The organism is Rickettsia helvetica, from assembly GCF_963970025.1.
Classification (GTDB): Bacteria; Pseudomonadota; Alphaproteobacteria; order Rickettsiales; family Rickettsiaceae; genus Rickettsia; species Rickettsia helvetica.
Genome location: NZ_OZ018776.1, coordinates 113,256 through 228,598, shown reverse-complemented (window position 1 = coordinate 228,598; position 115,343 = coordinate 113,256). Strand labels below are relative to the sequence as shown.

Sequence of the window (115,343 nt, the reverse complement as noted above, 5' to 3'; positions counted from 1 at the left end):
TTTAACAGTCATAAAAGTATCTTGTCCATTAAGAAGGGTACATATTATATGTAATGTGTTACCTAAAGAATTTATATTAGCAAATATGTTAGAGATAGAATTTAACTTTATAATTGCTTTATCTAAATCTTGTGTTTTTGATTTTAATAGAGAGATATCATAATCTTGACCATGTAAATTTATCGTGTCTTGATTAGGATTGCTTAATATTGCAAGTATATCTGTTAAATTTCCAATTCCTATAATTTCATCTAATATAGCTTGATCTTCAATTAGTATTTCAAGTGTTTTATCCCCCAATTTTAACTTTGAGTTTTCATACTTTAACTCTAAATTTTCGTTTTTTATATTTCTTCCCTTATACCAATCCCATCCATATTTAACTGTATACCCTAAGATAGCACCTACAACTAATGTACCTACTGCTACTGCAGCGATGTAAGCACCGCTATATCCACCGTCATTTGTATCATTGTTAGGATTTCCCGTGGTAGAGGGAGTGGTTGCCTCAGTATAAGCTTTACCAAGTTGATCTAAAATATGTTTACCTATTTCTGTAGGAGAGACATTATCCAAAGATATACCTAAACGATTTAGAGTATTTTCAAGAGTATTGATGAACGATTCATGAGGAATTAGAGTGTCTTTATAAGTGTTATAGTTTTGTAAAGTATTTATAGCCTCTTCTTTAGTGCATTCATTTAAACCTAAGAAATCAGCTCCGTTAGTTTCGGTAATATTGCCTTGTGAGAACATATAATCATGTGTTACTTTATAAAGCTGATCAAAAATATTGACCGTACCGTTTTGATTAGGTGTTACAGCTTGTTGTAAAAGTATACGTGGATTATTTTCTGCATCGGTAAAAATGTTATTTATTGGAGTATCTAAACCTTTTATGCATTCTGTGTGCAGTATTGAAAAATCATCAGGCGAGTCTTGGAAAGAGTATTCAATATTTTTCCAATTACAATGTGCATTGTTTACTAGGAAGCCTTTTTTAAAAGTTCCCTCAACAGTATTATATACCGATGAAAGTATAGTATTACCTAATTTATGAACGATATGGTTTACATTACCCGGTAAACTGCTTATCATTTCGTTTGAAAATATAGGCATAACACATTTAAAAACGTTTGAATTTAATACAGGTGCCATAATTATTACTCCTTATAATTTAAATTAATAAAACCATAAAACGTGGTTTCTAGAATATATTAATGTTTTTGTCAAGAGAAAGTTAAAATAAATTAATATATGAGAGAAAGGATTTGAGATAGGTTATTATGATTAGACCTTTATGTCATTCCCGCGAAAGCGGGAATCCAGGCAAGCATATAAAAAAACTTGTTTTTTATGCTTATTTCATCAAGCTTGTACTATTATTAAACTATTTATTCTGGATTCCCGCTTTCGCGGGAATGACGTAGAATGAGCTATACAACATTACTTTCCTATGCAGAAATTTTTAAAGATTTCGCCTAGTATTTCTTCTACGTTAATAACGCCCGTAATAGCACCGATACAGCGTGTTGTCATTCTAATATCTTCAGTTGCTAAGACTAAATCATTATCTAAACTAAAAGCCGTTAAATGCGAGAGAGCTTGTTTTAAATAATGACGATGACGCTGATTTGTTATGTAAGGCGTTTCGGTAAAACCTGCCATATTTTCAGCAATATTTTCGATATTTTTCAATATATAGTTTAAGGCTATATTATTCTTAATCGAAACTCTTAAGCATTTATATTTATCTTCAATTAAAAATACTTTGTTCGGTTCTATAAGATCGATTTTATTAATTATTACGATAGTATTTTCATCAATTAAATTAATAATATCTTCATTTATAGAGGAGTCTAATTTTTCGGCATCAAACATAATAATTTTAATATCCGCTGTTTTAGCCGAATTTATAGCTCTTTTTATACCTTCTTGCTCGATAATGTCGCTACTTTCTTCTCTTATACCTGCTGTATCTTGCAAAATAATAGGGTAGCCTCCAATGTCTAAATGACCCTCAATTATATCTCTAGTAGTTCCTGCGATATTTGAGACAATCGCTATATCTTTTTGCATTAAAAAATTTAGTAAGCTAGACTTACCAACATTTGGTGGACCGATAATTGCAAGCTTAAGGCCGCTATTTAGTAGCTCTCCTCGTCTATTATCGTTAAGATAATTAGATATTTCATTTACAAGGTTTTTATGAGTGTTATTAACGTCGTTAAGGACGCTATCCGGTATATCTTCATCAGGGAAATCTATATAAGCTTCAAGCAGAGAGATAATTTTTAAAAGCTGACTACGCCAGTTATTATATAATTCTTCAAGCCCACCGCTTGCTTGTCTAATTGCTTGCCTATGCTGCATAATGGTTTCAGCATTAATTAGATCGGCTATCCCCTCTGCTGCCGTTAAATCGAATTTGTTATTTAAAAAAGCTCTTTTGGTAAATTCTCCTGCTTCTGCCAAACGAATATCAGCTATATTTAACAATGCATTAATAAGCATTGTAGAAATAGCTTTACTGCCGTGTGTATGAATCTCGACTACGTCTTCGCCGGTAAAACTATTAGGTGATTTAAAATAAACAACCATAGCATTATCAATTAGCTCCTTAGTTTCAGGGACTGTAATTTGTTGATAATACATTAATCTCGATTTAAAGTCCTTTCTACCGGTAAGTAGCTGTAAAACTTCTAAGCTTTGAGGACCGGAAATCCTAAAAACCGCTACGCCTGCTTTACCGAATGCAGAGCTTTGTGCAAATATCGTTTCCACTTATTTTCTATGCCTCTTGCTTAAGTTATTTTATATAATATAATAACAAAAGAAATAATCATATTATTATTACTTGAGAAAATCATGACCCCAAAAACAACCTCTTTAAACTTTAGTCGTTTAAATTGTCAAATCCCGAATTATAAAACTAAAATTCTAGAACTTAGCAAGGAACGTGAGTCAAGTTCCATATATATAGATTTTGTTCAAAAGTTTTTAAATTATATTCCGATAGATTATGATTTTGAGAATAGAGAAAAATTATTCCAAAATTTTGCAGATGAAGCCTTTAAGTTTTTTAAACAAAGGGTAGAAAGAACAAGAAAAATAGTAATAACAAAGGCAGTGATCGAAAATGATCCGACAATAAATGTCTTGATATTACTTGATAATAAGCCGCATATTGTTGATTTTATCATATGTCTGCTTAAAAACATGAATTTGCAAACTAAGTTTTTACTCTATCCGGTAATAAACTGCGTCCGAAATAGTAAAGGAGAATTAGAAAAAATATTAGAAAATTCTGTGTCGGATGAAAAATCAGAATCGATACTACATTTAACCATTTTAGGAAATTTTGACGATAAAACTACTACATTTTTAACCGAGGCTATAAATGAAAGATTAGAAGAGTTAGAGCAAAGCTATAGCCATTTACCGCAATTACGCACAAAATTACAAGATTTATCTAACAATATAATTAATAATGATAAATTAAATTTTGAAGAGGCTAAAGAATTCTTAAATTGGTTACAAAACGATAATTTAGTTTTATTAGGGACTCTTGATTTTGAGGTAAAATCTTTAAAATTAAGTAATGAAATAGGAGCAGCAAAAATATGGCAAGAAGTAAAAGACGAGATTGATGATATTATAAAATGTTCTGCTAATCCTTTATATCAAAATCAATTAATAATACTCGGTAAAATAAATAGTGCGTCGCTTATCCATTCAGATAATTTAATCGACTATATCTTAGTAAAAAAATTTGATTCTTCGGGTGGATATATTTCAGGAAGTATAATTTTCGGCATATATAATTCAAATATGTATTACCATTCAATAAGTAATATTCCAATCCTACGACAAAAATTTAATTTTGTAATTGAGAAAGCCGGTTTTGCATTATCCGGTTATAATGCCGATAAGTTAAGAATTTTAATGGAGTCGTTACCGAGAGAAGCTTTAATACAAATTGATCAAGGCGATTTATATTGTATGTGTTTACATATGCTCTCAAGTATGATGAGTAAGAAGCTTAAATTGTTTATTCAATATGATTGGTCGAGTTCTTTTCTTAATATCATAATTTTTCTGCCACGAGAACGTTTAACGGCTGAAATACATAATATGATAGATTGTTATTTAGCGGAAAAATTCGGTAGTAAAATTTTATCCAACTATATCACCGAAGTAGCCGGTAATTTTTCTTATCTTTTTGTAACGCTTGAAGCACAAGGGGAACATAAAATAAATTTTGAAGCAGAAATAATACAGCAAGATTTAGATCGTATCTCTACACGTTGGAGTGAAGATTTTTATTTTAAGCTTTCTAAAAAATTCGGCGAATATCAAGCAGGTATTAATTTAAAGCTTTTTGATAATGTTTTTCCGGCAGACTATAGGCAAAAATTTTCTCCGGAAATAGCTTTAGTAGATATTGAATATCTAACGGAAGCAAGCAAGTCACAAAAATGTATGTTTAATCTAGTTTCTGTAAATGAAACGGAATTTTACTTAAAAATATATAGTCCAAAAGTAAAACTTGCCCTTTCTAACATATTGCCACCAATCGAAAATTTAGGTTTTAAAGCAATTGATGAACAAACTTTTGCAATTAAGGAGGCCCTCGAAATCAAAGAAAGCTGGATATATAATTTTATCTTAACTTCTATTGTACCTGTAAAGGATAATATTACCGAATTAAAAATAAATGTTGAAGAAGCTTTAGATAAAATGGCACTTGGGATGCTTGCTAATGATTCTTTAAGTAAATTAATAGTGCTTGCCGGTTTTAATTGGAAGCAAGTTAAATTAGTAAAAGCTTTAACAAGATATTTACATCAAACGGGATTTAGTTACGGCAAAGGTTATGTACAGTTAACGTTACTTAAACATCCCGAATATACAAAAATGTTGGTAAATCTATTTGATATAAAATTCAATCCTAAATACTCTGATAATAGACATCTTTCCAAATCAGCTTATAGAGAGGGATTTAAAGGAGAGACGGAACACAGCACCGCAGCGTATATAGACATACGTGAGGATGCGAGTACCGGTTCGACGTCTAAATTACTTCTAGAAGCGAAGTTTGGGCAGATGTCTAATAATTGTGACGTAATTAAAGACAAACTAAATAATTACTTAGTAACCGTTGAGATGAGTAGTGAAGATAAAGTACTACGTAATATGCTTGGTATAGTTAATGCCATTACTAGAACAAATTACTATCAACCACATAAACATATTTTTTCATTTAAGTTTGATTCTTCAAAAGTACCGGATTTGCCTAAACCTGTTCCGTTTGCCGAAGTATTTGTTTATTCTAGAAATTTTGAAGCTGTTCATTTAAGAGGCGGTCCCATATCACGCGGGGGGCTTAGATGGTCGGATAGAGCAGAAGATTATAGGCTTGAGGTACTTGGGCTTATGAAAGCACAAATGACGAAGAATTCCGTTATTGTCCCTGTCGGTTCTAAAGGCGGCTTTTATGTTCATTTTACTGAGGAAGGGCTTACTCGTGATGAATATATGGAAAAAGTGGTAGAATGCTATAAGAATTTCCTAAGAGGTTTATTAGACATAACAGATAATATCATTGACGGTAAAGTAGTACATCCGAAAGACGTTATTATTTATGATAAAGAAGATCCTTATTTAGTGGTTGCTGCCGATAAAGGTACAGCCTCATTTTCGGATTATGCTAATAGTGTGGCAAGAGAATATAATTACTGGCTTGATGATGCTTTTGCTTCCGGTGGTTCTGCAGGTTACGATCATAAAAAAATGGCTATTACTTCTAAAGGAGCTTGGATCTCCGTAACTAATCACTTTAAAACTTTAGGGTTAGATGTCCAAAAAGACCCTATTACCGTCGTAGGTATAGGAGATATGTCGGGAGACGTATTCGGTAACGGTATGCTAAGATCAGAGGCTATTAAGTTAGTCGCCGCCTTTAATCATAAACATATATTTATTGATCCTACTCCTGATCCTTTATCAAGTTTTAATGAGCGTTTGCGTTTATTTAATTTAAAGGGTTCTAATTGGTCCGATTATGATTCTAAGCTTATTTCTAAAGGAGGCAAAGTATTTGAACGCAGTAGTAAATTAATAAAATTATCACCGGAAATTAAAAAATTACTTGATATAAATGATAATGATATATCACCGGAAGAATTAATTAAAGCTATTTTAAAAGCAGATGTTGATTTATTGTGGAATGGCGGAATAGGCACTTATATCAAAGCTAAAATGGAAAATAATTTAGAAATCGGTGATAAAGCAAATGATAACCTTAGATGTAACGGTGAAGAAATTAGAGCAAAGGTTATAGCAGAAGGCGGTAATGTCGGTGTATCACAGAGAGGTAGAGTTGAATATGCTAAAAAAGGCGGACGCATAAATGCCGACTTTATTGATAATTCAGCAGGTGTTGATTGCTCCGATCATGAGGTAAATATCAAGATTGCTTTAAGTAGTGCGATAACCTCAGGAAAAATTACTTTAGAAGAACGTAATAAACTTCTAAACGATATGACAAAACAAGTTGAAGAGTTAGTATTGCTTGATAATTATAAGCAAACCGAAGCAATAACAATTATGCAACTATCTCCTACTTTAACCGTTAATATACTTAGTCAATTTATAGATATTTTAGAAGAAGAAAAAGTATTAGAGCGGGAAAATGAATTCTTGCCTAGTGCAGAAGAATTGAATAGAAGAGCTATTAGCGGTGAAGTATTAACTCGTCCTGAGCTTTGCTTACTACTATCATATAGTAAAAGGTCGGCTTATCACGAGTTACTTAATTCTACTTTTTCTCATGATAAATATTTTGATACATATCTTATAGATTATTTTCCTGAAATGATGCAAAAAAAATTTCGTAATGAAATTTTATCTCATCCTCTTAAACATGAGATTATTAAAACCGTTACTATAAATAAAATAATTAATCAGCTTGGAGGACCGCTTATTAGTATTGTAAAGCATGAGATTGGGGCTCCTCTTTGTGATATAATAAGGTCATATACCATTATTTGTGCAATTTTTGATCTTGATGATATATGGGAAACGATAAGTAAGCTACCTACTAATATTGATTACAATGTAAAAATCGACATGTTTACCGAAATAACGAAATTAATGCGTCGGGGTATTTCATGGTTTATTAAAAATTTAAAACATCCTATTAATATTAGTGAAACTATAGAAGAGTTTAGAGTTCCTGCACAAAACTTAAGAAAAACGGTAGATACTTTATTAGTTGGAGAAACTAAAATAAGATTTGAAGAAAAATTAAATTATTATACAACTAGCGGGGTAGAGGAATCATTTGCTGCTACTATCGCTACATTTGACAATTTAATTTCAATATTTGACATTATATATGTAACAAAACAGACTTCAGGAAATAATAAAGAGATAGCAAAAGCTTATTTTGCTATAAGTGATATGTTTAGTCTTGATTGGTTACGTAAAGCTTGTGATAGGCAATTGAACGATTCATTTTGGCGTCGCTTAGGTATTCAATCGCTAAAAGATGATTTATATGACAAACAACGTAGATTATTAATAAAAATAATTAATAAATCTAAAACAACTATTGATTTAGATTTATGGATTGATAATAATAATAACTTAGTTAGAAATTTTCTTGATTTTATTAAAGAAATTAAATCTCAAGAAACTATAGACTTAAATATAATTATTTTAGCAAATAAGAAATTTGAAATATTCTTACAAAAACTTGAGTAAATTATGTCGTCAATGCTTAAGCAAATTAGGTTAGATTCAGGTAAAACTTTAAATCAGGTATCTAGTGATTTAAAAATTAGAAAAAAATATTTAGTAGCTTTAGAAGAGGAGGATTTTAATGTTTTACCGGGAGAAGTATACGTAAGAGGTTACTTAAAATTATACTTGGATTATCTTAATGTAAAAGATCGAAATGCAGAGCAGATAGAAGCTACTAAACAGAACGAAACCGAAAAATTATTAAATAATAAAAGAGCTATGGCATTGATAAATTATAAACGTAAAAAACAATTAGTACTTATATCTATTATAATGTTATCGATTATTATTGTAAGTCATCCATTCATAATTAATGCTTAAATGAAAATGGATAATGAAATATTAGACTGCTTACAGAACGAAGCTAATAAAGAGGAATTTGAAGGAGACACGAAACGCAGCACTGCAGCGTACAAAGAAGTACGTGAGGATGCGAGTACCGGCTCGACGTACAAATTACCTTTAGAAGCAAGTTATGCAAGCAGTCTAAAAAAATTAATGGAAGAAGTTGAGCATAAACTCGATGATTTATTAAGTACGCTTTTAAATAATCAAAATGAAGTTAAAAAATTACAAAATGAAAATAAAGAATTAAAAGATAATTATATAAAAATGCTAGATCAAATTAACATTTATATTAATGAACTTGAAGAAATAAAAAAACAGCAAAAATAATTATGTCAATTGTTACGGTAACATTAAATAACAAGAGTTTTCAATTATATTGTAATAATGGAGATGAGGAAGAATTACTATCTTTAGCGAATAAATTAAATGATAAAGTAGCGGAAATTAAACTTGGTAGTCCTACAGCCTCTTTTGAGCTATTATTAGTTATGGCATCCCTTAATGCTCAAGCTGAAATAGCAAGCCTAACAGAAAAGCTTGATAAAAACGGCTTTCAAAAAAATCATCCAGACGAAGAAAAATTCGCAGAAACCTTAACTACTATAGCAGGTTACCTAGAAAACCTTGCACGTAAAATGGGAAAGTGATATATTAGCTCTTGGCTGCTTGGTTCGTGAGCTTAATATTAACCTAGGACTACCACTAACTTTTAGGACATCGTCCCTGTCTAATACTAATTCAGTTTAGATATATGAAGTCCACCTTTACATAAAGGTCTTTGAAGGATTTTAAGTAACGGCCAAAGCGGTCATGTATACTCGTTTAATTTGAAAAATTGGCGACAAAGTCTTTTGCTGATAATCCTCACGTACTAGTATGTACGCTGCAGTTATCAGCTTCAAGACGCCTTGCTCTTTTCCAAATTAAACTTCGTCTACCTACTTTCTCTTACTCACAGTATATCTTTAAAATGAAACAAACAAAATCGAGCAATAAAGTTCTCGGTGCTTTTTTAGGCACTATCATTGAGTATTACGACTATAGTTTATATGGTTTTTCAGCGGCAATAATTGCCGATAAATTCTTTTCAGCCGGTACTGATCCATTAATAAAACTTGTAAATGTTTTTGCCGTTTATGCAGCAGCATATTTATCAAAACCTATGGGTGCTTATATTTTTGGACGTATAGGGGATATATACGGTCGAAAAAAAGCCTTAAGTTTTACGATTATCGGTATTGTAATTCCTACCTTAATAATCGGTTTATTGCCTGATTATTCTTCGATAGGAGTTTGGAGTACAATAATTTTAGTTTTATGTCGTTTCATGCAAGGTATTTTTATTGGAGGGGAATATGACGGTGCAGCGATTTATGTTATTGAACATTTAGGAGCAAAATACCGATTTACTGCCTCGGCGATAACTAGATGTACAGGAGTAATGGGTTTATTATGTGGGATTGGTGCAACTAATTTCTTTAATTCTCATATTTTTCCGGAGTGGGGTTGGCGTATTCCGTTTTTACTAAGTTTACCGCTTGCATTAATAACCCTTTATTACCGTCAAAAATTTGATGAAACACCGGAATTTAAAGAAGCACATCATAGTCAAGATTCTATTGAAAAACTTAGCTTCATAATTAAAAAGCAATGGAAGGATATTTTACCTCTTATATTCTTAGCCGGAGGTTTTGGAGTAACATATCAAATTGCGATCATCTTTATGAAGCAATATTTACCAATCGTATTACCTTCAGTCGGTATTATTATGAGTTCCTTTTCAGTCTTAATAGTAATATGCTTTGCTGTTTGCATGCCGATTGCCGGCTTTATTGCTGATCGTTTAGGAGTTAATTCAGTATTAAAAACTGCATTTATATGTACTATTACAGCAAGTGTATTTTTTGTGATAGCAGTAAAATATCAAATGACTAATTTAGGGCTTGCAGCTAGTTTAATGTTAGCTGCATCAGTTGCTCCTTTTAATGCTCTTGCTCATAGTATAGTTATTAAGTCTTTTGTAGTTAAAGAACGCTATCGTGTTATAAGTTTAGGGCATAATATCGGCTCAATGTTAATGTCCGGTACTGCTAATTATATTTGTGCAAAGGTAATAAAATCATTTGATTTTAACCTATTTCCGATTTTATATCTTTGCATGTTTGCCGTACTTGCTTATTCTATGACCATATTATTTAACCGTAATAGGTAAAAAATAAATCTTGACGAAAATAATGAATGCAAGTACCTTTATTAGTTTTTATTACTTCAAGCTGTACAAAAGTAACTTCTGTGCGTCATGTTAGCGGATATAATAAAATATGATCGCTCACAAGGAAATATTAGTTTTACCGATGCAAACGGAAGTATATACGTTCGATATTGGTAATTGCAAAGAACGTAAATATGACTATGAAGATCATTTGGAAGAATTGTTGAAGCAAGAAATTTCTTTAGCAATGCAGAAGAATGGTTTAAGAGTTAAGCTATTGCACAAAAAAGATATTAGAACACAAAAGCTTGATGTGATTTAGTATCTCGTTTCCATAGCTCCTATAATAATGCTTATACTACTTAATATATATGCCTTTATTATGGCCTGAAGAAAAAGCTTTCTCAATTACTCAAAATATAGGTGAGCCTGCTGTAATTTTAGGAGAAAAAACAGGAGCTGATATATTTGTATTACTTAATTATATACAAATGATTAAAACTAACGGAGCTCGTACACGTGACTTTTTAATGAGTGCTTTTGGTTGTTCAGTAAGTAATGCAGATAATATATTTATGTCTATAGGAATAGTAGAAGCCAAAAGCGGTAATGGACTAATGCAACACCCGAATCACCTATAAAATAAATATCTCCTATCTTAGTTTTAATGATAAAAGTTCCCATAATGCTTTATTTTTATCAAATATTCCTCTAGCCGACCCAATGCTGTGCCGGTTCTAAATAAAATTCTACATCGCCTTTAAATTCATCTTCTCAGAAACTTTTTGAATTTAGCTGTATTTCTTGTTCTTGATATGACTCTCCCCCACCCTAAGGTAATAATTTCTGCATCGGTAATATGTTTTTTGATTATTATGTCATTCATTAGCGGTGTAATAATCTTAGGCTTATCTCGTACCCATAAATCTTTAATTGTTCTGATGTCTAAATGGTCATAGTGATTATGGTTTATTAATATAACATCTATTTTAGGTAAATCGATAAAATTAATACCAGGTTTTACCACTCTCTTTGGTCCTGCAAAAGTAAAAGGACTAACCCGCTCCGACCATACCGGATCAGTTAGGATATTTAAACCGTCTATTTGAATTAAAAAGGTTACATGCCCTACATAACTTACCCGTATATAGTCAATTCAGTTGGATTTGCATACAAGGAGCAAAGCCTATAACTAATAGGAGAGCGACGAGCGACAATGTAGGCAAGTCCAAATCAATTGACTATACTCTTTCCGCCTGAAAAATTAGCAGCGTCGTCTTTGTAAGTCCTCGGATGCTCACGTATTTCTGTACGCTCCACTCCTCGGCTTACAGACCGATTACTCTTTTCCAAGTTGATCTTCGTATACCAACTCTGTATTTCACAGAAGTATATATTTTCGTTGCTAGTTATTTTTTATGGTGGAATACCAGTGAAAGTAAACGGCAGTGCTGTTGGCCATTTTAGTCGTTTTGAAGTTATTTTCCATTTTAGAATATCAAGTAAGGTTTTATATTAGGATCAATATTGAAAAACATATTTTTATTTAGATAGACCTTCCTTTCGGTTTATTAGAGCTTTTAACTTGTTCAGCAAAAGATTTTGTCTCTTTAGTTGTCGGTTTATGCATAAATCCTCTAGTTTTTTCTCCTATCAACATGGCTTCTTGAAGTATGTCTTTTGGTAGTTTAGTTATAGATGCCGATATTTCCGGAGTTTGTTTTATTTCTACCATTGTCTTTTTTTCTTTATTTATATCTCTGCCTATTACTTCATCTAGTGGAACATTTTTATAATCGGCAAGAGCAACAATTGCTCCCATATCAGGCATTTTTGTACGACCATCTAGAAAATTTTTCCATGCTGTTTCATGGGTACCTGTTTTTTCACTTAACTTATATGGGGTTATATTGTCTGTTTCTAATATATTCAGTACAAATTTTTTAAAATTATTTCTAATTTCTTCTGGACCATCTTTATTTGTTTCTGATATATCGTTAATCCGATTAAATCTTTCTTTTGACCTTATATCTTCGCTCATTATTTTTTCCTGTAAAATTTACTCCTAAAAATTGAGAGTTAAAATAATTTTTTTAAATGATAAGAATTTATGATTTGTAAGACTTATTTATTAATATATAACTAATAAATAGTAAATAGAAGATAATTATAATGAAAATAATAAATCTAAGCTATTTTAATTAAGTATTGAGGTCTTATATATGAAATTTAAATTAATCTATTTTAACTTTTTTTGTCACAAATTATAAAATTTTTCTGAAATAGAAGCCATGTCTTTTCAAAATCTTATAATTTTAACATAAAATAACTTAAGAGATAAATTAAATTTCAGATACAGAATCTAAGATATTTTAAAAAGATTATATAAATTAAAAATTGTTTTTTCTGCATCTTGATCATTTATTAATAAGGTAATTTTAACTTCTGATAATTGTATCATGTTAACATTTATATTATCTTTCGTTAACTTTGATAATATCGTTTCAAGTAATTTACAATCATTTTTAATCCCATGACCAATAAGAGAGATTGTAGCAATTTCGGTATCAAAAGTAAAATCTTGTATCTGCTTATCATCTTTTAAATTAGTAAGTAAAGTTTGTAAATTATTTTTATCAGTTAAATTTGTAATAAAACTATATTCTGCATTATTTTTTATCTCTTGCATAAACTCAATATGATTATTGTTTTTCATAATCATATTTGCAACTTGCAAAAAACTTAAAGAAATGCTCTTTACAGATATTTTTAATAAATTTTTATTAGAAGTAATGCCGCTAATGATTCCATTCTCCATATTAGATCTCTTTTGAAATTCTACTTCTAGGGGTAATTTGTACGTCGATCCTACCCCCTTATCCTCACGTACTTTTTGTATGCTGTGGTGCTGCGTTTCGTGTCTCCTTCAAATATTTCTCCCTATAAGCGAATTTCAAAAGAGATCTTGTATCTCTTGAAGTAATTAACGTACCTTCTGTATTCGGTGAAAATGTTGAAAGAACACGCATATCTATTTTATACCGCATTACTAACTCTACGGCTCTAGGGTGTAATACTTTTGCTCCACTTGATGCTAGTTCTAACATTTCTAAGAAATCTATTTCTTTTATCTTCTTGGCATTTGGAATAATTCTTGGATCAGCAGTAAATATTCCCTCTATATCGGTATAAATATCACATCTATCGGCTTTCATAGCTGCAGCGATTAAGGCGGCAGTAATATCGGATCCTCCTTTGCCCAAAGTGGTTAACCTATTGGATTTGTTAATTCCTTGAAAACCGGCTATTATAGGGACGGTATTTAACTGTAAATATTTTTCTAGTAAATCTGTAGTAATTGATTCTACTAAAGCTTTACTATGATTATTATCGGTGAGAATCGGTAATTGCCAAGCTAGAAATGATCGTGCCTTTATGTCTTCTTCTTGAAGAGCTAATGCAAGTAATGAAGCAGTGACTATTTCACCACTAGAAAGTGCTACATCATATTCTGCAAATTGAGAAGTGTTATTAAGGCTTGATACTTCATTACACAATGTGACAAGTTGATTAGTAACACCTGCCATAGCCGAAACTACTACAATTACTTGGTTATTTTTAGCTATTTCGGCTTTTATGATAGGAACGATTTTTTTTATTCTATCAATATTCGCAACGGAAGTGCCACCGAACTTTTGAATTATTAAGGCCATAGATTATATAGGAAGCCGTATACTCGGTGAATTTCAAAAATTGGCGTCGTCGCGCCTAGCAAGTTCTGTGGTACTCGCGCATTAGTATACACTCTGTTCCTCGTCTTGCAGACTCCTTGCTCTTTTCGAAATTGACCTTCGTATACCTACTCTTCATTTACTTGAAGTATATCTGCATTGTTGTGTGGCTCGATTTTCCGTTGTCATCCTGCGATCAAGTCGCAGGATCCAGCTTAAAATACTAATAATATTAGTATTTTAAATTGTTTTTATGGATCCCGTGGCTTGACCACGGGGTGACACAGTGGATTGTACCAGTCCATGCGACAATGCCATAAAAAACATTTTTCGTTCCATGTAACACTAGTAGATCAAACCGCAATACTTAAGCACTTGCAATTTCTTTAACATTCACGACTTTATGATTTCGCTTAGTTAAAAATTCTACTCTACCTTCTATCAAAGCAAATATTGTATGATCTCTACCAAGCCCTACATTTGTTCCAGGATGAACTTTTGTGCCGCGTTGCCTAACTATAATATTACCGGGTATTACATATTGTCCATCGGCTTTTTTAACTCCCAGCCTTCGACCGGCCGAGTCTCTTCCGTTCCTAGAACTACCACCGGCTTTTTTGGTTGCCATTTTATAATTCCTTTTAAGTGATTATTATTGTTTGATAATATCTAATATTTTTAATTCTGTCAATTCTTGACGATGACCGGCTTTACGACGATAATTTTTTCTACGTTTTTTCTTGAAAACTATAATTTTATTATCCTTAAGCTGGTTAGTAATTTCAGCCGTAACGACAGCCCCTTTAACTATTGGAGTACCAATGAAAGAAGGCTTTGAGTATTCGCCAATCATTAAAATTTGATCAAACTGAATTTTAGAGCCAAGTTCTCCATCAATTTTTTCGACTTTAATAACACTATTTCTGTCTACTTTATATTGTTTTCCACCTGCTTTTATAACTGCGAACATGAAAACTATCTCTTTAAAAATTTATAAATATTTGTCGTATCATATTATTATATTAGAAATTAGTCAATGATCTTTTTTAATAGCAAATCTATTGTCGAATATCTATTAACACAAATATAATTGCGTATTGAGTTACCGCAGCAAATATTGCGGCTAGCAAATCATCAAGCATAATGCCGATACTGCCCTTAATATTTTTGTCAAACCAATTAATAGGCCAGGGCTTTACTATATCAAAAAATCGGAATAGACAAAAAGGTAATATGAAAAGTAATATAATATTTATTGTTAGCGGACTAAAATATTTAATTAAATGCGATTCATTAGCAAATAAAGCGGAAAAAAATACTAAAACGATAGTTAGCATTTGCCCTACTACTTCATCAATTACCATTTCTTTAGGGTCTTCTGAATTTGTATAATTTAAATATATTTTAGTAAAATAAGTGCCGAGTATTAAGAGTATCAAACATATGCTAAAGCTTATAATAAATATACTGACAAGTTGAGCTTCACCGAGAGTAAGACTTGAGAAAGGAATGATTATTTTGTTATTAACAATAAAATATATTAAGAAGTAAGTTAGAGGGAAAGCAGCAATCGACCCAAAAGTGCCTGGGCAGTATTTTATTTTTCCGATATAAAAAAAAGTAGCAAAAAATTCTGAAAATTGTTTTTTAGTAAACATTTCTTTAATTATTTTATCCTAGATTAGAGCTATAATATCTTATATAATAAAATTTTAACTTATACAGCAAAAATATCATGGGAATGAGCTTTAGCCATTTATTAATAGTTTTATTAATTATTTTTGTATTATTCGGTGCCGGCAAATTACCGCAAGTCATGTCCGATCTTGCTAAAGGTCTTAAAGCTTTTAAAGACGGTATGAAAGACGACGGTAGTGATAATGATAAAAACAAATAATTAACTCGATGTCATTCCTGCGTGGATCGGTTTTTCCGTCATTGCAAGCAGCCGTAGGCTGCGTGGCAATCTTGTCAAATATCCTGAGATTGCTTCGTCAATTACTACGTAATTTCCTCGCAATGACGACTCAGGCATCTACGCAGGCAACGCCCTAATTCCCTGAAACAGTAGAATATATACCATTCTCTTTCCTAATAATATCATATCGTCTCTGAGCTACTCCATCGATGAAATGAATATTACCGGATAAACCTATATAAGGTTGTCTACTGTTCATTCTATTTAAAAACCTTTCAGATGTAAACTCATTGCCTATATAGTTTGCAGTCATACGTCCTAAATCATAAGAAAGAAGATGCATGAAACCCATATGGTTAATACCTAAGTCTTTTGCCCTATCCGGAACATTGCTATTGAGTAAATTTAAAGGACTGGTAAAGCTAATATCGATATTTTCAGGGTAATCGATATCAATACGATTATCACCGATTAAAATAGCTTTTTTATCTAAATTATATTTACGAATACTATCAGCGAGTAGGTTTAAATTTTTTGGATCGTCTGATAGATAAATAACCGGTTTTGTCGTGTCGCTACGTTCATTTATAATATCGGTATTGTCTGAAATATTTCTTGCGGCTTTTGCTATAGATTCAGGATTATCCTCATAGAATTCAGTGCGTGATAATGATGCATTTTTCTGAATCAATATATTTTGCATTACTTGACTAATAGTTTGCGAATACTTCCCTTTAGGTAATAATGCCATAAAATCTTTATGGTCGTTACTTGCGTAATAATTAATGATGCGTATCAGTTGTTTTAAAGGTGCATGACCGAATACAAATAACTTATCTTCTGCAAGAGCCGGATTATTTGACATAGTTATTATAATAATATCATTAGCTTTTGCTTTTTCGGCTATTAGAGAAGTAAAGTTAGAATATAGAGGACCTAAAATAATCTTAGTTTTACGTGCTACTATTTTATCCATAGCAGCTAAAACGTTTTTTTCGTCTGAACCGTCGTAAGAAGTAACATGTATGTAAGATTTGATCCCGTCGTTAAGTCCCATTTTAATTAAATCTTTATATTGTTTCCCGACGATACTATCAGGACCCTGATTTGGCATTAAAATTGCAATCTCAATTTCTTTTTGTTCTTTTTGAGGAAAACTTATAGGTTCTTCTTTAGGAGTTTGACAGGACGTTAAATATATCAAGCAAAAAAATGATAGAACGATTCGTAGTTTATGTTTTATACTAGCCATAATGTTACTTAAAATTTAAAAATTATGATTTTAAAACCAGGGTTATATATTGTTTCAACACCGATCGGTAATTTTGAAGATATAACGCTTCGTGCTATATCGACTCTAAAAAACTCAGATATTATTTTATGTGAAGATACTAGAATATCACAAAAATTGCTAGCAAAACATGACATTCATACAAAATTACAAATTTATAATGATCATAGTGACGAGAAAGATAGAGAAAATATTATAAGTTTAATAAAATCGGGCAATATAGTAAGTTTAATTTCTGATGCAGGGACTCCTTTAATTTCCGATCCTGGCTATAAGTTAGTTAGAGATATACGCGATCTTAATTGTCATATAGACGTAGTACCAGGGGTATCTGCACCGGTTACTGCCCTAACTTTATCAGCTCTTCCTACTGATCGATTTTTATTTCACGGGTTTTTACCTAAAACGATAGAAAGTAAAAAAAAGATTTTTTCTGAACTAGTAAATCTTAAGGTTACTTTGATTTTCTTTGAAACAGCCCCTCGCTTGATAAACACCTTATCGGTAGCTAAAGAAATACTAGGAAATCGAGAAATATGCGTAGCTCGTGAGTTAACTAAACTGTATCAAGAAATAAAAACAGGGGATATAGATGAAATAATAAAGTTTTATCAAAATAATATTTTAAAAGGTGAGATAGTATTATTGATTTCAAGGAATATACAAGAAAGAGAAGAAAGATTAGAACTTGATTTAAAAGAATTTATAGAATTTTGTTTAAATAGAAATTTAAGTAGTAAAACCACTACCGAACTTGCTTATGAGAAATTTAAAAATGTTTATAGTAAGAAAGAGATATATAAATTGGTGAATGAGAGTAAGTAGAGTAACTTGCTTACGTTATTGTTGCGTGGACCGGTTTTCTATTGTCATCCCGCGAGCTTATAGCGGCATCCAGTTAAAAATACTAACATTGTTAATAGTTTTAGTTGTTTTTATGGATACCGTGGTCAAGCCACGGTATGACACCGAGTGCGTTTTTCGATCCATACAACAACGCCCCGTTTTCGCGGGAATGACATTATACGGCAAGTATATTAATGACAACAGCAACCTTTTTTAGGTTTATTTTTTTCTGCTGAATCCTCAAGTTTTTTACCTGCTGCCTGCACATCTTGACCAGCTCCTTGCATTGTATTACAAGCACTTGTTAAGAAAGCTACAGCTACTAATATAGAAGTTATAAGTGCTGAACGCATAAATTTTACCTTTATCAAATTGAGCTTAGATATTATGAATTAAGTAAAAAATTGTCAACTTGAAAATAATATACTCGATCAACTTCAAAAATTGGCGTTGTCGTTCTATAAGAGCTGTGGTGCTCACGTATTAATATACGCTCCGCTCCTCGCCTTATGAACTCCTAGCTCTTTTTGAAGTTGATCTTCGTATACCTGTTTCATTTACTGTGAGTATATATAATCTAATACTCACAATACTCTTTAATAGGACAAATATCGCAATCGGGTTTTCTAGCTTTGCATATATATCTGCCGTGTAATATTAGCCAGTGATGGGCATGCATTAGCCATTTCTCATCGATAATTTGCAGTAGCTCCGTTTCAACTATTTTAGGACTACTACCTTTAGCAAGCCCTATTCTTTTAGCTACTCTAAATACATGTGTATCAACTGCCATTGTGGGCATGCCGAATAAGCAATTTAGTACAACATTAGCGGTTTTTCTTCCGACGCCAGGCAGTTTAACTAATTCCTTAAAATCATTTGGTACTGAAGCTTGATAATTGCTTATCAATATTTTACATAATGCGATAATATTTTTTGCTTTGCTGTTAAATAGTCCTATAGATTTTATATATTTTTTAAGTTCTTCTTCACCGAGTCCTAGAATTTTTTCTGGTGTATCATAAGTTTCAAATAAAGATTTAGTCGCTAAATTTACTGATATATCGGTGGCTTGAGCAGATAATATTACCGCTACTAATAAGGTAAAATCATTCTTATATATTAATTCGGTTTTCGGATGTGGATTATTCTTGCTAAAAATCTCAAAAATTTTATTAACTATTTGTGCTTGCATATATTGTTATAGAAAGTGTATTTTAGAAGATAAATTATTGAGTCTTAAAATGCTAGAAAATAAAAATTTTGAATTTATAGAAAATGAAATAAAAAATAATAAAGTGGTATTGTTCATGAAAGGTACTAAAGAGTCGCCTGCATGCGGATTTTCAGGAACTGTAGTAGCTATCTTGAATAAATTAGGTGTAGAATTTCGTGATATCAATGTGCTTTTTGATGCTGAATTACGTGAAGATTTAAAAAAGTTTAGCGACTGGCCAACATTCCCGCAATTATACATTAATGGGGAATTAGTAGGCGGTTGTGATATTACTAAAGAGTTATACCAAAGCGGCGAACTTGAGAAGATGTTGAAGAATTGATGTCATTCTTAACGTCATTGCGAGGAAAGGCGAAGCCTTGACGTGGCAATCTCATGAAGCAGTACTAAATTCCTGAGATTGCCGCACTCGCTTTGCTCGTTCACAATGATGGAAAAACAGCAAATTTATGAAAAAACATGATTAAACATTTAGAATACCCCGAAGTAGAAAGTAAAGAGCAGCCGGCAAAGAAGCTAGTAGTATTACTGCACGGTGTCGGTTCGGATGGTCACGATTTAATAGGGTTAGTCCCTTACATTAAGAATGATTTACCCAATTGTCATTTTATTTCCCCGCATGGAATCCAGCCTTACGATATGGCACCGTACGGTAGGCAATGGTTTAGTTTACAAGATCGTAACCCGCATATTATGGCAAAGCTAATTGCGAATAATATTTCTAAACTTGAGGATATAATAAAACAAAAACAAGAAGAATTAAATCTAACTAACAAAGATACTATCATTATTGGCTTTTCTCAAGGTACAGTGATTGGTCTATATTTAACTCTGATTCAGCAAGAGCCATTTTTTTGTACTATAGGTTTTTCGGGTGCATTAATTCCACCTATGGAAGTTAATAATAAACTTACTCCTATATGCTTGATCCATGGGGAATTAGATGAGGTGTTCGGTGTTAGCGAGATGTATAATGCTTCAAATTATTTATCTAAGCTTCATATAGATCCTAGAGGACATAAATTAACGTCTCTTGCTCATTCAATAGACGGACGGGGGCTTGAGATTGCGATTAATTTTATAAATAACTGTCATTGCGAGCAGCCGTAGGCTGCGTGGCAATCTCAGGATTTTGGCATGAGATTGCTTCGTCAAAATTTTCAATTTTTCCTCGCAATGACGATTAGATATCCACACAACAAAACCAAACCATATGAGGATAAATGAATATTTTTAATAATAATTTACACGAAACGGATAAAGAAATTGATGAAATAATAAAGCATGAAAAGCTACGTCAAAGTAGCGTAATCGAGCTTATTGCTTCAGAAAATTTTGTAAGTCCTGCTGTGCTTGAAGCTCAGGGGTCGATTCTGACTAATAAATATGCGGAAGGGTATTCAGGCAAGCGATTCTATAACGGTTGTGAGGAAGTCGATAAAGCTGAAAACTTAGCTATAGAGCGAGCAAAAAAATTATTTAATTGCAAATACGCAAACGTGCAACCTCATTCAGGCTCACAAGCAAACCAAGCCGTGTATCTTGCTTTATTACAGCCTGGTGATACAATTCTTGGTATGTCTTTAGATAGCGGCGGACATCTAACGCACGGTGCAGCCCCTAATATGTCCGGTAAATGGTTTAACGCCGTTTCTTATAGCGTAAATAAAGAGACTTATTTAATCGATTATGATGAAATTGAGAGGCTAGTAGTTTTACATAAGCCAAAATTACTTATAGCCGGTTTTTCTGCCTATCCTCGTAATATTGATTTTGCAAAATTTAGAGAAATTGCGGATAAAGTTGGAGCGTATTTCATGGCAGATATTGCTCATATTGCAGGACTTGTTGCCACAGGTGAGCATCAAAGCCCTATTCCTTACGCTCATATTATTACCTCTACCACTCACAAAACGCTTAGAGGACCAAGGGGCGGTTTAATCTTATCTAACGATGAAGAGATGGGCAAAAAGATAAATTCTGCATTATTTCCAGGACTACAAGGTGGTCCGTTAATGCATGTAATCGCTGCAAAAGCCGTAGCTTTTTTAGAAAACCTGCAGCCTGAATATAAAAGTTATATTCAGCAGATAATAAGTAACGCTAAAGCTTTAGCAAGTAGCTTGCAAGAAAGAGGATATGATATATTAACAGGTGGTATTGATAATCATATTGTTTTAGTGGATTTGCGTAAAGACGGGATTACTGGAAAGCTTGCTGCTAATTCTTTAGATAGAGCAGGTATTACTTGCAATAAAAATGCTATTCCGTTTGATGAAACTTCGCCTTTTATCACTTCAGGTATTCGCCTTGGTACTCCCGCATGCACTACTAGAGGCTTTAAAGAAAAGGATTTTGTATTAGTCGGTCATATGGTAGCAGATATTTTAGACGGCTTAAAAAATAATGAAGATAATAGCGAGTTTGAGCAGAAAGTATTAAATGAAGTGACAAAATTAATTAAATTATTTCCGTTTTATGACTAATTTAAACAAACGACCTGATTGGATAAAAGTAAAAGCTCCTAATTCTGCAGAGTACTATAATACAAAAGATTTAATAAAGAATCTGAGATTAAATACTGTGTGCGAGGAAGCTGCTTGTCCTAATATCGGTGAATGCTGGTCAAAAAGACATGCAACCGTGATGATTTTAGGTTCAGTTTGTACTAGAGCTTGTAGGTTTTGTAATGTCAAAACGGGTAGACCGGATTTACTTGATCCGCATGAGCCGCAAAGGTTAGCGGAGGCGATACAAAAGCTAAATCTTAAGCATGTAGTAATTACTTCCGTCGATCGTGATGATCTTGAGGACGGCGGAGCTTCGCATTTTGCACAGTGTATTAGCGAAATCCGCAAATCATCACCAAATACTACTATCGAGATTCTAACACCCGATTTTTTAAGAAAAGAAGGAGCAGCTGAAATAATAGCAAATGCAAAACCTGACGTTTTTAACCATAATGTCGAAACAGTACCGTCTTTATACAAAACGATTAGACCTGGAGCTAGATATTATAACTCTTTAAGCTTACTTCATAATATCAAAAAATTATCTCCTGAAATTTTTACAAAATCCGGTATGATGGTAGGGTTTGGGGAGGAAATAAGTGAAGTAATACAAGTTATGGATGATTTAAGAGAAGCAAAGGTTGATTTTCTAACTATTGGGCAGTATCTACAACCTACCAGAGATCATGCTGAGGTCGCAAAATATGTTACTCCGGAAGAGTTTAAATATCTAGAGCGAGTAGCAAAAACAAAAGGATTCTTAATGGTTTCGGCAAGCCCGCTAACCCGTTCTTCATACCATGCCGATGAGGATTTTCAAAAATTAAAAGAGAATTACCGGCAGCGTCATTGCGAGGAGATGCATAGCATCGACGTGGCAATCTCTAAAGCAAGTAGTACAGGATTCCTGAGATTGCCACGCTCCTTTTAGTCGCTCGCAATGACGAAAAAACCAAACCATGCAACAAAGCTTAAAAAATAAGAAAATGATAAACATAGAAATTGTAAGAAATTATAATAAATGGCGTGAGCATAAGCAGATAAATAAGACTTTGATCAAAAAAATTGTTCAAAATGTTTTATTGCGATTTGATAATTTTAGTAAAATAAAACAATTTGAATTATCAATTTTACTAACAAATACTGCAGAAATATTGACCTTAAACAAACAATTTCGTAATATAGAAAAAGCTACTAACGTTCTTTCTTTTCCAAGCAACGAATTAAGTTGGCAGGATTTATATTCTAAACTTGAATTTTTAGGTGACTCTGATTATATGCATTTAGGTGATATAGCATTTTGTTATGAGGTAATATATAATGAATCGTGTGAGCAACAAAAAACTTTTGAGAATCATTTTATTCATCTTTTAATACATAGTATTTTACACTTAATCGGGTTTGATCATCAAAATGACACAGAAGCAAATATTATGGAAAATCTAGAAATTGAAATATTATCATGTTTCGGTATTTCTTCCCCTTATTAACTAAATAAAAAAATTTATGTTAAAATCTTCAAAAAAAGAAGATTCTAGTAAAAAAAATCAAAATAATAAGTTAATTTTTACTGTACGAAAATTATTCTCTCCGATAAAAAATTTTTTTAGAAAAACAAAAACGCCCGATAATTTTTTTGGTGTCATAAAACGCCTTAAAATTAATAGCCAAAAAATGACTTTAGACGAGCATAATATTTTAGCTAATTTATTGAAGCTAGAAGATAAAACTATTGAAGATATAATGGTACCGCGTTCCGATATTACGGCAATAAGATTAACTACGAATCTAGAAGAATTAAGTGAGTCTATTAAGTTAGAAGTCCCACATACACGAACTCTTATATATGACGGTACTTTGGACAATGTAGTAGGGTTCATTCATATCAAGGATTTATTTAAAGCATTGGCTACAAAGCAAAATGGTCGTTTAAAAAAGCTTATACGTAAGCATATAATTGCAGCTCCTTCTATGAAATTATTAGATTTGCTAGCAAAAATGCGTCGTGAGAGAACGCATATTGCAATAGTTGTTGATGAGTATGGCGGTACTGACGGTTTAGTTACTATTGAAGATCTTATAGAAGAAATAGTAGGACGAATTGATGATGAGCATGATCAGCAATTAGATAGCGATAATTTCAAGGTTATTGATAACTCAACAATTATTTCAAATGCACGTGTTGAAGTAGAAGTGCTTGAAGAAATAATAGGAGAAAAGCTAAAAAATGATGATGATGAGTTTGATACGATAGGTGGATTAGTATTGACTAGAGTTGGTAGTGTTCCGGCTATCGGTACTAGAATAGATATTTCAGAAAATATTGAAATTGAAGTTACGGATGCAACTCCTCGTTCTTTAAAACAAGTCAAAATTAGACTAAAAAACGGTTTGAATAGTGATAAAATTTGATCTTAAATGATATGAACTTACAGGTAGCCTCTTAGAAGTACTTATCCTCTAAATTCATTAAAAATATTTTATTATTATATTTCAGTATTATATTCTACTTCCCCGATTAGTCCTTCTTGAGTATCTGTTTCCATATAATAATTATAACAGGCTTCTCCTACTTTAATCGCAGCCAATGTTCCCCATTATGCCGGCAGCACATGCCATAGCAATTTTCAAAGGTGGATCAATTACTACTACATAAATTCCAACAGCACATGCTCCTACTACTGCAAGCTTACCACACCAAGGGTTTGTATTACCGTTTACTATACATTGATTATTTCTTTAAGCATAAATATAAGTTTATTAATTAATATTAAATCTTAGAAGCATAATATATAACTAAACATTAATCAATTGTCAATAATAATTACCATGAAACATGGTAAAATATGACATTATTTTCATTTGACTTAGCAGAGAAATTTGAGTTAAATATCGAAGCTCAATACATAAAAAATTATCGTTATGAATGAATTACATATTAAACTACTAAATTACAGTAGTACATACCCTGAAGAAATTGTTACAAAAACAAAAATGCTTGAATTTTTAAATGAATATGAAAACCCTTTTAGCCGAGATTTACAAATAGGATATTTCACTGCTTCGGCTTTTTTACTTAATAATGATAAAACTAAATTTTTATTGATGCACCATAAAAAGCTTGATAAGTGGCTTCAACCAGGCGGTCATTGTGATGGAGATAGTAATATATTAAATGTAGCAGTTAAAGAAGCTATGGAAGGAATCCGGAATTAATGAGATCAAAACTATAAATAAGGAGATTTTTGATATAGACACCCATTATATTCCGCAAACTCATAAGGAGCCTGCTCATTATCACTATGATGTACGATTTTTACTAAAAACAGTAAATAATGATAATTTTATAAAAAATAACGAATCGAATGAACTTAAATGGTTTAACTTTTCTGATTATTCAAAATTAGATATTGAGCTAGAATGTTCCGTTACTAGAATGATAGAAAAGTTTATAAAAGGTTCTATGTATCATATCGTGGCTTGACCACGATATCTAGTAAAATAACTTAAAGTACTAATAATTTTAGTATTATAGATTGGATCCCGCGATCAAGTCGCGGGATGACAATAGAAAATCGATCCACACAACAATGCCCGCTCGCAATGGCGGCTTGGGATCCACGCGGGCAATGTCGATATCATTATGCTATTTTTTGATATTCAAAATATATTTTTCTTACTGTATAAATCCATGCTAAGCATACGAAAGTAAATACTACCATTAGAATGGGTGAGATTGAGGTAAAAGTAGCGGTTGGAACTAAAGTAAAAATAATAGATTGCACAAGACCGCTAGAGGATTTGCCGACTTTTGCACTTATCACGTCAACCGCAGCTTTGCCTTTGGTTTTAAGCTCCTCATCAAGAGGGATATATAACATTTCTCTTGAAGTATCCCATATAGAATATTTAGTACCTTTAGCTAAAATATTTTGAATACCGCCGATTGAAACGGCAAGAGCAAGAGGTGACATTAAAATTGCTCCATCAAATAATGATAAAATTTGTTGATCAAATACGATAAGTGTAAAGAACAAAATGCCGGTCACCATTATTATAATCGGTGAAATTACCGCAGCAACAAACCAATTATGCATACGCATAACGTTATTACCGATGATGGTCATAACCATTATTGTGACACCGGTCCATAATATGTATAAGCTATTAAATTCAGCATAAGTATTAACTGTTGGGTATAACTCTTTTATTTTTGCTTTCCATACAGCTTCAACTAAGTTCATTGATAAGCCGAAAGCTGCTGAACAAATTAAAAGTAACCATAGATATTTTGATTTTGCAATATACTTCAAACTCTTAATTAATCCCATACGTTCTGTAGTTGATCTGCTGCTTTTTGCTTTAGCGTAAAATAACGGGTTAGTGAAAACGTGCTTGCTAATAAACCTAACTAACAAACAACAAATAATAGCAATAATCGCCACAATTGTCGTGGATACTTGAACTAAAGTGATTTTACTATCCGAAATACTCATAAACTTCTTAATAATAGTATTTTCCGATGATAGATTCATCATTAAAAAGCCGACTAATATTAAAGAAGAGTTGCCGAATAGCGAAAAGAGAGTATAAAATCTTTTTGCTTCTTCGGTACTAGTAAGTTCATTAGCAAACTGCCAAAATAATAATACGTAAAAAATATTAGGCCAAAGCTCGGCAAAACTATAATATACTATATAACCCCAATTACCTACTAATGAGATATACCACTTAAAATGAGGATAGCGTTCCATCCATCCAGCTAGATTATCAGGATGTACATGAAAAATATGAATATTAGGATAGATTACAAAGGCAAATAAAACAAAAAAACTGATGAAAAATGCACTTAAATAATAAAAGATCTTTTCAAAAGTAAGGTGATTAATCATTTTAGCATAAATAATCACGAATAAAGCAGCGGCAGGCGTAACACAATAAACTTTAGCAAAACCTGCTATTTCTGCACTAATCTCGGAGATTAAAATACTATCTTTTAAGATTCGTAAAACATTTTGATTAAATAAAATACAAAACATTAAGGCACTCATCGGAATAAACTTTCCGAGTTCATAATTATGCACAGGCCAAAATGCCGCTCTGAATTTGCTTTTAAACGATCGTGATGAGGTACTTAGCATTATAAATCCCTAAGGACAAAAAAAAAACTTAAGCACTTCAAGATTTTATGAAAAGATATTTCCCCTAAAACTTTAGAGCCTATATACTGTTATTACATTCTAAAGGTGCTGAACTTATACAATATTATTTAGCCTTTTGTCAAGAATTACTAATATAAGATTAGATACTCTCAATGCTAGATAGTAATAAACTACAGGAATATTTTGACCTTTATAATAATTATACAAAGACACCTAATTTAGGTAATAAATATTTAAAATCCGGTAAAATGGTAATGCAAACAAAGCATTATAGGGTGTTGTATTACTCGGCGTCATCCCGTGGACAAGCCACGGGATCCAGTAAAAATAAATTAAAAATGGATTCCCGCTTTCGCGGGAATGACAAAGGGGGAGCCGGGAATGACATAGAAAGAAGTTAGGATGACATCAAAACTTTCCTAATCATCCCCCCTATCTTCAACTCACCGGAAATATTTTTTTTAGCTTGTGACAAAAGTTTTATTGAAAATTTGAGAAGTTACGGTGAAGTTTATTTAATAGATTGGCTAGAGATTGAGGAACCTAAATATTTACTAGACGACTATGTGCATAAAATAATTGAAGTAATAGATAGTTTGAAAATTAAAGAAATTAATTTAATAGGACATTGTATTGGCGGTAACCTTGCGATAGCTACAAAGGTACTTATGCCTAAATTTATAAAAACTCTAACTAGTTACTTACCTGCCCGTGGGATTTTTCTCATTTTTTCTATATAAGAATGTTGCATCGATATTTAAAACTAGATAGTGGCATAGAAAATTTACCGATAATTCCTAAAATTCATATTCAAATTTTATTTTTTCTTTTATTCTCTGATTATTTCAATGCTAAATTAAAAAAAATTTTCTCTATAACTTCCGATAAGGAGTAAGAATTAGCATTTAGAATAGAGAATTGGCTTATGTCAGGTAATAATATATCTAAGGAGGTTTATAATCAAATCATACAAAATATATTAGATGAAAATATGTTTATAAATCTTAGATGGAAAATCGATAATTTTATTATTGATCCGAGTTTAATTCATTGTCCTGTATATATAGTAGCAGCAGAAGATGATCAAATAGTGCCTAAATCTTCCATTTTACCTTTGCAAAAATTATTAAAAAACTCTAAGCTTATAAATGTAACAGACGGACATATTAGTTATTTGATAAATGATAAATTATTTAAGGAGTATAAATTCTTGACACCGCTGAATAAATATTAATATCGTCATTGCGAGCAGGTATTGTTGCGTGGATCGATTCCCACTGTCACCCCCCCCGTGATCAAGTCACGGGGTCCAGCTTAAAATACTAATAATTATTAGTATTTTAAATTGTTTTTTTGGATACCGTGGTCAAGCCATGGTATGATACTGAACTTGTTTTTCGATCCATGCGAAAAAGCTTTTTGTGCTTGTTAAATTTTTATATTTTATTTAAGCAGTATATACCATGACAAAACCAGTTTATATAACTCATGCGAAAAGGACTGCTTTCGGCTCGTTTATGGGCAGCCTTAGTACAACACCTGCCTATGCTTGCTGCGCATTTAATAAAGGATATGTTGTAAAATAGTAAAATCGATCCTGCTTTAGTAAATGAAGTAATACTTGGACAAGTGATAACAGGCGGTAGTGGGCAGAATCCGGCAAGACAAACTCTGATTCATGCAGGAATACCGCAAGAAGTGCCGGGCCTATACGATTAATAAAGTATGCGGCTCAGGTCTTAAAAGCATAGCACTTGCAGCAAATTCAATTATGACCGGGGATAATGAAATAGTTATAGCAGGTGGGCAGGAGAATATGTCGCTCGGTATGCACGGTAGCTATATCAGAGCAGGAGCTAAATTCGGCGATATTAAAATGGTTGATCTAATGCAGTATGACGGGTTAATCGATGTATTTTCAGGAGTATTTATGGGTATTACTGCTGAAAATATCTCGAAACAGTTTAATATTAGCAGACAAGAGCAAGACGAATTTGCCTTAAGCTCTCATAAAAAAGCAGCTAAAGCACAGCTAGCAGGAGTTCTTAAAGATGAAATCTTACCTATCGAAGTAACGATTAAAAAAACTACTAGTTTGTTTGATCATGATGAAACAGTAAGGCCTGATACAAGCCTTGAAATTCTGAGTAAATTCGTCCTGCTTTTGATAAAAATGGTGTAGTTACGGCGGGTAATGCTTCCTCTATTAATGACGGTGTGGCATATGTCTTATGGTAGTTTCCGAAGAAGCTTTGAAAAAGCATAATTTAACGCCGCTAGCTCGTATTGTTTCTTATGCTTCAGCCAGTGTTGATCCAAGCATTATGGGTACTGCCCCTGTTCCTGCCTCCAAAAAAGCTTTAAGTAAAGCAGGTTGGAGCGTTAATGATTTGGAAGTTATCGAGGTTAATGAGGCGTTTGCTGCCCAAAGTATTTATGTAAACCGTGAAATGAAATGGGATATGGATAAGGTTAACGTTAACGGTGGAGCAATAGCAATCGGTCATCCGATCGGGGCAAGCGGCGGACGTGTTCTTATTACTTTAATACACAGCTTGCGAAGAGTTAAAGCTAAAAAAGGCTTAGTTACTTTATGTATCGGTGGCGGTATGGGTATGGCTATGTGCGTTGAAGCGGTTTAAATATACATTTGACTATATAGGCATTAATTGCTTTATTTGCTAAAGAAGAAGGTTGTATTTATCTGAATTAACTACAGTTCATTGTAATATATATCGGATCTAATATCTCTACAACCTAATAATGCATCATTACAATGTGTTATTGTATTTATAAACTCATGAAAGATAGAAAAATTAGAGAATGCCTCCGGTTCATAACTCTCCCAATAATTTTCTGCTGCTTCTATATTATTACAAACACGCTTTAGCTTTTGACCAAAATATTTAGGAATATTCCCTAAATTTTTTGCCCAACTCCATACCATACAATAGTTAGGATTAGAATCAGTAGGATCTATAAGAGGAGTTAGTTTAAAATGCTTCAATAAATTAGAAAAGTTATCTATGAGTTTATGAGATGCTAACGGCTTCATCGGGTACGTAATTCTCATCATCAAATTTATGAAATATTTTTAATCTTTTTAGGCATATAGGTATCTCTTTTGCAAGTTCCATATAACGAGAAGATGGACATTGTGTTATAAAAGGTAAAAGTTTGATTGCTTTTAAGCCATTCCTGGTCATTATTTATTATTTGTGCATCTTCGGATATGCATCGTTACCATCAATTAAACAAGAGAATATATAACTTAAGGCAGCTAGTTGTATGCTTGGTGACTAGTTTATAGGATTCCAAGAAGACCAAATGCTAGACACTGTATATTTAATAATTTCCTTATTATTGTGCATTTATTATATCCTATTTGGGTTAAGGAAATATATTAAATGAATTTATAAAAGATAATAAAGTTTTATTAAAAATCATTAATAATCTGGTAATAATTGTGTTCATTATACACATCTTTATATGCTATAAATAGTAACATTAAAAAGTTGTTTACTTCTGCTAGTTTCATACTTAGGATATTTCTATTTTAAGTGTAAACTTCTTTTTATGTACAATCAATCTGATGAACAAATTAAATCTATTTTAGATGTATGGAGAGCTATTGAACACTTAACTCCCTTCAAGAATGAAAATTTGCAACAATATTTTGAAGCTGTAGAAGAATATAAAGAAAAGAAATTATTAGATGAAAAATTCAGCCATAAATTAAAGGATGAAGAAGCACTTTTTTTATTGAGGGATAAACCATTTGAAGAATTTGATAAAAAAGACCTTGATATAGATCTAAATGAAAATGACATAGCGGTCTATTGGAATATTTATTTAGGATACTTGAAATGGTCAGAAGCCGAAAATTGATTTTTTAAAAAAATTAGTAACCTAACACAAATCAATACAGAAATTTTACAAGATCACGTAAATCAAGATACTGCAACCATTACTCCTATTGCTGCATTAACTATTAATGAAAATATGATTTATGAAAAAGACTCAATGGTTATTTCCACGGCTGCATATGCTTTAGGCGAAATTACCAAAGATGATTTTTGTGAAGATGATCTTACAACATTAATTAATTTCGATGACATAGATAATAGCTTAATACGTGAATCACTTAGTTACGGTAAAGTTATAAACGAAGGGTAAGTACAACTAGATTTAGAGATAATCAATTGTATTATTGATTTTTTAGTTGCATCATTAAAGATTAAGTCAAAATATTTAATTGATCGTTCTGAAATTTGTGTAAGAAGAGTTATTGCATCAAAAAAGAAAAAGCCGGAAGAGAACAAAGCAAAAGAGAGCGAAGAAAATGATAATGAAACAAAGGCAGATGAAGTAAATAATGTAGAAAATACTAGTTCTTCATTATCGGCACCGTCTTTAGAAATGTTTAATAGTTTTTTTCTTAAGCCTCTAAATTCGCTTAGAAAAAATGTAAAAAATATTACTAAAGATTCAGCAATTTCTAAATATTTAGGATTAGAAAGCAAACCAAATTCTATAGATATTTTAGAGGACTTAGAAGCTTTTAAACGCTTACTGCAACCAAAAGAAATGCAACTTAGCCGTTGGCCTTCTTCACCGAAAAATACTTTAGCTGCTTTGCAAGCAGCAGCAATTAACTCAATATTACCTTCATCAGAAAAGCTTTTTGCCGTTAACGGCCCGCCTGGTACCGGTAAAACCACTTTAATGTTTGATATAATCGCAAACCTTTATATGTTGAACGTGCTTTAAAAATATCACAATTAAACCATCCTCCGGATGGTTTTGATAAACAAAATCATGTACACGAACAACAAAATTCAAATAAAAAACCCTTTAAGCATAATATAAAGACTTTAAAAACGGAATTACAAAATTATAGTATTGTTATCACTTCTTTTACAATAATTCCGTTGAAAATATTTCTAAAGAGTTACCGCTTAAGACTAAAATAGATCCCGTTTACCAAAATGAATTAGATTTTTTCAGTCGACTTTTAACCAATAAAGATAGCTGGGGTATATTTTCAGCAGTGCTTGGAAATTCTAAAAATAGGAAAAAGTTTATTGAACGGTTTTGGGATATTAGAAATGAGAAGGATAATAATAAATCCAAAACTTTCACGATGCGTCAATATTTAAATAAGGATCATACTCCTGTAAACTATAAACCTGAATATTGTAAATCACCTTCAGACCTAAAAAATAAATGGGTTCAGGAATGTCAAGAATTTAAAGAATTACATAAAAAAATTACTGGTATCTATGATGCTATCGATATAGTGATTACTCAAAATCAGGCAAAAAAATATTTTGAATACACATAAGATTATAATTAATGATGAAGAATTTACAGATGTAATTTCTAAGTTAAACCGTATACTAAAAAATATTGATTTGGAATTAGAAAAAAGAAACTTTAAAGGATTTAACTCCGAATTATCTGAAAAAATTCATAAATTCTTTAATACAAAAAAATATCAATATTTCATAGAAAGAGAAAATAAGTTAAAAGCTTCAAGGGAAATAATGAAGTTGCAAGATATTTTACATATACTAGTAAAACCTACCGAGCTTTTGAAAGAATATGGCTTTGACGTTAAAAATTTTGAAGATGACCATTTTTGGCAAATTTGGGAGGAACAAAGTAATAGACTGCATAAAACCCCCCTTATTTTAACGAAAAGTTTGAGCAACTTAGATCAGAACTATTTATTAAAGCTACCAAAATACATGAAGTTTTTATAAATGCGAATGCTGATATTTTTTGGTGTAGTTTGAATTTATTTGCAACTATTTTAACTACATCGTCTATGGATATAGATCGTAAAATTTGGCAAACAGTTTGGCAAAACTTTTTTATGGTTGTACCGGTAGTATCAACTACTTTCCATTCTTTCGATAATATGTTTAAGTATTTCAATCATAATAATATTTCTTGGCTTATTATTGATGAAGCCGGACAAGCACAACCACAATATGCTGCCAGTGCTATATATAAATCAAAGAATGTTGTAGTAGTAGGCGACCCGATGCAAACTCAGCCTGTTTCTACACTTAAACAAAAATTAATTGAAAAACTATGTGAAAATTTAGCGTTTCATTTCCGGATTGGTCGCCTTCCAAAGTTTCCATGCAGCATTTAGCCGATCGTAACTCTTTGTATCAAACTAAATATAATAAAACTCTAGTTGGTTTTCCTTTACTAGTCCATAGAAGGTGTCAAAATCTGTAATTAGTGATATTTTGGGTAATTCACGATGGATAAATGTTGCAGATAATAATAGCAAAAAAGGTAAACATGAGTCTAAGGCAGAATTTGACGTATTATATCAATTACTTAAATCTATTTTAAATAAACCTAATTCAAAGGAGTTATTAGAGCAGATTTATGTAATCACTATGTATAAAAGTTTTAAACTTTATATTCACAAAAATATAAAATATTAAATTTAACTAAAGATCAAAAATTACCGAAATATATAAAAGATTTTTGTGATAGAAATATCGGTACTATTCACGCTTTTCAGGGGAAAGAAGCAGATACGGTTATTATGTTGCTTGGAGCTCAACGACCTAGAGATGTCGGGACTAGAACCATCATGACCGAAAAACCAAACATCTTAAACGTCGGTATTAGTAGAGCTAAAAATAACCTTTATATTATCGGGAATGCCGAGATGTGGCTAAAGCATAAACATATGAAAGAAATCTATAATATGCTTGGTGATAAAGATTATACTTAGATAGAACTGCAAGAATTGGCTAACTGTCCAGATCTGGCGGAGAGAGAGGGATTCGAACCCTCGATACGGCATGACCCATATAACGGTTTAGCAAACCGCCGCCTTCGGCCACTCGGCCATCTCTCCGGTTATGGCTTAACTTTATATCATCTAAATTATAAAATTTCTAGAATTATTTTAGAATTTTTATTACTGATTTAAATATTATTCATAATCATGGCTCGGTAGTTTTGAAGAAACTTCACCTATAGGAAGCATATCATTATAACACCAAAAAATAGGTAATCCTTTCCAAGGTTCTAAATAATCAATAAAATATTTTACAACTTCAGGCTTTGTCGTATTTTTACAAATATTGAAAAGTTGTGTGGTTATATGACAAATAGAATCCGTGTTATCTTTATATCTATCTGTCACATATTTTAAAATTTCAATTCGTTTTTCTAAATCGAGAGAGATAGAATTTAAGATTAATAATTTTACTATTTTAAGCTTTATTGCATTATTACAAATATTAAAAAGCCGAGTTATATGATAAGAATCAGTATTGCCTTTATATTTATCCATCACATAGGTTATGGTTTTAGTTTGCTTTTCTAAATCAAGAGAGATGAAGTCTGAAAGTAATGATTTTACAAAATCATCATTATCACTACAAATGCTAAATAGTATTTCTGAATGTTCTTCGCTAAGATTATCAAATAATTTCTGATATTTAACTAAAAATCTATTCCAAGTTATTGCTTCAATATTGACAAAACTCTTATAGTCTTTTGGTTGGCATTCGGGATTATATTTTTGTAACGGTACTAAAAAGTTGAGGTTATCTAAATTTTGATGAAAATTTTGTAGTTCTTCAAAATGTGCAGCCATAAAAATGATCGTATACTGAGTAATAGCAGAATCTACAAAATAAAATTGATAAATAAATTTGATGATATTTGATATATCTGCTACTAACTCTCGCTGTCTAGTTTTCTAATATCACCTATATATTTTAACTCTTCATCCGTGTGATCTACATATTTAATATTTAAATCTTCAAAGGTAATAACTTTACCTTTGGCTATTTTATCTATTATTGTATAGTTTGTAATTGTATGTTCTTCATAGTTAGCAATAATATAAATTTCCGGATTATATATATCTTTGAAATTATTTCGTAGCATATTTTTTACTGCTTTTACCGTATTTTGATTTAGATAATCAAGCTCTAATATATGAATGTTGGTAAGTAGTAAACTTGCATGATCTATTTTATTAAAAGGAGCAACATACCATGGATATTCCCCTTCTTTAATGCATCCTTTTTAATAAGAGCAATTTTTCTATAACATTCTTCTCTTAAAAATGTATTATTACCGTCTAATAAAGCTAAATTTTTCAGCTCTGTTATTCTGTCATTTAAATAGCTTCGCCAATCACTAGTTAATAATTCTAGCAATTGCTTAAAAAAACTAAAACTAATTTTCATATAATAATATTAAGTTAATTTAAAAACTTTATAAGTCAGAAGTTATTAAAGACAGTTATTTGCTAACGTTATCTAAAAAATTCTGTAGTTCTTCTAAATTACTTATATTACTTAATTTGAATGGATAATTAATTTTTCGGAACATATTTATTAGTACGCTTCCGGCACCTATTTCTACTATATGAGTTATATCTAAGGTATTAAATAGTTCTAAAGTTTCATGCCATCTAACTCGTCCGCATATCTGAAGAATTAAATTTTGTTTGATTTCTTTAGGATCTAGAGTAGGTTTTGCGGTATAATTTTGGATTACCGGTATCAGAGGCTTATTAATTACAGCTTTATCAAGAGCTACTCGCATTTTATCTTCTGCCGGCTTCATTAAGCTACAATGAAATGGAGCACTGACTTTCAGCTTTATCGCTTTATAACCTAAATCTTTAATTATACTAATAGCATGATCTATAGCTGTGGTCTTGCCGCTAATAACTATTTGTCCTTCGATGTTATCGTTGGCAATTTGGCATAAATTTATTTTGTTTATATCTTCTAATATTTCTTCAAGTTTTTGAAGTGGAATATTGATACAAGCTGCCATGCTTCCCTCACCTTCAGGACATGCTTCCTGCATAGATGTACTACGTATATGAAGTAGTTTTGCTGCTGTCTCAAGACTAATACTTTCGGTGCTACATAAAGCACTATATTCACCTAACGAATGACCGGCAGCATAATCGCAAAGACTATCCAAACTTTTACCGGTTTCAGCTTTGATAATATTTATTATTGCCATAGATACTGCCATTAATGCCGGTTGTGCGTTAGTGGTTAAGGTCAATTCTTCAGAAGGTCCATTAAAAATTATATCAGTGAGTTTTCGTTTTAGTACTTCATCAACGATTTGAAAAGTTTCTTTGGCGGGTTTAAAATTATCATAAAAATCTTTTCCCATGCCGATCAATTGCGACCCTTGACCGGGGAAGATAAAAGCTGTTTTCATATTTTGTATTATCGATTGAGTTTATTAATAGAGTTTATTAAAATTTTCTAAAATAGTCAAATTATTTTAAGCATTTTAAAACTGTGTTTCAATTGTTACGCTACATGTAATCAGGATTAAGAAGAACATAGATTATATATATTTACCGCCTGACCAAATAAAGAAGCAAGACGCCAAAAAACTTATTTATATAAAATCTCCTTATAAATTTACTAAGGAGGAAATTGAAACGCTGGATATTTATATACTATTTAGTACAGTTATTTAATACTGGTTCGGAGTGAGTTAAAAATAATTAACTTGCTCTTCTCGCTATTTCCATAGTACGAATACGATCTTTAATATGTGGCTAATCGTTACGTTCTGCAAGTTCTAAGTCATAATGTGATTGCAGATTAATCCACATTTGAGCCGAAGTTTGAAAATATTTACCAAGCCGTAAAGCCATATCAGCAGTAATTGATCTTTTGCCATGTACTATAGCATGGATACGGCTTGGCAGTACATCAATATCACGAGCTAATCTATTTTGACTTATATTTAAAGGCTTCATAAATTCTTCTTCTAATTTTATGTCCTTTCGAGAAGATTTAAATGAATTTTAGTTGATGCTCAAAAATATAATAAAGCCTAGTTGACTTTTTAAAGTAGTAAGCTAGAATTCTTGCAAGAATAGCGGTAACGTTATTCCGAGGTGTAGAAGTCCTTTATCACAGATGGTTAGCATTATCCATTTAAAAATGCTCCTCAACTTTGTCATGGTTGGGGTGATTTTAGCGATGTTCAGGGTTTAAAGTACAAACTTTAAACCTAAAAGCTATTATAACTGTTTTGTGACGGTTCTTCTAACGCCCCAACCACCCAAGGTTAAAATCTTCGGTGGTTAAAACTTGAGCAACTTAAGTTTAATCAATCGGGAGCAACCGCATGTTCAACAAAAATAATAAATTATTATCTAAAATATTACCAATTTCTAAGAAAAATAAAGATTTAGAAAAACTGAGATCCAAGTTTAAATAAAGGCTAGAAGAACAGGTAACGATAGATGAGATAAAAAGAATAGAGCAGCGTTCATTATATTTAGAAAGTATAAAATAATTCTAGGTTTTATGAAGGAAAATTAATAAGATTTTTGAAAGAATAGTTAATTCTATTTCAAAAAAATCTTATTAATTTTTGCTAAAAATTTATTTTTCTTCTCCTTTTTTAACAATTTTAGATAAATTGGTTATTTGTCAAGCTATTCTTATTCTATGACTTCTCCAAGCTTATCTACTTTATTTTCAAATTCAGTGCTATAATCTGCAGGGATATAATTTTTATTATCTTGAATATTCTTATCAATGCCATGAGATTGAAACAGTATTTTTATTACTTCCTTATTACCTTTTTCATAAGCATGATGCAGAGGGGTGTTACCGTTAATATCTTGCTTGTTTACGTCACATTTTCTATGTAAATATATTCTTACATCAGAAATATTACCTTCTGCAGCAGCTACATGTAAAGGCGGTAATTGCTTAAACCTTTCTATTTTAATTCTTGCTTTATTTTCAAAAAAAATTTCTAAAATCTTCAACATAAGACGCTATTTTAAATTATAAGTGCGTCTTAATAGCATATTATATTTAATTAAACAATTATTAATTGAAAGTTTTCTTGGTTATTTCATACCAACAATTTTCAGGAATAGCAGCTTTATTACTAAAACCGCATATAATTAGCTGGTCTTTAGCTCTCGTCATTGCAACATAGAGTAGTCTTATATATTCCTGCAAATCTTTTAGTTTTTCAGCGTCTTTCAGCTTTTGTAAAAATGTTGGTGTATCTACAATATTAGCAGAAAAAAACATTTCACCTTTATCATCCCAAATAAATTTATTGCTGCTTATCGGCAAAGTAGTAGAATCGCATAATATAACGATAGGAGTTTCAAGTCCTTTAGAGCCGTGTATAGTCATTACTCTTATTTTGTCTGAATGTTTCATATCACGTTTGATATAGATATCGTTATTCTCAAACCAGGCTATAAAGCCTTGTAGTGAATTATCTATATCATTCACATAGTTTTTGCTTAACGTTAATAGCTCATTTATCATATCATCGCTATCATCGCCGTTATAAGCGTAAAAAATCTCTCGTAAATTTAAATTATTCACCACTAAATCAAAGAAGTTCTCAACAGTTGATATTTTATAAATTTCAATCAAAGAATTTAATTTAGTATATATTTCTTCATAAGCAGATAGATTATCCCATAAACTATTATCGTTTTTATTTACAAGAAGTTCGTATAATTGTTGCTCATTCATGCCGATAATCGGCGATTTTAGTAAACCGGCAAGGTTTAAATCATCGTCAGGTAATAACACAAATTTAGCCACGGATATTAAATCCATTATAGTTAGATTTTCTTTAAGATTAATTCTATCACTTATCTCAACTTTAAGTTTAGCTCTGCTAAGTTCTTTTATCAGATTATTACTAAATTCATCTCTCTTTCTTACTAATATCATGAAATCTTTCTCGTATATTCTGCTTGCAGTGGACGGTAAAATTTCTTTGCTTTCTATTTGTTCTTTTATAAAATTTACGATTTTTTTTATGAGTAAATCGGCAGCAGATTTAGAATTTTCATAATCTTCAGGTAACGCCCAAAAAAGCTCTTCTTGTTTTTCACTTATTACTAAGGGCCAAACCGTTATGATGCCTTGATGTGTACGCAATGAGGATATTAAAGGATTATTCGAAAGGAATAAACTTGGATAATCAGATTTTATATTTTTCAAAACATTGTGAGTAAATTGTAAAATTTCTGCACATGATCTATAAGAATATTCAAGGGTGATATTTTTGAATTTCTTATTAGTACTTGTAAGGTTTGCTTTTAGTTGCTCATTTACTAAGCTGAAATTATGAAGATCGGCACCTTGAAAACTGAAAATGGATTGTTTATCGTCACCTACTATGAAAATTGTCATCCCGCGATCGAATCGCGGGATCCAATCTTTTTTTATTTTTTCCTGGATACTGTGGACGAGCCATGGTATGACATTTTGTTGTTTATCTGCCGCATTAAACTCTGTTATTAAAGTAGTAATAATATTCCACTGCGGGGGGCTTGTATCTTGTGCTTCATCAACCAAAATATGATTTATTTCACTCTCCAGCTTATGCAGCAACCATTTGTGCATAGTTTTATTATTTAGTAATTTCTCGGTGTAGTAAATTAAATCGTCGTAATCGAGTAAATTATTTTCTTCCTTATATGAATCATATTTTTTTAAAATAATATGAGCAAGTTTAGTAAGTAAATTCGTGTGATATTCTAGCTCTTCTATACGGCGCAGCTCATCTAATCGGTAAATTTCAGAGGTAATTTTTTCTAGTTCTAGCAATAATTTAGGATATTTTCTTGTTAATTCTTTCGATAAAAGGCTTTTACGTTTTTTTCCGTCTTTCGTAAAAAAAATTTCTTGAGCTTTTATCTCTAGATCATATTCTGCAAATAAATTTTCTATTTCGTCATAGATATTGTTTAACTGACCAAGTGCTAGTCTTTTATTAGATATTTCTTTTGAAATAGTTTTATGAGTAAATAACTTTTTGAATTTAATTTTCTGCTCGATTATTTCAGTAAAAATATCTTGCAGGGTTATTTCATGAAAGCGGTTCAACAAAACTTTAATTAGGTCATTATGCTCATCGCTTAAATAAAGTTCGTTTCTGATATTTAGGAAGATATCTTGTAGCTTGGTTTCTTCAAGAATTTTAAATTCCGGCGTTATGCCGGCTTCTAAAGGAAAAATTTTAAGAATTTTTTGACAAAAAGCATGGATTGTATAGATATTTAAAGGCTCATTGCTATTTAGTATTTTATTATATAAAGTTTTTGCGTTTTCTGTTTCTTGCGGCGATGGCTTATCGCCACTCATTAAGAAAAGTTCTTTTTCTAGTTTCTCGGCGTTGCAAAGAGAAAGATATTTAAGTCTGCTATTAATCCTTGCTTGCATCTCTACAGCAGCAGCATTAGTAAAAGTAAGGCATAAAATATTTGAAGGTTCTACTCCCGTTATTAATAGACGTAAAAACCGATCGGTTAGGATCTTAGTTTTACCGGTACCGGCAGATGCCGAAACCCAAACGGAATAATTGGGATCGGATGCTTGTTGTTGTAGATCACTCATTATTTCTTTTTTCTATATTGTATGGATCTGATGTCATTCCTGCGTAGCAATCTAGAAAATAATTAAAAAAATGCTAATCTTTAGCATTTTTTAACTGGATTGCTTCGTCAATTACTTGCGTAATTTCCTCGCAATGACGAAAAACTGATCTCTACGCAGGAATGACATTACGCCGATAAATCACATATATTACGATTAAGGCAATAGCAAGTCCAAACCAAGTTAAGGCATATTCTAAATGGTCGTTTCTAATAGCTGCTAAATGATTGATCGAAAGCGGCAGTACAATATCTAGATTACTAATATCTTTTCCTTCCTCAATAATATAAAAATTCTCTAGATTTAACCCTAAAGCGTCGGATGCTGCTTTTAAATCTAACGTTAGCCACACATTATTTTTTATATCATTAGCAGGTAAGTAGCTACGAGTTTTTTCAGATGGCATAGTAACGCCGATTATTTCATGTTTTTGATCATTGGTCGCCTGCGTGATAATATTTTTATTGCGATTACTAAACCAACCTCGTGCTACTAAAATAACTTTATCTTCTATGGTTTTAAAAGGAGTCACTAAATAATATCCGTCTTTTTCACTCGACATTAACCTTCTACCATATAAATATATGTCTTTATTAGGCAAAAATTGACCGGTAATTTTTACTTTGTGATAAGATAAACCGTCTTGAATTTCTGCTAAATTAATTGCAGGTGAGGTTAGATTAGCTTGCATTGAGGCTAAGAATAATTTCTTTTCTTTTAATCGACCAAGCTGCCAAAAGCCTAAGGAGATAAGTATTGTAAAAGTTATAAGTACAAAGAAATTTGTTAAATTAGTTTTGTTAGTCATGGTTAAGTTTAATGTCCTTTTATCATACCGCGGCTACAACCGCGGTATCTCTAGAAATATACCGTTACTGATTGTTTTATTAGATACCGCGATCAAGTCGCGGTATGACAAGGGTTACAACAACCCCAATTTTAAGCCGGTATTAAAATCTTGCTTAGGAATTCTTTATGTTTTTGCAGCTCTTCTTTTGTAGGTTTAATAACGATAGTCGTTTGCTCTGTTTTGTTATTTACTTGATTAGTGGTTAAATTATTTATTCCGGCAGATTTATCAATCATTTTAAAAGCGGATTGTCTACCGCCCATTAGCTCTACATATACTTCTGCAAGTAATGCCGCATCTTTCAAAGCCCCGTGAAACTGCCTACCTGAATTATCAACTTTAAATCTTTTACATAATGCATCAAGATTATATTTTGAGCCTGGAAACATACTTCTAGCCATCACTAAAGTATCAATAGTATTTGCTAGTTCCAAGAGTTTAATTTCGGTTCTTTTTAATAATGATAATTCGTGATTTAGAAATTTAATATCGAAAGGAGCATTATGAATAATAAGTTTGCTATCTGAAATAAACTCTAAAAAATCGTCGGCTATTGTATGAAATAGAGGTTTGTCTTTTAAAAATTCGCCGGATATGCCATGAATTCTATAAGCCTCAAACGGCATATCTCGCTCAGGATTAATATAAGAATGAAAATTCCTGCCTGTTAATACCTTATTTACCATCTCAATAGCACCGATCTCAACGATTCGATGACCTTGTCGTGGGTCAAGTCCCGTAGTTTCGGTATCTAAAATTATTTCTCTTAAACTCGACATTCCAAATCCTTTATTAGTCTTTAAAATCGTCATTGTGAGCGGATGTTATTGCATGGCTCACTTCCCCCTCTGTCATCCCGCGACTTGATCGCAGGATCCAGTTAAAAATACTAATAATATTAGTATTATCAAGTTATTTTTCTGGATACCGTGGTCAAGCCACGGTATGATATCGAATGCGTTTTTCGTTTCATGCAACAAGACCGTAATTTCCTCGCAATGACAAGAATTATCTTACTTCCAAATCCTTTATTAGCTTCGCTATTTGTTTTTCCAAGTCTAACATATCAACGCCGCTATTTATAGCAAAATCTGCTTTTGCTATTTTGCTCTCTTGTGATAGTTGAATTTCTTTGATTTTATTATAAATTTCTATATCAAACGAAGATCTCGTTATCGCTCTTTGCATTCTTATTTCTTCAGAGCAGTATATTGTTACGACAAAATCAAAATATTTATCAAATTTAGCTTCATAAAGCAGAGGTATTTCAGCAAAACCAAATTTGGAATTAACGTTTTCTTTTTTAAATAAAATGAGTTTATCTATTAGTAATGGGTAAATAAAATTTTGTAATTTCTCTCTAGATAGGTCGTTATTGTAAATTAAATTACTGATTTTTCCAATATTGAAATACTCAAGCTCAGGTAGTAATTTTAAGATTTGAGTTTGCAAAGCTATATCTTGATATAATTCTTTTATGCATCTATCGGCACAAAAAGTTTTATATCCTTTTTCTGCTAAATAATCTAAAATAAAAGTTTTGCCCGATGCATAGCTACCGGTAATACCTATTGCTAACATTTTGTTATAAAAATTTTATATTCATTAGCGAGTTTTATAGTTAATTCTTCTTCGACTATAATTACGTTATTTTTCTGAATAGCTACTCCTTTGTAATTATATTGAGCAAGATTCTTTATAGTATTAGGACCGATCGTCGGCATATCTAGCCTATTATCTTGACCTAATTTCGGTATTTTTACTAATACTCCTCCATAAGGATTTTTACGCAAATCTGCACATCTCGTTATTAAATTATCCGTTCCTTCGGCAGCCTCTATACCAAGTATGTAGGCACTTTCAACTATAACAGATTGTGCAATGTCGAATGAACTTAGATGATTTAATAATTTTATTCCAAGCTCGATATCATTTTTATCTGAACTTGTAGGGTTAGTATCGGTTATAATATTGGAGTCACCTTGTTGATTTTTATATATTTCATTACTTGAAATTACCTTGAAACCGTAACTTTCAAAAAAATCTGCTACTGTTTTTAGCAAACTATCATCTCCTCGAATTTTTTGTCCAACTATTGTGAAAAGCAATAAACCGCCTATTTTATCTACGGCTAAATTTTTAAAATTCGGTCTATTAATTCCGCCGATAAAAATAATATTTTTTACGTTATGCTCCTTAAAATATTTAATAGCTTCTCCGACCATGCCTATTTTAAAAAGCTTATATTCAAAATTTTTAATTTGATCTATATCGGCCTCGTCTTTAATTGCCGCTATATAACAACTGCCGCCTTGCTTTGTATAATTACCTGCTATTAAGTAAGGTAATGAACCTCTGCCGGCGATAATTCCAAGATTTGGTAGCATAAAATATTTTTCAAAAAGTAATATTTATTATAAGTATACAAATAATATAAGTCCATTTTTAATATAAATCTAGAATTCTTATTTGACCTTTACATTTTAATCAAATTAAGGCATAATATTTGGTGCTAATATAGCTATAGTAATAAACGTAATTTAGAATAGAGGTTACGGACTCGGGGGCAGTACCCGACGCCTCCACCAAAACTTTCTAAATAACTTGCTCCTAAAGGTAATTTGTACGTCGATCCGGTACTCGAATCCTCACGTACTAAGTGTATGCTGCGGTTCTGCGTTCCGTGTCTTCTTCAAATTCCTCTTTAATTAGCTGCGTCATTTAGATGTAATAATTCTTAAAGAGTAGACAATACGAAGTTCATCAAGTATTTTATGGGGGCGAAATAGGATCGACGTGCCTAATAAAAAAATTGCTTTTACTCGGGATGATTCCGCCGATGGTTTTTGCCATATGGGTCAAAACAAAGAAATGCAAACGATAATAATCGTTATGTAGGTGCTCCAGCTTTAGCTGCAGCTTAATCCTACGCGGCTTGGGGGTTTGCCGGGCAACAGAAAAACCCTCGCGTATACTCGTTTAATTTGAAAAATTGGTATTGCCTAAAAACGGTTGATATCGTCATTGCGAGCGACTGAAAGGAGTGCGACAATCCAGAAAATAATAAAAAAAATGCTAATTTTTAGCATTTTTTACTGGATTGCTTCGTCAAAACTTACAGTTTTTCCTCGCAATGACGTAAACTGTTCAAATTAAACTTCGTCTACCTATTTTTATTTTTAGAGTGTATATTTTATTTTTCTCATATGAATATTGAATATAAAAAATTTGTGAATGAATCTATACTAGAATTTGTGAAAAAAATTCTAACAAAAATTCAGCATGAAAATTTATATTGGGATCAGTTAATATACATATCGTACAGAACCGATAACCCTGCGGTAATTTTACCTTCAAAAGTTAAACAGGCATATCCAAAACAGATAACAATAGTACTGCAATATCAGTTTGAAAATTTAATAGTAAATGATACAGGCTTTTCTTTAACGGTAAGTTTTGACGGTGTTAAAGAAATAATTTACGTACCTTTTGATGCACTTATTAGCTTTGTTGATTCCAATAATAATTACAGTCTAACTTTTAATCAGTCGTTAAATATACAAGAAAATCACCAACATGAAGAGGAAATAAGTAATAATAAAAGTTATAAAACTTCATTATCTCCAAATCCAAATGTTATAATGTTAGATAAGTTTCGTAACTCTTCTAAACCTAAGCCTAGTTAATGCCCATATATGGATTCAAAAGTAGTTATATATACTGATGGTGCATGTGCAGGTAATCCTGGTCCCGGAGGATGGGGAGCTTTGCTTCAATTTAATGATACTAGCAAAGAAATATTTGGGTATGAGTTAGATACGACTAATAATCGTATGGAAATTATGGCAGCACTTGAAGCATTGAGGATTTTGAAAAAATCTTGTAACGTTGAGATTTATACCGATAGTAAATATTTGCAACAAGGAATTACCGCTTGGATTCATAATTGGGTAAAAAATAATTGGTGTAAAAGCAACAATGAACCCGTTAAAAATGCCGATTTATGGCAAAAATTATACGCAGAATTGAGTAAACATACTATTATTTGGAAATGGGTAAAAGGTCATGCAAATAATAGCGGTAATATTGCTGCCGATAAACTTGCAGCGCAAGGAAGAGAAACTGCTATAGAAATTTTAAAATGTCGTGGATAGATAAGTTTTTTATTACTTTTTTTCACAAAAAAGTAGGAGAAGATGAGTTTTTGAATCAATATTATGAAAGCCGTAATGTTGATTATTTAAGGCGTCCAAGGAGGTTTATTATTTATAAAAATGTAAATGAACCTACAAAAATTCCGCCAAGTTGGCACGCTTGGTTACATCATTTAGTAAATGAGATACCAAAAAATATTCAGCTTTTTCCGTGGCAAAAGAATAGATATCTTTCCAAACCAGCTTATAGAGAGGAATTTAAAGGAGAGACAGACATACGTGAGGATGCGAGTACTGGATCGACGTCTAAATTACCTCTAGAAGCGAAGTTTGGAATGTCTAATAATAAAATAGCTAAAAAGGCATCTAAAACATCAAATCTTAAATATAATAGATGGCAACCGTAATTAATTATAAAATATAAAAAAACAATGAAACAGAACATTATTGAGACAATTATTGGCTTTGTAGTATTAATTATTGCTTTGCTATTTTTGATTTTTGCCTACAAAACAGGTAGTTCTATAACTAGCTTAAAAGGTTATCAGGTAACTGCTAATTTTCAGAGTGCAGAGGGTATAGCAGTCGGAAGCGACGTAATGATCTCAGGTATAAAAATCGGTAGTGTAAAGAAAATTACTTTAGATCCAAATAGCTTTTATGCAAGTGTATATCTAAATATTAATGATGATGTTAAAATACCTAAAGATTCTAAAGCCCAAGTAGTCACCAGCGGATTACTTGGAGGTAAATATATTTCAATTGTACCGGGTAATGACGATGAAAATTTAGCGGCTAATGAAGAGATAAGATATACTCAATCAACAATTAATATTGAATCATTAATTAATAAAATTGTTTCTTCATTTGGTAGTAAGTAAAAACTCTCTAAAATTCAACCGAATCTATTCTGGATTCGGTTTTTTTTATTTTAAAATCTCATAAATTTATTTCAATAATGTTATTTAAGCTATTGTAAAGTGCTTATAAGAGGAGTATCCTATAATTGTAAGCAAATTACTTTGCTTAACAAAATATAAACTAATAAAGGAGTAAATTATGAAAGAATCAAATTCAAACTCTGCTAAAGAAGATGTCGAAGGTATCAAAAAGATATTGAAAGCTTAGTGTCAAGATTACGTAATTTAAAAGGTAAATCCGGAGATATTCTTGATGAGCAGTTAGGTAATTTATCATCCGTTATGGAATATTATAAAGATAAAGGAATGGATAAAGGTAAAGCTAATGTAGCGGATTTATGTGAGTCGACACGTGACCACCCTTTGTGGAGTCTCGCCTACGCTTTTGGTGCAGGCGTATTGCTCGCTATTCTTATGAAATAGGTAATTCAATGTTAAAATCTCTAATATATGAATTATTAAACAGTAGCATTAAGCAAGAAGAGAAATCTTATGGCAAACCATTTGTCTATTTTTTTAATATTCTAGGTTTAGTTTTAATAATTATTGCTAATTATTGTTATTGTTCGGATAGTACGGAATTTTATTTTCTTATGCAAAGCGGAATAATTTCTATTATATCTTCTATTAGATTATTTAAGATCAAAAAGTAGAGAGTTAGTAGAGAGCATAAGTACGCCGTTTACTGACTTAGTTTCAATAAGACCTTAATAAGATATTTACCTACGATAATTCGCTATATTCCAAGTACCGTACTGACATTTTTAGTATGTACTTATATTAAAAGAAAATTCTTAAAAAATGTTACATATCCACTTTTAGGTAAGTAGTAATTTATTTCTCGGTTTAGGTAACTCTAAACCGAGTTTTAAATAACTCTATCTTACTTAAAAATATAGTTTCAATATTAAGCTCTTGACACCGAATTTTGTAAGATTCGCTTATACGCTTCATTAAGCTCACTTTTAAATTTGTTATTTGAGTTTCTGATTTTGTTTTTGGGAAATCTCATTATCTTAACCAAGTATATGAAAGTGTTTAAGCTTTCTTCATCGTCTTTGGTCAATTATATAAGGTACTTTGACATATATAAGCATTTGATGTGTTTTGTCCGATATTTTATTTTTCTCTAAAAACGTATATAATTTATGAGTATTATTATGTTCATCTTGTATACTAAACGCTTTATTTACTGCAACTGATTTATCGGATTTTGACATAAAATCATCAATAAACTTTTCTTCAATTTCATAACACTCTAAATGTATAGCAACAACTAGAAACTTCTTAAATGTTTCCACAATGATCTTCTTCGCTTTTTCAGGTGATTTAGCTCCTAAGGTTTGCACGTTATGAATACGATCAAATAATTTTATAAGTGCGGTATCATATCTTTTTTGCTTAATTAATAGGTTTAGGCTTTCTTCGGCACTGATTTTTCCGTGAGGTTTAATTCTAGTTAAACCTTCTACATGTTTTGCTATTTCTTTGCCAAAAATTTCGATGATCATCTTTTCAGTACGCTCTGTATCCTCAATAGTATCGTGAAGTAGAGCAGCATTTATCATGTTAGAAGTATAAAGTTTAGGGGCTGCGTCTGCTACAAACTCCGCAAGCATAATCGCTACCTCAATTGGGTGAGAGTAGTAAGGATCCGATTGACGCAAATTTGCAAGCCGTGATATTTACGGGCGTAGTAGATACCTTTTTTGACTTCCTCTATATCAACAGGATTTTTTACTTTAGTGTTTAAATATTCGAGTTTATCAATTAGCTTTTTAGCGTAAACGCAAATTTCAAACTTTTCTTTCCAAGAGCTTATATCTTCCATAAAAGTTATTTTATTTATATTAATAATAGTTGATTATAATTAAAGCAAAAGTTAAAAAATTGCAATAACAAATAATTTTTTAACTTTAAATAGATTAATAACTTTTGGTTATATTGTATTTAAACAACTTCATTCTGTTTTATTATTTACTTTTGCTTCTTGTTCTTGCTGTAATTTATACTCTGCTGCTTTTTCTTCTATATAGTTAAAAAAGAAATAACAAAAAGTTAAAAAACTAGTAAGAATAATAGCAAATATTATTAATATTAACTTAAGCTTTTTCCTTGCATTTTGAGCTTTTAAACGCTTTGCCTCCTCTTCATCTACTAATTTAACTCAGAGGTTAAAATTTCTTCTTCTTTATTTTCCATATTTTAACTCTTAAAAATTAAATTATATTATGAATGACAGAGTTTAATTATCATTTAAGAGAAGTAATCTATAGAAGTAATTAAAATAAGTCAATGACTATAATTACTACAATCAATAATTATAGTTTTATAAATTTAATTCACCTATAAATATAATTATTTAGAGTTGAAAAGATCGTCATTGTTTCCGCGGGAATGACATACGATCCGTGCAACAAAGCCGCTTTTAGCTAGGAATGACATCAAAGCGTTAAGCTCCAATACAAAGCAATTCTTTTTAGGCAATACTGTCAAAACAATAATGTTCTTAATTGACTTTTTGGAAGTTATATAGAATCATAACCGAAATGGCAAAATGTTATTTTGGGGCTTAGAAACCTCTTGCTATTATGGTGATGCATCAGCCATTATATGGTGTAATCCTCAGCATTTATGGTTGGGGATGACGGATAGACATGTCCAGAGCTTATAAGGGTTACTTTGAGCTTAAAATCTATTGTGAACTGTTAGTAGCGGTTTTTCTAACTCCCCAACCACCATAAAATATTTTGTGGTGGTTAAAACTTAAAAATCTAAGTTTAACTAAACGGGGTAGAACCAATATGCTTGACACCAAAAAAATAATAATCTTTCTAACACCACTCTCAAATTCTGAAAATCGTAAGCGTCGTAGAGAACTCCTTAATTCATATTGTCGGCAAAATAATTTCACTATATTAAAAATCCTAGAATAAAGCTCATTTGATCATGGTATTTTAAGAGGGCTAGTTTGATCAAATCGTATACGAGCCTAAAGGAACCATTACTGCTTTTATTGAAGATAAATTATTAAACACTCCAAATAGTATAGTTCTCTTTTCAGTAATTGGGACTTTATATTTACTTGGACTGATTAAAACGGAAATATATAATAAATCTTATACTGAGTTAAAACTTTTTGGATCAATACTTGACGATTTTTTAAGTATTGCGACCTTTAATCTTAATTTTTATATTCCAGGATAAATTATGGGGCTGTTAACAAAACAGCTTTAAAATTATTTTGTTAACAGTCCCATAGTGTGTTAAGATATTGCTTTTAAAAATAAGTGATTATCAGTGTCAAAATTTTCTTTTAATATTCATCATCAGCATAAAAAAGCTAGAAGCGGTATTATTGCAACTGCACACGGTGAGATTCGTACTCCCGCCTTTATGCCGGTCGGAACTAGAGGAACGGTTAAGGCAATGCTACCTGAATCGGTAGCCGAAACGGGGGCGGATATACTGCTTGGTAATACGTATCACTTAATGCTTCAGCCGACTGCCGAGCGTATAGCACGTCCTGGCGGTCTGCATAAATTCATGAATTGGGATAAGCCGATATTAACCGATTCCGGCGGTTTTCAGGTAATGTCGTTATCGAAGTTACGCAAGATAACCGAAGAGGGAGTAAGCTTTAGCTCTCATATTAACGGCGATAAATATATGTTAACTCCTGAGCGTTCTACTGAAATACAATATCTGCTCGGTAGCACGATCACTATGGCTTTTGATGAATGTACGCCTTACCCTGCAACCTTTGAAGAAGCTAAAACTTCTATGCAGCTTACGACTAGATGGGCGAATAGATCAAGAAAAGCTTTTATTAAGCGGGAAGGCTATGCACAATTCGGCATTATGCAAGGTAGTGTTTATGAAGAATTACGTGAGCAATCGGCTATGGATCTAGTAGAACTCGATTTTGAGGGCTATGCTATAGGTGGGCTTGCAGTGGGTGAGGGGCAGGAGCTTATGTTTAAAGTACTTGATTATGCTCCTGATTTTCTGCCGCAAAATAAGCCACGCTATTTAATGGGAGTTGGTAAGCCTGCTGATATTATCAGTGCGGTTAGTAGAGGTATAGATATGTTTGACTGCGTAATCCCGACACGCTCAGGTCGTAACGGTCAGGCTTTTACCAAATACGGCACGGTAAATATCCGCAATAGCAAATATGCCGATGATAACGAGCCGCTTGAACATGATTGCCTATGTCCTGCTTGTAAAAACTATAGTAAAGCTTATATACATCACTTAGTTAGAATCGGTGAAATACTTGGAGCAATGTTAATGACGTGGCATAATCTAACATATTTTCAAAACCTCATGAGCCGTATTAGAGAATATATTAAACTAGGTAAAGATTTTGATTTTAGTTCTTAACACGCTCTTAGTTGACTAATTATAAAATATGTCTTATTATATGTACATGTACTTAAATATGTCATATTATGGAAGCAATATCTTACACTAAAGCAAGAAATAATTTTGCAGATATTATGGAAAGAGTTTGTGCAGATCACACTTCAGTGGTTGTAACTAGACAAAAACAAAAACCGGTGGTTATTATGTCTCTTGAAGACTATAATGCTATGGAGGAAACTTTATATTTATTAAAAAGCCCTAAAAATGCTGAAAGACTAAAACGAGCAATTAATGATTTTGAAGCAAATAAAAACTTTAAAACAATGTCTTTATAATGGAAATATCATTTCACATTGATGCATGGGCAGATTATTTGTACTTTCAAAAAAATGATATAAAAATTCTAGAAAAAATAAATGAGCTAATTAAAGATATTACACGTTCTCCCTTTACGGGAATCGGTAAGCCTGAAGGCTTAAAGTACAATTTATCAGGCTATTGGTCTCGCCGGATTAATCACGAACATAGGCTAATATATACTATTAAAGGTAAAACCGTTTATATATTACAATGTAAATATCATTATTAAATCCGAATTTTAAATAAAAGTATGAACTACTAATGCAAAATATTGATTTAATATCTGAAGAAGAAGCAAAAAAATTACTAGAAGAGTTAGCTGATAAAATAGAACGCTATAATCATGCTTATTATATAGAAGATAATACTTTAGTTTCAGATGCTGAATATGATCAGATATTTAATACCCATCTCAAGTTAGAACAAAAATTTCCTCATTTAATTTTAGAAAATAGTCCTAGCAAAAAAGTAGGGGCTAAAATAGCAAATAAATTTGCAAAAGTTACGCATCAAGCACCAATGCTATCTCTTAGTAATGTCTTTGATGAAGAAGACGTTAAAGATTTTGTAGATCGTATAAAAAACTTCTTACGTCTTGATGAGTTTGCTCCTATCTTTTGCGAGCCTAAAATAGACGGTTTGTCTTTTTCTGCTATTTATAAAAACGGGCTGCTTACAACGGGAGCTACAAGAGGTGATGGATATGTCGGTGAGGATATAACGGCAAATATTAAAACAATCAAAAATTTTCCTCATAAAATAGATAATGCTCCGGAGTTTTTAGAAGTACGAGGGGAAATTTATATTGAAAAACAAGATTTCTTAAACCTAAATAAAGAACAAGAAGAGCAGGGCAGAGATAAATTTGCTAACCCCCGTAATGCTGCTGCCGGATCACTTCGTCAGCTTGATTCTTCTATTACCGCTAAAAGACCGCTAAAATATTTTGTTTATTCAGGAGGGATAACTGAACAGAATCTCGCTTCTTCACAAGATCAATTACTTACAAAATTAAAAGAACTCGGCTTTAACATTAATGAAATATCTAAACTTGCGAGTTCTGAAGAAGAAATATTTATCTTTTATGAATATCTCAAAACAAATAGAGAAAATTTACCTTATGAAATTGATGGGGTAGTATATAAGCTAAATGATTTTGCACTACAAAATAGAATGGGCTTTATTACACGAAGTCCACGCTTTGCTACTGCTCATAAGTTTCCGGCTATAATAGGACAAACAAAGTTACTTTCTATTACTGTGCAGGTCAGTAGAACTGGCACGTTAACTCCTGTAGCCGAGCTTGAACCCATAGAAATAGGCGGGGTAACCGTTAGCAGAGCAACTTTGCATAATTTCCAAGAAATTATACGAAAAGATGTGCGTATTGGCGATTATATATTCTTGCAGCGGGCAGGTGACGTTATTCCTCAAATCACAGGAGTTGATATAGGAAAGCGTTCCAATGATACAACAGCATTTTATACTCCTTTATTTTGCCCGTCATGCAATTTTAAATTGCATTATGTTCCTGAAGATATTATTATACGCTGTGATAACGGTCTTAATTGTCCTGCTCAGAATTATGAGCGTATCCGTCATTTTGTCTCGAAAAATGCTATGGATATTGAAGGACTTGGACGTAAGCAAGTTGAGTTTTTAATAGATAAGGGATTAATTAACAATCCATTCGATATTTTCTTTTTAAAAGAAAAAAATGAAGCTAGTTTAACAAAACTTGAAAATATGGATGGGTGGGGTAAAAAATCAGTAGAAAATCTTTTTAAAAATATAGAAAAATCAAAGAACGTTAGCTTGCCAAGATTTATATATGCATTAGGTATAAGGCATATCGGTGAGCAAAACGCTAAATTGCTTGCTAGAGAGTTTGGCAGCTATAATAATTTTATAACTCAAATGGAATTGCTTAGCAAAAATGACCCTGATATCTATCAAACACTAAACGATTTAGAGGGGATCGGCGATAAGATTCTAGTAGATATTATTGATTTTTTTGATGTTAAAGAAAATATTGAGCTTATCAAAAAACTTGGTGAAATATTAAATATTGAAGATTATAAAGAGACTAGAGAACAAAGTAGTTTAATAGGCAAGATAGTAGTATTTACCGGTAGTTTACCGATGATATCTAGAGCGGAAGCTAAAGCAATGGCTGAAAAGCTTGGAGCTAAAGTTGCAGCTAGCGTATCATCTAACACGGATTTAGTAATAGCTGGTATTGATGCAGGTAGTAAACTTAAAAAAGCTAAAGAGCTGGGAATTAAAATTATTGATGAAGAAGAATGGCTTATGCTTATACAAAATGTTTAAAACAAGGCATTGCTAACTAAATAAAAAACCCGATGTCATTCCCGCTTCTGCGGGAATCCAGTAATAAAAAGGTATAAATATATTGAATTTTTAATATTAAAAGCTCAATTTATTTCGCTTTTTCCTGGATTCCCGCAGAAGCGGGAATGACATCGGGAGGCTAAACTACACCATAAAACAACTTTTTCTAGGCAATGCTAAACTTTTTGACAGAGATAGAACAGTTATTACAAAACATATTAATAAAATTCTGAATGAAAGAGAGCTAGACAATATAGTATGTGCAAATTTTGCACATGTTGCCGCTGACGGTAAAGCATATCTATAGGAATAAGAACTAATGAATAAAGAAATAAAAAGTCAGGTAGTAATTTATCAAGACGAAAATGGGGAAGTTAATGTTGAGGTTAAAATAATAGACGAAACTGTTTGGCTATCTTTAATCAAATAGCAGAACTATTTGCCCGAGATAAATCAGCAATTTCAAGGCATTTAAAGAAGGAGAATTAGAAGAAAACACAACTGTTGCATTTTTTGCAACAGTTCAAATAGAAGGAGAGCGGAGTGTCGAAAGACAAGTAGAATACTATAATTTAGATGCAATAATATCAGTAGGATATAGAGTAAATTCTAAGAGAGGGATCGCTTTTAGAAAGTGGGCTACTAACTTACTTAAAGAATATCTCATTAAAGGTTATAGTATTAATCAAGATAAAATTACTCAAAAGAAATTAAATAATCTACAACAAACAGTAGAACTATTAACTAATACTTTGATAAATCAAAATTTGGTAAATAGTACAGGACAAGAATTAATTAATCTTATAAGGAATTACTCTAAAACATGGGAGATATTAGTTAAATATGATGAAGACAAATTAAATCCACCGACAAAATTACAGTCAGAAACTAATGAATTATAAGCTATCAAGAATCTATAGAAGCAATTAAAAAGTTAAAACAAGCATTAGGCAAACAAGAGGATGTGGAAATAAGTAATTTATTTGGAGTTGAAAGAGACAATAGTTTTAAAGGAATTTTAGGTAATATTGATCAAATCAATTAAAGTAAAAATATAAAATCAGCCATGCGGATTTAGTAGTACAGTATGATTTAACAAACAAAAATAGCAAATGTATATATGCAAAAAACTTAGGTCTAATAATTAATAACCCTAAACAAAATAAGATTTTTTTACAAAAATTCCATAATAAAAACCCAGCAGAATTTAATAAAGCAGCCGAAGTAAAAATAGCTGATATAAAGGCAGTTGTAACAAAACTAAATTCAAAATATAAGTTTCTCTCTAAACCGGAAGCTAGCTATTTTGCAAAAAAACAAACTCATAGGAATAATATCTCGGAATTAACCAAGCTTGATAAAATAATTAGTACAATACCGCTTATGATGTCGGAATATGAACCGAAAATTACTAGCCATTACGGAACTAGGAAAAGTCCTCATAAAAAGAAAAGAAAAAAGAAATATTTCCATAGCGGTATTGATTTACAAGCTAAAAAAGCAGCACAGGTATATGCAGCAGCAAGCGGAATTGTTATAAAAGCCGCTAGAGCACCTGATTACGGGAATTTTGTTGAGATTAAACACGGACGCAAATTTGTTACGAAATATGCTCATTTAAAAGAAATACAAGTTAAAGAAGGAAACAAAATTAAGCGTGGTCAATTTATCGGTATATAAGGCAGAACCGGTAATGCAACGGGTGAACATTTGCATTTTGAAATTCTACTAGACAATAAAGCAATCGATCCGTTTGACTTTATTTTTAACTGCTGTAAATGTTAAACTATGATCAAACTTTTATATCCTAAATTTTGGCAGAGGCGAAATATTATAGCTTATTTGCTTTTGCCTATAAGCTTGATATATCAATTTTTAGGCTATTTACGAGCTAGTTTAGCCCGTCCTATTATGTTGCCTGCTAAAGTTATTTGTGTCGGTAATTGTAGCGTAGGAGGTACGGGTAAGACGCAGATAGTAATGTATCTAGCCAAATTACTAAAAGCTAGAAATGTAAGTTTTATAATAATTACTAAGGGTTATGGTAGCAAGCTTAAAAACTCAGCTATTGTAAATGCAAGACATACTGCTACAGAGGTAGGAGATGAGGGAGTAATACTTGCAAAGCATGGAACAGTTATTGCTACTAAAAATATCAAAGAGATTTTACCGTTAATTAGCAAGTTTAAACCTGATGTAATAATAGTTGATGATTTCCTACAAAATCCTCATTTTCATAAAGATTTTACTATAGTTTCAGTAGATAGCCAAAGGCTTTTCGGCAACGGCTTTCTAATTCCTGCCGGTCCTTTAAGACAATATCCAAATAAAGCCCTTGATGCAGCTGATTTAATTTTTTTAGTCAGTAGCACCAATGATAAAATACCAAATATTTTAACTCCTTATGTCAATAAGTTAATAAATGCTCAAATAGTTCCTTCAAATAATATAGATAAAACTAAAAATTATTTTGCTTTTAGCGGCATCGGTAATCCTGAGCATTTCTTTTCTACTTTAAAAAATTACGGATTAAATATAACCGGTTACAAAATTTTTCCTGATCATTATAATTATTTACAAGCAGATTTAGAAAATTTATATTCATTAGCTAAAGAGCATAATACTACCTTAATTACTACAAGAAAAGATCATGTTAAGTTTAATGATTTAAACAATAATATTGTCTGTCTAGATGTAGAACTATCTATAAACAACTCTGATTTATTAAATGAAAAAATTTTTAAAAAAGCTCAGATATTTAATTGAGTATTTTATCGTCGTTATATTCCTTAAAGTAGTAGGAATATTCGGTATAGATAAAGCGGCAGATATTTGTAGTTTTATAGCAAGAAAAGTCGGTATATTATTTGCCGTTAATAAAATTGCTAGACGCAATATTAAAGCAGTATTCGGCGATATGTGTGATGTTGAAAAAATCATAGATCAGACTTGGGATAATTTCGGTAGGTTTATCGGTGAATTTACATATGTCGACAAGATGGATGAAGCCGAGTTAGAGCGTAGAATCAAAATAATCGGTATAGAAAATATTAAAAAACTTGAAGGACAACCCTTTTTATTATTTAGCGGTCACTTTGCCAATTGGGATATTAGTCTTAAGATTCTTCATAAATCTTATCCGAAAGTTGCCGTAATTTATCGTAAAGCAAATAACCCGTATGTTAACAAGTTGGTTAATGAAAGCCGTGCCGGTGATAAATTAAGACTTATACCGAAAGGTCCTGAAGGTAGCAGAGCTTTAGTTAGGGCTATCAAGGAGAGCGAATCTATTGTTATGCTTGTTGATCAAAAAATGAATGATGGAATTGAAGTGCCTTTTTTAGGGCATCCTGCTATGACTGCAAACGCCATTGCTAAAATTGCTTTGCAGTATAAATATCCAATTATACCTTGTCAAATCATTAGAACTAAAGGCAGTTATTTTAAAGTAATAGTTCACCCGCAATTAAAGTTTGAACAAACCGGTGATAATAAAGCCGATTGCTATAATATTATGCTTAATATTAATCAAATGCTAGGAAAATGGGTTAAGCAAAATCCTTCTCAATGGTTTTGGTTTCACAATAGATGGAAGAAATGAAACGTCATTGCGAGCGACCGCAAGGAGCGTGGCAATCCAGTAAAAAATGCTAATTTTTAGCATTTTTTACTGGATTGCTTCGTCAAAATTTTTAATTTTTCCTCGCAATGACGAAAAAAACTGAACCACGTAACAATAATTAAGAAAACATATTCCTTAATTTTTCAAGTACTTCTTGAGCGTGATTTTTAGCATTTACCGATCGCCAAATATGCTTAACAACGCCTTCTTTATCAAGTAAAAATGTAGCTCTATCAATGCCCATATATTTTTTACCGAACATTGATTTTTCTATCCATACCCCTAATTGTTCACATAAATTTGAATTTGCATCAGAGGCTAAATCAAATCCTAAACTATATTTTTCTTTAAATTTATCATGAGAGTCAAGCTTATCTTTGGATACTCCGATAATTACCGTATTAAGTTTATCAAATTCCGGTTTTAGCTTGTTAAAATCTTGTGCTTCAATAGTACATCCAGGTGTATCATCTTTCGGATAAAAATATAATACTACGAATTTTCCTTTTAAATCCGATAGTTTAATTACTTTATCTTTACCTATGTGTAAAGATAAATCAGGAGCTTTTTTTCCTACTTCTAATGTCATAACATCCTCAAATTTATTTGATACAAATAACTATATATTAAATATGTATTTTTTAAAATTGTTTTTTAAAGTTATATATATTTATGATTCTGATATATAATACCTAAGTTTAATTTTTATTAACTATTTTCAAAAAGAGGTTTTATGAGAACTATAGGGGAAGCACTTGAAGAATTACATAATAATCTTAAAGGTTCTGCTAAAATTATTACTGCCAATTTTAATAAAAAATGTCATGAAGTGGCGGATAAATTATCTGTCAAAATTAATGATTTAGAGAAATATGCTAAGGATAGTAAAGATCATTCTTTAGAAACTATAAAAGAGCAATATAAAAATTTAACGCAAGGGTTGCAGGATTATCAGAAAATTAAAGATGATATAAGTAGAAGAATATAGACAAACTCTTGTGAAAAAACTTGATGATTTAAGTAAGAAAGTTGAACAGTATAATAATAAACACAAAAATTAATTAGGAGAATATAATGAAAAAATTTTTAATAACATTAGGTGCTACCGCTACTTTATTATTAACGCCTAGCATTTTTGCAGATTCGCCTACCAAGGACGAAACAAAAGCAAATGAAGTGTAAACTGAAGAAGTAGCTACAAGCAGTACAAAAACAATTACCGAAAACTTACAGGAATTAAAAGACAATTTAACAAACCTAGCCCAAATGGGAACTGATAAATTTAATCAGACCTTAAGCAATACTTATGATCAGATAGCACAAAGTATTACAGAGATAAAAGAAAACATGAAAGATCAGAAAGATAAAAAAAGTGAAGAACTGCAAAAGTCTATAGATGATATAAAAGTAAAGATGGAAGATTATAAAAAAGCGGGAAGCAAGAAGCAAGAAAAAATACATCAGCACCTTGTTGATAAATTAGAAGAGCTAAATAAAAATATTAATGAATATAATAACGATAAAGAAAAAGCAAATTCGTAATTTTATTTAGCTTGTCATCCCGCGACTTGATCGCGGGATCTCAGAATACAAACTGTAATCGTGGTCAAGCCACGGTATGATAATATACCATTAAAAAATCGGTATTATTTATGACTATTACCAAAGAAAAAATTGCAGCTATGTTAAGCTCCAAATTGGGTTTTTCAAATAATTTATGTGAAGAAACAGTTAATATGGTTTTTCTAACGTTTTAGAAATAGCAAAGAAACAAAAATTAACTTTAAAGAATTTCGGTAGCTTTGAGGTTAAACAAAAAAATCCACGTCCCGGAATAAATTTTCATACTAAATCACCGATAATTATAGAATCAAAAAAGAATTTATGTTTTGTCCCTTCTTCTAAATTAAAAGCTTTAATTAACGAATATGACAAGCAATAAATTAACAAAAAAATATTATTCTGCTAGTGAAGTGATTAAGCATTTAAATATTACTTTACATCAATTAAGATATCTAGAGACAAAAATCCCTGATTTATCTAATTATAAAATAAATAATAGAAAATATTATACTGCTAATGATATTGATCTACTTCAAAAATCTTTAAATAAAGATATTACATCTCTTCCTACCGCTAGAATCGATGTATTACTTACCAACTTCCATAATTTATCTCTTCAAATAAAAAAATTCTTGCCGATGCTTCGATGACTTGCGTATAGTACTTGTCATATCACGTTTTAAAGAAAAGAAAGGAGCATATTATGACAATAAGACAAATGGTAAAGCCGGTAATTATAGGTATATCAGGTCCTGAATTAACCGATGCCGAAAGAGAATTATTTGAAGAGCATAATCCTTTAGGTGTAATTTTATTCCGTCGTAATATTAGAAAGAATGATAACGGTGAGCAGGATAAAGAAGCCCTTATTAAGCTTATTGCAGATATAAAAGAAGTATTAGGGGAAAATACTATCATCTCTATAGATCAAGAGGGCGGTAGGGTAAAAAGGTTCATAGCACCGACTTTTTATGACGCTCCGGCTGCTCAAACTTTTGTTGATGTGCAAGAGTGCAAACAAAACTATAGCAATATAGGCAAAGAGCTGAGAGAAGTAGGAATTAATTTAGATTTTGCACCGGTAGCGGATTTGATCCATGAAGGAGCAGACAAGATAGTCGGAGATAGAAGTTTTGGCTCAGAGCCGGAAGTAGTCGTACCTTTATGTTTAGCTGCTATAGACGGATTACAAGAAGAGAAAGTCAGGGCTTGCATCAAGCATATTCCTGGTCATGGTAGAGCTACGGTGGATAGCCATAAAAAATTACCGATTGTCGATGCTAGTATAGAAGAGTTAGAAAAAACAGATTTTAAAGTATTTAAAGAGTTAGCGAAGCACGATAATATTAAGCTCGCTATGACGGCACATATAATTTACAAAGCTCTTGATCCAAACAACCCCGCGACTCTATCTAAAATAGTTATTGATTATATTAAAAGTAATATTGGTTTTAAAGGGCTTATTATTGCCGATGCAATAGATATGAAAGCTTTAAGCGGTAATATGAAAGATATTACTAAAGGAGTTTTAGATGCAGGCGTAGATATAGTACTTGAATGTACCGGAGAATTTAATAAAATGTCTGAAGTTTTAGGTAGTGTTTTGGAAGGTTCTATAGATAAATTTTCTGACTTATTTATTGCTTAATGCTATTATTCATTTAATGTCATACCGCGGACATAGTCTGTGATGCAAGATCCCGTGATCAAGTCACGGGATGACAACGGAACTGCACAACGGCAGGTATTTAGCTGTAAAATGGCTATTAAGGAACTTATTCAATTAATCTAAGTTAAAATTAATTAAACAATTATATTGAAAAAAGTTATTTTTACTATTAATCTGTTTTTTAATTTTTAGTTAAAGAATTTATTTTATAAATCACTTGAATAGTATTCAATGAACAGTTTTGTGGATTTAAGTTCTAAAAGCTATAGGTAATATTTACTAAGAATAGAGATATATAGAATTTTAGGTAGTAGGAGGGGATTTGATGTATGATATTACTAATCTGCTTAAAGAAGATTTAAATAAAGCAGATATAGCAAATGAGATATATCTGCGTCTTAAAGAACCTTATTCTGTTTTAAAAAAGATGCAAAGGAAAGAAGTGCCGATTGATGCATTGAAAGACTTAATTGCATGTAGGATTATAGTTAAATCTAAAGCTCTATGCTATAATGCTTTGGACGTAGTTAAGAGTTCTCCGCATTTAGATTGGTTATACACCAAAGATTATATCAATAGACCAAAAAGCAACGGCTATCAGTCTCTTCATAATATAATGCAGCTTTTACACTCTAAACGTAATTTTGAAATACAGATAAGAAGTGAAGATATGCATAAAGATGCCGAGCTTGGTAGAGCAGCTCATTTAAATTACAAAGCAGAACAAGACCGTCATTTGAAAAAAGTTTTTGACGTTACTAATGACATGATACTTTCTAAAGCATGTCAAATGGTGAAACAATTTGAAGGATTAGAAGAGCAAATTGTAGAATATGAAAAAGAAATTATGCGTATTTGGGATACTAAATACGACGAAATGCTAAAATGGGAAAATACTGCTGAAGTGCTAATATTTAACGAAGAGTAGTTTTCTCGTCATTGCGAGCAAGCATTGCCAATGTGGATACCCAACCCGTCATTGCAAGCGACTGCAAGGAGCGTGGCAATCCATAAAAATAATAAAAAATGCTAATTTACAGAATTTTTTACTGGATTGCTTCGTCAATTGCTATGCAATTTCCTCGCAATGACAACCCCGAGACCACGGAATGACATAATTGTGATAAAAATATAACATTTATTAAAACTTTATAAAAAAACTATGGCGATGCTTGTAATTATATACAATATATAGTATGCTCAGCCCATAGTTTAGAAACTATTGAAACAAAATATTAGGTTATTTTCTTGTTCGGTGCGGGTAATTTTTGCCTGTAGCCGGTTATATTGTATAATACTAGGTACTAAATTTTTAACTTAAATATAGGAAAAAAATATGGCTCAAAAACCAAATTTTCTAAAAAAATTAATTTCTGCAGGATTGGTAACTGCTTCCACAGCTACCATAGTAGCCGGCTTTGCAGGCTCAGCTATGGGTGCTGCTAATCGCGATATTAACGCAAACGTTAATCTAGATGTTGTTGGTATTCCTGGGATAGTAACAGGTGATTCTTTAACTTATGTTGTACAAGCAGGCGGTCCTTGCACTGCTACGGCTACCGGAGGAAATGATAACGGTGGTAATGCTACAGTACTTTTCGGTTCGATTAACATGTTACAAAACGGTGTTTTTGCAGTTAACGGTGCAGATATAGCTATTGGTTCTGTTTCCGGTACTGCAGGTCAATTATTAACAGTTAATATTGCAGGAAATACCTTAACTTTAAATGGTGCTCCTGGAGTTGCAGCTTTTCCTGTAAATACTTACACTAACCTCGGACCTGTTAATTTTGTAGATGCTGCTGCTGTATTCAAAGTTAGCCTTGCCGCTAACGGTGCAGACGGTACTAAAACAGCTATTTTCGGTAATACTGCTACTTTTAATGGTACTGCTGCAGGTAAAGGTATAATTAATATTGATAACGGAAATATAGCTATATTTAACGGTACAATCGGTAATAATAACGGTATACAGGGTCTTACCCTAACTGGAAATGCACAGGCTACTTTGAACGCAAATACTAAGTTTGATGGTACTGTTGGAGCCGGTAGTGTAAGTTTGGACAACGGTTCTATATTAAATGTTGCAGATGGAGTTAATATAACCGGTATTACTGCAGTGAATAATATATCTATTGACGGTAAAGCTGCTAATGACGGTACGGTAAATTTCTTAGGTGATTCCGCGGTTAGTACAGATATAGGTGCTAATAATGCTATAGCTGCGGTTAATGTTGCTGGAGAGTTAACGTTCCAAGGTGGAAACAATGGCGGTGGCGGTACTTTTACTGCTCAAGCTATTAATTTAACTAGTGCTGGTTCCTTAATTAAATTTACAACACAAGATCATGCTGTAACAGGTAATATACTTAATACTAGCGGGACTAATAACCAAGGCGGTTTCAGTGTTAATGGCGGTGATGTAACAGTTACCGGTAATATCGGTGCTGACGGTAATAGTTTAGCTACAATTAATTTTGAAACCGATGATAGTTTAATAGTACATAAAGCAGCTATAAATGCTACAAACGCTCTTTTTATTCAAAATGTCAATACTGCTACAGCTAATACCGGTATATTAAAATTACATGGTACAAATTACGCTATTAACGGTAATATCGGTGCTAATAACGCTTTAAAACTTGTTGATTTAGCAGATGACGATAATGGTGCTGCTACAAACTTCACTTTAAAGCAAGGTAGCTCAATTAAGGCTCAAAATATATCTTTAGCTGATATACAAGATAATACTCTCACCTTAGAAGAAGGTACAACCATAACCGGTGATATCATAAATACAAAGGGAAATGGTAATGGTACAATCGTTTTAACCGGTAATGCAACTATTAACGGCGGTATAGGTGTTGATATTGCTGCTGGTGGTAATCTTGGTAAAACTATCAAAAATATTAATTTAGGCGGTAAGGATTTATCTTACGGCGGAAACACTGTTAAGGTTCAAAGTGCTCCTAATAACGGTATTAATTTTGCAGCTAATGAGACGTTATCTTTAACTAATACTACAGATCCTATATTAATTGCTTCTGATATTATAACTACCGATAAGCAAGGTATAATTGACGGAAGTGCATTAACAAATGATCAAACTTTAACTATCGCAGGTAAAATCGGTATTGTTGATATTATAAATAATCCAGCTCAAAATGTGGCTCTTGGTCAATTAAAGATTGGTTCAAGTAAAACAGCTTTAAATAGCGGTAATGTTGCTATTAATGAGTTAGTTATTGGAAATAACGGTTCAGTACAATTCGCTCACAACACTTATTTAATAACAAAAACTACAAATGCTGCCGGTCAAGGTAAAATAACATTTAATCCTGTTGTAGCTAATAATACAACTCTTGCAGACGGTACAAATTTAGGTAGTGCTGCAAACCCACTTTCTGAAATTAATTTTGGATCTAAAGGAGCTAATGCTGATACTCTATTAAATGTTGGTAAAGGTGTAAATTTATATGCTACTAATATTACTACTACCGATGCTAACACAGGTTCTTTCGTCTTTAATGCCGGTGGAACAAATATAGTAAGCGGTACAGTCGGTGGGCAGCAAGGTAATAAGTTTAATACTGTAGAATTAGATAACGGTACTACGGCTTACTTCTTAGGTAACGCAATATTTAACGGTGAAACTACAATTGAAGCTAATTCTACCTTACAAATCGGTGGTAATTATACTACAGATTTTGTCACATCTGCCGATAATACCGGTATAGTAAAGTTCGTTAATGCTGATCTTATTACCGTAACAGTACAAAAACAAGCTGGGGTTGTTGATGCATTAAAGCAAATAACAGTGTCTGGTTCCGGTAATGTAGTGATTAATCAAACCGGTAATGCAGCTAATCCTGGTGTGGTGACTGATACAATTGCTTTTGCAGATGCAAGTTTAGGTACAAGTTTATTCTTACCTAGCGGTCTTCCATTTAACGACGCAGGCAACACAATTCCTTTAACAATTAAAAGTACAGTAGGTAATGGTCCGGAAGGTGACTTTAATGTTCCTAGAGTGATTGTTTCAGGTATTGATAGTGTAATCGCTGACGGTCAAGTAATCGGTGATCAAGATAATATCATAGGTCTAGGTCTTGGAAGTGATAACGGCATAATCGTTAATGCTACTACATTATATGCAGGTATCGGTACTGTAAACGATAATCAAGGTACTGTGACTCTTAGCGGCGGTGTTCCTAATACCCCTGGTACAATTTACAGTTTAGGTATTGGTAACGGTACACCAAAGTTAAAACAAGTAACGTTTACTACAAACTATAACAACTTAGGTAGTATTATTGCAACCAACGCAACAATTAATGACGGTTTAACTGTTACTACAGGCGGTATAGCCGGAAAAGATTTCGACGGTAAAATTACCCTTGGAAGTGCTAATGGTAACTCTAATGTAATTTTTGTTGACGGTACAAACTCTACTGCTACAAGTATGGTTGCTACAGCTAAAGCTAATAACGGTACTGTAACTTATTTAGGTAGTGCAGCTGTAGGTAATATCGGTAGCTCTAATGCTCTTGTAGCTTCTGTAAAATTTACGGGTCCTGCCGGTTCATTAGAAAAATTACAAGGAAATATATATTCTACAGCCACCAATTTTGGTAATGTTAACTTAAATGTTGCTGGGTCGAATATAATTTTAGGTGGCGACACAACTGCTATTAATGGTAATATTAATCTTGTAACAAATACCTTAACATTTGAAAGCGGTACTTCAACATGGGGAAGTAATACTTCTCTTAGCACAACGTTAACAGTATCAAACGGTAATATAGGTCATATCGTTATTGCGGAAGGTGCTCAAGTTAATGTAACAACTATAGGAACCACAACCATTAACGTACAAGATAATGCCAGTGCAAATTTCAGCGGTACAAAATACTATACCTTAATTGAAGGCGGTGCTCGTTTCAACGGTACTTTAAGAGATCCTAACTTTGCTGTAACCGGAAGTAATCGTTTCGTAAATTACGGTTTAATACGTGCTGCTAATCAAGATTATGTGGTAACCCGTACTAACGATGCAGCAAACGTAGTTACTAATGATATCGCAAATGGTCCGTTTGGAGGTGCACCTGGTGTAGGTCAGAACGTTACAACATTTGTAAATGCAACTAATACCGCAGCATATAATAATCTTCTTTTAGCTAAAAATAGTGCTGATTCTGCTAACTTTGTCGGAACTATTACTACCGATACAAGTGCAGCCGTAACTAATGCACAATTAGATATAGCTAAAGATATCCAAGCTCAACTTGGTAACAGATTAAGTGCGCTTAGATATTTAGGTACTCCTGAAACTGCTGAAATGACTGGGCCTGAAGCTGGAGCAGTACCGGCTGCGGTTGCTGCAGGTGATGAAGCTGTTGACAATGTAGCTTACGGTATATGGGCAAAACCTTTCTATACTGATGCACATCAAAGTAAGAAAGGCGGTTTAGCTGGTTATAAAGCTAAAACCACCGGTGTCGTAATCGGTTTAGATATGCTAGCTAACGATAACTTAATGATCGGTGCTGCTGTCGGTATCACTAAAACTGATATAAAACACCAAGATTATAAGAAAGGTGATAAAACCGACGTTAACGGTTTCTCATTCTCTCTATACGGTGCCCAGCAGCTTGTTAAGAACTTCTTTGCTCAAGGTAGTGCAATATTTAGCTTAAACCAAGTGAAGAACAAAAGTCAGCGTTACTTCTTCGATGCTAATGGTAATATGAGCAAGCAAATTGCTGCCGGTAATTACGATAACATGACATTCGGCGGTAACTTAATGGTCGGTTATGATTACAATGCAATGCAAGGTGTGTTAGTAACTCCAATGGCAGGACTTAGCTACTTAAAGTCTTCTGACGAAAACTATAAAGAAACCGGTACAACAGTTGCAAACAAGCAAGTTAACAGCAAGTTTAGCGATAGAACTGATTTAATAGTAGGTGCTAAAGTAGCTGGCGGTACTATGAACATAACTGATCTTGCGGTATATCCGGAAGCTCACGCTTTTGTGGTTCACAAAGTAAACGGTAGATTATCTAAAACTCAGTCTGTGTTAGACGGACAAGTTACTCCGTTCATCAGCCAGCCTGACAGAACTGCTAAAACATCTTATAATTTAGGTTTAAGTGCAAGCATAAGACCTGATGCTAAGATGGAATACGGAATCGGTTACGATGCTCAGATTGCAAGTAAATATACTGCACATCAAGGTACTCTAAAAGTCCGTGTAAACTTCTAATCGCTCCCGATTAGCAAGTTTATAAGTTCCTCAAGAAAAAAGCCCTCTTTGAAAAAAGAGGGCTTTTTTCTATTCTATATCCCAATTTTTGTTTATTTTCGTAGACATTCCGACGACGGCTTATATGTCATCCCCGCGAGGCATTGTTGTGTGGATACCGAGTCGTCATTGCGAGCAGTCTAAGATTGCGTGGCAATCTAGAAAAAATAATAAAAAAATTCTGTAAATTGTAATCTAAATATAGAGCAGCAATTGTTCAAATTATCTAAAGCTATTAATACCGGGGTAAAATCACCGGTGATTTCAGAAGATATGGCAGTGATGAGGAAAGATTTAATGGTTTATCTAGCAAATAAAGATAAATGGTTATTGGTGTTTGATAATTTAAAAATAGGTGAGAATAAGAAAATAGAGGATTTTATTAATTGGGAGTATAATGATAATATTATAGTTTGCTCCCAGGATGCTGAATTATTGTCTAACATAATCAAAGCAAACGCTTTCACTAAGCCGGAAGCTGCATTACTTGCAAAAAATATATTGGAAAATAAAAATCCGGAATTAATAAATGTTTTGACTCAAGAATTTGTAGGTTATCCGATTCTCGTAGTTCAAGGAGCACAAATATTAAATCAAATACAAGGTTTAAACTTAGAGGAATACAAGAAAAAGATAAAATCCTCTAAGGACAAAATTGAGATAAATATAAAACTTGTTAGCAATGAATTAAAGCCTAGTGCCAAGAGATTATTAGATGGGATAGCATTGCTTAATAATCAAGGTTTTTCAAAAGAATTATTAAATTCTATTACTGAAGATAAGAATAGTCTAGATGATGATATTTATCAGCTTTCTAAATTTGCTTTGATCTCTAATATTGAGCCTAATGAAGTTAATCCGATATTTGAAATGCATGATGTTATAGCTAAAAAAATATTACAAATAAATGGAGATAAAGGAAATAAAGAATATCTTGAACATAGTGTTACTAATCTTTTAAATTCTATACCTAAAAGTTTAGTAAAGGGGCGTATTTTTAGAAATGCTAAAACTATATCGGATAATATTGAGATAATTACAAAAAATGCAGAAAAATACGATATATCGATATATAAAATTTTAGAGTTAAAATTAAATTTATTAATACAATATGCTAATTCTTCCGATTTATATAACTCAAAAAAATTAGTAAATTGGTTTGATAAAAACGATCAAAAAGGTAAATTTAAATTATGGACAATGAATAATGAAGAAAAATTTGCTTATGCTGCATATTTAGGACGCATAGGGTGGTATTATAGAACTTGATCAGATCCTAAAAAAGCAATTGAATATGACACGAAAGCTAAGCAGGTGTTTGATGAAGTGAAAGGATATGATTCCATAAAATGTAATGTAGTTTTCGGCTTGGCTATATCCAATATTCAGCTAGGAAATCTAGAGGAGGCAGAAAAAAATATCCAAATGATGGAAGATATATTCAATCAAAATCTAGTAGATCAAACTGACATAGCAACTATATATTATGCAAAAGCTAAATTATTTAATATCCAAGGTAAAAATTATGAAGCATTAAGAAGAATTGACGATACTATAAATGTTTGTATCGAAAATGGGATGAAACCTCAAGATTTATTTCTTACCGGTTCATATCTCATTAAAGTAGATATATTAAATAATCTTAAGAAATATCAGGAAGTTCTTTCCTTATTAGAACAAGTATATGACATGAATAAACTAAGTAAAAAAGAAGAAAACCAAGTATTTGGACGCATTTTTACTCAAAAATCAAGAGCAAAACTAGGTTTAGGTGATGTTACCGAAGCTCTAGAATACGCCAAAAAAGCTAAAGCAATTTTCTTTAATGATCCAACTAGACCTAATAAAGAGGTTATTATATCACCGGATATAGATTTAGCAAAAACGTTTGTTGCTGAAGGGGATGCACTAGTGTTACTTAATCAAAATGAGGAGGCGGTAGATGCTTATGCTACTGCTGAAAATATATATTGGAATCACTATAAAGAAAATATGAAAAATTCCGTAATAATCAAATAGAAAAATTCGGAGCTGATCATCCAAATAGTATAAAAATTTTAAACCTTAAAGTGAGGACTCGAATTATTAATGTTGTTGTGTAGATACCCAAGTCGTCATTGCAAGCGACTGTAAGGAGCGTGACAATCCATAAAAAATAATAAAAAAATTCTGTAAATCAGAATTTTTTACTGGATTGCTTTGTCAATTACTATGTAATTTCCTCGCAATGACGGAAAAACCAATCCATGCAACAAAATATCACATTAGCTAGAATTTTTTCTGATTAGTGCAATAAAAAAGCCGGAAGCGGTAAGAATAATTCCAAGCCAAATAAAGCTCATCATTGGCTTATAATATATTTTAGCATGGATTATATCGCCGTCTATATTACTTAAAACTGCGTAAAGATCATATGATAAGTAAGAGTATATATCGCTTTCTTGCGATAAACTCTTTTCAACTATATAAAGCCTATTTTCCGGTTTTAATATAGTTATATTACGGCTATGATCCTCAAGCCAAAATTCAGCGATTTGTCTATAATAATTTTTACCTTGAGCAAACTTAACATTTTGCAATGTTACTTTAAATTCGTTAAATGTTTTACTTGTTCCTACTCTGCCGGTAAAATCCATTTCGCTTTGTAATAATGCATTCATAGTGATACTAAAGCTAATCAGTGCAAAACCGAAATGCCCAAGTATCATACTAGAGTTACTTGCTTTAAGTCTATTTCTAAAATAATTAGTTTTGACCAAAAGATAATGAACATTATGAAGCATAAGAAATATAGATGCGATTATAGTTAAAATCGATATAACACTAAATATTACTTTTAATGATATTAAATAAGTAATTATTAGAGATAATATTAGAATTATAATATGTTTTTTAATAGAGCTTCTGGTAGTAAATAATCCTATGGTACAAAGAATAGGGATAACGAATATAATAAAATTATTAACAAAAAATGTTTCACTAATAATAATAGGTTTATCGTCGAATAAAGAGTGAATTGGCGGATAAAGTGTGGCAGCTATTAGCACAATAAGGCTAAGTAGGAAAAATATATTGCCGAGGAGTATGCCGTTTCCACAATCCGTCATTGCGAAGCCACGAAAGTAGCTGTAGCAATCTCGGCTAATTTCCTGAGATTGCTTCGTCAATGCTAATGCATTTCCTCGCAATGACGTTGTAGTATATAGCCCAATACTACCAATTCCCATAATCAAAAATATTCCAAGCAAGTATATTCCTCTCTCAGGTGAGAATGCAAAAGAGTGAATTGAGGTAATAAAACCGGATCGTACTAAAAAAGTACTAAATATTACCAATAGGAAAGTAACGATAGATAAAATTATCATCCAACTTTGCATTAGCCCCCTTGCATAACTCGCTTCTAAAGGTAATTTATACGTCGATCCGGTACTCGCATCCTCACATACTTTTTTGTACGCTGCGGTGCTGCGTTCCGTGTCTCCTTCAAATTCCTCTTTATTAGCTTCATTCTGCAAGCAGTCTATACAGTTTGTTTTGATAGTAACCATTATAGAATGATGAAGCATAATTCCGGATAACCAAGGAAATAGCGAAATATTCTCTACCGGATCGAAAAACCAAAATCCACCCCAGCCGAGTTCTCTATATGCCCACCAAGAACCGAGACTAATTCCGATAGTAGTAAATAAGATGCCGATATTGGAAAATGTTTTGAGAAGTCCTATATCATTCCCGCGTAGGCGGGAATCCAGCTCTTCTTTTATAAAATTTTTACTGGATTCCCGCCTACGCGGGAATGACATAGAGAGACGTAATAACATAGAGGCACAAACAATAGTAAACGGTACTACATAGCTAACATAGCCTAAATAAAGCAGAGGAGGGTGGATGCTCAAGGCAATATCTTGTAGCATCGGGTTTAAGCCTAACCCTTCTTTAGGAACGAAAGAAAACACGTTAAAAGGATTGGAGGTAAAGTAAATAAAACTGCTAAAAAATAATTGTATGGCTGATAGAATAATAATAGATAAAAATTTAAGCCGGTTATCTTCAAGTAAAAATATATAACAGCAACTAACGATTTGTAATAAACAAAACCATAATAACATTGAGCCTTCGTGGCTCGACCAACTACCGGCTATTTTATATATTAAAGGTTTTAAAGTACTGGAATTTAAGAAAACATTTTGTAGTGAAAAGTCAGAGATAATAAAAGCATAGACTAGGGTAAAAAAGGCAAGTATAGCACATGAAGCAGCCATGTAGAAAGGGTAGCAGAGATTATTCGCATCCGTCATTGCGAGGAAAAACTGTAAGTTTTGACGAAGCAATCCAGTAAAGTTATTTTTCCTGGATTGCCATGCTCCTTTTAGTCGCTCGCAATGACGTTTTGATAAACTAACAACAACCAACATCCCACTTAAACACATCGTTGTTAGCAGTAAAAAATTACCGATTTCACTCACTGCTTATTGTTTCCTCGGTAGTAGGTAATACGGTAATTTTTATGCTATCAATCTTATTGGCAATTTTCTTTAAAATAATTACCTTTAAATTAAATATTTCAATTACTTCTCCTTGATTTGGAATTCTAGCAATTTTATGGATTATTAATCCTGCTATAGTGTTTGCATCCTCATCCGATAAATTCCAATCAAGTTCTCGGTTAATATCTCTAATAGTCGTAGTTCCTTTTATAATGAACTCGGTATTAGACTTCTTGATAATTTCATTATTAAGCCTATCATGTTCATCAGTAATGGGTCCTACGATTTCTTCTATAACATCTTCAAGAGTAATAATACCTAGTAGAGTACCATACTCATCTACAACACAAGCAAAATGATTATTGCGTTCTCTAAATGCATGTAACTGGTCTACTACAAGTGCATTCTCAGGGATAAACCAAGGTGGGGTTAGAAGTTTATTAATATCAACTTTTTTTGCATCATTATTATTTTCGTATAATGCTTTAAGCAAATCTTTTAGATTGAGAATCCCTATTATATTATCTCTATTATCTTGCCACAAAGGTATACGTGTATGAGTACCCGATAATAAAGTTTTAATTATTACTTCATGAGGTAGATCGATATTAAGGGCTATAATACTACTTCTGTGAGTCATAATTTCCGATACCGTCATATTACGTATATCTAATATCCCGCCGAGCATATTACGATCGGATTTATAAACTCCGCCTTCTTGATGGTAATGCTCAATCACGCCTCTTACTTCTTCCGTTCCTGATATTTGAGGATTTAAATTAATACGAAATATGAAGCAAAATATTTTTGTAATGTAATCAAGAGCAATATTAATAGGTTTGAAAAGCTTTAAAAATATTACGATAGTTGAAGCCATTTTTAATGCTAATTGTTCAGGTTTAGCAACGGCTATTGCTTTCGGTACTACTTCGGCAAAAACAATAATTATAAAAGCCATAACGCCGGAAGCAACAATGGGCCCATTATCTCCAAGAAAGCTAATAAAGAGAGTAGTAGCAATAGTGGTACAAACAGTATTGATTAAACTATTACCTATTAGTAAAGTTCCTATGACCTTTTCTTTTTTCTTAAGAACCTCTAAAACTGTTTTAGCACGCTTATTACCGGCGATTTTAAGCTTATGAATCTTCCCTGGGGAAGAAGCGGTAATAGCAGTTTCAGTAGCGGCGAACAAAGCAGATAAGGCGATCATTATTATAATAACGATCACAAGTATGGTAGTCATTCTTTGTTAAAATATAAATTAACTATAAATAATTATATTAGTAATTATAGATTTTGCCTAATGTTTTTTTAATATACTCGATGAACTTCAAAAATTGGCTATGTCGTTCTACAAGAGCTTCGGTTCTCACGTATTAAGTATACGCTGCGTTCCGAGGACTTTGAACTCCTTGCTCTTTTTGAAGTTGATCTTCGTATATTATCTCTTCTCACACGAGTATATTAGCGTCTTATCGATGGATCATTTTTTCTTTGACTAACCATATTCTGAAATTTATCACTTGATTATGTAAAGGATTTGCCTTTGCTTGACTCGCCGCTTCCCTAGCTTGCTGTTTATCGATAACGATCTGTGCATGCTTTTTCTCTTAACTCCGATCGCTTTCAGTAAGAATTGGCTGACCGTTAGCTTTTCTAATCATAGTTTCCACGGAATAAGGACCACAATCAAAATTATTATTTTGCTGCTTGATTTGTTTATCAATAACAAGCAGAGGTCTTTTATTTTCAAATGCTTTATTTATTGTATCAGGTAATATATTATTATTACTACCTATAGGATGCCCGAAAGAATCATTAAAAGTTATAACAGTTTGATTATCTTCTTTACTATGAGTCATAAATAAATTACACCAATGTCTGGTACCCATCTCTACCGGTATCACTGCACATTCTTTCCTATTTTCTTGTATATCTTTAGCAGCTCTATTTTTAAAACATCCGTGTTAATTTTTTGTTTAGATTCTATTTCTTTTAATAGTGTATTACTCTGTTTTTCACGTTCCTCATCCCCCCCGGTAGAGTAATTATTTTTTCTCTAGCCTCAAGGTCTTTTAAAACGTTGTTTCGTTCTACTTCCGGAGCATCTTTAAACATTGCTTTGGTCTGTTAAGACTCTCTCTTTCTCTTCACCTTTTATGGTAAGATCTCTAAACATTTCTTCCTTAACTACTGTATTTGCTAAAGTTATAGCCGGTTGTATTGAAACTTTTTTGTCATTTAACGCTGCTGTCAAGATATTTACAATATCATTCTCAGTATACCAATATTTAGGTTTTTTTATGTTATTGAGATCTTCTTGTGAAAGATCATATTTAAAATCATTAATATTAATATCATTACTTGGATTATCATGGTGCAAAGTAGTACTAGCAGCCCTCATCGCTTTATAGTCTTGCTCTGTCATACCAAATGGCTTATCTTGCTTTGTGCTTTTTGACTTGAGCTTGAACCTATAACCGGAGAGCTTTTAGAAGCATGCTGTTGCGGTGGATTTATAGAAGATGCAACAGTAGTTAGTGATTCTTCTGTTATTGTCGGCTTTGCTTCCGTGGTTGGGGTTACTAGAGTTTTAGGTTCTTCTTTTGTGTCAAGAAAACTAGTTACTATATCTTTAAAATAGTTAAAAACTCTTCTAAAAAAACTTTGCAGTTGTGGTTAGTTTTCTTTTGGAGGTTCATATGACGTTGCTTGTTCTTTTTGTATATCCTCAGGTCTATTCTTCATAACTTTCTTTGTATTAAAATTAAAGTCAATAGGATTGTACCTCAGCTTTACCTAAATCTTTTTGAAATTGCCTGGATATTTGTGATACATATTTTTTAAAATTTTCAGCAGTATTATTTGGATCTTTTAAGATTTCATGAATTTCGAGTTTCAATCCGTAAATTTGATCTTCAGAGTTAATACCGAATTTAGCAGTTATAAGATTTATTGCTTCATCCGTGGAGATAGGCCAAGTTTCTATAATTACTCTACCACCTTGATTTTTAGCTGTTTTTATTAGTTTGTCTAATTTTGCTTTGTCAGGTATCGTACCGAAGAGCAACTAGTCAATTTCACGATCATATACAAGATTATTAAAAACAGATGTTACTAAACTTATATCCGTAATTGTAGTGGTTTTATCTTTTGGTACTATACCATCGGCTATAGCTAAATTTTGATCTGCTTCATTTGTAAAAAAAACATGATCAACTTTTTCCATAATTTGCTTCCAGTAAGCTTCTAGTTCAGGATTTTGGGTTAATGAATTATATTGATCAAAAGTAATAGTAGTTTTTATATTTAAATTTTGTAAATTAATTAAATCTTGGACCCGAAAAATTGGTTTTACATTATTATTGTTAAGTTGAATGTTAAAAATCGGTGTTTTGTCCTCTTGGTGAGATTTTTCTAAGATCTCCGAAAAAATACGTTCTTTATCGGATATATGCGATTCTTTATTAACTTGTAGCGGGATAATAGGCAGTTTATTTTGAGCTTCCTGATTGTTTATGCTCTCTAATATCTGATCTTTATTGCCAAGTAAAAGAGTAAATATAATAGGCTCAGCCATTACTAACCTTTATTAAAGAATATTAAATATAATTATTAGAATTTTCGAGCTTTAAATCAAGCTATATTTAATAATCCGTGCTTTAGCTTATATAATTTATCCATTTTATGTGCTAACTCATGGTTATGTGTTACCATAATAACGGCGGTATTTTGTTCTCTTGCTACTTTTAAAAATAAATTAAATACTTCATTTGTAGTTTTGGGGTCTAAATTACCTGTCGGCTCATCTGCTAAAATAATTTTCGGCTTATTAATTAAGCTTCGAGCTATAGCGACCCGTTGTTGTTCTCCTCCCGATAATTCTCCGAGCATATTATAGAGTTTTGTCCCAAGCCCTAGATCATCTAATATCTTTGTTGCATCTTCTATTGCTTCTTTTTGATCAAGACTGCTAATAAGCCTTGGCATAATAACATTTTCAAGAGCGGTAAAATCTTTAAGTAAGTGATGTTGTTGATAGATAAAACCTAAATAATGAAGACGAATGAGATGATATTTCTGATACTTGCTATTTGGTATGATGACTTGACCGTTTGTAGGTTTATCAAGCAAGCCGGCAATATGTAGTAAAGTTGATTTGCCGCTACCTGAAGAACCTATTATAGCGATTAATTCACCTTCATTAACCGTTAAATTAAGATCATCGAGTACTCTAACAATAGTTTTGCCTTGGCTGTAATGTTTTGAGATATTTTTTAGAATGAGGACTGTATTATTCATATCTTAGGGCATCCACGGGATTTAATTTTGAGGCTCTATAAGAAGGATAAATTGTCGCAAGAAAACACAATATTATAGATAAAGAGGTAATTAAAATAATATCTTCAGCTCTTACTTTTGAAGGTAAACTATAAAGAAAATAAATAGCTGCCTCGAAAATTTTAGTACCGGTTATACGCTCCAAATAATTCTTGATAGTTTGAATATTATAAGAAAAGGTAACACCAAGGATTACACCTAGTGTTGTGCCAAGCAATCCTATAAACATTCCGTTATAGATAAAAATAAGCATTATTTGCTTAGTGCTTGCTCCCATAGTTCTAAGAATTGCAATATCTGAAGTTTTATCTTTAACAAGCATAAATAAGCTCGAAATAATATTAAATGCGGCAACCGTAATAATTAAAGATAGAATAGTAAACATAGCCGTACGTTCAACAGCAAGGGCACTTAAAAATTGTGAATTTAAGGTTTGCCAATTAAATACGTATAGGTTTGGACCTAATAATGATTGTATTTTATATGAATATGCGAGAGCTTTATCAGGATCTAGACTATTAATTTCGATTAAATTAATATCGTCGCCAAGAGATAAGAAATTTTGTGCTGCGGTAAGCGGCATTAATATCGTTGTCAAATCATAATCATACATACCGCTATTGAAAATTGCGATAACTTTAAATTCTTTTGATCTTGGCATACTGCCAAAGGCGGTAGAAACTGAATTCGGTGAAATTAATCTAATCTTATCCCCAACGGTTACGCCTAAATTGCTTGCTAATTGTTCTCCGAGTGCTATTACGTTTTTGCCATGAAAATTATCAAAACTACCGAAATTCACATTTTTAAAAATTTCATTTCTTAAACTTAGATCCTTTAATTTCATACCTTTAACAAGCACACCGCTATTATTACTTTTACCAATAGCTAAAGCTTGACCGTGAGCAATGAATGTTACATGCTTTACATAATCTTGTTTTAGGAGTTTGGCTTTAATCTCTTCATAGTTATCAATACTACCACCTTGCCGATTTATCACTATATCCCCATTTAACCCGATAATATTTTTAGTAAGCTCTATATGAAAACCGTTCATAACGGACATTACGACTATCAGTGCTGCAACGCCAATCATTACGCCTACTAAAGAAAAGGCAGAAATAATAGAAACAAACTTTTCGTTTTTCTTAGCTCTAAAATATCTGAAAGCTATCTTGAAGATAAAATTGTTATTGATCATTTTTTTATTTTTTCTTACATCCGTTTCTATATTATTCCCGCGTGGATCAGTTTTTTCGTCATTGCAAGGAAATTACAAAGTAATTGACGAAGCAATCTCAGGAGTTTGTTATTATTTTATGAGATTGCCACGCAGCCTATGGCTGCTCGCAATGACGATTTGGTATCCACCCAACAATGCTTTCACAGGAATGACATAAAGACATCTACACGTTACTAGAAATCTCAAAGACTTTATCGTACTTAAATAATTTAGGTAATGTTACTAACCCAAATAGCGTAACAATGGATATAGTAATGCCAAGAGGGGTAAAAGTACCGTTATATAAAAATCCTACTAATTGCAGCCCAAATGCTGTTAAAATCAATCTAGCCGCAGTGAAAATAGCCGTCATACGAGCTTTACCGTCCGGAATAGCTTCTAAAAGCAACGGCCATAATATGTTAATCGGATATATCACGCCAAGAGATAATAATAAAGTAACTATTGTTATGGTTAAAGGATTATTAATATTATATACAACTAATATGCTATTTCCTAGTAAGAATAGTATTATAAACATAACTCCAAAATAGAAGCAATTTCTAATACCGAATTTTTTAAAGCAATAACCGCTTGAAAAGCTCATAATTGAGAATAGAGCTGCCATTGCTCCTTGATAAAATCCGAAATATTCTAAAGTTACACCTAAATCTTGCATATATAAAATAGGAGCAATCCCGATAAATATCCAATATCCTTGTGCAAGAAATATCATTGTAAGTATATAATATATAGCTTTTGGCGATTTGAAGATAGGTATATATTCTTTTAAAGAAATACGTATTTTTTTATTAACTGCTCTTTTTGGAATAAATAATATACCAAGAATTAGACTGATCAAGCCTACTATAAGCAACAAAACAAAATTGCCACGCCAGCCCCAAAATAAATTGACGTAGCTACCTATAACCGGTGCTATTGCCATAGAAAGGGCAATAGTGCCGTTTAAAATGCCCATTAATCTTTGCTGTTCTTGTACCGAATAAATATCGGCAAGAACAACATATATTAGCACTGCAACCGATGATATCCCACATCCTTGCAAAAATCTTCCAAATAATATAGCTTCATAATTATTTGCAAATACACAAAATAAACTACCAAGATTAAAAATCAGTAAACCGAGTATAATAATCGGTCTGCGTCCGTACCTATCTCCTAAATTACCGACTATAAGCGAAGTAATACAATAAGCGGTTAGATTTACACCGAGTAGTAGTTCCGTCATAAAAGTTGAAAGGTTAAATGTATCTTGTATTTCAGGGAAACTTGGAACAAATAAATCTATTTCCGCTCCAGCGAGTATTTCCATGATGATTACGGTAATAAGTAATTTCATAAGTAATTGTTAGTTTTAGGTTGTTTTAGCAAAGTATTGTTGAATCCGAAAGCCTGCTCGATGTCATCCCTGCTAGGCATTATTGCATGGATACCAAGTCGTCATTGCAAGCGAACATTAGTGAGCGTGGCAATCTCAGGAATTCTTCTCAAGATTGTTTCGTCAATTTATTATTGTAAATTTCCTCGCAATGATGAAAAAACTGATCCACGCAACAACACCTTGGCAGGAATGACATAAATAAGGACGCGGGAATGACAGCAAAGCCACACAATAAATTAGCTTTCTATATTCTTATAGCTTACAATAATTAGTATATTGTTTTACTAAAGAAAGAATAAATGAATATTTATACCCGTCTAGCAATTTTTATTTATCAGGAGTATATACATGACACGATAACAGGAAGACTGAAAGGAAGTGAAAGCAGAAACCTCTAGTGATATATTAAGAATAATTATTCCTAACATATGACACTGTTAACAAAATAATTTTAAAGCTAACTAAATTCTTTTTTGCTGCAAAATTATAAGATTTTTTTGAAATAGGAACACTATTCCTGCAAAAATCTTATTAACTTTCGCTAAAAAATCTCTTTAATTATCAATTAAAGCTATTTTATTAACAGTGTCATATCAATTTAAAAATTAATTAAAATATTACTGATTAATTCCTAAAGCTTGTTTTTGAGCATCGGTAGTATTCTCCATTACCCACTTTTGAACATCAGGACTTAACATATTATACTGCTCTGCTGTTAAACTCGCAACCCAAGCTTGTTGATCGTCAGTACTCATAGCTTGTATTTGGGTTGTTGTAACTGAAGCTGGGTCAGGCATTTGCGTTGATGAAGCAAATACTGGGCTTGCGAAAGCTAGAATTAATAAAATCTTTAATAAATTTTTCATTTTGTAAACCTTTTTTGTTTTGTAATTACAATTATAACAAAGCCACGGCAGCTTTCAAGCTAAATTATATTAAACATTTAAATTTTTTTATACTAAGGAACTTTTATTGTAACAAATATATCAATTATCTACTCGATGAATTTCAAAAATTGGCTACGTCCGTCCTACAAGTACTCCGGTACTCACGTATCAAGTATACGCTCCGTTCCTCGTCTTGTGGACTCCTTGCTCTTTTTTGAAATTGATCTTCGTATATCTATATATTTTATATTGTTAACTGCTCTCTGCAAATATTGCGATAGATTTCTGAGTTTTTAGATAAATCATTATGTGATCCTTCAGCGACTACTCCTCCTTTATCTATTACTAAAATACAATCAGCTGATTCTATACTACTAATTCGATGGGCAATTGATATAATAATTTCCCCTTTCATTATTTTTTTTATAGCATTTAATAATTTCTGTTCGCTCATCGTATCTAAAGCACTCATTGCCTCATCAAGAAGCAAAATTTGCGGCATGCGTAGTAATGCTCTAGCAATAGCTATTCTTTGTTTCTGTCCTCCTGATAATCTAACCCCTCTTTCACCGATTTTAGCATTTATCCCGTCATGAAGTTTAGCAGCAAATTCTTCTATTCCCGTAATTTTTATTATCTCATTTATTTCGTCGTCGCTTGCTTCATTATTACCGAATACAATATTTGATCTTATAGTTCCGGAAAAAATGCTAGCCTCTTGAGGAACATAGGCAATTAATTTACGAATTTTGGCAGGATTTAAAAGAGTTATATCTTGATTGTTAATAAGGATAGTGCCGCTTTCTTGCCGGTAAAAACGCAGCAGTAACTGCATCAAAGTACTTTTTCCTGCACCTGATCTACCTATAATACCAACAAACTTATTGGCATTTATCTTCAAAGACATATTATTGATAATTCTTAAATTAGGTCTTGAATGATAGGTAAAATCGACATTTTTAAATTCTATCGAGATCGGATCGGAATTATTTAATTCTAAATAATTATTATGTGCTATAGGTGTCTTATCTATAATTGTAATTATTCTCTCAAGGGCTGTAACAGGTAAATGCATTTCGCTTAGCAGCTCAAAAATACCGCCGCAGCTAACTCCGGCAATGATTGCATAATAAATAAACGAGATAATTTGACCTGCGGATAAATTCCCTTTAACTATATCCAAAGCTCCGATCCACACAACTAAAGTAATTGCAAGAAATATAACGGCTATTGAAATCGCAAAGAATAAAGCACGAATTTTTAAACGGGTTTTGCAGTATATTAAATAGTTTTGTAATTTAGTATCAAAATCGGCAATTTTGTTTATTTGATGGTTAAAAGCATAAATAGCTCTAATATTATTGAAAGTTTCATCAATATCCGATGCTAAAAGTGACTTAGATTCCAAGGCTTTTTTAGATAAAGACTTAACATGCTTGCCGAATTTAATTAAAGGAATTAATAAGATAGGAATGGTAATAATTACTATGGAAGCGAGTTTAAAGCTTTCAAAAAACATTAATGTAATACTGCCGATTAGCATCACTGAATTGCGAATAAAAAAAGATAAGAAATTAATAATTAGGGTAGATATTTGATCTATATCATTTGTTAAACGTGAAATTATATCGCCGATTTTTAATTCTTCAAACTCTTCAATTTCATAATTAATTAAATTACTATAAGCTTCTTTTCTTATTTGATTAACTGCCTTTTCAGCAATATTATTGATAAAATATGAACGGAAAAAGCTGGCAATACTTAAGATGATAATTAATAAACAAGTATATAATATAGATTTATCAACCGATAAAATATGGTCTTTGCTCAAGCCTTTATCAACTAAATTTCTAAAAACACTACCGATTAGTAATAATGAAGCTGATACGCTAAGTAAAGAGATCATAACGATGATCAAGTCTTTTTTATAGAACCTTAAATATTTAGCCAGTCTATATAAAAGTTTGATATCCATAAGAAAAAAATGAGGAGTTTATTGTATGGAACCCTAAAATATGGGGCGAGTGACGGGATTCGAACCCGCGACCCTCAGAACCACAACCTGATGCTCTAACCAACTGAGCTACACCCGCCATAAATTAACAACGTAAATTTAGATTATCAGAAAGATTTAGTCAAGAATATTTATTGTATTAACATATATATTTGACTTATATATTATAACTATATATAGTTACAATATGAATCAGTATATAAAACTTATAAATAAAGCTAAACAAAATCCTAAAGGATTAAGTTTCTCTGAATTTCATACTTTAATGACCAAGTGCGGTTGGGTTAAAGATAGGCAAAAAGGTAGTCATCAGATTTGGTACTCACCAAAAGGAGATAGGTTGTCTATTCAAACTTTTGGAAGTATGGCAAAAGAATATCAAGTTCGACAATTTTTAAACTTTGAAAAAGGAAATGAAGATGAACACAAATGATGAATTTGACGGTTTTACTATAGAGCTTTTTAAAGATACGGATGGAGATTGGATAGCAAGATTTGAAGAGCTACCAAATGTATCGGCTTTTGGAAGATCACCGGGGGAAGCACTGCAAGAATTACAACAAGCTTGGACTTTAATGAAAGAAAGTTATATAAGTCATAATCAATCTATTCCCTTAGCACCGTCTAGGAAAGAGTATAGTGGGCAGTTTAATGTTAGAGTAGATAAACGTGTGCATCGAGCTTTAGCACTTGAAGCACTTAGAGCAAAAATTAGTTTAAATGCTTTAGTATCCCAAAAATTAACTTTATCGGTAAACAATGAAAAAATCAGTTAATTTGGTTAGCGGCGGGGCGGACTCTGCTACGGTTCTTGCAATAGCTAGGGAAATGGGTTATGAAATTCATGCTATGAGTTTTAATTACGGACAACGTAATAATGCAGAACTTCGGAAAGTTAAGGAGCTTATAAAAGAATATAACGTCAAGGAGCATAAGATTGTTGATATAGATTTACGAGTTTTCGGTGGTTCTGCTTTAACCGATGATAATATAGATGTTCCGCATTATCACGGTGTAAACGAACTACCTGAAGATGTGCCGGTTACTTACGTGCCTGCCCGTAATACGATGTTTCTAAGTTATGCACTCGGTTTTGCAGAAGTAATAGGAGCAAAAGACATTTTTATAGGTGTGCATACAAGCGATTCGGCAAATTATCCTGATTGTCGTCCTGAATATATTAAATCTTTTGAAGAAATGGCGAATTTAGCAACCAGTATGGGAATACAAGGTAAAAAAATTACTATTCATACGCCTTTAATTGATATGACTAAAGAGCAAATAATTAGAACCGGTCTTGAGCTTGGTGTAGATTACAAAAATACTATATCATGTTATGAACCTACTGAAGATGATTTATCTTGCGGTAATTGCCTTGCTTGTATGATAAGGCTTGATGCTTTTAAAAAGAATAATATACAAGACCCGATTAAATATGTTAATACTTAGATAGAACTTCAAAAATTGGCTATGTCATACTACAAGTACTGCGGTACTCACGTATTAAGTAACGGCTTCCGTTCCTCGTCTTGTGGATTCCTTGCTCTTTTTGAAGTTGCTCTCGTATTACTCATTATTTTAACTCTTCTTTAAAAATACTACTTTTCAAAGAAAAGAAGAATATGTATGATAAATAGAGAATATTTATATGTTCCTTTTCCCATACTTGATTTAAACGATATAGTTTTACGTGCGTTAGTCGAAGATGATGCACAAGATTATTTTAATTATATGAGTAAGTCGGAAATGGCTATTTATATAACTGATAGTAATAGACCTAAAGACTTAGAAGAAGCGAGAGAAGAAATACGTTATTGGTCTAGTTTATATAAAAATCATAGAAGCTTTTATTGGGGAATTGCCCTTAAAGACGATAATAAATTAATAGGTACTGCCGGTTTTAATATAATAAATCTAGAGCATCATAGAGCAGAAATAAGTTATGATCTAGATCCTAATTTTTGGGGTCAAGGTATAATGTTAAAATCTATAAAAAATATATTGAAATTTGCTGATTATATAGGCATTGTAAGAGTCCAAGCAACAGTTATTACAGATAATTTGCGTTCGATTAATCTTCTTGAGAGATGCGGTTTCGCTAAGGAGGGAATCCTTAAAAAATACGAAATAGTTGCAAATGAGCATAAAGATTATTATATGTACGCAAGAGTATTATGAATTATATTTGTCATCCCACGACTTGATCGCGGGATCTCAGGACGCAATCTATAACACAAGATCCCGCGATCAAGTCGCGGGATGACAACAAGTATAAACATAAATAAAGAAAATTAATGGTAGTAGAAGTTAATAAAAAAGAATTAGTTTGCTCGTTTTGCGGTAAAAAACAGCATGAAGTGAAAAAACTGATAGCAGGGCCTGCAGTATTTATTTGTGATGAATGTATAGATTTATGTGCGGATATTATGAAAGAAGAAAGTAAAATTGCCTTAAAGCAAATTACTTCTTCAATTCCAACCCCGCAAAAAATATGTGCAATTCTAAACGATTACGTAGTTGGGCAAGATCAAGCTAAAAAGATTTTAGCAGTAGCGGTTTATAACCATTATAAGAGACTTGAATATGTACAATCCGGCAATAATGACGTTGAACTTAATAAGTCGAATATTTTATTGATTGGTCCTACCGGTTCAGGAAAAACTTTACTTGCTCAAACGCTTGCTAAAATTTTAGACGTGCCTTTTACTATGGCGGATGCTACTTCTTTAACGGAAGCCGGTTATGTCGGTGAAGATGTTGAGAATATATTACTACGCTTATTGATAGCAGCTGAGTTTAATATAGCAAAAGCACAAAAAGGTATAATTTATATTGACGAGGTTGATAAAATTGCCCGTAAATCGGAGAATCCTTCTATTACACGGGATGTATCGGGTGAAGGAGTACAGCAGGCATTACTTAAAATTATGGAAGGAACAGTTGCTTCCGTGCCTCCTCAAGGCGGTAGGAAACACCCACAACAAGATTTCTTACAGTTAGATACTTCAAATATCTTATTTATTTGCGGTGGTGCTTTTATGGGGATTGATAGCATTATAACCTCAAGAACTAATCATAGTTCTATAGGCTTTGCAGCTAACGTAAATATAGATAAAGAGAAAAATAATAGTGAGATTCTTAAATCCCTGGAGATTGAAGATTTAACTAAATTCGGTTTAATTCCTGAATTTATCGGTAGGTTACCCATCATTACTACTTTAGATGAGCTAGACAAAGAAGCTTTAATTACAATTCTCACTAAGCCTAAGAATGCTATAGTAAAGCAATATCAGAAACAATTCGAGCTTGATGATGCTGAGCTTGTAATTGATGATTCAGCCCTAGAAGCTATTGCCGAACAAGCTCTAGCTAAAAAGACGGGAGCAAGGGGACTGCGTTCAATACTTGAGCATCTTTTGCTTGATAGTATGTATAAAGTTGCCGAGCTAAAAAAACAGCGTGTTACTATTGCAAAAGAGGTAGTTAACGGCTTAGTAGAACCGATAATGACCTCTCTCATTTCTACAAGATCAAACAAAAAACAACCGGTTATTGAAGATATACCGGCGTAAATATTATTTCTTCTCTATGTCATTCCTGCGAGGCTTTGTTGCATGGATCGGTTTTTTCGTCATTGCGAGGAAATTGCATAGCAATTGACTAAGCAATCTCAGGAGTTTGTTATTATTTCATGAGATTGCCACGCAGTCTACGACTGCTCGCAATGACGGGGTAGTATCCACGCAACAACGCCGGCTTGACCACGGGACAACACAACACTAATTTAGAATAAAATTTATCCTAAACTAGTGTTATAATGGTTTAAATACCATTAAGAAAAAAATGATAAATGCTGGCCAGCCTAGGTAGAACCATAATTTAAATAATTTATAATATTTTTCCGGTAGGGGGAGTTCACTGTTTTAATGCTTCAAGTGCCATATTTCGTAGTTGAATTTGAATCCATACCACTGGAAGCCAACAACTACCGGCAATTATGTATCCGATATAAGTTAAGGTAAGCCATAAATCAGAATAATTATAGCCAAGCATATTTACTAATATTATGCCGCTAACCGGTTGAATTATCACAGTTGGAGTAGTAAAAAGAAGATCAGTATAACTGTAGTGCGAGCTGCATAGGCCTTTGCCTTCAAATCACCAGTTTTATTTGCCCACCACATAAAAAAAGCAGTACCAATTCCAGTACCAAATAAAATGGTAGAACTAATAATATGAATAGTTTTTATAAAAAGATAATCCATTATTTATCTCGTTCTATAGCCATTAATACTAAAGTAAGTAATATTATTGGAATATTTTTAAATATCGGACCAAGCGGATCTAGCCACAATATTGGCTTAGGATATGTTAATAGTAGAGTATAAGCTAGTATTAATAAAATTTGTAAACTACATATCCTACTTATTTTATTTTTGATAATTAGTAGAATTCCAAGAATAATATCTGTAAAGCAGCTTCCATATAATATGTAAGGTGCTATTTGTTTATCAAATCCTAGTGGTATTATAATTTGCATACTAGCATTATAAGCAAAAATGCTTGAAATAATTCCTGTCATTATCCAAAATAGCCCTAAGACAATTTTTATTATAGGTTTTAAAAAATAAAGCCTAGCGTGCCATATGGATTGTACGGTTAAAGGTTCGATTGCAAAACCTTGTTGCAAGTTTCTAGGGATTATAGAAGTAAAATCGATAAAATCTTTTTTATCAGCAATATTAGGTTGAAGCAACATATTATACGCAGTAGAATTAATGGGTCCTATTTTTAGAAAATCCCCTAATTTAACTGCTATTTTAATGAATATTAGAGGAACTTTTATTAGTCTTCCAGGATTAACTCCAAGCCATCTTCTAAATCCAAGCAAGATATCCTTCATGGTAACTATGTCTAGTCCAACTATTTTTAATAATTTGTGGATTTTTCCTTCCCTTTCTATACAGTGAATAATTACTTTCGTTAAATCATCAATATGAATAGGTTGAAATTATTGTAAACCATCACCTATTAAAGGAATAAAATACGGTAATGTTGCAAGAGCCCTAAATAGCGAGGTACCACTGTAATAACCGCTTGCGTAAACAAGAGATGGCTGTAAAATTACCCAATCTATATTTTCTAATTTTTTTAAATATTCTTCAGTTGCTTTTTTAGTTAAAGCATAAGCAGTGTTTTTTTCATCATCTATTCCAAGAGCTGAAATATGAATAATTCTTTTTACGTTAGTAAGGGTGCAAGCCTTAAATAGAGCCTTTGGACCATTGACATGAACATTTTCAATATTATTAGCATGGCTAGACGTTAATACACCTGATACATTAATAACTATATCTATTTTATTTAGTCTATTTATCCAGCTTTGTGGTTTTAAGTCTATATTAAAATCACAGTGTATAACTTCTGCAGTAGGGAATTTTTTCCTGGTAGATTCAACATCTCTAACACAGCATATTACTTCATAATTATTCTTTAATAATTCAGCTGTAATATATGATCCAATAAAGCCGTTAGCTCCTGTTACTAGTATTCTCATTATAATATAAACGATTCAGGTACTGACATTTTTTATATCATTAATCAGGTCCTGTTGCAAATAGAAGATAAAAAAGGGTATGTTATGTCCACAACTATTGTTTTTTTGGTTAAAAACTTTTGTAACCCAGCACTCTTCTCTCTTATCATAAACTGGCGTTGACCGTGTGTGGTTTTAATGTTATCTCATAATAAAATAATTGAAGATTATCAATGATTACATAATAAAAGATTTAAATAAATATTAAGAGGTTTCTATATTTTTTATTTTAACTTTAATATTTATTTAATTAAAATTATGAGTAATAAACTAGAAGTAATAATAAAATATTATAATGATATATCAAATTTAGGCGTAAGGTTATGGAAAACTACTAAAGCACTTGCTAGTTTTAATTTAGGTGAGGTATTGAAAATATGATTCTGTGATAAAAATTTTAAAGATTTAACGACACTAGATCAAAGTTTTATTTATACTCAATATTTAGAAACAATGCTAAGTAAAGTAGCTACTATAGGAAAGTATCAAGATAAGAATATTGATCATTCTCAATGGAGCAATTGTTTTGAAGAGATAAATAATCAAGATCATTTTTTATGTATAAAGCTACAGGAGCTAATAGGAATAGAAAACAAGAATATTATTGATTCTATGCTAGATGATATAGGGGATATACATTCACTAGAGTTTAGTACCCTGGTTACTAAAGCCCAAGTATTTTTAAAAAATAATTTAGATCAATCTGAAAAATTGATTAAAGCAGCCAAAAAAATCGATGCTATAGCATACCCTCTGACGAGCGAGTATTTTTTATATCGCTATATAGCTAAAGCAATATTACTTACAAATACTTTAAGTGTATCTTCCTCTTATGAAATCGAGTTTAATATGGTAAAAAAAGCTCATTTAAATTTTGCAAATTATCTTAATTCATTAGAGCAAAGTCTTACTAGAATAGAAAAAGCTCTGATAAGTATAATGAAGATCACAAAATTGCTTCTTGGTTAACCAAAAAATCAGATTTAGTTAGTAATCATTCAGGTAAAATAGCAATTATTTATGCTTCTCTTATAGTGGGTGTAATTGCTTTATGTTCATATGTAATTGACGAACAGGATCCTTGGTATGAATTATGTGCTTTACCGACCACTAGCCTTGCGATGCTACAAATTTTATTATCTTTTCCCGGTATGGTCTTATCAAATAGACAAACTAAAGAGATTAATAATAATATGTTTCAAGTATTAGAAAATAACACTAGAAATCGAGTTCTTCCCAAAGACGCTTATAGAAAGGAATTTGAAGGAGACACGGAATCGCAGCACCGCAGCGTACATAAACGTACGTGAGGATGCGAGGATCGACGTACAAATTACCTCTAGAAGTAGAGTTTGGGAAGAACTCGAATGCTAAAGATATTAAATTTTTATTTGATCACACTCCAAGCTTTGCTAATGATGCCGTAAATACAACTGCGCTTTGTTTTAGATATGCTGCTAATTTAGGGTTGCAGCCTATTGATTTATTAAATAATGATATTATTAATCATATAATTGTATATACGGCTTTACTGCAGCTGCAGGAGTAGTAGAAGAACAAAGTAAAGTTACAAATTTTATGCAAAATAAATTAATTAAATTTTTGCATGATAAAATTGTACCGGCTTTAATTGAGAATAAGAAATTTACAGCTGAAGGAATTAAACCATATTGTCAGTTACTATATAAACATTCCACAAAAGATAAGAATACGCAAATAACACTTCAGGCAATATATAATAAACTTACCAATCAAGATATAGATTTTAACAATATTGAATCAGACATTAGTACCTATCATGGATGGAAGAGTACTGCTATGTGTTCGGCAATAGCCACACTGATTTTGGATTATATCTGTTTTTACTTTCATAATCCAGAATTAGAATTTTATGAAGATCCAATGTTTTATGCATCAACATCTATTAAATTAATGCGTCTTTATTAGTATCAACATATTGTGGCAATAAAGTTATAGAAAATATCACCGGCGACAAATATAACTAATGATGTGTTTTTTCAAAAGTTTTACTATAATGATGCGGCAAGACTGACTGTAGTGATAGTACCTTTAATAATTTTTGAGTCTATTAAAGATTTAAAATTCTTAAGTCTTGCAACTTTAATAGATGTTTTAACAACTGCTATATCGGATTTAAATGTTGGCAAGGCAATTAGTAGTGCAGGCAAGAATATTGCCGAGAAAACCGCTACTACCCTTACTTGGCTTAATAAGGTTGCCTCCAGGCACAAACGATGATACAGTTATTGATGTTGATCCTATAGAAGAAGTACCATGCTTAGGTTAAGGTTATAAAGTTTACGTTATTTAATGTGCTCTTCCTATTTCAAATATAAATTGAATCTTCAGAATTAAATGTTGCATGTATATTAAAAAAGGCGAAGTGACATAGGCGCTTGCACTTCGTTATGCATATAAAAGCTTGGTGCATTACATTATCAATCTCTAAAGTAAAGTTTTTGCTATATTCAAGAAGTTTTTGAGCAGCTTTTAAGTGTATCAAATAACCTGTAGTTGTATTAAAGTAACCATTATGACCTATCTTCTTTAAATACGGATTATTGTAAATATTATAAAATATTTTGTTTTTAGAATGTGACAAGGACAAATAAATTAAATCCCAGTCGGTAGGTAAATGCTTCAGCATTGTTAAAAATTTATTACGGAAATCGTCATTGAGTATAGCATCATCTTCTATTATTAGGGCATAAGGTATATTTTATTTAACCATTTTAAGCCAAATTTCTCTATGGCTACAATAACAACCTAGTTCTCCTGCCGTTAAAGTATGATTTAATATTTTGCTATCGGAACGATAATTTATATTTTCTGAAGGACAAAGTACAGTATAACCGTTATCAAGGGATAAAAGAGAGGGTTATTTTTTACATCTAAGCCGGTAAACCTTTTTCCCGCTGCATCTGTTATAGATAAATTATAACCGTCTACTGTATTAAATTTCATAGGGTAAATTATTATTATCAAATTGTTTACTAATATTGTTATATCTATCAGTGCTGTGATCTAGGTTTACGAGAAAAATTTATTTATAATTTTTCTTCTATTTGTGGCGGATTTTCTGCCTCCACTTCAATAATTTCAGATTTAGAGGAAACGATTTGATAACGCTCTAAGGTAGCCGGCATGGCTTTATTTCCTGAATCAATACCGAGTTTTTGAATATTCTTCACTCTTGACATAAAATTACGATTAAACGAGGCAGCAAATTTATCATAATTAGTAACCATATTTTGCAGGTTATTACCGATCTTTTGAGAATAATCAGTCATAGTACCGATAGAACTTAACAGCTTTCTCACTTCTTCAATAATTACCTTATAATTTTCCGAACGGCGATGATCAGTAATTTGAAATCTTGCAAATGATAGCATATTCATAAGTCCGCTAGGACCTACTGGAAAAATATTACAACTCCAAGCTTTTTGTAAAAATTCAGAATCAGCAGCAATAACTTTCTCAACGGCTTGTTCAGTCGGCAAAAACATCAAAGTAATAACATTGTTAAAGCTCTGATCCTTTTTGTTTAGATTAGTTAAAATATTTTCGGCATAGTCTTTATTAGCTAGAGATTTTAAATGGTAATTCATAGTTTTGCTAAGATTCCCGCTATTATCCTGCTCATCAACTAGAAACTTTGAAGCTTTGGAATCAATAACCATTAAATTACCGGAAGGAAGAAAAATAAGGGCATCGGGTCTTAGCTTTCCGCTATCTAGCGTAGTTAGACCGTATTGCATGATAAAATCTAAATTAGGACGTAAGCCCGAAGATTTTAGGATATTCTCAAGCGTAATTTCGGCAAGCAGCCCCGCCCCGATCGGAGAAAGCAGCGACTGTTTTATCAAATCAACCGTGCCTTTTGATTGTTCTATATCTTTATTTAATGCCCCTACCATAGTAATCAACCGCTCAAACTCACTATTAAATTTTCCTGAAGCAGTAGCAATATTTTTCTCAGCTAGCTCTCTTGCTGCCGTATTTTCTATTTTATGTATCTCTATTAATTGCTTGGACAAATCTTTTCCAAGATCAAATAAAGCAGCTTTCGCTGATGAAAACGACTCTTCTCTTATTTTTTCCGAATCCTTAATAGTCTGCTCTTGATATTCTACTTTACACTTCAATTGCTCAATTTTCTGTAAATATCCTATTTTTTCTTGGTTCAATAATTGATTATTATTGCTAATTTCTAGATTCTGCTCTGATAAGAATTGTAGCTGCATTTTTAAGGTTTTAGTTTTTACATAAAACCAAATTATTAAAGCTAATAAAATAAGTAGCGTAGCTGCGGTAACTGATAATAGATAAGGCATAAAATAAGTTTGAGTTTTTAAAATAGTCCTCTTGCATAACTTGCTTCTAAAGGTAATTTATACGTCAATCCGGTGCTCGAATCCTCACGTACTAAAATGTACGCTGCGGTTCTGCGTTCCGTGTTTCCTTCAAATTCCTCTTTATTAGCTGCGTTATGCAAGAGGACTAATGTTAAATAAATAATACTAAAGTACCTCATAATTTGCACTAATTATTTTAAATACATTAAAATATTAATAATTAATTGACATTTTGTTAATAATACTGTATTATAACAACTTCAAGAAAATTAACAAAATCTTAGTAAATTTTTTAATAAATAAAGGGGATAATATGCTATCTAAAAATTACAATTTTGTTTTTACTAAAGTTGCTAAAGAAAGAAAAGAAGAGTTAAAAGAAATTATAGATTGTATAGAAAATGTGATTGGAGATTTTACTCCTATACTCCAGCTTATTACGGATGCGGCAAGAGCAGGAATTAATACTATAGAATTTGCAGGTGATGTAGGTGATGAGCCGCAATATCTTAGTACTAAACAATTTGGTACTTGTTGTATATTGCCAGCAAAAAAAATTATTGATGCAGACATGAGTGATGTAACCAAAGTTTTTCATAGTATTTTATTTGAGTTAGGAAATGCTGTAAATACTGAAGTACAAAGTATGGAATATAGAAAATATGAAAATGCAGATGAATATGCCGATAATACGGAAAAAGCTGAATTTCTTACTACTCATAATACACGAAAACTAATTGTAGAATTTATGCAATCCAAGCCAGAAGCTATAAAGGAAATATTGAAACAAATAAACACTTCAGAAAATTATCAAGATATCTTAGAAGAAAGCAAAGAGGTAGCAAATTGGCGTTTTGAAGACTACCAAATTAAGGGTGGAAAAGAATATGAAGAACATAGAAATAGTTATTCCGAAGGTTGGTTTAGGTGGAAAAATTCTACCTCTGAAATTGAGTTTGAAGAACTCTTGTCTAAACTAAAAAAAGGTTACTATCCTGAAATATATGAAGGTAAGAAGTTAGAAACTCTAAGAATGCTTTTTAAGCAACCTTCTATGAAAGATTTATTAAAAACTGATATTCTTTTTAAAACAGCTATAGCTATGGATGATAATAAATTAAGCTATCCTTGATGAATTATTCAATGAAAATATAGCAGAAATAAGTATTAGTAATTTTGCAAATGGAGATAAGAAGTTATCTTCTATCCAAAGCCATAAACTTAATGAAATGATTTTTAAATATCCTTCAATTATGTTAGGTACTAACGCTTTCTCTCATGCTCTAAAAGCTAACGATAAGGAATTGATTAAGATAATACTTAATGATTCAACATTGAAGATTAGTGCTAATTCTTTAGGTCCTATTTGTAATATAGGAGACCCAGAGATTGTTGATATGTTCCTTGAGAGACTAGACAAGATAAGCATGAGGGATCATTTTGGATTTAGTTTTTATGAGCCATGGAAAAAATGGAACAAGGATATTCTCAATAAAGTACTTAGTCATCCTAAAAATGTAGAAAACGAATTTTATTTAAGAATGGTGCTTGACAATGGGGATTCAGAGACTATTGATAAAGTATTTATGCGTTCCTCTGTTAAGGAAGCAAAGGAAAGTCTTTTTAGTAAGGCTCTTGAACAAGGCTATTTAAAATATATTGAAAAGCTTACTCCATATATGCCTAAAAAAAGTGAGTATATGGAAATAGCAAATAGCACAGGTGAGCTTGAGGTTATTGAAATAATATCTAAGCATTTACAATCGCCGTTTGATGTTAGTATTGAGCCTCATCAGGAGAGTAGTAATATTTTATGTCCAGATATTAATGAGTATATAAATGCAATTCATCTAATAGGTGATCAGTCATAATAAAGTATAGCTGTTCAATTTCAATGCTACCAATAAGACTATTTCGATATTTGCTTATAATATTTTTATAAATTTATAGAGATATTATAATGGATAGGTTATATAAAAAGCAAGTTGAAGAATATCTAACAAATTACGGTAAGCTTGTATTTATAAGCGGAGCAAGACAAGTAGGAAAAACTACAATATCAAAACAAGTAATTAAGCCTAATCCTAATTCAATTTACCTAAATTGGGATTATCTAGAAGATAGAAATAAAATCTTAAATAAACACACAGAACTTTTTGAAAATCTACTTTCTACTATATCCGATAAGAAACCGTGCTTAATATTAGATGAAATTCATAAATATAAAGATTGGAAAAATCTTGTAAAAAGATTTTATGATAAATTCGGAGAAAATATTGAATTTATTATAACAGGTAGTGCCAAATTAAATATATACAAAAAAGGCGGCGATAGCCTAATGGGGCGTTATATAAATTTAACCGTGCATCCGTTATCGGTATCTGAAATAGCTAAAAATTTTGATAATAACATTGATTATATAAAAAGCCCAAAAAATATCACCATAGATGAATTTAAAGCTCTAATAAATTTTGGAGGATTTGCAGAAAGCTATTTAAAAGCAACTGCTCAATTTCATAGAATATGGAGTAATCAAAGATTCGAGCAATTATTTAGAGAAGATGTAAGAAATACTGAAGATATCAATAATATTTATGCATTAGAATTGCTTGCTAGCATTATAAACGAACAAGCCGGTTCATTAATAAGCTATACAAATCTTGCTAACAAAGTTAGGGTTTCAGACCAAACAATAAGAAGATGGCTCTCTTTGCTAGAAAAACATTATTATTGTTTTGCGATCAAACCTTGGTCTAAACATGTTGTAAAAAGCTTAATAAAAGAGCCTAAATATTACCTTGGGATTGGTCGCAAATAAAAGATATAGGAGCGAGGTTTGAAAATCTTATAGCTTCTCACCTTTTAAAAGCCGTATATTTTTGGAACGAAACAGGGCTTGGTGATTTTGGTTTATACTATCTTCGTGATAAACAAAAACGTGAAGTCGATTTAGTAATAACAAAAGATAACCAACCTTGGATTTTAGTGGAAGCACAAGTAAGTGACTCAGCCGTTTCTTCAAACTTAAAATATTTCCATGAATTACTTAAACCTGAGTTTAGTTTTCAAGTAATTCAAAATAAACAAGCTATTTCTACTTCTTGCTTTGATAAATCGGGTTTATGGATAGTACCGGCTATTACTTTCTTATCTCAACTTATTTAATACGAATTTTTGCAAAAAAGTAATCTGGTTAAACGTATAAAGAAATTGTCTTTGTTTACATATGTAAATCATATGACTATTTCGTTGCTTATATCGAAAGAGTCGTTACCAATTCGACATTTAATTATAAGCTGTATCCTCGCACATACCAGTAAATGTAGCTGAATTGATTATATTCACTTTATCTTCTAGCGGTCCGAGTGGCTGAGCCGGTTTTAACAATTCCGGCGTTAATATAAATTTGGTTTTTTTCTCGATATTCGATAAAAAAGGTAAATGTAAGCTATGAGGGCTGTATATTATTGCATATTTATCCCATTCTAGATATTGTCTATTCAAATGCTCTTTATATTCAGATGGGCCATATACTTCTATACTACCAAATTTATATTTTTTTAAAGGATATAGCTCATAATCATAAAAAAAATCATTTGGATATTTATTACGCATACTGTGATTAAAATGAACAAATTTATCATTTTCTTTATGAAATACGAAAATATCTAAGCATCTTCCTCCACAAATTACATAAATTTTATTATGTTTAACACAATATCCTAATTGTTCAAATTGCGGCAATATTTGCTGTAGGCGTATTTCGTCTTCATGCATAATACCGATATCTAAATCATCGTCAAAAGGAATTATGCCTTGATGTCTAACGGCTCCAAGCAGAGTGCCGCCTTCTATCCAATAATTAATATTATTCTTACCAAGTAGCTCATGAGTATCTTTCATTAGCTGATAAAGGCTAAGTGCTGTTTTCTCACTAATTCTATATCTCTTTACTTGTTCATCGCTTAAGAATACATATCGCCAATTATGTTCTAGTAGATAAGCATAACACAATATACCGACGAAAATAGTAAGAATTAAGCGTAAAATATTTTTAAAGGATAATATCGACTTTAATTTTATCACCTTGAACCTTAAATTACATTTTCCCTGCTGATATAATATTTTTTTAATCTGTTTAAAACAACCGGCTATTACTTCTTTATCTCAATTTGTTTAAAAGCTTATTCTATCCTCTAAAGGACTAAAAGGCTGAGCCGGTTTTAACAATTCCGGCGTTAATATAAATTTGGTTTTTTTCTCGATATTCGATAAAAAAGGTAAATGTAAGCTATGGGAATGCTCTATCACTGCATACTTATCCCATTCCGGATATTGCCTATTTAGATTTCCTATAGGATCAGCGGGACCGTACACCTCTATACTACCGAATTTATATTTTTTTAAAGGATATAATTCATTATCATAAAATAAACTCTTTGGATACTTATCTCGAACCGCTAAATTAGTATATATAAATTTGTTTTGTTCTTTATGAACAATGAAAATATCTAAACAAGCTTTTTTGCATATATTATAAGCTCTCTCGTAGGAAACAGTATAACCTAGTTGTTCAAATTGTGGTAATATTTGCTGCAGAAATATTTCGTCTTCATGCATAATACCAATATCTAAATCATCGTCAAAAGGAATTATGCCTTGATGTCTAACGGCTCCAAGCAGAGTGCCGCCTTCTATCCAATAATTAATATTATTCTTACCAAGTAGCTCATGAGTGTCTTTCATTAGCTGATAAAGGGCAATAGCTTTTTTCTCGCTAATCCTGTATTTTTTTACTTGTTCATCACTTAAGGTTACATATCGCCAGTCATGTTCTAATATATAAGCATAAAAAAATATACCGGCAAATATAAGTAATATTAAACCTGTAATATTTTTAAAGAATAACATTGACTTTAATTTTATCATCTTTCATCTCAAATTGTATTGCTTCTGCCGATGTGACGTTTTTTAAATCTTCTGCTAATTCTGCAGATAATACTATGCCGCTAACTTCAAGCAATTTTATTGGAGCTTTTATAGATAGATTCTTCTCAGCTTTGAATTTTCTGACGATATCTAGTATTTCAAGCAGCCCTTCTGCTCCTTTTGCATCGATTTCATAGTTTAAGTCACCGTAATTAATCCAGTTACCTTTAACGTGAATAGAATTTTCACTATATAATATTTGGTATAATTCTTCGGTAATATGCGGCATGAAAGGTGCAAATAGTTTTAGTAACGTTTGCATAACATGATATAAAGTTAATATGCTACTATATTGTCCTTGTGGATTTTTGTTTTTCTCGTCATAGCTTCTTGTTTTGCTTATTTCTAAATAATTATCACAAAATACCGCCCAAAAAAACTTTTCCGTCAGATGCATAGCATTTGCATATTCATAGTTTTGTAACTCATTTTTTGCCGTATTAACTAATTCCACTAGTTTATTAATCATCCACTGATCAAATTCGTTAGTGATTTTTTCTTTAATATCTAAAAGCTTTGTTTTTTTATCTTCACCTTTCAGTTTATCAAAATGTATAGAAACAAATTTAGCGGCATTCCATAGCTTGTTAACAAGCCTTTTGCCGTTTTTCATAACGTCTTCAGAATAGGCGGTATCAGCACCTAGCTTTGAATTTGCTGACCAATAACGTATTACGTCGGAACCGTATTGTTCTAGCAGTGTTTCAGGAACTAAAACATTGTCCTTAGATTTTGACATTTTACTTCGATCTTCAGCTAAACACCAACCGCTTACCATGATGTTTTTCCACGGTAGAGTATTTTGGTGTAAATGAGCTTTTAAGATAGTATAAAATGCCCAAGTTCTGATAATTTCGTGTGCTTGAGGTCTTAAATCCATCGGAAATAATTTATCGTATCTATCTTTATTAACAGCGAAATCATCAGAAATACCATGAGTAGAAAGTTGAGGTGAAACAGAACTTGTTGCCCAAGTATCCATAACGTCCAAATCAGGTTCTACTTCTTCCTTACTATAACCTATAGGTAAATCTTTTAACGGATCGACAGGTAGCTGCGAAATATCGGCATATAAAATCTTACCTTCCTCACCGACTCTTTTAGAGTACCAAACAGGAAATGGTACACCAAAATAACGTTGCCTACTTATGCACCAATCCCAGCTAATGGCATTAATCCAATTCTCTAAGCGAATTTTCATATTGTTAGGACGCCAGTTTAACTCGTTTGCTCTGTTAAGTAATACTTCTTTATGTGATATCGTTTTAACGAACCATTGCGGGACGGTTAAAATTTCAAGCGGTGAACCTGACCTCTCGGCACATTTAACGGTATGAGTTATTTCTTCTTGTTTAATAAGCAACTCTTGTTCTTTTAAAATATCTATTATTTTTGTTCGAGCTTCTTTAATTTTCAATCCGTCTATAGAAGTTGCATGTTGGAAGTCTATTGTACCTTTTTTAGTGATAATTGTTTTTAAAGGTAGATTATGTGTCTTCCACCAAGTAATATCCGTTTGATCGCCAAACGTACAGCACATTACCAGCCCCGTACCTTTATCTTGTTGTACTAAAGGATCAGCAAGCATTGGAACTTTCTCATTAAAAAGCGGGATTATAGCTGATTTACCTGCTAGATGCTTATAACGTCTATCGTCAGGGTGATAAAATACGGCTACGCAAGCCGGTAATAATTCAGGTCTTGTAGTTGCTATAGTAAGCGGTTCTCCTTGCTTGGTTTTAAACGTAATATAATTCATGAAAGAGGTTTTTTCCTTATCCTCAATATCGGCTTGGGCAAGAGCTGTACCATCTACTGGATCCCATAAAATCGGTTGATTAGCACGATAAACTTCCTCTTTTTGTACTAAATCAAGAAAAGACATTTGCGATATTTTTCGTGATAACGGACTGATAGTTTGGTACTCTAAACTCCAATCAACCGATAAAGCTATTTGGTTAAATAGACTTCTAAATTTTTCTTCTTCACTTGCTACTACCTCTTCGCAAATTTTTATAAACTCGTCTCTTCCCGTATTATAAGCTTTGATCTGTTTCTGCTTTTCAACAAGTCTCTCGGTCGGTAGCCCGTTATCGTCAAAACCCATAGGGTAAAAGATATTTTTACCGATCATACGCTGGAAGCGTACAATAAAATCTGTTTGTGTATAGCTGTAAACATGCCCGATATGTAGTTGTCCTGAAACAGTCGGAGGCGGTGTATCTACTATAAATGTTTCTTCTTTTGAAATATTTGGATCATACGCATAAATTTGCTGCTCTTGCCAAATTTGCTGCCATTTTTTTTCATTTTCGGTAAAATTATAATTTTTTGGAAATTCTTGCATAGATTTTGTAGTTGATTCAAGAATGTTATTATAAAGGTTATATGTGATTATGACAATATATGCTTTTCTTTGGGAGGATATGGATATCTAGGATTTGTGCAAGTGGTGCTTGCACGATTAATTACTTTTTACAATTGAGCGAACAAAAGTTTCTTGAAGACCTGTAATTTTGGCAATAACAGGAATTTTAAAGTCCTGAGTGAACATTTCTTTTGCTATAATTACTGCCTTATTATGTTCACCTTTAGCTTTGCCTATTGCGATGCCTTTTTCCATTCCTTTATCTATATATTTTCCAGCTACTGTTCTCATAATATTATCCTTATCTTTAGATGATAAATGCTTAGTAAATACTTGTACTAATTCCGGTTGTTTTTGTTCTGATAATTTTGCGTCAGTGTACCACAAGAATGACCTAAGGTAAATATAACCTTTTTCTTTATCCAATATTATAATATGTTTAAACTCTGTTAAAAATTTCTCCCATAATTTTATCATACCTCGCATATGGATATGCTTCATCATATATTCTAGCATACCTAATAGACCTCTTGCATAACTTGCTTCTAAAGGTAATTTGTGCGTCAATCCGGTATACTCGCATCCTCACGTACTAAAGTGTACGCTGCGGTGCTTGCGTTCCGCGTTCCCTTCAAATTACCTTTAGAAGCAAGTTATGCAAGAGGTCTAATGCTTTTTCTTGACGATTTCATCATTTGACATAGTGTGCAAATCTACTAACTGATAATCTTCCGTCATTAATTTCTTTGCCATCACACTATCAGTAAATAAACTCCACAGATTTCTTGGAGCATTATAAATTTCTTTACCGTTGTAAATAACTAAATTATAAACTAGCGGCAATTTATTTCTTTCTTATGTCTTTCACACAATAATAGCGTATATTTCCATAGCCGCAAAGCCATCCAATAATCAATTGTTGATTGGGCCTCTATTAATATATAAACAAATGCCACTTCTTTACTCTTGGTGCTAATTTTATATACTATATCACTATATTTCTTGTTTAAAGATTCTTCTATGTAGCTTTCTTGTTCTACCGTTATTTTTGATAAATCTACTAGCTTCTTAAAATCGCTAGGCAAATAATATTCTAAAAACTCCTCAGCTGCTACCAGATCGGTCATTAATTATTTTTACTAATGAATCATGTTTTAATTTTTTGACCATAAAATATTTAGTAGCTTTATCTCGTAGCATATTTTATAAATTATGTATAGTATCTATTAGAAAAAATTTCAACCTTAATTGAAATTAACTTTATTAACAGTCCTATAATTAAATCTTATTTAATAAAAATTCTATGAATACACATATTATTACCTCTGAATATTTAGAATTTGTAGAGCAATTAAAAATTCGAGTATCTGAAAGTCGTTGTAAAGCTGCAAGGTCAGTAAATAACGAGCTAATAAAGCTCTATATCATATAGGTAATGAAATTCTTAAACGACAAGAAAAATATGGCTGGGGTGCTAAAGTAATAGATAATTTAAGCCGTGATCTACATTTTGCATTTCCTGAAATGAAAGGATTTAGCAACAGAAATCTTAAATATATGAGACGTTTTGCTGAAGAGTATAGGGATTTAGAAATTGTGCAGCAGGTTGCTGCACAATTGCCATGGTTTCATATAGTTCTGTTACTAGATAAAGTAAAAGATAGAAAACACCAAATCTTTTATATGAAAAAAACTGTTGAACATGGTTGGTCACGTATTGTACTTAACTATGCAAATCGAACTTGAGTTACATAAAAGGCAAGGACAAGCAATAACAAACTTTCAAAGTAAACTAGCTTCTCCTCAATCTGATTTAGCTCATTATACACTTAAAGACCCTTATATTTTTGATTTTTTAAGTGTAGGGAATGAAGCACAGGAAAGGGAAGTAGAAAAAGGATTAACTGAACATATAGAAAAATTTTTAATTGAACTTAGAGCAGGTTTTGCTTTTGTTGGCAGACAATATCATTTAGAAGTGGGAGAGCAAGACTTCTATATTGATGTATTATTCTATCATTTAAAACTTCGTTGTTTTGTAGTAATTGAGCTTAAAGATAAGGATTTTAAACCGGAATATGCCGGTAAAATGAATTTTTATTTATCGGTTGTAGATGATCTTTAAAGCATCCAAACGATAATCCTTCTATAGGGTTAATTTTATGCAAATCAAAGAATAATGTACTTGCTGAATATGCATTACGTGATATGAGTAAACCTATTGGACTTGCAGAGTACAAAATAACTGAAAATTTACCTAAAGAGATAAAAAATGAACTCCCAACCATTGAGGAATTAGAAGCAGAACTCGCTAAAGAATTAATAAGAAAATAGAAATGCTAAACAAACTGTTACTTACTTTAAAATTAATGCGTGCAGATAAGCCGGTAGCTTATTTGCTGGTTTTTTTCCCTGCTTCATTTGGATTATTGCTTGCAAATCCTTCTAACACGGAATTAGCTCATTTATTACCGTTATTTATTTTAGGTAGCATAACGACAAGGAGTAGCGGATGTATTATTAACGATATATTTGATCGGAAATTTGATAAGCATGTCGTAAGAACTAAAGATCGACCTTTAGCAAGCGGTGCTTTACCTGTTTTTTATGCTATTTTTATACTCTTTATTCTTAGCGTTATCTCACTTTATATTTTGCTACTTTTAAGTAAAACAGCCATATATACGGGTTTTTTTACTGTAATAATGATTAGCCTATACCCGTTAATGAAACGTATTACTTATTTTCCGCAAATATTGATGGGATTTACTTTTAAGCTAGGGGCATTAATAGCGTATGCGGCAGTTCAGGATAAACTTGATATGGCAGCGATTATTATGTATTTAGCATGCTGCTTTTGGGCAACCGGCTATGATACGATTTACGGATATATGGATATAAAAGATGATAAGAAAATAGGAGTGAAATCTTTAAGCATATATTTAGAGAACAAGCATCCTAAGTTTTGGCTTTATATATGTTATATAGGTTTTATATTGTTATTTATTTTATCAATAAAGATAGCTAATCATAATATCGACTACCTACCTATTGTAACTGCTTTAATTCTGTTGGTATTGCAAGTAGCAACTCTTGATATTGAAAACCCTGTTGATTGTATGACAAGGTTCAGAGCAAATAATTATGTCGGGGTACTTTTAGGCTTAGCATTTTGTTAAGTTTTTACTCTCACAGCCCATAGTGTTACCATCGAGATTGCAGTTATATAAACCGCAATTGATAAAGAGTTACCTGTTACATGCCATAGTATTAGGCAGATTGACGGGGTAAGACGTCCGATTAATGAAGAGCCTATACTACTGCCGATACCTACTAACATATATTTATCGGCAGTTTTGAATAGATCATTTAACCAGCAATTTAAAGGTGCTAAGAAGCCGACACCAAGTATTATAATCCAAATACGCATAAAATTAACATACCATATAGACGAATTATTCAAGAACAGCCATAAAGGAATTATGCTTAAGCTCATTATAATAAGAGTACCCTTTAATATTTTAAGGTAATGGAATTTTTTTGTTAGATGGCCAATTATCGGAATCATCACCATATCAAAAATCAGAAACTCGGTATTAAATTTCATCATTGTTTCGAGTGATATATCAGTGATAAGCGGAATAAAGCTGTTCATAAATACAAAAGGTACAATGTAGGTCATATATGAGAAACCTACGGCAAAACTAATACGTAAGATACTTAGTTTACTGTTCCAAATTGTAACGAGATCATGTAAAAATGTCATTTTTTTAATTACTGGATTCCCGCGAAAGCGGGAATGACATAGAGGAGTGGAGGCATGGCATATAATATCCTCGCTCTTCCTTAAAAAATAACCTACAAGAGACGTAAAACCGCTGAATATAAAACATAACCGCCAATATTCATTATACTCTACATTTAAAATTATAGTGCTGATAAATGAAGCAAGAATAATACCGACCATAGTAGAAGTTTGATAAAGGTAAGAAACTTTAAATGCTTTTGTTTCGATTTTATTCTCTAGAATATATAATTTAGCAATAGCACATTCACCCTCGGAATATACTCCTTGCAATGTTCTAAGCACAACTAATAATAGCGGTGCAAGCCAACCTATTTGGGTATGAGAAGGTATTAGACCGATTAGGCTAGTTGTTAAAGCAACTCCAATCAAAGAGTGAGATAAAGCAAAAACCCCGCCGTATCTTTTAGCAATAACACCGAAAAAATAAGAACCGATTGGACGTGTAAATAAAGAGGTAGCAAGAACACTATAAGTAAGTATTAAGGCGACGACTTTATCATGATTTGGAAAGAATATGCTTACAAGTAGAGGGGCTAGAAACCCATAAAGTGCGGTATCAAAATGATCCATCGCATTACCAATTAGGATAGAAATATCCCTTTTGCTTAACGAATTATTCATATATTAATAATTTAAAATTTATAATGGATTATAAGTATGTAATCTTCCTTGTAAATATTTTTTTAAGAGATATGATTATAAAGTTATAGCTTAAAGTAATTGTAATTAATGAATAATTTGAAACAAGGAAAGTTTATTACATTTGAGGGAGGAGAGGGAATCGGCAAATCTACCCAATCTCAAATGCTCTATGAATATTTAAAATCTCAAAATACTCCCGTTATTTTAACTCGTGAAGTCGGCGGTACCTTAGTCGCCGAAAAAATGCGTGAAATTCTAGTACATGAAGAATTACTACCCATGTCCGAGTTTTTACAAGCTATGGCAGCACGTTATGATCATATGGCACGGAAAATTATACCGGCTCTGCAAGAGGGACATATTGTAATATGTGATAGGTTTATTGACTCAACGGCATGTTATCAAGGATTAGAGCTAGAAAACGGCATAGATTTAGTTTATAATCTGCACAAAACTTTAATGCCTCCTCTTATGCCGGATATTACGTTCTTTATTGACGTAGGGCTGAATACTGCTATTAAGAGAGTAAATTTACGAAATATGAGCAATAAATTTGACATAAGAGGTATAGATTTTTTTATAAAAATCTATGATTGCTTTAAAGAATTAAGTAATAGATTTCCTGAGAGAATAAAAACAATTAAAGCTTCAGATTTAAATCCGCTTGAAGTACATGAGTTAATAAAAAAGCATTTATGAAGAATACTTACTATATCACAACCCCTATATATTACGTTAACGATGTTCCTCATATCGGTCATGCTTATACTAGCGTTGCAAGTGACGTAATCGCCCGTTTCATGCGTCTTAGCGGTTTCGATGTAATGTTTTTAACAGGTACTGACGAACATGGGCAGAAAGTAGAAAAAGCAGCTATGAATAAAAATATTGACCCACAAAAATTTACCGATCAGACATCGGAAAGTTTTCGTCATCTGATGACTGCTATACATATTTCCAATGATGATTTTATCAGAACAACGGAGAACAGGCATAAAGAAGCTGTAGCTGTTTTTTGGCAGAAATTACTAGATAACGGCACTATTTATGAGGGTTTTTATGAAGGATGGTATGCAGTGCGAGATGAGACTTTTTTTGATGAGTCGGAACTTACGAGTGACGGTTTAGCACCGACGGGAGCACCTGTTGAATGGGTTAAAGAACCAAGCTATTTCTTTAATCTTTCAAAATGGCAAGATAAATTACTTGAGTTTTATGAAGCAAACCCTGATTTTATTAGACCTATATCAAGGCGTAACGAAGTAATTAGCTTTGTTAAATCAGGTCTAAAAGATTTATCGGTATCGCGTACTACTTTTAACTGGGGAATAAAAGTTCCAAATGATGAAAAACATGTGATTTATGTTTGGCTTGATGCACTGGCTAATTATATTTCGGCACTCGGTTATCATGATGAACAAAGTAATTACGGTAAGTTTTGGCCAGCTGATTTACATGTAGTAGGTAAAGATATCTTACGTTTTCATGCCGTTTATTGGCCTGCTTTCTTAATGGCTGCCGAAATTCCATTGCCGAAGACAATTATGGCTCATGGTTGGTGGACGAATGAGGGGCAGAAAATCTCTAAATCTCTTGGTAATACCATTGATCCGATTAAGTTAATTAATGAATTCGGCGTTGATCAAGTTAGGTATTTTCTGATGCGTGAAGTAACTTTTGGTGCGGACGGTAATTTTGCTCGTAGTAATTTAATTACTCGTATTAATAGCGAGCTATCAAACAAGATAGGTAATTTATTACAGCGTACTACATCTTTTATTTATAAAAATAATGACGGCAAAGTGCCACTACTTATGCAAGATATCATAGATAAAATATATGAGCTACCGATTTTAAAAACCGCAATTAAATTTACCGAGCAGAATATTTTGTTGATGGAAAAAATAGAGATTAATAAAATTCTTGAAAATATTATTAATTTGGCTGAAGAGGCAAATATCTATATTGATAGCGAAGCACCTTGGAATTTGAAAAAAACCGATCCTGATAAGATGTTAGAGGTGTTATACGCTTTACTAGAGGTTTTACGCTATATTGCTATAATGCTTCAACCTTTTGTGCCGAGTTCAGCAAACAAAATGCTAGATCAGTTAGGGGTAAATAAAGAAGAACGTCTATTTAAGCATTTAATACGTGATTATACTTTAACAGCGGGTAGCAATATTTTAGAACCTACCATAATATTTCCAAGAGCAGAAGATGCTTAGTATTCTGTCATCCCGCGACTTGACCACGGGATCCAGTAAAAATATTAAAACAACTAATACTAGTTGTTTTTTTGGATACTGTGGTCAAGTCACGGGATGACAGAGTAGGTTTTACCGATCCACGCAAGCAAGTCTTTCGCGGGAATGACATAGAATACGCTTAACTTAGGCACAAATACTAAAAATATGAATAATAATATTTTGATAGATTCACATTGTCATCTTAATTTACTTGGTAACTTGTCATCTCGCGACTCGATCGTGGGATCCAGTAAAAATATTAAAACAACTAATATTAGTTGTTTTCTGGATACCGTGGTCAAGCCATGGTATGACACAGTGCTTTTAGATTCTATCATTCAAAGAGCATTAGCAAATAATGTGCAGTATATGCAAACTATCTGCACTAAGCTTGAAGATTTCCCGATTGTTTTAGAAATAGCCGAAAAATATGAAAATGTTTTTGCGAGTGTTGGGGTGCATCCTTGTGAAGTGAATTCTTCTATTAGTCATTGCGAAGCACTGCAAGTGCTGTGGCAATCTCAGGAAACTTGGACAAGATTGCCACGTCAAGACTACGTTTTTCCTCGCAATGACGCTGAGGCAATTATTATGTTAACCCAGCATCCGAAAATTATCGGAATCGGTGAAACGGGGCTTGATTATTATCATCAGCCTTACGATAAAAAATTACAAAAAGATTCACTAGTAGCACATATACATGCAGCGTCTAGTACATGCCTGCCTGTTATTGTTCATACAAGAGAAGCAGACGAAGATACTATTGACATTTTAACCTCAGAAATGTGTAACAGCAAATTTCTAGGTTTAATACATTGCTTTACCTCTTCAAAAAATCTAGCGGCAAAAATGCTAGATATCGGCTTATATATTTCAATTTCCGGTATTATTACTTTCAAGAATGCAACCGATTTGCAGGAAATAGTTAAATATATACCGCTTGATAGGTTATTAATAGAAACCGACACTCCTTACTTAGCTCCTACTCCTATGCGAGGCAAACAAAACGAACCGGCATTTATTAGGTATGTCGCCGAAAAAGTTGCCGAACTCAAAAATATTACCTCCAAAGAAGTAGCAAATGTGACTACTCATAACTTTAACACGTTATTTTCTAAATTTGAAAAATATATAAATAATACTTTATAAAAACATCAAGTTTGATAATTTAAAGTTGAAATTTTTAAAATAATATGTATTATTTTATAGTATTTCAATTATTAGTATATTTGATATGGAATTTAATCGCAAAAATGCCATCATTGGTTTTTTAAAAGAACATGAAGATCAGAAATTTACTCCCTACAAAATAGCAGAATGGCTTGTCGAAAATTATCCTGAAGAAGCCAGATGTAAAGCGGCGACAAGTAGAAATAAGAGGATAATAGCAGCAAGAACTCAAGAAGAAAAAATTAAGGAAGTTATAAAGGGTTATGCAGGTGAAATTAGTAGAGGTAGGTTTAATGAGTGGAAATCAAAGCCTAATATTAGAATAGAGTCAGAACCTCAAGTAAGGTTGTACTATAATCAAAATCCTGATTATCAAATTATAATAATGAACAAGTAACAAACCTTAAAAATAAAGTAAGCAAAGCAAATGATATAACTGAAGAAGAAGCATATGAAAAACCTGAATTTAATATTCTTGAAACAATTATTGATGATAAAACCTATAACATTAATGAAAAAGTTATACTAAAAAAGCCTTTTTGTGAACTAAGGCATTTTCAGAAAATAGGTTTTAAAAAAGAACTACCTAAATTATTAATAGTAGCACCCATGGCGGGACATCACGCTACACTACTTCGATCAACCGTACAAGCATTATTACCGTATACCGATATTTATATTACAGATTGGACGGAAGCTAGTTATGTGTCGCTTGAAGCAGGGCATTTTGATATGGATGATTATATTGATTATGTAATGGAGTTTATCAATTTTATAGGATCAAATGTTCACACTATGGCAGTTTGCCAACCTACTGTTCCACTGCTTGCCACCATTAGCTTAATGTCGGAGAGTAATAGTCCAAATGTGCCGAGTTCGATGATTTTGATGGGCGGTCCTATAGATGCTAGAAAAAATCCCACGGCAGTTAATGAATTCGCTCAAAGTAAAAGTTTAGAATGGTTCTGCAAAATGGTTACAATGCAAGTGCCGTCAAACTATCCCGGACATGGAAGAAAAGTATATCCTGGATTCCTCCAACTTGCCGGCTTTATGAGTTTAAACTTATTCCGTCATATAGATTCACATTTAGAATTATGGCAAAGTTTATTAAATTCTGATTATAAAAAAGCCGATCATACTATTAAATTTTATGATGAGTATTTAGCAGATATGGATATGCCGGTAGAGTTTTACTTACAAACTATAGATGAAGTATTCCAACAATTTTCGTTAGCAAGAGGTAAATTAGTTTCTGAGAAGCGTCCGATTGATTTAAAACATATTACTAAATGTGCTTTACTTGGTATTGAAGGGGAATTAGATGATATTGCAGCGGTAGGGCAAACAAAAGCTGCTTTAAAACTTTGTTCAAATATACCTGAATCAATGAAAAGATACCATTTATAAAAAGGGATAGGGCATTACGGGGTATTTAGCGGAAGTAAATTTAAACAGTTTATAGTGCCTATTATCAAAGATTTTATCTATGATTTTGATAAAACTAATTTCAAGCAATCTAAACTTAAGGCAGTATAAAAATAGTCATTGCGAGCGGACCTTGTTGTGCGGATCAGTCTGTCATCCTAGCTAATTTGATCAGTGTTGTTGCATGGCTCGGAAAATGCCCTTAATGTCATTCCCGCCGTTGCTGGAATGATATAGCAGCCATGCAATAAGACCATAATTAAAGGAGAAGTGTGATAATCTAATATTCAACTCTTATTAGTGCTTTGAGTTTCTTGTTGTTGCTGTTGTTTGTATTCTTCCGCTTTTTCTTCTATGTAATTAAAAAAGAAATAAGTAAAAGTTAAAAAACCAGTCAAAATAATGCCAAATATTATTAGTATTGCTTTAAGTTGCTTCCGTGAATCTTCTGCTTTTAATCTTTTCTCTTCTTCATCTGTGTCTTCATCATTTTTGAACTCAGATATTATTATTTGTTCTTCTGTAGTATTTTCCATGTTGTAACTCAACTAAAATGAACCTCTTGATTACTAAGTTGTTCCTATAACTTACAGATTTTTGAAGTTTATAAGATTAGCTATATTTTAATGATGAGGTTTAAACCTCATAAAAATAGGATATATAAGCAATAATGCTATGTCAATAGCCTTGAATATTAGCGGTAAATTATGTAATAATATGTGTTCAACCAAGGTTATATATAATTATTATAATTTAGGTCTCCTAATATTGAAGTATTTAAAGGATCGGGGCAAGCAGCTGACAATATAGCATCATCAAAAGTGATATCAGATCGTCCTATATAATTTTGAATAAAATTATTAGCGGTAGACTCAAGAATTTCGTATTTTGTAGGAGATAAATTAAAAATTTTTATACAATTTTCATTTCCTAGATTCTTTCCAATCAATGTTAATAAATTTGCAGTATATTCATCTTTTTTAATGTATGAACCAATAACCTTTGAGTAACCAGTTTTGTATCTTTCAGCAAGAACGCGGCACGCTTCACCGTCTCTTTGTTGTATAATATCTGATTTAAAGCTTTCAATTATTTTGCTTACTCCTGCCATAGAAAGAGGTAGTGATAAAAAGATCTTTTTATTATCTTTCCAGTTCTTCTATAAGTGCTTTAAATCTTCTGCTTTCATGAGAGTTTTTGCCAGAATTAAAGTCCTATCTATATTATTCTTCTTAGAATTATTATCATATTGATTCATTTTAATTTTGCTCTATTTTCATTACTAATTCTTTGATTTCATTATAAGCCTCATCATCTATTGCTAAACTATTCTCATTTTTTACGGCAGTATTAAATGCTTTTTCTGCAATACAAAATAAATCAGGCTGAAGGTTCATTGCTAAGTTTAAGAAGAAGTTAATATCGTATACAAAAATTCCTGAATTCCAAAAATATTCATTACTTTGAAAATGTTTTTGTACTTGCTCTAATATAGGTTTTTTAATGAAATGATCAACTAGATAAACATTTTCTGCAATTGATAATCCTGTGTTTATATAGCCATACTCGGCACTTATAACATTTATAGGAATACCTATAGTGCAAATACCGAATTCATGAACATAATGTAAAGCTTTATTTATAGTATTAAGGTAATTTATATTATCTGCTATATGATGGTCTGAAGGTAGTAACACTATAAAATATCAAACCCTTATGCTTTAGCCGATAATACCGTAATAATGGCACAAACGGCAGTATTTTTTTGTAAAGGCTCAGTAATTAATTCTATTTCTACATCTATTTCTGCTGCTTGTTCTTTAGTGATTGATTCATATTTTTTGGAAGTAATAATAGTAGGTTGTCCTAAAAATTTATTTTGGTTTAATGTTTGCTGAAGTAAAGTTAGATTACTCAATATTTTTTTAAATTTTTTCGGTTTATCCTTAGATGACAAAGGCCATAGTCTTTTACCGTTGCCTCCTGCCATAATCAACGGCTTTATTCTCATATATTTTACAACTATTAATTGAATAAACAATAGAGAGCTTTATAAATAGTTTTAAAAATATGTCAAGTGAATTCACTATATTGACAAGTTTTACAATAAAAAGTACTTCTGCCTGAATGTTTTGTCTTGATAATAGTGCTAGAGCAGCTTAAACAACTTTGTCCCTCTCTACCGTACACCGTAAGTTGCTGGGTAAAATAGCCAGGTTTGTTATCGCCGTTTACAAAATCTTTAAGAGTAGTACCGCCGGCAGTTATAGCTTTAGTTAACACCTCTCTAATCGATTTAATTAAATTTTCTATTTCATCGTCCTTTAAATCGCTACCTAATTTATCCGGATGAATTCTAGCTAAATGAAGACTTTCAGAAGCATAAATATTACCGACTCCAACTATAACTCTATTATCCATAATCAAGTTTTTTATCGGTATTTTTCGAGTAATTAATTTGCTTTTTAAATATCCGAGTGTTAATAAATCAGAAAGGGGTTCTATTCCTAAATCATTAAAAAATTCTTTTTCTAAGAAATTAGTTTTAAAGCTATAAACCATTCCGAATCGTCTAGTATCATTGAAAATTAACTTTTCGCAGTTATTTAAATCAAAAATCACATGATCGTGTTTTTGAGTCTTATAATTAGCAGATTGCAGAGTAAATCTACCGCTCATGCCCAGATGGACTATTAAAGAATAATTATTATTAAAATCTATAATTAAATATTTTGCACGACGCCTAACATCCCGTATATTAGTATTTGAGATTTCTGTAGCTAAAAGCGGGGATAGCTTATAACGTAAATTATCTCTTTTTAACTCTACATTTTCTATAATAAGCCCGATTAGCTTATCTTTTAGGGAGTTTTTAAGAGTTTCTACTTCAGGAAGTTCCGGCATTTGATACTAATATTTATAATAAAAAACTATGAACCAAACAAATTTTGGCTTTAAAAAAGTAGATTACACTAAAAAACAAGGGTTAGTAAATAACGTTTTTTCTAATGTTGCTGATAAGTATGATTTAATGAATGACTTAATGAGTTTTGGATTACATCGCTTATGGAAAGATGAATTTATTAGGCAAATTCCAAATCTTAACTCTCATATATTAGACGTTGCTAGCGGTAGCGGTGATATTGCTTTAAAACTTGCTAAAAAAGTAAGAGATAGAGGCAATAATATTTCTCTAACTTTAAGTGACATAAATGAAGAGATGCTAAAGAATGCTAAGAAAAAAGCAATCGATCTTAATTTATTTCAGAACCTTAAATTTACTGTAGCCAGTGCCGAAGAATTACCGTTCTCGGATAATAGTTTCGATTATTATACTATAGCATTCGGCATTAGAAACGTACCTGACATTAATAAAGCTTTAAAAGAAGCTTATAGAATTCTAAAACCGATGGGTAAGTTTATATGCCTAGAGTTTTCAAAAGTAAAGGAAGGGTACTTAAAAGATTTCTATAAATTCTATTCATTTAATATTATACCGAGTATTGGTCAAATGATAGTGGGTAATAAAGAGGCATATGAATATTTGGTCGAAAGTATCGACTTGTTCCCCTCACAAGACGAGTTTAGAATAATGATTAAAGAAGCCGGTTTTGAGGAAGTCGGTTATGAAAATTTGAGCGGCGGAATAGTTGCTATTCACAGTGCATATAAAATATGATAAGTAATTTTTTTAATTTAATACGTATTTTTCGTATCATCAGTAAAAAACAAATCCTAATTGATTCAAGAAGCCCTAAATATTTCAGGTTTATCGGTTATATATTAGCTTTATTTTTTGCTCCGGTCTCGTTAATAAAAAAATCACGGGAAGATTACGGCAAACGTTTAATAGATTGTTTAAGCAATCTTGGACCTGTTTATATAAAATTCGGACAAACACTTTCGACAAGAGCCGATTTAGTAGGAGCAGAGATAGCAGATTATTTAAGGTTACTGCAAGATAAGCTACCTCCGTTTGAGAGTAGAGTGGCTAGAAAGTTGATAGCGTCATTGCGAAGAGACATTTATGTCGACGAAGCAATCTCAGCAAGCAAACAAAAGATTGCCACGCAGTCTACGACTGCTCGCAATGACGCCCTCCTTTTCTCATACTTCGACGACACCCCCATCGCTGCCGCTTCAATCTCGCAAGTACATAAAGCACGGCTAGTAACCGGTGAATATGTTGCGGTAAAAATTTTGCGTCCGGATATTCATAAAAAATATAATAGAGATATTAAGCTACTATATTTTCTTGCAAAAATTATCTCAAAATTTTCTAAAGCAAAAAGGCTCAAACCGATTAAAGTAGTCGATAAATTTCATGAAACTATGAAATTTGAGCTTGATTTACGTTTAGAGGCAGCAGCAGCTTCTGAGCTTACAGATAATATGCGAAATGATATTAACGTGATAATCCCTAAAATATATTGGGATTTAACATCAGAAAATATACTAACTACCGAGTGGTTAGACGGAACTTCTATATATGATACTTCGCTACTAAAGGAAATGGGGTTAGAGCCTGCAAAAATATCTAAGGATTTTGCCGTAATGTTTTTCAATCAAGCCTATAGAGATGGATTTTTTCATGCTGATTTACATGCAGGAAATATTTTGGTAAACAAGCAAGGTAAGATAATTTTACTCGATTTCGGTATTATGGGCAGACTTAAAGAAAAAGATCGTTTAGCTGTTGCCGAAAGTTTATTTGGCTTTTTAAAACGTGATTATAAATTAGTTGCTAAAGTACATTTAAGAGCTAGCTACATCCCATCAAATACCGATTTAGATTTATTCGCTCAAAGTTGTAGAGCAGTTACCGAGCCTATAGTAGGGACGCCCACAAAAAATATTTCCATAGGTAAGCTGCTTGCACATTTATTTAAAATCACGGAAGATTTCGGCATGGAAGTACAACCGGAGTTATTGCTATTGCAAAAGACTTTAATAATGGTGGAAGGGATAGGCAGACAGTTAGACGATAATGTTAATATGTGGCAGCTCGCCGAACCTTGGATTAAAAAATGGGCAGCGAAAAATCTAAGCCCTGAAGCGAAGTTGTTACGACTGGTAAAGCATTACTTGGAAGAATTATATGATAATTTAATATTGCAAGATAACCATGACTTTAAAAATTAACAAAAACTAAAAAGTAAAATTTTATAAACCTTTAAATAATTATAGTAAAATAATATTAAATTATATAAAGGTATTTAAAATGTCTAAAAGCCAAGAACAATAGCAATAGCAGGAATCCATTGATAATAATAAGGCAACAGCTTGATGAAGAATATAAAAACCTTTTGTGGGTTCAAGTTAGATATTTAGCTCTTGGGGCTGAAACAGGTAACAAAAAATATGATGAGTTAAATAAACGATATCTGGATCTTAATAAAGATAATTTAGGTATAATACAAAGTGTTATCCAAGCAGTCGGGAATGCTCCTAGTGCATTGCAATTTACATGGGAGGCTTCTCAAGTTTTACCTGATCTTGCACTGGAGCTTAATAACCTCAGAAAAGCGAGAAGTGCTACCACTAGTGTAGGTTCTATTGAAGCCGGTTGCAAGATGATAGCAGATGCAGAATCGCTTATAAAAAAATGTGCTTCTGTTTTACATTCCGAAACTATATCCAATAGCTCAAAAGAAACACTTTTACAATCTAAAGTTACCCCATATCTTCTCACGCCTATTTATAAATAAGAGGCTTAGCAAAATAACAAAAAACTTTCAAACTTCCGAAACAGAAAAAATAAATGTATTAGATAAAATAAGTCTTAAATGTATCAGAGAATTATCTACACTAGGAGTAGATTTAATATCTAAAGCACTAGAAAGCGATTTAAATCCAAAAGTACAAGAAATATATAAGAATATTAAACAAAAAAACGAGTCATCTCAAGGTGCTATATTAAAAAATATACATGACATTATTACTTCAGACAAAGTAAAACCCCTTCTTAATCACGTTTAGTACAATTTTTAAAAAATCCTGATAATCAAAAGGGATTAGTTCAGATTACAGAAAATATAATAAATAATAAAGCACAAAAAATCGCTAAACCTGAATTAATTGCAAATACAGTAGCACTACTTGCAAATTCTAGCGAAAAATTAATTGAAAGTACTCCTTCAGCTATAAAAGCTTATAGTCAGCTTAAAGAAAATCAGCGTTGGGCTAAAATTAACCTAAATATGGAAAGATTAGATACTGAAACTAAAAAAAAGTTATTAAAAGGAAAAAACCTCAAATAGTAGAGTTAGTTGAAAATGCTAAAAAAATTATTGATAATTTATCTCCTGTTTTAGAAAAAGAATTACCACAATATTTAGATGGTAATAAACAGGGTATATTAGATGTTTTAAAACATCCTAAAGTAACGGAAAGAATAGAAATCAAAAGGAAAGATCCGGAGTTTATACAATAAGGTACTAGATGCATCTACGCCTTTTTTAAAAGATGCTCTGCCGTCAATTACTAAACTTGCTAGCCATGCTCTTTCCGATAGCGATAAAGTTGCCGATATAATACAAAAATTTCAGTTAATTAAGTCACTTCCAAAGGAAGAGCAATCAAAAGAAGCAAAGGTAAAAGAGGTAAAGGAATTGATTAGTACTTTGATACAAATTAAAAACCATAATCCGGAAATAAGCAAAATAATTGAAAAAGATCTTCCTGAACTATTAACAAAACATGCAAGTAGTTTAGGACCTGTTGTAGATGAGTTTTTAAACAAAACACCCTAAGGGTCAAAAATTAAAATTAGACGGTGAAAAATTAGTAAAGATAGCCGGTAAACATGCACCTGAATTAATTAAAATTGCCGATAAATTTAGCAAACATGAATACGGTAAAATTATAGTGCCGGCGTTAAAATTATTATCAGATCCAAAAGTTCTAGGAGTAGTAGCAGAAACTATAGTTAATTTAGGAAAAAGTAAATTTAGTAAAGATAAAGAAGCGGTAGGACCGCATACAAGTAAGGTATTAGAAGAAAGACAAAGAGAGATAGGAAAATCCATTAGAGGAGCATAGAAAGATCTTGCTATTATTTGATTAAAATTATATTGTAGATTCAAAGTATCATTATGAAATTACAAGGATGAAGCACCATAACGCCGGGAATAACACATATAAAAAAACAAGAAAATAACTGTAAGGGGCATAGAGAATCTAGTTTACAAGTTATTTAAACCCGTTTTTTTCCAAATTCTTGGATTAAAATATCAGCCGGTATATGTAATTCTTTGTGTAACTTTCTAATCATAGGTAAAGTTAAAGTTCTTTTTTTATTAAGAATTTCTGATACTCTACTTCGAGATCCTATGCTTTTTTCTAAATCCTTACGAGAAAGCCCTAATTGCTCTAATCTAAAGTTTATAGCTTCAATAGGATCAGGAATATCTATTTTATAATGCTTATTTTCATAATCTTCTACTAATAAAGATAATATTTCTAGTTTCTCTGCTTCTGCTGAATTTATAGGTACATATAATAGCTTATCAATTTCTTTCAAAACATCATTATATTCTTCTGCTGTTTTTATTATATGTAATTCCACTTAAATCTCCTTAACATTAATTTTATCATATTCTGCATGAGTTCCCACAAACCTTATATATACAATTTGAAGGTCGTATCTTATATGTGTAATAAGCCTATATTTATT

Annotated in this window: 110 protein-coding genes, 2 tRNA genes, 2 other RNA genes and 29 pseudogenes (2 of these 143 cut by a window edge); 82 read left to right on the top strand and 61 right to left on the bottom strand. The window is 32.0% G+C overall.

Going from position 1 to position 115,343, the window contains the following annotated elements:
• Together AB1146_RS01495 and mnmE are read right to left on the bottom strand one after the other, a co-directional pair.
• Positions 1 to 1,158, bottom strand: the 5' portion of a protein-coding gene (locus tag AB1146_RS01495) for a DUF5460 family protein (RefSeq protein WP_010421274.1). It extends 219 nt beyond the left edge of the window; the window shows 1,158 of its 1,377 coding nt (coding positions 1-1,158); its start codon is at positions 1,156 to 1,158; its stop codon lies beyond the left edge, outside the window.
• Between the two features lie 288 nt (positions 1,159 to 1,446).
• Positions 1,447 to 2,784 carry a tRNA uridine-5-carboxymethylaminomethyl(34) synthesis GTPase MnmE gene (gene mnmE, locus AB1146_RS01490; RefSeq protein WP_010421278.1) on the bottom strand — a complete coding sequence of 446 codons (1,338 nt, stop codon included), beginning with the start codon at positions 2,782 to 2,784 and terminating at the stop codon, positions 1,447 to 1,449.
• Positions 2,785 to 2,868: 84 nt separating this feature from the next.
• Here mnmE and AB1146_RS01485 point away from each other — a divergent pair.
• From AB1146_RS01485 to AB1146_RS01440, 9 genes and pseudogenes are all read left to right on the top strand, one after another.
• Positions 2,869 to 4,965: pseudogene (locus AB1146_RS01485) on the top strand (glutamate dehydrogenase); the annotation flags it as partial.
• Between the two features lie 147 nt (positions 4,966 to 5,112).
• Positions 5,113 to 7,767 (top strand): annotated as a pseudogene (locus tag AB1146_RS01475) (NAD-glutamate dehydrogenase domain-containing protein); the annotation flags it as partial.
• Between the two features lie 3 nt (positions 7,768 to 7,770).
• Positions 7,771 to 8,127, top strand: coding sequence for a helix-turn-helix domain-containing protein (locus AB1146_RS01470; protein ID WP_010421283.1), 357 nt, complete (start codon positions 7,771 to 7,773; stop codon positions 8,125 to 8,127).
• A 6-nt stretch (positions 8,128 to 8,133) separates the two neighbouring features.
• Positions 8,134 to 8,481: a palindromic element RPE1 domain-containing protein gene (locus tag AB1146_RS01465; RefSeq protein WP_010421286.1), complete on the top strand. Its 348-nt coding sequence runs from the start codon at positions 8,134 to 8,136 to the stop codon at positions 8,479 to 8,481.
• 2 nt (positions 8,482 to 8,483) lie between these two features.
• Positions 8,484 to 8,801: a cell division protein ZapA gene (locus tag AB1146_RS01460; RefSeq protein ID WP_010421289.1), complete on the top strand. Its 318-nt coding sequence runs from the start codon at positions 8,484 to 8,486 to the stop codon at positions 8,799 to 8,801.
• A gap of 9 nt (positions 8,802 to 8,810) precedes the next feature.
• Positions 8,811 to 8,969, top strand: a non-coding RNA gene (ssrS, locus tag AB1146_RS01455) — 6S RNA.
• A 155-nt stretch (positions 8,970 to 9,124) separates the two neighbouring features.
• Complete coding sequence (locus AB1146_RS01450; RefSeq protein WP_010421291.1) at positions 9,125 to 10,366, top strand: MFS transporter; 1,242 nt, start codon at positions 9,125 to 9,127, stop codon at positions 10,364 to 10,366.
• A gap of 109 nt (positions 10,367 to 10,475) precedes the next feature.
• Positions 10,476 to 10,688 (top strand): hypothetical protein, encoded by a 213-nt coding sequence (locus AB1146_RS01445; protein WP_232203657.1) that lies wholly within the window; start codon positions 10,476 to 10,478, stop codon positions 10,686 to 10,688.
• 49 nt (positions 10,689 to 10,737) lie between these two features.
• Positions 10,738 to 11,007 carry a hypothetical protein gene (locus AB1146_RS01440; protein ID WP_232203658.1) on the top strand — a complete coding sequence of 90 codons (270 nt, stop codon included), beginning with the start codon at positions 10,738 to 10,740 and terminating at the stop codon, positions 11,005 to 11,007.
• Positions 11,008 to 11,132: 125 nt separating this feature from the next.
• On the opposite strand, the gene AB1146_RS01435 is transcribed toward AB1146_RS01440, so the two are convergent.
• Entirely contained in the window at positions 11,133 to 11,456 is a 324-nt protein-coding gene (locus AB1146_RS01435; RefSeq protein WP_232203696.1) for an MBL fold metallo-hydrolase, read from the bottom strand.
• A gap of 83 nt (positions 11,457 to 11,539) precedes the next feature.
• Here AB1146_RS01435 and AB1146_RS01430 point away from each other — a divergent pair.
• Positions 11,540 to 11,611, top strand: a pseudogene (locus AB1146_RS01430) (palindromic element RPE2 domain-containing protein); the annotation flags it as partial.
• A gap of 301 nt (positions 11,612 to 11,912) precedes the next feature.
• On the opposite strand, the gene AB1146_RS01420 reads toward AB1146_RS01430, so the two are convergent.
• The 5 genes and pseudogenes from AB1146_RS01420 to AB1146_RS01395 all read right to left on the bottom strand — a co-directional run bounded on the left by AB1146_RS01420 (position 11,913) and on the right by AB1146_RS01395 (position 15,755).
• The gene (locus AB1146_RS01420; protein ID WP_010421296.1) at positions 11,913 to 12,407 is read right to left on the bottom strand and encodes a helix-turn-helix domain-containing protein; all 495 of its coding nucleotides are present in this window, start codon (positions 12,405 to 12,407) and stop codon (positions 11,913 to 11,915) included.
• A gap of 321 nt (positions 12,408 to 12,728) precedes the next feature.
• Positions 12,729 to 14,079 (bottom strand): annotated as a pseudogene (locus AB1146_RS01415) (aspartate kinase).
• 385 nt (positions 14,080 to 14,464) lie between these two features.
• Positions 14,465 to 14,725 (bottom strand): 50S ribosomal protein L27, encoded by a 261-nt coding sequence (gene rpmA, locus AB1146_RS01405; protein ID WP_010421299.1) that lies wholly within the window; start codon positions 14,723 to 14,725, stop codon positions 14,465 to 14,467.
• Between the two features lie 24 nt (positions 14,726 to 14,749).
• Positions 14,750 to 15,067, bottom strand: a complete 318-nt coding sequence (gene rplU, locus AB1146_RS01400; protein ID WP_010421302.1) for a 50S ribosomal protein L21 — start codon at positions 15,065 to 15,067, stop codon at positions 14,750 to 14,752.
• Positions 15,068 to 15,155: 88 nt separating this feature from the next.
• On the bottom strand, positions 15,156 to 15,755 hold the full coding sequence (locus AB1146_RS01395; RefSeq protein ID WP_010421305.1) for a phosphatidylglycerophosphatase A: 600 nt from the start codon (positions 15,753 to 15,755) through the stop codon (positions 15,156 to 15,158).
• Between the two features lie 77 nt (positions 15,756 to 15,832).
• Here AB1146_RS01395 and AB1146_RS01390 point away from each other — a divergent pair, with 77 nt between their 5' ends.
• Positions 15,833 to 15,994, top strand: a complete 162-nt coding sequence (locus tag AB1146_RS01390; protein WP_004997483.1) for a Sec-independent protein translocase subunit TatA — start codon at positions 15,833 to 15,835, stop codon at positions 15,992 to 15,994.
• A gap of 154 nt (positions 15,995 to 16,148) precedes the next feature.
• Here AB1146_RS01390 and AB1146_RS01385 read toward each other — a convergent pair whose 3' ends face one another.
• Positions 16,149 to 17,267: a penicillin-binding protein activator gene (locus tag AB1146_RS01385; protein WP_010421350.1), complete on the bottom strand. Its 1,119-nt coding sequence runs from the start codon at positions 17,265 to 17,267 to the stop codon at positions 16,149 to 16,151.
• Positions 17,268 to 17,291: 24 nt separating this feature from the next.
• Between AB1146_RS01385 and rsmI the strand changes: the two genes are divergently transcribed.
• The gene (rsmI, locus tag AB1146_RS01380) at positions 17,292 to 18,131 is read left to right on the top strand and encodes a 16S rRNA (cytidine(1402)-2'-O)-methyltransferase (protein ID WP_010421353.1); all 840 of its coding nucleotides are present in this window, start codon (positions 17,292 to 17,294) and stop codon (positions 18,129 to 18,131) included.
• A gap of 212 nt (positions 18,132 to 18,343) precedes the next feature.
• On the opposite strand, the gene AB1146_RS01375 is transcribed toward rsmI, so the two are convergent.
• Together AB1146_RS01375 and nth are read right to left on the bottom strand one after the other, a co-directional pair.
• Positions 18,344 to 18,505 carry an entericidin A/B family lipoprotein gene (locus tag AB1146_RS01375; RefSeq protein WP_010421354.1) on the bottom strand — a complete coding sequence of 54 codons (162 nt, stop codon included), beginning with the start codon at positions 18,503 to 18,505 and terminating at the stop codon, positions 18,344 to 18,346.
• A 224-nt stretch (positions 18,506 to 18,729) separates the two neighbouring features.
• Positions 18,730 to 19,347, bottom strand: coding sequence for an endonuclease III (gene nth / locus AB1146_RS01370; RefSeq protein WP_010421357.1), 618 nt, complete (start codon positions 19,345 to 19,347; stop codon positions 18,730 to 18,732).
• A 49-nt stretch (positions 19,348 to 19,396) separates the two neighbouring features.
• On the opposite strand from nth, the gene grxD reads away from it, so the two are divergent.
• The 7 genes and pseudogenes from grxD (at position 19,397) to AB1146_RS01330 (ending at position 25,383) form a co-directional block, all read left to right on the top strand.
• Positions 19,397 to 19,711, top strand: a complete 315-nt coding sequence (gene grxD / locus AB1146_RS01365; protein ID WP_029374744.1) for a Grx4 family monothiol glutaredoxin — start codon at positions 19,397 to 19,399, stop codon at positions 19,709 to 19,711.
• Positions 19,712 to 19,848: 137 nt separating this feature from the next.
• A complete protein-coding gene (locus tag AB1146_RS01360; protein ID WP_010421361.1) occupies positions 19,849 to 20,499 on the top strand; it encodes a hydrolase in 651 nt (216 codons plus the stop codon).
• 113 nt (positions 20,500 to 20,612) lie between these two features.
• Positions 20,613 to 21,875, top strand: coding sequence for a serine hydroxymethyltransferase (glyA, locus tag AB1146_RS01350; RefSeq protein ID WP_010421364.1), 1,263 nt, complete (start codon positions 20,613 to 20,615; stop codon positions 21,873 to 21,875).
• On the top strand, positions 21,868 to 22,830 hold the full coding sequence (gene lipA, locus AB1146_RS01345; protein WP_010421366.1) for a lipoyl synthase: 963 nt from the start codon (positions 21,868 to 21,870) through the stop codon (positions 22,828 to 22,830). The genes glyA and lipA overlap by 8 nt, the downstream gene beginning before the upstream one ends.
• A 55-nt stretch (positions 22,831 to 22,885) precedes the next feature.
• Positions 22,886 to 23,389, top strand: coding sequence for an rRNA maturation RNase YbeY (gene ybeY / locus AB1146_RS01340; RefSeq protein ID WP_010421369.1), 504 nt, complete (start codon positions 22,886 to 22,888; stop codon positions 23,387 to 23,389).
• 16 nt (positions 23,390 to 23,405) lie between these two features.
• Positions 23,406 to 24,311, top strand: coding sequence for a hemolysin C (gene tlyC, locus AB1146_RS01335; RefSeq protein ID WP_010421372.1), 906 nt, complete (start codon positions 23,406 to 23,408; stop codon positions 24,309 to 24,311).
• Between the two features lie 693 nt (positions 24,312 to 25,004).
• A pseudogene (locus tag AB1146_RS01330) lies at positions 25,005 to 25,383 on the top strand (NUDIX hydrolase).
• A gap of 157 nt (positions 25,384 to 25,540) precedes the next feature.
• Here AB1146_RS01330 and tlc5 read toward each other — a convergent pair.
• Positions 25,541 to 27,040: a GTP/GDP exchange transporter Tlc5 gene (gene tlc5, locus AB1146_RS01325; RefSeq protein ID WP_010421381.1), complete on the bottom strand. Its 1,500-nt coding sequence runs from the start codon at positions 27,038 to 27,040 to the stop codon at positions 25,541 to 25,543.
• Positions 27,041 to 27,213: 173 nt separating this feature from the next.
• Between tlc5 and AB1146_RS01315 the strand changes: the two are divergent.
• Together AB1146_RS01315 and AB1146_RS01310 are read left to right on the top strand one after the other, a co-directional pair.
• Positions 27,214 to 28,295, top strand: a pseudogene (locus AB1146_RS01315) (alpha/beta fold hydrolase).
• Between the two features lie 229 nt (positions 28,296 to 28,524).
• Positions 28,525 to 29,703: pseudogene (locus tag AB1146_RS01310) on the top strand (acetyl-CoA C-acetyltransferase).
• A 71-nt stretch (positions 29,704 to 29,774) separates the two neighbouring features.
• Here AB1146_RS01310 and AB1146_RS01305 read toward each other — a convergent pair.
• Positions 29,775 to 30,116: a hypothetical protein gene (locus AB1146_RS01305; protein ID WP_010421390.1), complete on the bottom strand. Its 342-nt coding sequence runs from the start codon at positions 30,114 to 30,116 to the stop codon at positions 29,775 to 29,777.
• Positions 30,094 to 30,267, bottom strand: a complete 174-nt coding sequence (locus tag AB1146_RS01300) for a hypothetical protein (RefSeq protein WP_232203659.1) — start codon at positions 30,265 to 30,267, stop codon at positions 30,094 to 30,096. Before AB1146_RS01300 ends, AB1146_RS01305 begins: the two co-directional genes overlap by 23 nt.
• A 370-nt stretch (positions 30,268 to 30,637) precedes the next feature.
• On the opposite strand from AB1146_RS01300, the gene AB1146_RS01295 reads away from it, so the two are divergent.
• Both AB1146_RS01295 and AB1146_RS01290 read left to right on the top strand, forming a co-directional pair.
• Complete coding sequence (locus AB1146_RS01295; RefSeq protein ID WP_051125494.1) at positions 30,638 to 30,949, top strand: hypothetical protein; 312 nt, start codon at positions 30,638 to 30,640, stop codon at positions 30,947 to 30,949.
• 114 nt (positions 30,950 to 31,063) lie between these two features.
• Positions 31,064 to 31,237, top strand: a complete 174-nt coding sequence (locus AB1146_RS01290; protein WP_198005290.1) for a hypothetical protein — start codon at positions 31,064 to 31,066, stop codon at positions 31,235 to 31,237.
• Here AB1146_RS01290 and AB1146_RS01285 read toward each other — a convergent pair.
• Positions 31,210 to 31,782: a hypothetical protein gene (locus tag AB1146_RS01285; protein WP_029374745.1), complete on the bottom strand. Its 573-nt coding sequence runs from the start codon at positions 31,780 to 31,782 to the stop codon at positions 31,210 to 31,212. The two genes, AB1146_RS01290 and AB1146_RS01285, sit on opposite strands and share 28 nt — an antisense overlap.
• A gap of 329 nt (positions 31,783 to 32,111) precedes the next feature.
• On the opposite strand from AB1146_RS01285, the gene AB1146_RS01280 reads away from it, so the two are divergent.
• The 5 genes from AB1146_RS01280 (at position 32,112) to AB1146_RS01260 (ending at position 33,824) form a co-directional block, all read left to right on the top strand.
• On the top strand, positions 32,112 to 32,405 hold the full coding sequence (locus tag AB1146_RS01280; RefSeq protein WP_029374746.1) for a hypothetical protein: 294 nt from the start codon (positions 32,112 to 32,114) through the stop codon (positions 32,403 to 32,405).
• On the top strand, positions 32,392 to 32,826 hold the full coding sequence (locus AB1146_RS01275) for a hypothetical protein (protein WP_010421393.1): 435 nt from the start codon (positions 32,392 to 32,394) through the stop codon (positions 32,824 to 32,826). The genes AB1146_RS01280 and AB1146_RS01275 overlap by 14 nt, the downstream gene beginning before the upstream one ends.
• A gap of 29 nt (positions 32,827 to 32,855) precedes the next feature.
• Positions 32,856 to 33,224 (top strand): AAA domain-containing protein, encoded by a 369-nt coding sequence (locus tag AB1146_RS01270; protein WP_232203660.1) that lies wholly within the window; start codon positions 32,856 to 32,858, stop codon positions 33,222 to 33,224.
• Positions 33,225 to 33,297: 73 nt separating this feature from the next.
• Positions 33,298 to 33,528: a hypothetical protein gene (locus tag AB1146_RS01265; protein WP_040611274.1), complete on the top strand. Its 231-nt coding sequence runs from the start codon at positions 33,298 to 33,300 to the stop codon at positions 33,526 to 33,528.
• A complete protein-coding gene (locus tag AB1146_RS01260; RefSeq protein ID WP_051125496.1) occupies positions 33,522 to 33,824 on the top strand; it encodes an AAA domain-containing protein in 303 nt (100 codons plus the stop codon). Before AB1146_RS01265 ends, AB1146_RS01260 begins: the two co-directional genes overlap by 7 nt.
• Before the next feature lie 34 nt (positions 33,825 to 33,858).
• Here AB1146_RS01260 and AB1146_RS01255 read toward each other — a convergent pair.
• The 13 genes and pseudogenes from AB1146_RS01255 to AB1146_RS01200 form a co-directional block, all read right to left on the bottom strand.
• Positions 33,859 to 33,950: transfer RNA gene (locus AB1146_RS01255), tRNA-Ser, on the bottom strand.
• Between the two features lie 78 nt (positions 33,951 to 34,028).
• Complete coding sequence (locus tag AB1146_RS01250) at positions 34,029 to 34,697, bottom strand: hypothetical protein (protein WP_010421396.1); 669 nt, start codon at positions 34,695 to 34,697, stop codon at positions 34,029 to 34,031.
• 83 nt (positions 34,698 to 34,780) lie between these two features.
• Positions 34,781 to 34,993 carry a hypothetical protein gene (locus tag AB1146_RS01245; RefSeq protein ID WP_010421399.1) on the bottom strand — a complete coding sequence of 71 codons (213 nt, stop codon included), beginning with the start codon at positions 34,991 to 34,993 and terminating at the stop codon, positions 34,781 to 34,783.
• An 83-nt stretch (positions 34,994 to 35,076) separates the two neighbouring features.
• Positions 35,077 to 35,298 carry a hypothetical protein gene (locus tag AB1146_RS01240; protein WP_010421402.1) on the bottom strand — a complete coding sequence of 74 codons (222 nt, stop codon included), beginning with the start codon at positions 35,296 to 35,298 and terminating at the stop codon, positions 35,077 to 35,079.
• A 55-nt stretch (positions 35,299 to 35,353) separates the two neighbouring features.
• Entirely contained in the window at positions 35,354 to 36,298 is a 945-nt protein-coding gene (gene fabD, locus AB1146_RS01235; protein ID WP_010421404.1) for an ACP S-malonyltransferase, read from the bottom strand.
• A gap of 349 nt (positions 36,299 to 36,647) precedes the next feature.
• On the bottom strand, positions 36,648 to 36,872 hold the full coding sequence (locus AB1146_RS01230) for a HigA family addiction module antitoxin (protein ID WP_269473027.1): 225 nt from the start codon (positions 36,870 to 36,872) through the stop codon (positions 36,648 to 36,650).
• Positions 36,873 to 37,544: 672 nt separating this feature from the next.
• Positions 37,545 to 37,880: an ankyrin repeat domain-containing protein gene (locus AB1146_RS01225; protein WP_010421411.1), complete on the bottom strand. Its 336-nt coding sequence runs from the start codon at positions 37,878 to 37,880 to the stop codon at positions 37,545 to 37,547.
• A gap of 61 nt (positions 37,881 to 37,941) precedes the next feature.
• A pseudogene (locus tag AB1146_RS08490) lies at positions 37,942 to 39,273 on the bottom strand (3'-5' exonuclease); the annotation flags it as partial.
• Positions 39,250 to 40,485: pseudogene (locus AB1146_RS08485) on the bottom strand (UvrD-helicase domain-containing protein); the annotation flags it as partial. The pseudogenes AB1146_RS08490 and AB1146_RS08485, both read right to left, overlap by 24 nt.
• Positions 40,486 to 40,636: 151 nt before the next feature.
• The gene (locus AB1146_RS01215; protein ID WP_010421417.1) at positions 40,637 to 41,332 is read right to left on the bottom strand and encodes an SURF1 family protein; all 696 of its coding nucleotides are present in this window, start codon (positions 41,330 to 41,332) and stop codon (positions 40,637 to 40,639) included.
• A 131-nt stretch (positions 41,333 to 41,463) separates the two neighbouring features.
• Positions 41,464 to 42,153: a DNA polymerase III subunit epsilon gene (gene dnaQ, locus AB1146_RS01210; protein ID WP_010421420.1), complete on the bottom strand. Its 690-nt coding sequence runs from the start codon at positions 42,151 to 42,153 to the stop codon at positions 41,464 to 41,466.
• A gap of 229 nt (positions 42,154 to 42,382) precedes the next feature.
• The gene (gene coaE / locus AB1146_RS01205) at positions 42,383 to 42,955 is read right to left on the bottom strand and encodes a dephospho-CoA kinase (protein WP_355404098.1); all 573 of its coding nucleotides are present in this window, start codon (positions 42,953 to 42,955) and stop codon (positions 42,383 to 42,385) included.
• Complete coding sequence (locus AB1146_RS01200; protein ID WP_010421427.1) at positions 42,949 to 43,761, bottom strand: LpxI family protein; 813 nt, start codon at positions 43,759 to 43,761, stop codon at positions 42,949 to 42,951. Before AB1146_RS01200 ends, coaE begins: the two co-directional genes overlap by 7 nt.
• 84 nt (positions 43,762 to 43,845) lie before the next feature.
• Here AB1146_RS01200 and ssrA point away from each other — a divergent pair.
• The 7 genes and pseudogenes from ssrA to AB1146_RS01165 all read left to right on the top strand — a co-directional run bounded on the left by ssrA (position 43,846) and on the right by AB1146_RS01165 (position 47,278).
• Positions 43,846 to 44,343, top strand: a transfer-messenger RNA (tmRNA) gene (gene ssrA, locus AB1146_RS01195).
• A gap of 237 nt (positions 44,344 to 44,580) precedes the next feature.
• On the top strand, positions 44,581 to 45,060 hold the full coding sequence (locus AB1146_RS01190) for an SspB family protein (RefSeq protein WP_010421429.1): 480 nt from the start codon (positions 44,581 to 44,583) through the stop codon (positions 45,058 to 45,060).
• A gap of 9 nt (positions 45,061 to 45,069) precedes the next feature.
• A complete protein-coding gene (rnhA, locus tag AB1146_RS01185) occupies positions 45,070 to 45,528 on the top strand; it encodes a ribonuclease HI (protein WP_010421430.1) in 459 nt (152 codons plus the stop codon).
• Positions 45,516 to 45,935 carry an NADH-ubiquinone oxidoreductase subunit NDUFA12 family protein gene (locus AB1146_RS01180; protein ID WP_010421432.1) on the top strand — a complete coding sequence of 140 codons (420 nt, stop codon included), beginning with the start codon at positions 45,516 to 45,518 and terminating at the stop codon, positions 45,933 to 45,935. Before rnhA ends, AB1146_RS01180 begins: the two co-directional genes overlap by 13 nt.
• Before the next feature lie 24 nt (positions 45,936 to 45,959).
• The gene (gene mlaD, locus AB1146_RS01175; protein WP_010421433.1) at positions 45,960 to 46,409 is read left to right on the top strand and encodes an outer membrane lipid asymmetry maintenance protein MlaD; all 450 of its coding nucleotides are present in this window, start codon (positions 45,960 to 45,962) and stop codon (positions 46,407 to 46,409) included.
• 178 nt (positions 46,410 to 46,587) lie between these two features.
• A pseudogene (locus AB1146_RS01170) lies at positions 46,588 to 46,871 on the top strand (hypothetical protein).
• Between the two features lie 8 nt (positions 46,872 to 46,879).
• A pseudogene (locus AB1146_RS01165) lies at positions 46,880 to 47,278 on the top strand (hypothetical protein).
• 179 nt (positions 47,279 to 47,457) lie between these two features.
• On the opposite strand, the pseudogene AB1146_RS01160 reads toward AB1146_RS01165, so the two are convergent.
• The 3 pseudogenes from AB1146_RS01160 to AB1146_RS01150 form a co-directional block, all read right to left on the bottom strand.
• Positions 47,458 to 47,683: pseudogene (locus AB1146_RS01160) on the bottom strand (hypothetical protein); the annotation flags it as partial.
• A pseudogene (locus AB1146_RS01155) lies at positions 47,681 to 48,279 on the bottom strand (HD domain-containing protein); the annotation flags it as partial. The pseudogenes AB1146_RS01155 and AB1146_RS01160, both read right to left, overlap by 3 nt.
• A gap of 129 nt (positions 48,280 to 48,408) precedes the next feature.
• Positions 48,409 to 48,650: pseudogene (locus tag AB1146_RS01150) on the bottom strand (hypothetical protein).
• Positions 48,651 to 49,748: 1,098 nt separating this feature from the next.
• On the opposite strand from AB1146_RS01150, the gene tgt reads away from it, so the two are divergent.
• The 9 genes and pseudogenes from tgt to AB1146_RS01105 all read left to right on the top strand — a co-directional run bounded on the left by tgt (position 49,749) and on the right by AB1146_RS01105 (position 57,129).
• Positions 49,749 to 50,834 (top strand): tRNA guanosine(34) transglycosylase Tgt, encoded by a 1,086-nt coding sequence (gene tgt, locus AB1146_RS01145; RefSeq protein WP_010421444.1) that lies wholly within the window; start codon positions 49,749 to 49,751, stop codon positions 50,832 to 50,834.
• Between the two features lie 68 nt (positions 50,835 to 50,902).
• Entirely contained in the window at positions 50,903 to 51,151 is a 249-nt protein-coding gene (locus tag AB1146_RS01140) for a type II toxin-antitoxin system Phd/YefM family antitoxin (protein ID WP_010421447.1), read from the top strand.
• On the top strand, positions 51,151 to 51,405 hold the full coding sequence (locus AB1146_RS01135) for a Txe/YoeB family addiction module toxin (RefSeq protein ID WP_010421450.1): 255 nt from the start codon (positions 51,151 to 51,153) through the stop codon (positions 51,403 to 51,405). The genes AB1146_RS01140 and AB1146_RS01135 overlap by 1 nt, the downstream gene beginning before the upstream one ends.
• 32 nt (positions 51,406 to 51,437) lie before the next feature.
• Positions 51,438 to 53,507, top strand: a complete 2,070-nt coding sequence (gene ligA / locus AB1146_RS01130; protein WP_010421453.1) for an NAD-dependent DNA ligase LigA — start codon at positions 51,438 to 51,440, stop codon at positions 53,505 to 53,507.
• Between the two features lie 473 nt (positions 53,508 to 53,980).
• A pseudogene (gene rhuM / locus AB1146_RS01125) lies at positions 53,981 to 54,181 on the top strand (RhuM family protein); the annotation flags it as partial.
• Positions 54,182 to 54,280: 99 nt separating this feature from the next.
• Positions 54,281 to 54,430: a hypothetical protein gene (locus tag AB1146_RS01120; protein WP_232203662.1), complete on the top strand. Its 150-nt coding sequence runs from the start codon at positions 54,281 to 54,283 to the stop codon at positions 54,428 to 54,430.
• 148 nt (positions 54,431 to 54,578) lie between these two features.
• Positions 54,579 to 55,313: pseudogene (locus AB1146_RS01115) on the top strand (M23 family metallopeptidase); the annotation flags it as partial.
• A 3-nt stretch (positions 55,314 to 55,316) separates the two neighbouring features.
• The gene (lpxK, locus tag AB1146_RS01110; RefSeq protein WP_010421460.1) at positions 55,317 to 56,294 is read left to right on the top strand and encodes a tetraacyldisaccharide 4'-kinase; all 978 of its coding nucleotides are present in this window, start codon (positions 55,317 to 55,319) and stop codon (positions 56,292 to 56,294) included.
• A complete protein-coding gene (locus tag AB1146_RS01105; protein WP_010421463.1) occupies positions 56,257 to 57,129 on the top strand; it encodes a lipid A biosynthesis lauroyl acyltransferase in 873 nt (290 codons plus the stop codon). The genes lpxK and AB1146_RS01105 overlap by 38 nt, the downstream gene beginning before the upstream one ends.
• A 139-nt stretch (positions 57,130 to 57,268) precedes the next feature.
• Here the strand turns inward: AB1146_RS01105 and bcp are convergent, their stop codons facing one another.
• Positions 57,269 to 57,739 (bottom strand): thioredoxin-dependent thiol peroxidase, encoded by a 471-nt coding sequence (bcp, locus tag AB1146_RS01100; protein ID WP_010421466.1) that lies wholly within the window; start codon positions 57,737 to 57,739, stop codon positions 57,269 to 57,271.
• Positions 57,740 to 57,883: 144 nt separating this feature from the next.
• Here bcp and AB1146_RS01095 point away from each other — a divergent pair, with 144 nt between their 5' ends.
• The 10 genes and pseudogenes from AB1146_RS01095 to AB1146_RS08480 all read left to right on the top strand — a co-directional run.
• Positions 57,884 to 58,138 carry a hypothetical protein gene (locus tag AB1146_RS01095; protein WP_010421469.1) on the top strand — a complete coding sequence of 85 codons (255 nt, stop codon included), beginning with the start codon at positions 57,884 to 57,886 and terminating at the stop codon, positions 58,136 to 58,138.
• 86 nt (positions 58,139 to 58,224) lie between these two features.
• Positions 58,225 to 58,692, top strand: a pseudogene (locus tag AB1146_RS01090) (hypothetical protein).
• 110 nt (positions 58,693 to 58,802) lie between these two features.
• Positions 58,803 to 59,092: pseudogene (locus AB1146_RS01085) on the top strand (HU family DNA-binding protein).
• Positions 59,079 to 59,374 (top strand): annotated as a pseudogene (locus tag AB1146_RS01080) (MerR family transcriptional regulator). The pseudogenes AB1146_RS01085 and AB1146_RS01080 overlap by 14 nt, the downstream one beginning before the upstream one ends.
• Positions 59,375 to 59,416: 42 nt before the next feature.
• Entirely contained in the window at positions 59,417 to 60,361 is a 945-nt protein-coding gene (gene nagZ, locus AB1146_RS01075) for a beta-N-acetylhexosaminidase (protein WP_010421475.1), read from the top strand.
• Between the two features lie 343 nt (positions 60,362 to 60,704).
• Positions 60,705 to 61,310 (top strand): guanosine polyphosphate pyrophosphohydrolase, encoded by a 606-nt coding sequence (locus tag AB1146_RS01070; protein ID WP_029374748.1) that lies wholly within the window; start codon positions 60,705 to 60,707, stop codon positions 61,308 to 61,310.
• A 408-nt stretch (positions 61,311 to 61,718) separates the two neighbouring features.
• Positions 61,719 to 66,647 (top strand): outer membrane protein OmpB, encoded by a 4,929-nt coding sequence (ompB, locus tag AB1146_RS01065; protein ID WP_010421481.1) that lies wholly within the window; start codon positions 61,719 to 61,721, stop codon positions 66,645 to 66,647.
• 252 nt (positions 66,648 to 66,899) lie between these two features.
• A complete protein-coding gene (locus AB1146_RS01060; RefSeq protein WP_232203663.1) occupies positions 66,900 to 67,955 on the top strand; it encodes a hypothetical protein in 1,056 nt (351 codons plus the stop codon).
• A gap of 45 nt (positions 67,956 to 68,000) precedes the next feature.
• The gene (locus AB1146_RS01055; protein ID WP_232203664.1) at positions 68,001 to 68,705 is read left to right on the top strand and encodes a hypothetical protein; all 705 of its coding nucleotides are present in this window, start codon (positions 68,001 to 68,003) and stop codon (positions 68,703 to 68,705) included.
• A gap of 133 nt (positions 68,706 to 68,838) precedes the next feature.
• A pseudogene (locus tag AB1146_RS08480) lies at positions 68,839 to 68,927 on the top strand (lytic transglycosylase domain-containing protein); the annotation flags it as partial.
• 23 nt (positions 68,928 to 68,950) lie between these two features.
• Here AB1146_RS08480 and AB1146_RS08475 read toward each other — a convergent pair.
• From AB1146_RS08475 to AB1146_RS00990, 11 genes and pseudogenes are all read right to left on the bottom strand, one after another.
• Entirely contained in the window at positions 68,951 to 70,795 is a 1,845-nt protein-coding gene (locus AB1146_RS08475) for a cytochrome c-type biogenesis CcmF C-terminal domain-containing protein (protein WP_029374749.1), read from the bottom strand.
• A 349-nt stretch (positions 70,796 to 71,144) separates the two neighbouring features.
• Positions 71,145 to 72,419 carry an HlyC/CorC family transporter gene (locus tag AB1146_RS01035; RefSeq protein ID WP_010421488.1) on the bottom strand — a complete coding sequence of 425 codons (1,275 nt, stop codon included), beginning with the start codon at positions 72,417 to 72,419 and terminating at the stop codon, positions 71,145 to 71,147.
• A 367-nt stretch (positions 72,420 to 72,786) separates the two neighbouring features.
• Positions 72,787 to 73,068 (bottom strand): hypothetical protein, encoded by a 282-nt coding sequence (locus AB1146_RS01030; RefSeq protein ID WP_029374750.1) that lies wholly within the window; start codon positions 73,066 to 73,068, stop codon positions 72,787 to 72,789.
• A gap of 218 nt (positions 73,069 to 73,286) precedes the next feature.
• Positions 73,287 to 73,604 (bottom strand): hypothetical protein, encoded by a 318-nt coding sequence (locus tag AB1146_RS01025; RefSeq protein ID WP_029374751.1) that lies wholly within the window; start codon positions 73,602 to 73,604, stop codon positions 73,287 to 73,289.
• 67 nt (positions 73,605 to 73,671) lie between these two features.
• A pseudogene (locus tag AB1146_RS01020) lies at positions 73,672 to 74,756 on the bottom strand (hypothetical protein); the annotation flags it as partial.
• Between the two features lie 56 nt (positions 74,757 to 74,812).
• Entirely contained in the window at positions 74,813 to 75,478 is a 666-nt protein-coding gene (locus AB1146_RS01015) for an ABC transporter ATP-binding protein (RefSeq protein WP_010421491.1), read from the bottom strand.
• Positions 75,471 to 76,718 (bottom strand): lipoprotein-releasing ABC transporter permease subunit, encoded by a 1,248-nt coding sequence (locus tag AB1146_RS01010; RefSeq protein WP_010421494.1) that lies wholly within the window; start codon positions 76,716 to 76,718, stop codon positions 75,471 to 75,473. Before AB1146_RS01010 ends, AB1146_RS01015 begins: the two co-directional genes overlap by 8 nt.
• A 205-nt stretch (positions 76,719 to 76,923) precedes the next feature.
• Positions 76,924 to 78,099: a multidrug effflux MFS transporter gene (locus AB1146_RS01005; protein ID WP_010421497.1), complete on the bottom strand. Its 1,176-nt coding sequence runs from the start codon at positions 78,097 to 78,099 to the stop codon at positions 76,924 to 76,926.
• Positions 78,100 to 78,758: 659 nt separating this feature from the next.
• Complete coding sequence (locus AB1146_RS01000) at positions 78,759 to 79,007, bottom strand: DUF2673 domain-containing protein (RefSeq protein WP_010421500.1); 249 nt, start codon at positions 79,005 to 79,007, stop codon at positions 78,759 to 78,761.
• Positions 79,008 to 79,272: 265 nt separating this feature from the next.
• A complete protein-coding gene (locus AB1146_RS00995; protein ID WP_029374752.1) occupies positions 79,273 to 81,003 on the bottom strand; it encodes an ABC transporter ATP-binding protein in 1,731 nt (576 codons plus the stop codon).
• 41 nt (positions 81,004 to 81,044) lie between these two features.
• Positions 81,045 to 81,121: transfer RNA gene (locus AB1146_RS00990), tRNA-His, on the bottom strand.
• A 186-nt stretch (positions 81,122 to 81,307) separates the two neighbouring features.
• On the opposite strand from AB1146_RS00990, the gene AB1146_RS00985 reads away from it, so the two are divergent.
• The 5 genes from AB1146_RS00985 to clpX all read left to right on the top strand — a co-directional run bounded on the left by AB1146_RS00985 (position 81,308) and on the right by clpX (position 84,614).
• The gene (locus AB1146_RS00985) at positions 81,308 to 81,475 is read left to right on the top strand and encodes a type II toxin-antitoxin system HicA family toxin (protein WP_332252577.1); all 168 of its coding nucleotides are present in this window, start codon (positions 81,308 to 81,310) and stop codon (positions 81,473 to 81,475) included.
• Positions 81,462 to 81,818 carry a type II toxin-antitoxin system HicB family antitoxin gene (locus AB1146_RS00980; protein ID WP_010421508.1) on the top strand — a complete coding sequence of 119 codons (357 nt, stop codon included), beginning with the start codon at positions 81,462 to 81,464 and terminating at the stop codon, positions 81,816 to 81,818. Before AB1146_RS00985 ends, AB1146_RS00980 begins: the two co-directional genes overlap by 14 nt.
• The gene (gene queC / locus AB1146_RS00975; protein ID WP_010421510.1) at positions 81,802 to 82,491 is read left to right on the top strand and encodes a 7-cyano-7-deazaguanine synthase QueC; all 690 of its coding nucleotides are present in this window, start codon (positions 81,802 to 81,804) and stop codon (positions 82,489 to 82,491) included. The genes AB1146_RS00980 and queC overlap by 17 nt, the downstream gene beginning before the upstream one ends.
• A 177-nt stretch (positions 82,492 to 82,668) precedes the next feature.
• Complete coding sequence (locus AB1146_RS00970; protein WP_010421512.1) at positions 82,669 to 83,220, top strand: GNAT family N-acetyltransferase; 552 nt, start codon at positions 82,669 to 82,671, stop codon at positions 83,218 to 83,220.
• A 116-nt stretch (positions 83,221 to 83,336) separates the two neighbouring features.
• The gene (gene clpX / locus AB1146_RS00965; RefSeq protein WP_010421514.1) at positions 83,337 to 84,614 is read left to right on the top strand and encodes an ATP-dependent Clp protease ATP-binding subunit ClpX; all 1,278 of its coding nucleotides are present in this window, start codon (positions 83,337 to 83,339) and stop codon (positions 84,612 to 84,614) included.
• 240 nt (positions 84,615 to 84,854) lie between these two features.
• Here the strand turns inward: clpX and AB1146_RS00960 are convergent.
• From AB1146_RS00960 to AB1146_RS00945, 4 genes and pseudogenes are all read right to left on the bottom strand, one after another.
• Positions 84,855 to 84,944: pseudogene (locus AB1146_RS00960) on the bottom strand (DUF2269 domain-containing protein); the annotation flags it as partial.
• A gap of 13 nt (positions 84,945 to 84,957) precedes the next feature.
• A pseudogene (locus tag AB1146_RS00955) lies at positions 84,958 to 85,307 on the bottom strand (DUF2269 family protein).
• On the bottom strand, positions 85,307 to 85,945 hold the full coding sequence (locus AB1146_RS00950) for an oxidoreductase (RefSeq protein ID WP_010421516.1): 639 nt from the start codon (positions 85,943 to 85,945) through the stop codon (positions 85,307 to 85,309). The pseudogene AB1146_RS00955 and the gene AB1146_RS00950 overlap by 1 nt, the downstream one beginning before the upstream one ends.
• Before the next feature lie 108 nt (positions 85,946 to 86,053).
• Positions 86,054 to 86,599: an NAD-dependent epimerase/dehydratase family protein gene (locus tag AB1146_RS00945; RefSeq protein WP_010421518.1), complete on the bottom strand. Its 546-nt coding sequence runs from the start codon at positions 86,597 to 86,599 to the stop codon at positions 86,054 to 86,056.
• A 297-nt stretch (positions 86,600 to 86,896) separates the two neighbouring features.
• Here AB1146_RS00945 and AB1146_RS00940 point away from each other — a divergent pair, with 297 nt between their 5' ends.
• From AB1146_RS00940 to AB1146_RS00915, 6 genes are all read left to right on the top strand, one after another.
• Complete coding sequence (locus AB1146_RS00940) at positions 86,897 to 87,019, top strand: hypothetical protein (RefSeq protein WP_269472988.1); 123 nt, start codon at positions 86,897 to 86,899, stop codon at positions 87,017 to 87,019.
• Between the two features lie 72 nt (positions 87,020 to 87,091).
• Positions 87,092 to 87,607 carry a hypothetical protein gene (locus AB1146_RS00935; protein WP_232203666.1) on the top strand — a complete coding sequence of 172 codons (516 nt, stop codon included), beginning with the start codon at positions 87,092 to 87,094 and terminating at the stop codon, positions 87,605 to 87,607.
• Between the two features lie 65 nt (positions 87,608 to 87,672).
• Positions 87,673 to 87,948: a hypothetical protein gene (locus AB1146_RS00930; RefSeq protein ID WP_010421520.1), complete on the top strand. Its 276-nt coding sequence runs from the start codon at positions 87,673 to 87,675 to the stop codon at positions 87,946 to 87,948.
• Entirely contained in the window at positions 87,945 to 88,187 is a 243-nt protein-coding gene (locus AB1146_RS00925; RefSeq protein WP_198005291.1) for a hypothetical protein, read from the top strand. The genes AB1146_RS00930 and AB1146_RS00925 overlap by 4 nt, the downstream gene beginning before the upstream one ends.
• Before the next feature lie 29 nt (positions 88,188 to 88,216).
• The gene (locus tag AB1146_RS00920; protein ID WP_355404075.1) at positions 88,217 to 88,585 is read left to right on the top strand and encodes a hypothetical protein; all 369 of its coding nucleotides are present in this window, start codon (positions 88,217 to 88,219) and stop codon (positions 88,583 to 88,585) included.
• Between the two features lie 63 nt (positions 88,586 to 88,648).
• On the top strand, positions 88,649 to 88,897 hold the full coding sequence (locus tag AB1146_RS00915) for a hypothetical protein (RefSeq protein ID WP_232203667.1): 249 nt from the start codon (positions 88,649 to 88,651) through the stop codon (positions 88,895 to 88,897).
• 88 nt (positions 88,898 to 88,985) lie between these two features.
• Here AB1146_RS00915 and AB1146_RS00910 read toward each other — a convergent pair.
• The 3 genes and pseudogenes from AB1146_RS00910 to AB1146_RS00900 form a co-directional block, all read right to left on the bottom strand.
• Positions 88,986 to 89,459: pseudogene (locus AB1146_RS00910) on the bottom strand (glycosyltransferase family 25 protein).
• A 247-nt stretch (positions 89,460 to 89,706) separates the two neighbouring features.
• A complete protein-coding gene (locus AB1146_RS00905) occupies positions 89,707 to 90,993 on the bottom strand; it encodes a DNA recombination protein RmuC (RefSeq protein ID WP_010421527.1) in 1,287 nt (428 codons plus the stop codon).
• A gap of 17 nt (positions 90,994 to 91,010) precedes the next feature.
• Positions 91,011 to 91,193, bottom strand: coding sequence for a palindromic element RPE1 domain-containing protein (locus tag AB1146_RS00900; RefSeq protein WP_040611279.1), 183 nt, complete (start codon positions 91,191 to 91,193; stop codon positions 91,011 to 91,013).
• Positions 91,194 to 91,327: 134 nt separating this feature from the next.
• Between AB1146_RS00900 and AB1146_RS00895 the strand changes: the two genes are divergently transcribed.
• From AB1146_RS00895 to AB1146_RS00875, 5 genes and pseudogenes are all read left to right on the top strand, one after another.
• Positions 91,328 to 92,146, top strand: a complete 819-nt coding sequence (locus AB1146_RS00895) for a hypothetical protein (RefSeq protein ID WP_010421531.1) — start codon at positions 91,328 to 91,330, stop codon at positions 92,144 to 92,146.
• Positions 92,147 to 92,267: 121 nt separating this feature from the next.
• Entirely contained in the window at positions 92,268 to 92,885 is a 618-nt protein-coding gene (locus tag AB1146_RS00890; protein ID WP_010421534.1) for a hypothetical protein, read from the top strand.
• A gap of 89 nt (positions 92,886 to 92,974) precedes the next feature.
• Positions 92,975 to 93,832, top strand: coding sequence for an ATP-binding protein (locus AB1146_RS00885; RefSeq protein WP_029374756.1), 858 nt, complete (start codon positions 92,975 to 92,977; stop codon positions 93,830 to 93,832).
• Positions 93,805 to 93,948, top strand: a pseudogene (locus tag AB1146_RS00880) (ATP-binding protein); the annotation flags it as partial. The gene AB1146_RS00885 and the pseudogene AB1146_RS00880, both read left to right, overlap by 28 nt.
• Positions 93,949 to 93,999: 51 nt before the next feature.
• Complete coding sequence (locus tag AB1146_RS00875) at positions 94,000 to 94,179, top strand: hypothetical protein (protein WP_029374757.1); 180 nt, start codon at positions 94,000 to 94,002, stop codon at positions 94,177 to 94,179.
• A 120-nt stretch (positions 94,180 to 94,299) separates the two neighbouring features.
• Here AB1146_RS00875 and AB1146_RS00870 read toward each other — a convergent pair whose 3' ends face one another.
• The 4 genes and pseudogenes from AB1146_RS00870 to AB1146_RS08470 form a co-directional block, all read right to left on the bottom strand.
• Positions 94,300 to 95,100 carry a LicD family protein gene (locus tag AB1146_RS00870; protein WP_010421536.1) on the bottom strand — a complete coding sequence of 267 codons (801 nt, stop codon included), beginning with the start codon at positions 95,098 to 95,100 and terminating at the stop codon, positions 94,300 to 94,302.
• 90 nt (positions 95,101 to 95,190) lie between these two features.
• Positions 95,191 to 95,943, bottom strand: a complete 753-nt coding sequence (locus tag AB1146_RS00865) for a LicD family protein (RefSeq protein ID WP_010421537.1) — start codon at positions 95,941 to 95,943, stop codon at positions 95,191 to 95,193.
• On the bottom strand, positions 95,912 to 98,350 hold the full coding sequence (locus tag AB1146_RS00860; protein ID WP_010421539.1) for a valine--tRNA ligase: 2,439 nt from the start codon (positions 98,348 to 98,350) through the stop codon (positions 95,912 to 95,914). Before AB1146_RS00860 ends, AB1146_RS00865 begins: the two co-directional genes overlap by 32 nt.
• Before the next feature lie 117 nt (positions 98,351 to 98,467).
• A pseudogene (locus tag AB1146_RS08470) lies at positions 98,468 to 99,541 on the bottom strand (Rpn family recombination-promoting nuclease/putative transposase).
• A gap of 133 nt (positions 99,542 to 99,674) precedes the next feature.
• Here AB1146_RS08470 and AB1146_RS00845 point away from each other — a divergent pair.
• A pseudogene (locus AB1146_RS00845) lies at positions 99,675 to 100,705 on the top strand (PDDEXK nuclease domain-containing protein).
• A gap of 2 nt (positions 100,706 to 100,707) precedes the next feature.
• The gene (gene ubiA / locus AB1146_RS00840) at positions 100,708 to 101,550 is read left to right on the top strand and encodes a 4-hydroxybenzoate octaprenyltransferase (protein WP_010421541.1); all 843 of its coding nucleotides are present in this window, start codon (positions 100,708 to 100,710) and stop codon (positions 101,548 to 101,550) included.
• On the opposite strand, the gene AB1146_RS00835 is transcribed toward ubiA, so the two are convergent.
• Positions 101,547 to 102,800, bottom strand: a complete 1,254-nt coding sequence (locus tag AB1146_RS00835; protein ID WP_029374758.1) for an MFS transporter — start codon at positions 102,798 to 102,800, stop codon at positions 101,547 to 101,549. The two genes, ubiA and AB1146_RS00835, sit on opposite strands and share 4 nt — an antisense overlap.
• Before the next feature lie 108 nt (positions 102,801 to 102,908).
• On the opposite strand from AB1146_RS00835, the gene tmk reads away from it, so the two are divergent.
• The 5 genes and pseudogenes from tmk to AB1146_RS00805 form a co-directional block, all read left to right on the top strand.
• Entirely contained in the window at positions 102,909 to 103,520 is a 612-nt protein-coding gene (gene tmk, locus AB1146_RS00830; protein WP_010421544.1) for a dTMP kinase, read from the top strand.
• Positions 103,517 to 105,049, top strand: coding sequence for a methionine--tRNA ligase (gene metG / locus AB1146_RS00825; protein ID WP_010421545.1), 1,533 nt, complete (start codon positions 103,517 to 103,519; stop codon positions 105,047 to 105,049). Before tmk ends, metG begins: the two co-directional genes overlap by 4 nt.
• A gap of 198 nt (positions 105,050 to 105,247) precedes the next feature.
• Complete coding sequence (locus AB1146_RS00815) at positions 105,248 to 106,219, top strand: TatD family hydrolase (RefSeq protein WP_029374759.1); 972 nt, start codon at positions 105,248 to 105,250, stop codon at positions 106,217 to 106,219.
• 85 nt (positions 106,220 to 106,304) lie between these two features.
• Complete coding sequence (locus AB1146_RS00810) at positions 106,305 to 106,637, top strand: hypothetical protein (RefSeq protein WP_010421549.1); 333 nt, start codon at positions 106,305 to 106,307, stop codon at positions 106,635 to 106,637.
• Positions 106,638 to 106,690: 53 nt separating this feature from the next.
• A pseudogene (locus tag AB1146_RS00805) lies at positions 106,691 to 107,779 on the top strand (polyhydroxyalkanoate depolymerase); the annotation flags it as partial.
• A 176-nt stretch (positions 107,780 to 107,955) separates the two neighbouring features.
• On the opposite strand, the gene AB1146_RS00800 reads toward AB1146_RS00805, so the two are convergent.
• The 4 genes and pseudogenes from AB1146_RS00800 to mutM all read right to left on the bottom strand — a co-directional run bounded on the left by AB1146_RS00800 (position 107,956) and on the right by mutM (position 110,572).
• Positions 107,956 to 108,204 (bottom strand): hypothetical protein, encoded by a 249-nt coding sequence (locus AB1146_RS00800; RefSeq protein ID WP_010421553.1) that lies wholly within the window; start codon positions 108,202 to 108,204, stop codon positions 107,956 to 107,958.
• A 197-nt stretch (positions 108,205 to 108,401) separates the two neighbouring features.
• A complete protein-coding gene (locus tag AB1146_RS00795) occupies positions 108,402 to 108,779 on the bottom strand; it encodes a hypothetical protein (protein ID WP_010421556.1) in 378 nt (125 codons plus the stop codon).
• Between the two features lie 148 nt (positions 108,780 to 108,927).
• Positions 108,928 to 109,673 (bottom strand): annotated as a pseudogene (locus AB1146_RS00790) (sugar phosphate nucleotidyltransferase); the annotation flags it as partial.
• A gap of 68 nt (positions 109,674 to 109,741) precedes the next feature.
• Positions 109,742 to 110,572, bottom strand: coding sequence for a bifunctional DNA-formamidopyrimidine glycosylase/DNA-(apurinic or apyrimidinic site) lyase (gene mutM, locus AB1146_RS00785; RefSeq protein ID WP_010421564.1), 831 nt, complete (start codon positions 110,570 to 110,572; stop codon positions 109,742 to 109,744).
• Positions 110,573 to 110,600: 28 nt separating this feature from the next.
• On the opposite strand from mutM, the gene ubiE reads away from it, so the two are divergent.
• The 5 genes from ubiE (at position 110,601) to AB1146_RS00760 (ending at position 114,709) form a co-directional block, all read left to right on the top strand.
• The gene (ubiE, locus tag AB1146_RS00780; protein WP_010421567.1) at positions 110,601 to 111,347 is read left to right on the top strand and encodes a bifunctional demethylmenaquinone methyltransferase/2-methoxy-6-polyprenyl-1,4-benzoquinol methylase UbiE; all 747 of its coding nucleotides are present in this window, start codon (positions 110,601 to 110,603) and stop codon (positions 111,345 to 111,347) included.
• Entirely contained in the window at positions 111,344 to 112,810 is a 1,467-nt protein-coding gene (gene ubiB, locus AB1146_RS00775) for a 2-polyprenylphenol 6-hydroxylase (RefSeq protein WP_010421569.1), read from the top strand. Before ubiE ends, ubiB begins: the two co-directional genes overlap by 4 nt.
• A gap of 119 nt (positions 112,811 to 112,929) precedes the next feature.
• Positions 112,930 to 113,376: a hypothetical protein gene (locus AB1146_RS00770; RefSeq protein ID WP_232203668.1), complete on the top strand. Its 447-nt coding sequence runs from the start codon at positions 112,930 to 112,932 to the stop codon at positions 113,374 to 113,376.
• 903 nt (positions 113,377 to 114,279) lie between these two features.
• Positions 114,280 to 114,420, top strand: a complete 141-nt coding sequence (locus tag AB1146_RS00765) for a hypothetical protein (protein ID WP_198005266.1) — start codon at positions 114,280 to 114,282, stop codon at positions 114,418 to 114,420.
• Positions 114,421 to 114,535: 115 nt separating this feature from the next.
• Positions 114,536 to 114,709, top strand: a complete 174-nt coding sequence (locus AB1146_RS00760) for a hypothetical protein (RefSeq protein ID WP_172616148.1) — start codon at positions 114,536 to 114,538, stop codon at positions 114,707 to 114,709.
• A gap of 154 nt (positions 114,710 to 114,863) precedes the next feature.
• Here the strand turns inward: AB1146_RS00760 and AB1146_RS00755 are convergent, their stop codons facing one another.
• Together AB1146_RS00755 and AB1146_RS00750 are read right to left on the bottom strand one after the other, a co-directional pair.
• Entirely contained in the window at positions 114,864 to 115,235 is a 372-nt protein-coding gene (locus AB1146_RS00755) for a type II toxin-antitoxin system HigA family antitoxin (RefSeq protein WP_010421572.1), read from the bottom strand.
• On the bottom strand, positions 115,236 to 115,343 hold the 3' end of the coding sequence (locus AB1146_RS00750; RefSeq protein WP_010421575.1) for a type II toxin-antitoxin system HigB family toxin. The gene runs 189 nt beyond the window's last position; only the last 108 of its 297 coding nucleotides appear in the window; its start codon lies off the right edge, out of view — the gene reads right to left on this strand; the stop codon is at positions 115,236 to 115,238.

Coding starts and splice junctions, on each gene's coding strand:
- AB1146_RS01245 (WP_010421399.1), bottom strand. CDS start 34,993: ATGCTACGAAATAATTTCAAAGATATATATAATCCGGAAATTTATATT.
- AB1146_RS01450 (WP_010421291.1), top strand. CDS start 9,125: ATGAAACAAACAAAATCGAGCAATAAAGTTCTCGGTGCTTTTTTAGGC.
- AB1146_RS01470 (WP_010421283.1), top strand. CDS start 7,771: ATGTCGTCAATGCTTAAGCAAATTAGGTTAGATTCAGGTAAAACTTTA.
- AB1146_RS00995 (WP_029374752.1), bottom strand. CDS start 81,003: ATGGATATCAAACTTTTATATAGACTGGCTAAATATTTAAGGTTCTAT.
- AB1146_RS00950 (WP_010421516.1), bottom strand. CDS start 85,945: ATGAAGGATATCTTGCTTGGATTTAGAAGATGGCTTGGAGTTAATCCT.
- clpX (WP_010421514.1), top strand. CDS start 83,337: ATGGTAGTAGAAGTTAATAAAAAAGAATTAGTTTGCTCGTTTTGCGGT.
- AB1146_RS01295 (WP_051125494.1), top strand. CDS start 30,638: ATGTACAATCAATCTGATGAACAAATTAAATCTATTTTAGATGTATGG.
- AB1146_RS01465 (WP_010421286.1), top strand. CDS start 8,134: ATGGATAATGAAATATTAGACTGCTTACAGAACGAAGCTAATAAAGAG.
- AB1146_RS01290 (WP_198005290.1), top strand. CDS start 31,064: ATGATTTATGAAAAAGACTCAATGGTTATTTCCACGGCTGCATATGCT.
- AB1146_RS00800 (WP_010421553.1), bottom strand. CDS start 108,204: ATGGAAAATACTACAGAAGAACAAATAATAATATCTGAGTTCAAAAAT.
- AB1146_RS00985 (WP_332252577.1), top strand. CDS start 81,308: ATGACCAAGTGCGGTTGGGTTAAAGATAGGCAAAAAGGTAGTCATCAG.
- AB1146_RS08475 (WP_029374749.1), bottom strand. CDS start 70,795: ATGTTATTATGGTTTTGTTTATTACAAATCGTTAGTTGCTGTTATATA.
- AB1146_RS00860 (WP_010421539.1), bottom strand. CDS start 98,350: ATGCAAGAATTTCCAAAAAATTATAATTTTACCGAAAATGAAAAAAAA.
- fabD (WP_010421404.1), bottom strand. CDS start 36,298: ATGAAAACAGCTTTTATCTTCCCCGGTCAAGGGTCGCAATTGATCGGC.
- lipA (WP_010421366.1), top strand. CDS start 21,868: ATGACTAATTTAAACAAACGACCTGATTGGATAAAAGTAAAAGCTCCT.
- AB1146_RS01250 (WP_010421396.1), bottom strand. CDS start 34,697: ATGGCTGCACATTTTGAAGAACTACAAAATTTTCATCAAAATTTAGAT.
- rplU (WP_010421302.1), bottom strand. CDS start 15,067: ATGTTCGCAGTTATAAAAGCAGGTGGAAAACAATATAAAGTAGACAGA.
- AB1146_RS00940 (WP_269472988.1), top strand. CDS start 86,897: ATGAGTAATAAACTAGAAGTAATAATAAAATATTATAATGATATATCA.
- rnhA (WP_010421430.1), top strand. CDS start 45,070: ATGGATTCAAAAGTAGTTATATATACTGATGGTGCATGTGCAGGTAAT.
- AB1146_RS00890 (WP_010421534.1), top strand. CDS start 92,268: ATGTTAGGTACTAACGCTTTCTCTCATGCTCTAAAAGCTAACGATAAG.
- AB1146_RS00980 (WP_010421508.1), top strand. CDS start 81,462: ATGAACACAAATGATGAATTTGACGGTTTTACTATAGAGCTTTTTAAA.
- AB1146_RS00810 (WP_010421549.1), top strand. CDS start 106,305: ATGGAATTTAATCGCAAAAATGCCATCATTGGTTTTTTAAAAGAACAT.
- AB1146_RS01305 (WP_010421390.1), bottom strand. CDS start 30,116: ATGAAGCCGTTAGCATCTCATAAACTCATAGATAACTTTTCTAATTTA.
- AB1146_RS01180 (WP_010421432.1), top strand. CDS start 45,516: ATGTCGTGGATAGATAAGTTTTTTATTACTTTTTTTCACAAAAAAGTA.
- rpmA (WP_010421299.1), bottom strand. CDS start 14,725: ATGGCAACCAAAAAAGCCGGTGGTAGTTCTAGGAACGGAAGAGACTCG.
- AB1146_RS01445 (WP_232203657.1), top strand. CDS start 10,476: ATGATCGCTCACAAGGAAATATTAGTTTTACCGATGCAAACGGAAGTA.
- AB1146_RS01015 (WP_010421491.1), bottom strand. CDS start 75,478: ATGAATAATACAGTCCTCATTCTAAAAAATATCTCAAAACATTACAGC.
- AB1146_RS00865 (WP_010421537.1), bottom strand. CDS start 95,943: ATGATAAAATTAAAGTCAATGTTATTCTTTAAAAATATTACAGGTTTA.
- AB1146_RS01025 (WP_029374751.1), bottom strand. CDS start 73,604: ATGACAGAGCAAGACTATAAAGCGATGAGGGCTGCTAGTACTACTTTG.
- AB1146_RS01240 (WP_010421402.1), bottom strand. CDS start 35,298: ATGAAAATTAGTTTTAGTTTTTTTAAGCAATTGCTAGAATTATTAACT.
- grxD (WP_029374744.1), top strand. CDS start 19,397: ATGCTAGAAAATAAAAATTTTGAATTTATAGAAAATGAAATAAAAAAT.
- bcp (WP_010421466.1), bottom strand. CDS start 57,739: ATGACATTAGAAGTAGGAAAAAAAGCTCCTGATTTATCTTTACACATA.
- AB1146_RS01200 (WP_010421427.1), bottom strand. CDS start 43,761: ATGCTACCAAATCTTGGAATTATCGCCGGCAGAGGTTCATTACCTTAC.
- AB1146_RS01035 (WP_010421488.1), bottom strand. CDS start 72,419: ATGACTACCATACTTGTGATCGTTATTATAATAATGATCGCCTTATCT.
- AB1146_RS00970 (WP_010421512.1), top strand. CDS start 82,669: ATGATAAATAGAGAATATTTATATGTTCCTTTTCCCATACTTGATTTA.
- ybeY (WP_010421369.1), top strand. CDS start 22,886: ATGATAAACATAGAAATTGTAAGAAATTATAATAAATGGCGTGAGCAT.
- lpxK (WP_010421460.1), top strand. CDS start 55,317: ATGATCAAACTTTTATATCCTAAATTTTGGCAGAGGCGAAATATTATA.
- dnaQ (WP_010421420.1), bottom strand. CDS start 42,153: ATGTCGAGTTTAAGAGAAATAATTTTAGATACCGAAACTACGGGACTT.
- metG (WP_010421545.1), top strand. CDS start 103,517: ATGAAGAATACTTACTATATCACAACCCCTATATATTACGTTAACGAT.
- AB1146_RS01140 (WP_010421447.1), top strand. CDS start 50,903: ATGGAAGCAATATCTTACACTAAAGCAAGAAATAATTTTGCAGATATT.
- ubiA (WP_010421541.1), top strand. CDS start 100,708: ATGCTAAACAAACTGTTACTTACTTTAAAATTAATGCGTGCAGATAAG.
- AB1146_RS01010 (WP_010421494.1), bottom strand. CDS start 76,718: ATGATCAATAACAATTTTATCTTCAAGATAGCTTTCAGATATTTTAGA.
- AB1146_RS00795 (WP_010421556.1), bottom strand. CDS start 108,779: ATGGCAGGAGTAAGCAAAATAATTGAAAGCTTTAAATCAGATATTATA.
- AB1146_RS00895 (WP_010421531.1), top strand. CDS start 91,328: ATGCTATCTAAAAATTACAATTTTGTTTTTACTAAAGTTGCTAAAGAA.
- nth (WP_010421357.1), bottom strand. CDS start 19,347: ATGCAAGCACAAATAGTTAATAAAATTTTTGAGATTTTTAGCAAGAAT.
- AB1146_RS01420 (WP_010421296.1), bottom strand. CDS start 12,407: ATGAGCGAAGATATAAGGTCAAAAGAAAGATTTAATCGGATTAACGAT.
- AB1146_RS00920 (WP_355404075.1), top strand. CDS start 88,217: ATGCAAAATAAATTAATTAAATTTTTGCATGATAAAATTGTACCGGCT.
- AB1146_RS01225 (WP_010421411.1), bottom strand. CDS start 37,880: ATGTTGAAGATTTTAGAAATTTTTTTTGAAAATAAAGCAAGAATTAAA.
- AB1146_RS00835 (WP_029374758.1), bottom strand. CDS start 102,800: ATGAATAATTCGTTAAGCAAAAGGGATATTTCTATCCTAATTGGTAAT.
- AB1146_RS01135 (WP_010421450.1), top strand. CDS start 51,151: ATGGAAATATCATTTCACATTGATGCATGGGCAGATTATTTGTACTTT.
- AB1146_RS00885 (WP_029374756.1), top strand. CDS start 92,975: ATGGATAGGTTATATAAAAAGCAAGTTGAAGAATATCTAACAAATTAC.
- AB1146_RS01360 (WP_010421361.1), top strand. CDS start 19,849: ATGATTAAACATTTAGAATACCCCGAAGTAGAAAGTAAAGAGCAGCCG.
- AB1146_RS01095 (WP_010421469.1), top strand. CDS start 57,884: ATGAGAACTATAGGGGAAGCACTTGAAGAATTACATAATAATCTTAAA.
- ubiE (WP_010421567.1), top strand. CDS start 110,601: ATGAACCAAACAAATTTTGGCTTTAAAAAAGTAGATTACACTAAAAAA.
- ubiB (WP_010421569.1), top strand. CDS start 111,344: ATGATAAGTAATTTTTTTAATTTAATACGTATTTTTCGTATCATCAGT.
- rsmI (WP_010421353.1), top strand. CDS start 17,292: ATGATTTTAAAACCAGGGTTATATATTGTTTCAACACCGATCGGTAAT.
- AB1146_RS01030 (WP_029374750.1), bottom strand. CDS start 73,068: ATGGGTACCAGACATTGGTGTAATTTATTTATGACTCATAGTAAAGAA.
- tlyC (WP_010421372.1), top strand. CDS start 23,406: ATGTTAAAATCTTCAAAAAAAGAAGATTCTAGTAAAAAAAATCAAAAT.
- AB1146_RS01190 (WP_010421429.1), top strand. CDS start 44,581: ATGAATATTGAATATAAAAAATTTGTGAATGAATCTATACTAGAATTT.
- coaE (WP_355404098.1), bottom strand. CDS start 42,955: ATGTTAGCAATAGGTATTACCGGTAGCTATGCATCGGGCAAAACTTTT.
- AB1146_RS01385 (WP_010421350.1), bottom strand. CDS start 17,267: ATGGCTAGTATAAAACATAAACTACGAATCGTTCTATCATTTTTTTGC.
- mlaD (WP_010421433.1), top strand. CDS start 45,960: ATGAAACAGAACATTATTGAGACAATTATTGGCTTTGTAGTATTAATT.
- AB1146_RS01000 (WP_010421500.1), bottom strand. CDS start 79,007: ATGAAAAATTTATTAAAGATTTTATTAATTCTAGCTTTCGCAAGCCCA.
- nagZ (WP_010421475.1), top strand. CDS start 59,417: ATGACAATAAGACAAATGGTAAAGCCGGTAATTATAGGTATATCAGGT.
- mutM (WP_010421564.1), bottom strand. CDS start 110,572: ATGCCGGAACTTCCTGAAGTAGAAACTCTTAAAAACTCCCTAAAAGAT.
- AB1146_RS01005 (WP_010421497.1), bottom strand. CDS start 78,099: ATGAAATTACTTATTACCGTAATCATCATGGAAATACTCGCTGGAGCG.
- AB1146_RS01300 (WP_232203659.1), bottom strand. CDS start 30,267: ATGACCAGGAATGGCTTAAAAGCAATCAAACTTTTACCTTTTATAACA.
- AB1146_RS01390 (WP_004997483.1), top strand. CDS start 15,833: ATGGGAATGAGCTTTAGCCATTTATTAATAGTTTTATTAATTATTTTT.
- AB1146_RS01460 (WP_010421289.1), top strand. CDS start 8,484: ATGTCAATTGTTACGGTAACATTAAATAACAAGAGTTTTCAATTATAT.
- tmk (WP_010421544.1), top strand. CDS start 102,909: ATGAATAATTTGAAACAAGGAAAGTTTATTACATTTGAGGGAGGAGAG.
- AB1146_RS01395 (WP_010421305.1), bottom strand. CDS start 15,755: ATGTTTACTAAAAAACAATTTTCAGAATTTTTTGCTACTTTTTTTTAT.
- AB1146_RS00945 (WP_010421518.1), bottom strand. CDS start 86,599: ATGAGAATACTAGTAACAGGAGCTAACGGCTTTATTGGATCATATATT.
- queC (WP_010421510.1), top strand. CDS start 81,802: ATGAAAAAATCAGTTAATTTGGTTAGCGGCGGGGCGGACTCTGCTACG.
- ligA (WP_010421453.1), top strand. CDS start 51,438: ATGCAAAATATTGATTTAATATCTGAAGAAGAAGCAAAAAAATTACTA.
- tlc5 (WP_010421381.1), bottom strand. CDS start 27,040: ATGCTAAGTACCTCATCACGATCGTTTAAAAGCAAATTCAGAGCGGCA.
- AB1146_RS01105 (WP_010421463.1), top strand. CDS start 56,257: ATGAAAAAATTTTTAAAAAAGCTCAGATATTTAATTGAGTATTTTATC.
- AB1146_RS01215 (WP_010421417.1), bottom strand. CDS start 41,332: ATGACTAACAAAACTAATTTAACAAATTTCTTTGTACTTATAACTTTT.
- ompB (WP_010421481.1), top strand. CDS start 61,719: ATGGCTCAAAAACCAAATTTTCTAAAAAAATTAATTTCTGCAGGATTG.
- glyA (WP_010421364.1), top strand. CDS start 20,613: ATGAATATTTTTAATAATAATTTACACGAAACGGATAAAGAAATTGAT.
- AB1146_RS00905 (WP_010421527.1), bottom strand. CDS start 90,993: ATGCCTTATCTATTATCAGTTACCGCAGCTACGCTACTTATTTTATTA.
- AB1146_RS01440 (WP_232203658.1), top strand. CDS start 10,738: ATGCCTTTATTATGGCCTGAAGAAAAAGCTTTCTCAATTACTCAAAAT.
- AB1146_RS00935 (WP_232203666.1), top strand. CDS start 87,092: ATGCTAAGTAAAGTAGCTACTATAGGAAAGTATCAAGATAAGAATATT.
- AB1146_RS01375 (WP_010421354.1), bottom strand. CDS start 18,505: ATGCGTTCAGCACTTATAACTTCTATATTAGTAGCTGTAGCTTTCTTA.
- AB1146_RS00900 (WP_040611279.1), bottom strand. CDS start 91,193: ATGAGGTACTTTAGTATTATTTATTTAACATTAGTCCTCTTGCATAAC.